This window comes from Virgibacillus senegalensis, assembly GCF_000821245.2.
Lineage (GTDB): Bacteria > Bacillota > Bacilli > Bacillales > Amphibacillaceae > Sediminibacillus > Sediminibacillus senegalensis.
On record NZ_LN611424.1, the window covers coordinates 136996 to 252338 of the forward strand.

The 115343-nt window shown below is 42.5% G+C and carries 108 protein-coding genes, 4 pseudogenes and 1 riboswitch (2 of these 113 only partly in view); of the genes and pseudogenes, 77 read left to right on the forward strand and 35 right to left on the reverse strand.

What is annotated here, in order from left to right; translation table 11 throughout:
* The 4 genes from BN1067_RS04980 to BN1067_RS04990 all read right to left on the reverse strand — a co-directional run.
* Window positions 1–695 carry the 5' portion of a phytoene desaturase family protein gene (locus BN1067_RS04980; RefSeq protein ID WP_053217786.1) on the reverse strand. Its footprint begins 580 nt before the window's first position, so only the first 695 of its 1275 coding nucleotides appear in the window; the start codon lies at window positions 693–695; its stop codon lies off the left edge, out of view.
* A gap of 835 nt (window positions 696–1530) precedes the next feature.
* Window positions 1531–1695: a hypothetical protein gene (locus BN1067_RS19760; protein WP_199868469.1), complete on the reverse strand. Its 165-nt coding sequence runs from the start codon at window positions 1693–1695 to the stop codon at window positions 1531–1533.
* A complete protein-coding gene (locus BN1067_RS04985; protein ID WP_053217787.1) occupies window positions 1692–2969 on the reverse strand; it encodes a helix-turn-helix domain-containing protein in 1278 nt (425 codons plus the stop codon). The genes BN1067_RS19760 and BN1067_RS04985 overlap by 4 nt, the downstream gene beginning before the upstream one ends.
* Window positions 2970–2987: 18 nt before the next feature.
* Window positions 2988–4238, reverse strand: a complete 1251-nt coding sequence (locus tag BN1067_RS04990; protein WP_053217788.1) for a helix-turn-helix transcriptional regulator — start codon at window positions 4236–4238, stop codon at window positions 2988–2990.
* A 258-nt stretch (window positions 4239–4496) separates the two neighbouring features.
* Here BN1067_RS04990 and BN1067_RS04995 point away from each other — a divergent pair, with 258 nt between their 5' ends.
* The 21 genes from BN1067_RS04995 (at window position 4497) to BN1067_RS05095 (ending at window position 22522) form a co-directional block, all read left to right on the forward strand.
* A complete protein-coding gene (locus tag BN1067_RS04995) occupies window positions 4497–5141 on the forward strand; it encodes a helix-turn-helix transcriptional regulator (RefSeq protein ID WP_053217789.1) in 645 nt (214 codons plus the stop codon).
* Window positions 5138–6019, forward strand: a complete 882-nt coding sequence (locus BN1067_RS05000) for a tetratricopeptide repeat protein (RefSeq protein ID WP_053217790.1) — start codon at window positions 5138–5140, stop codon at window positions 6017–6019. The genes BN1067_RS04995 and BN1067_RS05000 overlap by 4 nt, the downstream gene beginning before the upstream one ends.
* Window positions 6020–6031: 12 nt before the next feature.
* Window positions 6032–7207 carry a beta-ketoacyl-[acyl-carrier-protein] synthase family protein gene (locus BN1067_RS05005; RefSeq protein WP_053217791.1) on the forward strand — a complete coding sequence of 392 codons (1176 nt, stop codon included), beginning with the start codon at window positions 6032–6034 and terminating at the stop codon, window positions 7205–7207.
* A gap of 7 nt (window positions 7208–7214) precedes the next feature.
* Window positions 7215–8057 carry an RnfABCDGE type electron transport complex subunit D gene (locus BN1067_RS05010; RefSeq protein WP_053217792.1) on the forward strand — a complete coding sequence of 281 codons (843 nt, stop codon included), beginning with the start codon at window positions 7215–7217 and terminating at the stop codon, window positions 8055–8057.
* A complete protein-coding gene (locus BN1067_RS05015; RefSeq protein ID WP_053217793.1) occupies window positions 8054–8836 on the forward strand; it encodes a beta-ketoacyl synthase N-terminal-like domain-containing protein in 783 nt (260 codons plus the stop codon). Before BN1067_RS05010 ends, BN1067_RS05015 begins: the two co-directional genes overlap by 4 nt.
* Window positions 8829–10046 carry a beta-ketoacyl synthase N-terminal-like domain-containing protein gene (locus BN1067_RS05020; protein WP_053217794.1) on the forward strand — a complete coding sequence of 406 codons (1218 nt, stop codon included), beginning with the start codon at window positions 8829–8831 and terminating at the stop codon, window positions 10044–10046. The genes BN1067_RS05015 and BN1067_RS05020 overlap by 8 nt, the downstream gene beginning before the upstream one ends.
* 13 nt (window positions 10047–10059) lie before the next feature.
* A complete protein-coding gene (fabG, locus tag BN1067_RS05025; RefSeq protein WP_053217795.1) occupies window positions 10060–10794 on the forward strand; it encodes a 3-oxoacyl-ACP reductase FabG in 735 nt (244 codons plus the stop codon).
* Between the two features lie 24 nt (window positions 10795–10818).
* Window positions 10819–11076 (forward strand): acyl carrier protein, encoded by a 258-nt coding sequence (locus BN1067_RS05030; protein ID WP_053217796.1) that lies wholly within the window; start codon window positions 10819–10821, stop codon window positions 11074–11076.
* Complete coding sequence (locus BN1067_RS05035) at window positions 11069–12049, forward strand: DUF1702 family protein (protein WP_053217797.1); 981 nt, start codon at window positions 11069–11071, stop codon at window positions 12047–12049. Before BN1067_RS05030 ends, BN1067_RS05035 begins: the two co-directional genes overlap by 8 nt.
* Window positions 12036–13799 (forward strand): CRTAC1 family protein, encoded by a 1764-nt coding sequence (locus BN1067_RS05040; protein ID WP_110943326.1) that lies wholly within the window; start codon window positions 12036–12038, stop codon window positions 13797–13799. Before BN1067_RS05035 ends, BN1067_RS05040 begins: the two co-directional genes overlap by 14 nt.
* Complete coding sequence (locus BN1067_RS05045) at window positions 13796–15109, forward strand: aminotransferase family protein (RefSeq protein ID WP_053217798.1); 1314 nt, start codon at window positions 13796–13798, stop codon at window positions 15107–15109. The genes BN1067_RS05040 and BN1067_RS05045 overlap by 4 nt, the downstream gene beginning before the upstream one ends.
* The gene (locus BN1067_RS05050) at window positions 15106–15870 is read left to right on the forward strand and encodes a class I SAM-dependent methyltransferase (RefSeq protein WP_053217799.1); all 765 of its coding nucleotides are present in this window, start codon (window positions 15106–15108) and stop codon (window positions 15868–15870) included. Before BN1067_RS05045 ends, BN1067_RS05050 begins: the two co-directional genes overlap by 4 nt.
* On the forward strand, window positions 15870–16202 hold the full coding sequence (locus BN1067_RS05055; protein ID WP_053217800.1) for a cupin domain-containing protein: 333 nt from the start codon (window positions 15870–15872) through the stop codon (window positions 16200–16202). The genes BN1067_RS05050 and BN1067_RS05055 overlap by 1 nt, the downstream gene beginning before the upstream one ends.
* Window positions 16203–16204: 2 nt before the next feature.
* Window positions 16205–16621, forward strand: coding sequence for a hotdog family protein (locus BN1067_RS05060; RefSeq protein WP_053217801.1), 417 nt, complete (start codon window positions 16205–16207; stop codon window positions 16619–16621).
* Window positions 16622–17686, forward strand: coding sequence for a class I SAM-dependent methyltransferase (locus tag BN1067_RS05065; protein ID WP_053217802.1), 1065 nt, complete (start codon window positions 16622–16624; stop codon window positions 17684–17686).
* Window positions 17655–18071 (forward strand): hotdog family protein, encoded by a 417-nt coding sequence (locus BN1067_RS05070; protein ID WP_053217803.1) that lies wholly within the window; start codon window positions 17655–17657, stop codon window positions 18069–18071. The genes BN1067_RS05065 and BN1067_RS05070 overlap by 32 nt, the downstream gene beginning before the upstream one ends.
* A 107-nt stretch (window positions 18072–18178) precedes the next feature.
* Window positions 18179–18700, forward strand: a complete 522-nt coding sequence (locus BN1067_RS05075) for a hypothetical protein (protein ID WP_053217804.1) — start codon at window positions 18179–18181, stop codon at window positions 18698–18700.
* 57 nt (window positions 18701–18757) lie between these two features.
* Complete coding sequence (locus BN1067_RS05080; RefSeq protein WP_053217805.1) at window positions 18758–19948, forward strand: NAD(P)/FAD-dependent oxidoreductase; 1191 nt, start codon at window positions 18758–18760, stop codon at window positions 19946–19948.
* A 12-nt stretch (window positions 19949–19960) separates the two neighbouring features.
* Complete coding sequence (locus BN1067_RS05085; protein WP_053217806.1) at window positions 19961–20827, forward strand: PDZ domain-containing protein; 867 nt, start codon at window positions 19961–19963, stop codon at window positions 20825–20827.
* Window positions 20828–20875: 48 nt separating this feature from the next.
* Window positions 20876–22141 carry an MFS transporter gene (locus BN1067_RS05090; protein WP_267893608.1) on the forward strand — a complete coding sequence of 422 codons (1266 nt, stop codon included), beginning with the start codon at window positions 20876–20878 and terminating at the stop codon, window positions 22139–22141.
* 12 nt (window positions 22142–22153) lie between these two features.
* Window positions 22154–22522, forward strand: coding sequence for a VOC family protein (locus BN1067_RS05095; protein ID WP_053217808.1), 369 nt, complete (start codon window positions 22154–22156; stop codon window positions 22520–22522).
* A 144-nt stretch (window positions 22523–22666) separates the two neighbouring features.
* Here BN1067_RS05095 and BN1067_RS05100 read toward each other — a convergent pair whose 3' ends face one another.
* Window positions 22667–22903 (reverse strand): monooxygenase family protein, encoded by a 237-nt coding sequence (locus BN1067_RS05100; RefSeq protein WP_110943328.1) that lies wholly within the window; start codon window positions 22901–22903, stop codon window positions 22667–22669.
* A 117-nt stretch (window positions 22904–23020) separates the two neighbouring features.
* On the opposite strand from BN1067_RS05100, the pseudogene BN1067_RS20090 reads away from it, so the two are divergent.
* Window positions 23021–23104, forward strand: a pseudogene (locus BN1067_RS20090) (hypothetical protein); the annotation flags it as partial.
* A 117-nt stretch (window positions 23105–23221) separates the two neighbouring features.
* Here BN1067_RS20090 and BN1067_RS05105 read toward each other — a convergent pair.
* Together BN1067_RS05105 and BN1067_RS05110 are read right to left on the reverse strand one after the other, a co-directional pair.
* Window positions 23222–24046 (reverse strand): aldo/keto reductase, encoded by an 825-nt coding sequence (locus BN1067_RS05105; RefSeq protein WP_053217810.1) that lies wholly within the window; start codon window positions 24044–24046, stop codon window positions 23222–23224.
* A gap of 107 nt (window positions 24047–24153) precedes the next feature.
* Window positions 24154–25284 (reverse strand): hypothetical protein, encoded by a 1131-nt coding sequence (locus BN1067_RS05110; RefSeq protein ID WP_053217812.1) that lies wholly within the window; start codon window positions 25282–25284, stop codon window positions 24154–24156.
* A gap of 382 nt (window positions 25285–25666) precedes the next feature.
* On the opposite strand from BN1067_RS05110, the gene BN1067_RS05115 reads away from it, so the two are divergent.
* The 4 genes from BN1067_RS05115 to BN1067_RS20380 all read left to right on the forward strand — a co-directional run bounded on the left by BN1067_RS05115 (window position 25667) and on the right by BN1067_RS20380 (window position 27692).
* Entirely contained in the window at window positions 25667–26065 is a 399-nt protein-coding gene (locus tag BN1067_RS05115; protein ID WP_234400631.1) for a 3D domain-containing protein, read from the forward strand.
* A 380-nt stretch (window positions 26066–26445) separates the two neighbouring features.
* Window positions 26446–27129 carry a hypothetical protein gene (locus BN1067_RS05120; RefSeq protein ID WP_053217814.1) on the forward strand — a complete coding sequence of 228 codons (684 nt, stop codon included), beginning with the start codon at window positions 26446–26448 and terminating at the stop codon, window positions 27127–27129.
* Window positions 27130–27270: 141 nt separating this feature from the next.
* Window positions 27271–27459 carry a hypothetical protein gene (locus tag BN1067_RS05125; protein ID WP_053217816.1) on the forward strand — a complete coding sequence of 63 codons (189 nt, stop codon included), beginning with the start codon at window positions 27271–27273 and terminating at the stop codon, window positions 27457–27459.
* 107 nt (window positions 27460–27566) lie between these two features.
* Window positions 27567–27692, forward strand: coding sequence for a hypothetical protein (locus tag BN1067_RS20380; RefSeq protein WP_267893596.1), 126 nt, complete (start codon window positions 27567–27569; stop codon window positions 27690–27692).
* Between the two features lie 122 nt (window positions 27693–27814).
* Here BN1067_RS20380 and BN1067_RS05130 read toward each other — a convergent pair whose 3' ends face one another.
* Both BN1067_RS05130 and BN1067_RS05135 read right to left on the reverse strand, forming a co-directional pair.
* The gene (locus tag BN1067_RS05130) at window positions 27815–28306 is read right to left on the reverse strand and encodes a DinB family protein (RefSeq protein WP_053217818.1); all 492 of its coding nucleotides are present in this window, start codon (window positions 28304–28306) and stop codon (window positions 27815–27817) included.
* Between the two features lie 218 nt (window positions 28307–28524).
* Window positions 28525–32001: a LysM peptidoglycan-binding domain-containing protein gene (locus BN1067_RS05135; RefSeq protein WP_199868470.1), complete on the reverse strand. Its 3477-nt coding sequence runs from the start codon at window positions 31999–32001 to the stop codon at window positions 28525–28527.
* Between the two features lie 342 nt (window positions 32002–32343).
* Here BN1067_RS05135 and BN1067_RS05140 point away from each other — a divergent pair, with 342 nt between their 5' ends.
* The 4 genes from BN1067_RS05140 to BN1067_RS05155 all read left to right on the forward strand — a co-directional run bounded on the left by BN1067_RS05140 (window position 32344) and on the right by BN1067_RS05155 (window position 35806).
* Complete coding sequence (locus BN1067_RS05140; RefSeq protein WP_053217819.1) at window positions 32344–32628, forward strand: DUF6958 family protein; 285 nt, start codon at window positions 32344–32346, stop codon at window positions 32626–32628.
* A gap of 669 nt (window positions 32629–33297) precedes the next feature.
* A complete protein-coding gene (locus tag BN1067_RS05145) occupies window positions 33298–33582 on the forward strand; it encodes a DUF4212 domain-containing protein (RefSeq protein WP_053217820.1) in 285 nt (94 codons plus the stop codon).
* A gap of 31 nt (window positions 33583–33613) precedes the next feature.
* On the forward strand, window positions 33614–35323 hold the full coding sequence (locus tag BN1067_RS05150; RefSeq protein ID WP_053217822.1) for a sodium:solute symporter family protein: 1710 nt from the start codon (window positions 33614–33616) through the stop codon (window positions 35321–35323).
* 39 nt (window positions 35324–35362) lie between these two features.
* Window positions 35363–35806 (forward strand): hypothetical protein, encoded by a 444-nt coding sequence (locus BN1067_RS05155; protein ID WP_234400632.1) that lies wholly within the window; start codon window positions 35363–35365, stop codon window positions 35804–35806.
* Window positions 35807–36264: 458 nt separating this feature from the next.
* Here BN1067_RS05155 and BN1067_RS05160 read toward each other — a convergent pair whose 3' ends face one another.
* Window positions 36265–36918 (reverse strand): hypothetical protein, encoded by a 654-nt coding sequence (locus tag BN1067_RS05160; RefSeq protein ID WP_053217824.1) that lies wholly within the window; start codon window positions 36916–36918, stop codon window positions 36265–36267.
* A 143-nt stretch (window positions 36919–37061) separates the two neighbouring features.
* Between BN1067_RS05160 and BN1067_RS05165 the strand changes: the two genes are divergently transcribed.
* Together BN1067_RS05165 and BN1067_RS20590 are read left to right on the forward strand one after the other, a co-directional pair.
* On the forward strand, window positions 37062–37298 hold the full coding sequence (locus BN1067_RS05165; protein WP_053217826.1) for a hypothetical protein: 237 nt from the start codon (window positions 37062–37064) through the stop codon (window positions 37296–37298).
* 252 nt (window positions 37299–37550) lie between these two features.
* A complete protein-coding gene (locus BN1067_RS20590; protein WP_407701349.1) occupies window positions 37551–37685 on the forward strand; it encodes a hypothetical protein in 135 nt (44 codons plus the stop codon).
* 102 nt (window positions 37686–37787) lie between these two features.
* Here the strand turns inward: BN1067_RS20590 and BN1067_RS05175 are convergent, their stop codons facing one another.
* Window positions 37788–39251 carry a methyl-accepting chemotaxis protein gene (locus BN1067_RS05175; protein ID WP_053217830.1) on the reverse strand — a complete coding sequence of 488 codons (1464 nt, stop codon included), beginning with the start codon at window positions 39249–39251 and terminating at the stop codon, window positions 37788–37790.
* Between the two features lie 559 nt (window positions 39252–39810).
* Here BN1067_RS05175 and BN1067_RS05180 point away from each other — a divergent pair.
* Both BN1067_RS05180 and BN1067_RS05185 read left to right on the forward strand, forming a co-directional pair.
* Window positions 39811–41742: a fructose-bisphosphatase class III gene (locus BN1067_RS05180; RefSeq protein ID WP_053217832.1), complete on the forward strand. Its 1932-nt coding sequence runs from the start codon at window positions 39811–39813 to the stop codon at window positions 41740–41742.
* Between the two features lie 564 nt (window positions 41743–42306).
* Window positions 42307–43293: an aldo/keto reductase gene (locus BN1067_RS05185; RefSeq protein ID WP_053217834.1), complete on the forward strand. Its 987-nt coding sequence runs from the start codon at window positions 42307–42309 to the stop codon at window positions 43291–43293.
* Between the two features lie 165 nt (window positions 43294–43458).
* Here BN1067_RS05185 and BN1067_RS05190 read toward each other — a convergent pair whose 3' ends face one another.
* On the reverse strand, window positions 43459–44127 hold the full coding sequence (locus BN1067_RS05190) for a haloacid dehalogenase type II (RefSeq protein ID WP_053217836.1): 669 nt from the start codon (window positions 44125–44127) through the stop codon (window positions 43459–43461).
* A 293-nt stretch (window positions 44128–44420) separates the two neighbouring features.
* Between BN1067_RS05190 and mqo the strand changes: the two genes are divergently transcribed.
* Window positions 44421–45926, forward strand: coding sequence for a malate dehydrogenase (quinone) (mqo, locus tag BN1067_RS05195; protein ID WP_053217838.1), 1506 nt, complete (start codon window positions 44421–44423; stop codon window positions 45924–45926).
* A 271-nt stretch (window positions 45927–46197) separates the two neighbouring features.
* Here mqo and BN1067_RS05200 read toward each other — a convergent pair whose 3' ends face one another.
* From BN1067_RS05200 to BN1067_RS05225, 6 genes are all read right to left on the reverse strand, one after another.
* A complete protein-coding gene (locus tag BN1067_RS05200) occupies window positions 46198–46353 on the reverse strand; it encodes a hypothetical protein (protein WP_199868471.1) in 156 nt (51 codons plus the stop codon).
* Window positions 46354–46644: 291 nt separating this feature from the next.
* Window positions 46645–47130 (reverse strand): staygreen family protein, encoded by a 486-nt coding sequence (locus BN1067_RS05205; RefSeq protein ID WP_053217841.1) that lies wholly within the window; start codon window positions 47128–47130, stop codon window positions 46645–46647.
* Window positions 47131–47643: 513 nt separating this feature from the next.
* Window positions 47644–49590 (reverse strand): ABC transporter permease, encoded by a 1947-nt coding sequence (locus BN1067_RS05210; RefSeq protein WP_053217842.1) that lies wholly within the window; start codon window positions 49588–49590, stop codon window positions 47644–47646.
* Window positions 49580–50341, reverse strand: a complete 762-nt coding sequence (locus tag BN1067_RS05215; RefSeq protein ID WP_053217843.1) for an ABC transporter ATP-binding protein — start codon at window positions 50339–50341, stop codon at window positions 49580–49582. The genes BN1067_RS05210 and BN1067_RS05215 overlap by 11 nt, the downstream gene beginning before the upstream one ends.
* 100 nt (window positions 50342–50441) lie before the next feature.
* Entirely contained in the window at window positions 50442–51449 is a 1008-nt protein-coding gene (locus BN1067_RS05220; RefSeq protein ID WP_053217844.1) for a sensor histidine kinase, read from the reverse strand.
* Window positions 51446–52135, reverse strand: coding sequence for a response regulator transcription factor (locus BN1067_RS05225; protein ID WP_053217845.1), 690 nt, complete (start codon window positions 52133–52135; stop codon window positions 51446–51448). The genes BN1067_RS05220 and BN1067_RS05225 overlap by 4 nt, the downstream gene beginning before the upstream one ends.
* Window positions 52136–52376: 241 nt before the next feature.
* Between BN1067_RS05225 and BN1067_RS05230 the strand changes: the two genes are divergently transcribed.
* From BN1067_RS05230 to BN1067_RS05260, 6 genes are all read left to right on the forward strand, one after another.
* A complete protein-coding gene (locus BN1067_RS05230) occupies window positions 52377–52751 on the forward strand; it encodes a winged helix-turn-helix transcriptional regulator (protein WP_053217846.1) in 375 nt (124 codons plus the stop codon).
* Window positions 52752–52956: 205 nt separating this feature from the next.
* On the forward strand, window positions 52957–53589 hold the full coding sequence (gene hxlA / locus BN1067_RS05235; protein WP_053217847.1) for a 3-hexulose-6-phosphate synthase: 633 nt from the start codon (window positions 52957–52959) through the stop codon (window positions 53587–53589).
* Between the two features lie 9 nt (window positions 53590–53598).
* Window positions 53599–54153: a 6-phospho-3-hexuloisomerase gene (gene hxlB / locus BN1067_RS05240; RefSeq protein WP_053217848.1), complete on the forward strand. Its 555-nt coding sequence runs from the start codon at window positions 53599–53601 to the stop codon at window positions 54151–54153.
* A gap of 241 nt (window positions 54154–54394) precedes the next feature.
* Complete coding sequence (locus BN1067_RS05245; RefSeq protein ID WP_053217849.1) at window positions 54395–55831, forward strand: carbon starvation CstA family protein; 1437 nt, start codon at window positions 54395–54397, stop codon at window positions 55829–55831.
* 404 nt (window positions 55832–56235) lie between these two features.
* Window positions 56236–57786, forward strand: coding sequence for an alpha/beta hydrolase (locus BN1067_RS05255; RefSeq protein ID WP_053217851.1), 1551 nt, complete (start codon window positions 56236–56238; stop codon window positions 57784–57786).
* Between the two features lie 191 nt (window positions 57787–57977).
* A riboswitch (cyclic di-GMP riboswitch) is annotated at window positions 57978–58064 on the forward strand.
* A gap of 30 nt (window positions 58065–58094) precedes the next feature.
* Window positions 58095–58301: an anti-repressor SinI family protein gene (locus BN1067_RS05260; RefSeq protein ID WP_053217852.1), complete on the forward strand. Its 207-nt coding sequence runs from the start codon at window positions 58095–58097 to the stop codon at window positions 58299–58301.
* Between the two features lie 68 nt (window positions 58302–58369).
* Here the strand turns inward: BN1067_RS05260 and BN1067_RS05265 are convergent.
* The 5 genes from BN1067_RS05265 to BN1067_RS05280 form a co-directional block, all read right to left on the reverse strand.
* Window positions 58370–59532, reverse strand: a protein-coding gene (locus tag BN1067_RS05265; RefSeq protein WP_110943291.1) for an IS3 family transposase whose coding sequence is annotated in 2 segments (ribosomal slippage) — window positions 58370–59256 and window positions 59256–59532 — 1164 coding nt in all. Because the reading frame shifts where the segments join, the coding sequence is not laid out codon by codon here.
* A 134-nt stretch (window positions 59533–59666) separates the two neighbouring features.
* A complete protein-coding gene (locus BN1067_RS05270; RefSeq protein ID WP_053217853.1) occupies window positions 59667–59981 on the reverse strand; it encodes a hypothetical protein in 315 nt (104 codons plus the stop codon).
* Window positions 59982–60105: 124 nt separating this feature from the next.
* Complete coding sequence (locus BN1067_RS20385) at window positions 60106–60237, reverse strand: hypothetical protein (RefSeq protein ID WP_267893597.1); 132 nt, start codon at window positions 60235–60237, stop codon at window positions 60106–60108.
* 60 nt (window positions 60238–60297) lie between these two features.
* Window positions 60298–61347 carry an NAD(P)H-dependent flavin oxidoreductase gene (locus tag BN1067_RS05275; protein ID WP_053217854.1) on the reverse strand — a complete coding sequence of 350 codons (1050 nt, stop codon included), beginning with the start codon at window positions 61345–61347 and terminating at the stop codon, window positions 60298–60300.
* Between the two features lie 149 nt (window positions 61348–61496).
* On the reverse strand, window positions 61497–62732 hold the full coding sequence (locus BN1067_RS05280) for a dicarboxylate/amino acid:cation symporter (protein ID WP_053217855.1): 1236 nt from the start codon (window positions 62730–62732) through the stop codon (window positions 61497–61499).
* A gap of 285 nt (window positions 62733–63017) precedes the next feature.
* Between BN1067_RS05280 and rlmN the strand changes: the two genes are divergently transcribed.
* Window positions 63018–64094 carry a 23S rRNA (adenine(2503)-C(2))-methyltransferase RlmN gene (gene rlmN, locus BN1067_RS05285; protein WP_053217856.1) on the forward strand — a complete coding sequence of 359 codons (1077 nt, stop codon included), beginning with the start codon at window positions 63018–63020 and terminating at the stop codon, window positions 64092–64094.
* 625 nt (window positions 64095–64719) lie between these two features.
* Window positions 64720–66740: pseudogene (locus tag BN1067_RS05290) on the forward strand (catalase).
* Window positions 66741–66776: 36 nt separating this feature from the next.
* Here the strand turns inward: BN1067_RS05290 and BN1067_RS05295 are convergent.
* Complete coding sequence (locus BN1067_RS05295; RefSeq protein ID WP_053217857.1) at window positions 66777–67733, reverse strand: DMT family transporter; 957 nt, start codon at window positions 67731–67733, stop codon at window positions 66777–66779.
* Between the two features lie 207 nt (window positions 67734–67940).
* Here BN1067_RS05295 and BN1067_RS05300 point away from each other — a divergent pair, with 207 nt between their 5' ends.
* The 7 genes from BN1067_RS05300 to BN1067_RS05330 all read left to right on the forward strand — a co-directional run bounded on the left by BN1067_RS05300 (window position 67941) and on the right by BN1067_RS05330 (window position 73139).
* On the forward strand, window positions 67941–68282 hold the full coding sequence (locus BN1067_RS05300) for a type 1 glutamine amidotransferase family protein (protein ID WP_053217858.1): 342 nt from the start codon (window positions 67941–67943) through the stop codon (window positions 68280–68282).
* 1153 nt (window positions 68283–69435) lie between these two features.
* Window positions 69436–69840: a hypothetical protein gene (locus BN1067_RS05305; protein ID WP_053217859.1), complete on the forward strand. Its 405-nt coding sequence runs from the start codon at window positions 69436–69438 to the stop codon at window positions 69838–69840.
* Between the two features lie 111 nt (window positions 69841–69951).
* Window positions 69952–70413, forward strand: a complete 462-nt coding sequence (locus tag BN1067_RS05310; RefSeq protein ID WP_053217860.1) for a membrane lipoprotein lipid attachment site-containing protein — start codon at window positions 69952–69954, stop codon at window positions 70411–70413.
* Window positions 70414–70445: 32 nt separating this feature from the next.
* Window positions 70446–70697: a type 1 glutamine amidotransferase family protein gene (locus tag BN1067_RS05315; RefSeq protein ID WP_053217861.1), complete on the forward strand. Its 252-nt coding sequence runs from the start codon at window positions 70446–70448 to the stop codon at window positions 70695–70697.
* Between the two features lie 1153 nt (window positions 70698–71850).
* The gene (locus tag BN1067_RS05320) at window positions 71851–72255 is read left to right on the forward strand and encodes a hypothetical protein (RefSeq protein ID WP_053217859.1); all 405 of its coding nucleotides are present in this window, start codon (window positions 71851–71853) and stop codon (window positions 72253–72255) included.
* 111 nt (window positions 72256–72366) lie between these two features.
* Complete coding sequence (locus BN1067_RS05325; RefSeq protein WP_053217860.1) at window positions 72367–72828, forward strand: membrane lipoprotein lipid attachment site-containing protein; 462 nt, start codon at window positions 72367–72369, stop codon at window positions 72826–72828.
* Window positions 72829–72860: 32 nt separating this feature from the next.
* A complete protein-coding gene (locus tag BN1067_RS05330) occupies window positions 72861–73139 on the forward strand; it encodes a type 1 glutamine amidotransferase family protein (RefSeq protein WP_053217862.1) in 279 nt (92 codons plus the stop codon).
* Here the strand turns inward: BN1067_RS05330 and BN1067_RS05335 are convergent.
* Window positions 73136–74092: a DMT family transporter gene (locus BN1067_RS05335; RefSeq protein ID WP_053217857.1), complete on the reverse strand. Its 957-nt coding sequence runs from the start codon at window positions 74090–74092 to the stop codon at window positions 73136–73138. The two genes, BN1067_RS05330 and BN1067_RS05335, sit on opposite strands and share 4 nt — an antisense overlap.
* A 215-nt stretch (window positions 74093–74307) precedes the next feature.
* Between BN1067_RS05335 and BN1067_RS05340 the strand changes: the two genes are divergently transcribed.
* The 3 genes from BN1067_RS05340 to BN1067_RS05350 all read left to right on the forward strand — a co-directional run bounded on the left by BN1067_RS05340 (window position 74308) and on the right by BN1067_RS05350 (window position 78989).
* The gene (locus BN1067_RS05340; protein WP_110943332.1) at window positions 74308–74856 is read left to right on the forward strand and encodes a 3-dehydroquinate synthase II; all 549 of its coding nucleotides are present in this window, start codon (window positions 74308–74310) and stop codon (window positions 74854–74856) included.
* Between the two features lie 77 nt (window positions 74857–74933).
* Window positions 74934–76892 carry a BglG family transcription antiterminator gene (locus BN1067_RS05345; protein ID WP_053217863.1) on the forward strand — a complete coding sequence of 653 codons (1959 nt, stop codon included), beginning with the start codon at window positions 74934–74936 and terminating at the stop codon, window positions 76890–76892.
* A 111-nt stretch (window positions 76893–77003) separates the two neighbouring features.
* Window positions 77004–78989 carry a PTS fructose transporter subunit IIABC gene (locus BN1067_RS05350; RefSeq protein WP_053217864.1) on the forward strand — a complete coding sequence of 662 codons (1986 nt, stop codon included), beginning with the start codon at window positions 77004–77006 and terminating at the stop codon, window positions 78987–78989.
* Between the two features lie 607 nt (window positions 78990–79596).
* Here BN1067_RS05350 and BN1067_RS05355 read toward each other — a convergent pair.
* Window positions 79597–81618 (reverse strand): methyl-accepting chemotaxis protein, encoded by a 2022-nt coding sequence (locus BN1067_RS05355; protein ID WP_110943334.1) that lies wholly within the window; start codon window positions 81616–81618, stop codon window positions 79597–79599.
* Between the two features lie 166 nt (window positions 81619–81784).
* Here BN1067_RS05355 and BN1067_RS05360 point away from each other — a divergent pair, with 166 nt between their 5' ends.
* Window positions 81785–82693 carry a DMT family transporter gene (locus tag BN1067_RS05360; protein WP_324777829.1) on the forward strand — a complete coding sequence of 303 codons (909 nt, stop codon included), beginning with the start codon at window positions 81785–81787 and terminating at the stop codon, window positions 82691–82693.
* Between the two features lie 3 nt (window positions 82694–82696).
* Here the strand turns inward: BN1067_RS05360 and BN1067_RS05365 are convergent, their stop codons facing one another.
* A complete protein-coding gene (locus BN1067_RS05365; protein ID WP_053217865.1) occupies window positions 82697–83422 on the reverse strand; it encodes a DUF421 domain-containing protein in 726 nt (241 codons plus the stop codon).
* 155 nt (window positions 83423–83577) lie between these two features.
* Here BN1067_RS05365 and BN1067_RS05370 point away from each other — a divergent pair, with 155 nt between their 5' ends.
* On the forward strand, window positions 83578–85068 hold the full coding sequence (locus BN1067_RS05370) for an amidase (RefSeq protein WP_053217866.1): 1491 nt from the start codon (window positions 83578–83580) through the stop codon (window positions 85066–85068).
* Window positions 85069–85394: 326 nt separating this feature from the next.
* Here BN1067_RS05370 and BN1067_RS05375 read toward each other — a convergent pair whose 3' ends face one another.
* Window positions 85395–85697 carry a HesB/YadR/YfhF family protein gene (locus BN1067_RS05375; protein ID WP_053217867.1) on the reverse strand — a complete coding sequence of 101 codons (303 nt, stop codon included), beginning with the start codon at window positions 85695–85697 and terminating at the stop codon, window positions 85395–85397.
* Window positions 85698–85813: 116 nt separating this feature from the next.
* On the reverse strand, window positions 85814–88171 hold the full coding sequence (locus tag BN1067_RS05380) for an immune inhibitor A domain-containing protein (RefSeq protein WP_456119731.1): 2358 nt from the start codon (window positions 88169–88171) through the stop codon (window positions 85814–85816).
* A gap of 381 nt (window positions 88172–88552) precedes the next feature.
* On the opposite strand from BN1067_RS05380, the gene BN1067_RS05385 reads away from it, so the two are divergent.
* The 6 genes from BN1067_RS05385 to BN1067_RS05410 all read left to right on the forward strand — a co-directional run bounded on the left by BN1067_RS05385 (window position 88553) and on the right by BN1067_RS05410 (window position 96428).
* Window positions 88553–90259: an ABC transporter ATP-binding protein gene (locus BN1067_RS05385; protein ID WP_053217868.1), complete on the forward strand. Its 1707-nt coding sequence runs from the start codon at window positions 88553–88555 to the stop codon at window positions 90257–90259.
* 204 nt (window positions 90260–90463) lie between these two features.
* Complete coding sequence (locus BN1067_RS05390) at window positions 90464–90802, forward strand: MerR family transcriptional regulator (protein ID WP_053217869.1); 339 nt, start codon at window positions 90464–90466, stop codon at window positions 90800–90802.
* Between the two features lie 97 nt (window positions 90803–90899).
* Window positions 90900–92561: a PucR family transcriptional regulator gene (locus BN1067_RS05395; RefSeq protein WP_053217870.1), complete on the forward strand. Its 1662-nt coding sequence runs from the start codon at window positions 90900–90902 to the stop codon at window positions 92559–92561.
* Window positions 92562–92773: 212 nt separating this feature from the next.
* Window positions 92774–93982 (forward strand): M24 family metallopeptidase, encoded by a 1209-nt coding sequence (locus tag BN1067_RS05400; protein WP_110943335.1) that lies wholly within the window; start codon window positions 92774–92776, stop codon window positions 93980–93982.
* 30 nt (window positions 93983–94012) lie between these two features.
* Complete coding sequence (locus tag BN1067_RS05405) at window positions 94013–95212, forward strand: cystathionine gamma-synthase family protein (protein WP_053217871.1); 1200 nt, start codon at window positions 94013–94015, stop codon at window positions 95210–95212.
* 7 nt (window positions 95213–95219) lie between these two features.
* On the forward strand, window positions 95220–96428 hold the full coding sequence (locus BN1067_RS05410) for a M20 metallopeptidase family protein (protein ID WP_234400633.1): 1209 nt from the start codon (window positions 95220–95222) through the stop codon (window positions 96426–96428).
* Between the two features lie 98 nt (window positions 96429–96526).
* Here the strand turns inward: BN1067_RS05410 and BN1067_RS19770 are convergent, their stop codons facing one another.
* Window positions 96527–96664 (reverse strand): hypothetical protein, encoded by a 138-nt coding sequence (locus BN1067_RS19770; protein ID WP_199868472.1) that lies wholly within the window; start codon window positions 96662–96664, stop codon window positions 96527–96529.
* On the reverse strand, window positions 96657–96872 hold the full coding sequence (locus tag BN1067_RS05415; protein ID WP_053217873.1) for a hypothetical protein: 216 nt from the start codon (window positions 96870–96872) through the stop codon (window positions 96657–96659). The genes BN1067_RS19770 and BN1067_RS05415 overlap by 8 nt, the downstream gene beginning before the upstream one ends.
* Before the next feature lie 216 nt (window positions 96873–97088).
* On the opposite strand from BN1067_RS05415, the gene BN1067_RS05420 reads away from it, so the two are divergent.
* Window positions 97089–98465: an MATE family efflux transporter gene (locus BN1067_RS05420; RefSeq protein WP_053217874.1), complete on the forward strand. Its 1377-nt coding sequence runs from the start codon at window positions 97089–97091 to the stop codon at window positions 98463–98465.
* A gap of 206 nt (window positions 98466–98671) precedes the next feature.
* On the opposite strand, the gene BN1067_RS05425 is transcribed toward BN1067_RS05420, so the two are convergent.
* Window positions 98672–99418 carry a MerR family transcriptional regulator gene (locus BN1067_RS05425; protein ID WP_053217875.1) on the reverse strand — a complete coding sequence of 249 codons (747 nt, stop codon included), beginning with the start codon at window positions 99416–99418 and terminating at the stop codon, window positions 98672–98674.
* A 456-nt stretch (window positions 99419–99874) separates the two neighbouring features.
* Here BN1067_RS05425 and BN1067_RS05430 point away from each other — a divergent pair, with 456 nt between their 5' ends.
* From BN1067_RS05430 to BN1067_RS05445, 4 genes are all read left to right on the forward strand, one after another.
* Window positions 99875–100627, forward strand: a complete 753-nt coding sequence (locus BN1067_RS05430) for a threonine/serine exporter family protein (protein WP_053217876.1) — start codon at window positions 99875–99877, stop codon at window positions 100625–100627.
* An 18-nt stretch (window positions 100628–100645) separates the two neighbouring features.
* Entirely contained in the window at window positions 100646–101086 is a 441-nt protein-coding gene (locus BN1067_RS05435; protein ID WP_053217877.1) for a threonine/serine exporter family protein, read from the forward strand.
* Window positions 101087–101252: 166 nt separating this feature from the next.
* A complete protein-coding gene (locus BN1067_RS05440; RefSeq protein WP_053217878.1) occupies window positions 101253–102155 on the forward strand; it encodes an AEC family transporter in 903 nt (300 codons plus the stop codon).
* 98 nt (window positions 102156–102253) lie between these two features.
* Complete coding sequence (locus tag BN1067_RS05445; RefSeq protein WP_053217879.1) at window positions 102254–103150, forward strand: NAD(P)/FAD-dependent oxidoreductase; 897 nt, start codon at window positions 102254–102256, stop codon at window positions 103148–103150.
* Between the two features lie 131 nt (window positions 103151–103281).
* Here the strand turns inward: BN1067_RS05445 and BN1067_RS19775 are convergent, their stop codons facing one another.
* The 3 genes from BN1067_RS19775 to BN1067_RS05455 form a co-directional block, all read right to left on the reverse strand.
* Window positions 103282–103452 carry a hypothetical protein gene (locus BN1067_RS19775; protein WP_199868473.1) on the reverse strand — a complete coding sequence of 57 codons (171 nt, stop codon included), beginning with the start codon at window positions 103450–103452 and terminating at the stop codon, window positions 103282–103284.
* A gap of 64 nt (window positions 103453–103516) precedes the next feature.
* A complete protein-coding gene (locus BN1067_RS05450) occupies window positions 103517–103873 on the reverse strand; it encodes a hypothetical protein (RefSeq protein WP_053217880.1) in 357 nt (118 codons plus the stop codon).
* A gap of 282 nt (window positions 103874–104155) precedes the next feature.
* A complete protein-coding gene (locus BN1067_RS05455) occupies window positions 104156–104512 on the reverse strand; it encodes a MerR family transcriptional regulator (RefSeq protein WP_053217881.1) in 357 nt (118 codons plus the stop codon).
* 836 nt (window positions 104513–105348) lie between these two features.
* On the opposite strand from BN1067_RS05455, the gene BN1067_RS05470 reads away from it, so the two are divergent.
* From BN1067_RS05470 to ltrA, 11 genes and pseudogenes are all read left to right on the forward strand, one after another.
* Complete coding sequence (locus BN1067_RS05470; protein WP_053217883.1) at window positions 105349–105657, forward strand: PTS sugar transporter subunit IIB; 309 nt, start codon at window positions 105349–105351, stop codon at window positions 105655–105657.
* 95 nt (window positions 105658–105752) lie between these two features.
* A complete protein-coding gene (gene celB, locus BN1067_RS05475) occupies window positions 105753–107084 on the forward strand; it encodes a PTS cellobiose transporter subunit IIC (protein WP_053217884.1) in 1332 nt (443 codons plus the stop codon).
* A gap of 34 nt (window positions 107085–107118) precedes the next feature.
* Complete coding sequence (locus BN1067_RS05480) at window positions 107119–107424, forward strand: PTS lactose/cellobiose transporter subunit IIA (RefSeq protein ID WP_053217885.1); 306 nt, start codon at window positions 107119–107121, stop codon at window positions 107422–107424.
* 15 nt (window positions 107425–107439) lie between these two features.
* Window positions 107440–108006, forward strand: a pseudogene (locus BN1067_RS05485) (glycoside hydrolase family 1 protein); the annotation flags it as partial.
* A pseudogene (locus BN1067_RS20685) lies at window positions 107969–108292 on the forward strand (oligo-beta-mannoside permease IIC protein); the annotation flags it as partial. The pseudogenes BN1067_RS05485 and BN1067_RS20685, both read left to right, overlap by 38 nt.
* Window positions 108293–108326: 34 nt before the next feature.
* The gene (locus BN1067_RS05495; RefSeq protein WP_053217885.1) at window positions 108327–108632 is read left to right on the forward strand and encodes a PTS lactose/cellobiose transporter subunit IIA; all 306 of its coding nucleotides are present in this window, start codon (window positions 108327–108329) and stop codon (window positions 108630–108632) included.
* A 15-nt stretch (window positions 108633–108647) separates the two neighbouring features.
* The gene (locus tag BN1067_RS05500; protein ID WP_053217886.1) at window positions 108648–110036 is read left to right on the forward strand and encodes a glycoside hydrolase family 1 protein; all 1389 of its coding nucleotides are present in this window, start codon (window positions 108648–108650) and stop codon (window positions 110034–110036) included.
* 131 nt (window positions 110037–110167) lie between these two features.
* Window positions 110168–111487, forward strand: a complete 1320-nt coding sequence (locus BN1067_RS05505) for a 6-phospho-beta-glucosidase (protein WP_053217887.1) — start codon at window positions 110168–110170, stop codon at window positions 111485–111487.
* A gap of 143 nt (window positions 111488–111630) precedes the next feature.
* A complete protein-coding gene (locus BN1067_RS05510; RefSeq protein WP_053217888.1) occupies window positions 111631–113553 on the forward strand; it encodes a BglG family transcription antiterminator in 1923 nt (640 codons plus the stop codon).
* 257 nt (window positions 113554–113810) lie between these two features.
* Window positions 113811–113981: a hypothetical protein gene (locus BN1067_RS19780; protein WP_199868474.1), complete on the forward strand. Its 171-nt coding sequence runs from the start codon at window positions 113811–113813 to the stop codon at window positions 113979–113981.
* A 159-nt stretch (window positions 113982–114140) separates the two neighbouring features.
* On the forward strand, window positions 114141–115343 hold the 5' portion of the coding sequence (ltrA, locus tag BN1067_RS05515) for a group II intron reverse transcriptase/maturase (RefSeq protein WP_053217889.1). Its footprint extends 54 nt past the window's final position; only the first 1203 of its 1257 coding nucleotides appear in the window; it begins with the start codon at window positions 114141–114143; its stop codon lies off the right edge, out of view.

A 115343-nucleotide genomic window follows, 5' to 3' on the forward strand; every position in this document is an offset into this window, starting at 1 on the left:
ACTAATTTCATATGATTATGATCTTCTGGGGCAATTTGTTTTACGGTTGTACGTGTTTGAACCTGAACTCCTGTAATGACTGCTCTGTTGTGGAGTTGGTCGATAATCGTCTGCCACCCGCCATCCAGATAAAGTACACCACCCATTACCGTCTTCAAGTGCGATACAATTAATTTTGCGCTCACTTTTTCGGGAGCATGACAATACGTCGCAAGTCTGCCTAGTGCATATAATAATGACTGAACTTTTTCAGATTGTGCTGCTTGTTTCACCCATTGTTCGAATGTTAATCCTTCTAATTTTTCGGTATCGATACGATTAACTTTCATGATAAACAAGAGCCATTCCATTCGTTCTTTCCAATTTAAAAGACTTGTTGAAAAAAGTCCTAAGGGAGTGAGCGGTGCAGTATATTCCATATTGTTTTCAACCAAAACGCCATTTAAATTAGGTGATTTACCATTAAGTTTAATACCATATTCTTCGAGAATGGACTTGGCTTTTCCTTTTTTATAAAAGGCATGTGGCCCAAGATTCAAATACTGATCTTTAACCTTGCTTGTTCTAGCCCTGCCGCCAACATTTTTTCCTTTTTCTACTAGCAGTATCGATAAATCGTTTTTTGCTAAAGCATTTGCCGCAACATAACCTGCTAATCCACCACCAACAATGACAACATCCCACGTTTGAGTCATAAGATAACCTCCTATTGTTATTTCATACTCAAGACGAGGAAGGGTGGATAGATGTGACAGTGTGTTAACTTTTTAGGCTGTTTTCTGATGAGTACACTAAGTGATACGGAAATACGCTTTCTGCGGGCTGGTGGAGTCTTCGGGGATTCCTCCGCTGATTATCTGCTTACGATTTCAAACTCTCTGCTGACGAAGCGATCCAAAGTACTTCTATATTTATTAGCTGGACAAAAAAGACAGAATACATAATAAATACCAGAATATTAATTCAATTTTAAAGCACTTCTCATAAAACATTTAAGGAGTTCATCATAGGTATTGGGAAAATAGCGCTTTAATCACTCGATTATTCAACTTCCATAGACCGATTTTCCCAATAACTTTTCCTTTAATTGAATGATAATATTTTAATATAGACTATTAATAGGTGGTGCATTCCATGGGTTACGTGTATTTTGATGAAGAAGACCCGAAGCCAAAAGGTTAATGCTCCAAAAAAGAAAAGTATCAAATGATGCTTTTCTTTTTTTATTGTGTACCTCGTCCCAGAGGGCCAGCCTTCTATGAGATTATCTTGTTCCTGGGATTAGAGATTTGCCTCCGTCTTCCTTCAGATTCCGGGTCGCCCCGGAAGGTTCTGGATTATCAAACGGTGTATGAAAACCGGAATGATCATGAATGGACGATACCAGAAAAGGTTATTGGTGAATTGCGGAGAATTCTAAACAAAACCCTAAACAACTCCTACTGGAATCGTTTAGGGTTACGCAGTTTGTACTAAAGATATTTTTTCTTACGTCAACCTTAAGGAAAACCCCGTATACGGGTCGTACATTTAGCTTTTTATAATCGGATTAGGATGCTGTTCATCTCCATTAACAATCGCACCAGAAGCCGATTGGTTGCTCTCACTAAAGTTATCGTTTAAATACAAGGTAGAGAAAGAACCGGCCAATACGAAAACTAGGATACAAGAATTGATAAATTTTTTTAAATTCATTTTAATCCTCCTTCTAGACTAGGGTTTTCTTTTATAAGCTTTAAAATCTCAAATAAGTTATTAGCAGTCCCTTTATGTTGATTTTGGGATTTATATAGATCAGCGAGCATTTCTCTATATCGAACTACAAAGTATAGAATGTTCATTGATTCAAAATAAGGAATCACAATCTTTTCTAAGTAAGCAATGGCTTCGGCTGTAGAGGAGTTGATTCTTTTGGAAAACACGTTAAAATGAAGATCAAAATCTTCTCTATAATACTCTTTTAGTACGGCTTTTCCTTGCTCAAGATATGTGGAACACTCCTTCCATTTTTCCATCTTATAAAGCCCTAAGACAATTAAGTGTATAGTTTCAAGCTTTTTTAAGGGCTCAGTCGATGTTCTTAACCTCAGACTTTGGACCAACAACTTAATGGATTCTTCTAACTGATTTTTCTTCCCAACAAACACCCCCTTATTGTGAAGAAGCATAGCTTTTAATGAATGGTCGTTTTGTTGCTCAGCAATATATAGTGCTTTATCGTAGTGTTCCGATGCTTTTTCTTCTAATTTAATGCGAGAGTAATTGATATTTAATAGTACATGGCATTCAGCACACCTTTTGGTGTAATAAATTTCCCGAAAGTAGTAGAGCGCTTCATTCGCAAAGTAAATACTTTTGTTGCACTCATGTAGAACACTTGCATTTAACGACAATAGATAATATAAATCATATCTAATTTCTGCTGAAGTGAATGGGTTTTCTTCTTGTATCTTGAATGCTTCTGTAAAATAAAGATCAGCTTCTACGTAACGTGTGCGATGGTAATGGATCAATCCGTTAACAATGTAATAATAAAAGGTCATGTGAGGTGTAAAGGATTCCGTGTATTTCTCTGTGTCCGTTACTAATTCCTGGGCTTTGGAAATATCATTAAGGTAGATCAGATATCGACAAGTGATTAGGTTTTGTAAAACGATAAAGGGGCTATTTTTATTCTCAATTTCCTTTACTCGACGCTTGATCTCAGTCATTGTCTGATCGTTCTTATTTATAATGGCTATGTACCATTCTTGTAATAAGGTAAAATAATTTTCTTCCTTTTCTTTATCCTCAGTATTAGTCACTCCTAATTTTTTTAAGAGGAGGTGCATTACCTCTTCACTAGGCTGGACTTGATTGTTTTCAATTTTCGATAAGTAAGATATCGAAATAATAGCATCAGCTAATTCGTTTTGGGTCATATTTTTATGTAATCTATGAAATTTAATTAACTCCCCATTACTGTACATGTCGTCTCCTTTTCATGTTTAGAAGCCACTGTAAGAGCTATTGTAGAGCTTGGCCGCATTTTTATATTTCTTATTTTCAAACAGGTAATTTGCTAGTTCTATACTATATTTTTGGTGCAAATCGTAGACCAAATGGTCACTCGTTAGTGTAATTAGAGTTTTAATATTTTTTTCATAAGTGGATAAATCACCTATTGCTTTATAATACGTACATTTAATCCCCTCAAATTCAAAGGATAGATGAGGTAAATGATAAGTGCTAAGTTGTTCATCTGCGACATTTAAATAGAAACTGGCTTTTTTAAAATCTGCATTCTTGATATAAAATTCTGCTAAGGTTTTATACGTGTATAATTTGTTTTTATCCAAATTGGCCTCATCTTTTAGCGAAAGGCTTTTATGGAAATGCAGCAATGCTTTTTGATTTAAACCCGTTTTGTAATGAAGGATCCCCTTTGTATTTTCGATAATGCTTAAATTTCTTATAGAGTATGAGCTTGTGTTATTAACGATGAGATTTTGGGCTTGGTTAAGATATTCCATAGATTCCTTGTAATTCCCGTTTTTAGTATAAGCGACTGCTATTTTTATGTAACATTCAATCACTCCATTGTAATCCGTAAGTGACTCAAAGATTTTTAAGGCTTCATATGCATAGATAATGCTTTCGGATAATTTGTTGTTTCGTTGTTTTGTAAGGCTTAAATTGAAATAAATGTTGGCTTTTATTAATGGATCCCCTTGATGATGTACTTTGGCCAGGGTATAAAAGTGTTCCGCATTTAAAAAGTTTTGTTTATAAAAAAACAGATGGCCGCAAATTATATAATACCTTTGTAAAGCTTTATTCTGGATTTCTTCACTCTGAAGAAAGATAGATTTTCTATAAATATCTTCTGTCTTCTTTAAGTCTTCTCTTTGGAGATAATAGTTTAAAAGAATGGTTGTAGCACGTATGTAGATATCTGTGGGGTAATCCTCATATAGAACGGTATGTAAGATAAACTCTTCCTTACTTTCTAACGTCTTATTCATGCTGATACGTTGGATTATTTTTTCTATGTCAGTGATTGGAATAGGGGAGGTACTTAAAAAAGTATCAGGCACTAAATGTTTTCTGGCTAGTTGTTGGATAAACTTTTCTGATGGTAAGTATTTATGGTTTTCTATATTACTTAGATGAGTGGTCGTGCAAATGTTGTTTACAAATTCCGCCTGAGTAAGATCCAAAACCTCTCTTAGTAATTTTATCTTATTACCAATTCTCACAGCTTATCCCCTCCTTTAGACCATTGTACAACAAAAATGGAAATAATTGATTATACTCCCTTAAATTATAACCAAATTACTGTAATTTCTCAATATTCTATCAATATTGACAGGTATTTAGAATCATATAATTTTAAATACGTTACTAAATTACTGTATTTTTTTTTGCGTTTTTTCTTTTAATTTTAGTAATTGTTTATAACTCTGAATATTCTTACAATTGTAAATAATTATCAACTTCCTCACTATTTTTAGGGGGTGTGTCGAATCAAAGGAATTACATTTATCTATGATCCCAAACAGGTAACGGATTTTTCAGACAATTATTTCAATATTTATAGATTTGTAGACCAGCTTTCTTTTAAGGAGGTAATAGCAGAATTTGAGCATTACGATTTTGCGATTGCTTTTTCTTACGAAAAGGACATGCCTCCCTATTTTACTCAAGAAATCAATCAGCGCAACATTCCTTTTTTATCCTTTTTAGGAATCGAGGAATTAGATAAACCTTCTGTTCAAAATATGGTCCAATTTATTCATGATGGGAGTTTAGTCCAGAAGTTTGTCGAGGAAGAAACGACTTTATTCGAAGATACCTTAAGCTTCATAAATAGAAATTTGTTTGAACCGAATTTTACGCTATGGCATGTATGTAGCGAATTTCATCTGAGTGAACCTTATTATTCTAAGCTATTCAAAAAAAAGATGGGGAAGGGCTTTAAAGCATACTTAATCTACCGACGGATGGAAAAGGCTATGTTTCTCTTACAAGAAGGTTATAGTGTGACCGATGTCTGTTATGAAATCGGGTATAGCAACCTTTCCTATTTTACCCGGATTTTTAAAGAACATGTGGGTATCACTCCCTCAAAATATAAGAAAAGCAAAGGGGTATTGTCGTGAAACTAAAATACTTTATTTCCATTTTAACAATCCTTTTTATTGCAGGTGCTGCTGTTTTTTGGATGAATTATACGAAACCATATGATTTACCCGAAGTTACGGCTAATGGATCGGTAACAGATTTCAATTTAGATTTTTCAACAGAGAAGGAAACAGTGAATCGAGAGACAGGGAATGAAGAGGAAAACAAATATTACGAGGCCTTGGAACAAATTGAACATAAGAATAAAGAAGAGGGGATTCGCCAACTAAAAGAAATCGTGAAAGAAAATCCTGAAAATATGGTCTTTAGCAATCAGCTACGACTTGTTTTAACTAATGAAGAAAAGTATGAAGAAGCTCTTGAATTCTTTAATTCGATTCCGGTAGAATCCTCTAGATTAGAACTGCAAAAAGCCCTGGTATTCATCGATAATCTACAACAACCATCATTAGGGACAGCTTCCCTTGGGCAAAAATCAACACAGTCTATAGCTATCTTAGATGATGTAATAGAAGAAAATAATAATGATTGGATGGCTCATTATGCAAGAGGGCTTAACAATCTATATTGGCCAGTTGGTCTTCAAAGAACAAAGAAATCTATTCAAGATTTATCTTTTTGTGTCTCTGTGGCTGAAAACACAGATATTCAACACGACACCCTGTTTGCGGAAGCCTATACAGCTTACGGCGACGCTTTAATAAAAGATGGTCAAATCAATGAAGGATATCAAGTGTGGAAAGATGGATTTGAAAAGTACCCAGAAAGTGAGTCTTTAAGGGAAAGAGCCAATCTTTCAAAAGATGATGCTCAAACCATTGTTCAAAAAGAGAGGGGCATAGATAATTTCATGAAACCTTCTCCAGAACTCACAGATTTGAGTAAATTTTGGTAAGGAAGTGATGAATTGAGTGAAATCATTGTATCTGGCATGGGAGTTATAAACGCTATTGGCTATAATGTCGATAGTTTCTGGGAATCCTTACAAGCGAACAGAAATGGGCTGATAAAATTAGAAGAACTACCAGACCCTATATCTAATTTGAAGGTACGAGCGGGGGCAATTCCATCTGACCACATTCACACTACTTCTCAGTCTTCCACCTATGAAAAAGCCACGCAAATTCTCTTTCATTCGATCATGGAAAGTCTAGAGGATGCGGGGTTATCAGGAAAGGACCTTTCTACAAAAAAAGTGGGGATTTGTATTGGAACGACGATGGGAGAAATTACCCCATTAGAAAATCAAATTAAATATGGGAAATCAGTACATAAAGGTGGCCCTGGGATTCTGCTACGGAACATCAGGGAACTTTTACATATTGATGGTCCCAGTTGGGTTCTTACCAATGCTTGTGCAGCAGGTAACATCGCCATAGCTAAAGGTATAGATGAGTTAAAGCTTCATCGAGCAGATCTCATGATTGTATGTGGTGTAGATGTTTTATCTTCGGTCGCTTTTTGGGGATTTAATAGTTTAAAAGCCATGTCCTCAGACTATTGCAAGCCGTTTGATGGGAAAAGAAATGGAATGATCTTAGGTGAAGGAAGTGGAGCCATTATTCTTGAAAAGAAAGAAGCCCATAAGGCACGAAGCCATATACCGCCAAAAGCTCAACTTCTTGGATATGGTATTAGCAGTGATGGATATCATGTGACCCAACCTGATCCGAAGGCTTTAGGGGCATCGCGGGTTATGGAGCTTTCTTTGAATATGGGATCTATACACAAAGAAAAAATAGATTACATATGTGCCCACGGGACGGGCACACCCGCGAATGACGCCATGGAATCAGTAGCTATTAACAAAGTGTTTGCCGAACGTACAAATCAAATAGAAGTAAGTTCTATTAAAGGAAACATCGGCCATACATTGGGGGCAGCCAGTGTGATTGAAGCCATTTCTACTATTAAAACCATACAAACTGGTGAAATTCCTATCAATTTTCAAACAAGTGAACCAGGTGAGGATATCCAACTTAACTTGGTCATTAAAAAGAACAAGAAGAAAGCTGTGAATTATGCGTTGTCTAATGCGTATGCATTTGGTGGGGTTAATTCATCACTACTAATAGGGAGGTAGGTTCTATATGAAAGGAACCCATATCGTTTCTTGGTCATCCTATAAGTTAGATCCTCGGTATTTAATTATTGCTTTCTTGCTGGCATTTGCAGTTGCTGGTCAAACCTACTTAAGTTTTGTCCAAGGTTGGGATGCAATTCTTCTCTCCGTTGTTAGCACAATAGTTACGGAAATCATTTTAACTAAAATCATTTACAAGAAATTTATTGTTCCCATTAGTGCATTTATCACAGGGCTTGGGATTAGTCTGTTATTGAGTACGATCTATTTATGGCCTTACGTTGTGGCTGGGGTGCTTTCCATTGTATTGAAGCATGCACTCCAATATAAAGGAGGTCATATTTTCAATCCTAATAATATCGCTGTTGTGGCCATGATTTCTCTTCTTCCTGCTTATGTCATTAGTACACCGAAACAGTGGTCAAATGGTCTTCTTCTCATGGGTATCATTTTGGCTCTAGGAATCGTAGTAACGGCTGTGGCTAAGCGGCTCAGTATTGTCTTGTCCTTTCTTATTTCATTTGTCGTCTTTGCATATTTAAGAAATGCCCTTTTTGGCCTTCCGTTGTATGCTGCTGTGGGCCCATTGTTGGGCGCCTCTTTTCAATTGTTTGCTTTCTTTATGATTACCGATCCCAAAACTACGCCCAATAGTATGAAGAGTAAAATCTTATTTGGAATCACCGTCGCTTTCATAGACGCGTTATTTAGAATCCAGGGAATTCCAACCCCTCAATTCTATGCATTATTTATCACAAGTATTGTGATCGTAATTCCTTATCGTTATTTGGCAGCACGGAGTCAGAAACAAAAAACTCAACAAACCAAAGAAGGGGACCTGGCCGTATGAGTATGAAGGTAGCTTCTTATAGTTATATCACCTCTGGAGGTCTTTTTGAGGAGCCGAATACAAGCAAGATGCTTCCATTATTAAAGGCAAAAGATTATAACATTAAGGGTCTTAGGCGAACTTCGAAATACACTCAATTATGCAGTATCAGTATCAAAGAGTGTTTTGAAAAGTTACAAGTAGATTTCCCTTTTGATCGCACAAGCGGAGAGAGAGCGGGATTAGTCATAGCTAACAGTGCTTCTAATACTGTCCCCATTCTAGAAATGTTTCAAGAATACGAACGTTTTGGAGAAGAAAAAATCAATCCTGCCATATTTCCGGAAACGGTTATGAATGCTGTTGGAGGACATTTATCGCGCGTGTTTAACATTTATGGACCTAATGTGACTCTTTCTAATGAGTTTTCTTCCATAAAATCTCTAATTTATGCCCAGGATTTGTTGGACCAAAACCAAGTGGATATTGTGGTCGTATGTTGTTTGAACATTGTTACACCTCCATTAGTTCAGGGAGTTTTACTGGATGATTCTGAAGAAGTAATTTGTACCCTCCTTCTAACAGAGTTAAATGAAGAGGTTGATGATAGTGAAAGAGGCCAATCTTCTCTACCAATGACTGTAATCAACGATAATAATATGTTGCCTTTGCTTCTGAACTTTCAAGATATAGTTCCTTCAAGGACTTTCCTTTTTAAAACGGATAGTGAGGAACAGCAAATAGATGTTCAGGGGAATACCCTTCAAATTAAGAATAGAGTGGGTTATCACTATGCCTAATGTCTTCATTGGGGATGCAGAAGTTGTAACGGCCTTAGGTTTTGGGCTAGAGAGAAACTGGAATGAAATGAAAAATTACGAAGGAGTCAATCGTATTCCCAAGAGAAGAGCTATGCCTCTCACCTCTGAGAAATCTGACTTCCCAGTCTATCCAATTGATGAACTCCACCTGGATTATTATCTGACAAAGGAACAGTTAAAGTATATAGACTCCATCGGTTTTCGGAACGATTGGGATTTTAAGATGTTAGCAGCTGTCGGATCGGTACTCCTTAAAAGAAATGATATACCGATGGAGAAAGTGGGGCTAGTAGTTGCTCATGAAAATCCTGGGGTAGCCACTTTAATTGACCACCTTTTAAATACGGTTCAAGCAGAGGAACATATAGAATTTAGTTCGTTTAAAGACCGATTTTACAATATTCAAACGTTCCCTCACCTTTTTCATTTGGCGAAACTCTTAGGAACCAATGGACCATCCTATGTAGTGAACAATGCTTGCGCCTCTGGGCTGTATGCGATAGACCTCGGAAGCTCTTTAATTGAAAGAGGTCATTGTGACCATGTGCTCGTCCTTAGTTCTGATTATGCTCATTTTACGGAGCAGAAATGGCTAGACGATAATGGATATAATTCTAAATTCGAGAACATTCGCCCTTTTGACAATGACCGAAGTGGTGCTGTTTTAGGAGATGGAGCAGGTGCTATGTGGCTTCATAAAGACATCCATAAGATAGAACAAAATTTCACTTGTGAATATGTAGGAAGTGCTTTTTCACAAGATAATTGGCGAATGACTCTGCCTGATATAACTCAACATACATATTCCAAAGTTATTAAAGAAGCTAAAGCCCTTTTAGATCAACCGATTGATCTTTTAACGCCTCATGGGGTGGGTAGTCCTCTTTGGGACAAATATGAATTAAAAGAAATCGAAAAAGCATTTTCCGGAAGTAAACTCCCTATGCTTACTGCCTTTAAAGGCTACATTGGTCATACTTTAGGAGCAAGTGCTCTCATTGAAACCATTTATCTTATCAAATGTATTCAAGAAAATACGATTTTACCTACGGCTAATTTTACTGGGAATAATGCTAGCCACCTAAAAATAGTTAAAGAAACCGAAAATAAGAAGTTATCTTCAGGAATTAAGGCGGTTCCTGCATTTGGAGGATTTAATGCAGCTTCTGTTTTTAAAAAAGTTCAATAAGGGGTGAAAAAGAATTACTAACGTTCAATGGGATTTTGAAGGAGAAAAAGTATTTGTTACTGGCGGGTCACGTGGAATTGGCAGGCAGATAGTAAAAGATCTCGCAGAGGCCAAGGCTGATGTTGTTTTTACTTATAACAAATCAACGAATGAAGCAGAAAAGGTGGTCAAGGAGTGCCACTCTTTGGGAGGATCTGTTCATAGTATACAATGTGATTTTTCAAAAAAAGAAGAACTACGTTCTCTCATTGAAACCCTACGTGGTGAGTCTATCAAGTATCTCATAAATAATGCAGGGATTCTTAGAGACAATCTGTTTTTTAATATGAAAGAGGATGAGTGGGAAGATGTCCTTCAAGTGAATTTGAATAGTTTGTATTATTTGACCCAAGGATTGATTAAATCCATCTCATTGCAACGAGGAGCTATTGTCAATGTTTCCTCTGTATCGGGTATTTACGGAACCGTTGGACAAGTAAATTATTCCACTACTAAAGCAGGAATCATTGGATTTACTAAATCGTTAGCAAAAGAAGTGGGAAGACTTGGAGTCAGGGTAAATGCAGTAGCCCCAGGCTATATAGAGACGGAAATGATTGAAGAGGTTCAACAGCGAATAGATAAAAGATGCATTCCGTTACGAAGGATAGGGAGGGTGGATGATGTTTCTCTTGCTACTTTATTTTTAATGTCAGATGCCTCTAGATATATAACAGGAGAGGTTATTCAAGTTTCAGGGGGAATCTAAAAAAACGAAGGGATGACGGATATTATGAGTAACCAGCTAACTACACCGATCATTGGCAAGGTAATTGAAATTGTAAAAGAAATAACAGAAAACGATGAGATCACGGAGGCTAATATCTATGATGACTTGGATGAACTGGAAGTAGACTCCCTTGCAGCATTAGAACTAGCTGTAATGATCGAGCGTTTTTACGGATACCAAGTGACCGAAGAGGACCTAGGTCAAGTTGCTAATTTGGCTGATATCGCCTCTCTTATCGAAAGTAAAAAAGAAGATGTGTGATTCGATTTTAAGATTTAGTAGTATTTCCTTCGTAATTCGAGGTGTTAGTAAGGCGTTAAAGCTGAAATATTGCCTTCAAACCAGATCATCAAGATGGATTGAAAGATATGAAAATATCTTCTATGCCTTTCTGAGTGGATGTGCGTATACTCTGCTGAAATCTGATTGGAGTAAGTTTGGTCAGCATATGGAGAGAAAAAATTCTATCTTTTATGTTGGTTTTTCCTTTGAAGGCGCTGCCTTAGGTTTGGGATATAGACTTCGTTCTTCTCTTAAAAGTGGTGAGTTTGAAAAAATGTATAAACGTCTCTCTCCCAAGTATAGGTATCAATATTATGTAGGGCTGGGATGGTGGCTTCATCTGGCATTTAAGAACCAAGCTTTCAAGTATTTCGAAGTCGAGCGTAAACTTGATCGCCTTTACGCTCCGATTCTTTACGATGGTATCGGGTTTAAATTGTCCATCTTTAAATTTGGATTCTATCCTCATAAACTGAGTAAGGCCGTTGAAAGATTGGGAGTGGGATCTGAGCGGAGCAAAGTAGTTTATCAAGGAATAGGGAGAAGCCTTTGGTTCCTTACTCATTTTAGGATAGAAGAAAGTATCCGCAAGATTCAAAGTTTTCATTACTCTATTCAACAAGAAATTTTAAGTGGGTTGGGGATTGCGGTGGCGTATAGCTATCTCGATAATGCTTCTACACCAATAAGCAAAGCAGAAGCCCTGCTTGATGAAACTAGTTTTGTTTCTTTTAAACAAGGTTTAGCGTTTGGATGGAAGGCGAGAAAGATTCAAGATCAGAAGCTTTATGATCAGGCGATTTCTCAACAAGGAATTAGAGATGAAGTGGAAAAATTGGTCTCATTGGTGGATTACACGGAAGAAGTAGCAAACAATTACTACCTTTGGGTGCAACATACACGTAAGGCTATTAAACAATACAAGGAGGACAAGTCTGTTGAATTATCGTAATATTTCAAAAATGATAGTGGTAGCTGCATTAGGTATTAATTTAGCTGCTTGTTCATATGCTGGACAAGCTAAAAAAAAAGAAGAACTTGGATTCCAATTAGCCGATAAAACAGAAGAAACGAATATCTCGTTCACTCATGAAAAACCTTCATTTGACGAAAAGGCCAACAATATTATGCCTTGGCTAACAACCTTAGGTGCCTCTGTATCAGTTGCTGATTTTAATAACGATGGGTATATGGACGTCTTTTTTACTAATTCCCAAAAAGGATCAAGCAATGCTTTATTCCAAAACAATGGAGACGGGACTTTTACGGATGTAACAAAAGAATCGAAACTTGGAAGCATCAATCAAGAAGGTATTTCTACCTCGGCTGTTTGGTTTGATTATAACAATAATGGTTATCAAGACATTTATATTGCCGGTTGGGGACAAAGCAAACTGTTTGAAAATAACGGAGATGGAACCTTTACCGATGTAACGGAGGAATCTAATACGGGTTTTTCAGGAAACGTCGGTAAAGCAATTACACTGGACTATGACCAAGATGGACACCTTGATTTATACTTAGGGAATTATTTTCAAAATGATGTGGACTTATGGAACTTAGAGACTACGAAAATTATGCATAATGATTTTGAACGAGCTGCGAATGGTGGGGAGAACTTATTGTTTAAAAATAATGGGGACGGAACGTTCACTAACGTGTCCGAAGAGATGGGGGTCCATGATAGCGGATGGACACTAGCCCCAGGTAGTGCGGACATTAATAATGATGGTTATCCCGACCTCTATAATGCTAATGATTTTGGGCCAGATACTCTGTATATCAATGATGAAGGAAAAGGATTCAAAGAGGTTGAACAAAATCATGGTATTGGGGATGACACCTATAAAGGGATGAATACTAGTTTTGCCGACTTGTTTCATGAAGGCCAGCTCGGTATTTATATAAGTAATGTGAGCAAGCCGCGCTATATTCTAGAAGGAAATCAATTTTGGTATCCCAATGAGGATGGTAAATACGAAGACAAAGCCGAAGAGCTTGGGATTAATCTAGCAGGCTTTTCGTGGGGAGCTTCTTTTACTGATCTTAATAATAGTGGAGACCTTGATTTAGTGGTAACGAATGGGTTCATATCCGCAAGTGAAGAGGATGATTACTGGTTTGAATTAGGTACCTTAGCTACAACACCCGGAAATATTATTGAGGATACAAAAAATTGGCCAGCTTTTAATGACAAAAGTCTTTCTGGGTATGAAGAAAAGTTCCTTTTCTTAAATGATGGAAATGGAAAACTTACCGATGTCGCTGAAGATGCCCAATTAGACTTCACTTATGACGGGCGAGGGGTAGCGCCGATCGACTTTGATAACGATGGGGATATGGATTTAATATTTGCTAATCAAAATGCCCCAGCAAAAGTATATGAGAATGAAACTACAGATGATTCCAATTGGATCAACTTAGATTTAGAAGGGACGGAAGCTAGTAATCGGGATGCTGTAGGTGCCAAAGTATTATTTACGATTGATGGAGAACAAACACTTATGGAAAGAGATGGGGGGAACGGCTATGCCACGCAAAGAGACCCGCGTCTTCATATTGGAACAGGGGAGAGTGAAGTGGTAGAGAATATAAAAATTACTTGGCCATCAGGAGGTGTCGAGGAATTCAAAAATATTAAAGTGAATCAATTCTTAAAAATTAAAGAAGGAGAAGGAATAATAGGGGAGGAAGAAACATGAGCGAACTATACAAAGTGCTCCACCCATTTACTGCTATGCCAGTAAAAGAGGAATTAAATGTCGATTCCATGGAAAATAAATATCCAATCATGCAGGAAAAAGTACAAGACGAATACGTCACAAGCTTAGACCAGTCGTTTCATAACTTTTCAAATGCTGCTCTTTCCCTGGTAAACAATAACCACCCTGATTTTTTGAACGTCATTATGGAGCAATATAGACGTCTTCCCTCTAGTTTGTTAATAGGGCAAGGACATGATCAAGCTCAAATTTTAGCGGAGAAGTTAGTAAAACTCCATCCTAATATGGAAATGGTATTTTACTCTAATGATGGGAGTGGAAGTATTGAAACAGCAATGAAATTAGTTCGCCAATACTTTCTGCAAGTCGGTAAATATCAGAAGAAAAAATTCTTATCATTGACCGGAGCTTACCATGGAGTAAGTTATGGAGCCTTATCGATGACCGGGTTAGATATGGAATCTTTATACGGACCAATGCTTGAAGGATGTCTCTCAGTTAAGAGTCCTCATGATTTTGAGTTGGAATCAAAAGAAGAAAATGACCTCGCGTCTCTCCAGCAGCTAAGGGAGGTCATTGACAAAGAGGGAGCAGAAAACATAGGAGCCTTATTTATTGAACCCATTCAAGGTGTCAATGGGATCCAACAGTTCTCCGTGTCCTATTTACAGTCATTAAGAAGAATCACGAAAGAACATGATATTTTACTTGTTTTGGATGAGGTAACGACAGGCATTGGGAGAATAGGGGATTGGTTTGCAGATATCAAGCATTCCATAGGGGCTGATTTGGTTGCTACATCGAAGGGATTAACGGCGGGACTTTTTCCTCTCGGTGTCACCCTTATTAGTAAGGAAATAGCTCAAACATTTGTGGGAAATGATTACGGATTCCCTCATGGAAATACCCTAGGAGGTCACCCTGTAGCTTGTGCAATTGCTGTACGAGTGATTGAATATGTGGAAAACCAAAACCTATTAGACAGAGTGGAAAGAGACGGAGATAAGGTTCGAAGGTTCTTAGCATCCTCTTTGAAGTCAAATCCCAATGTCAAAGAAATTAAGGGTGAAGGTTTTATGATAGGTATTGAAGTAAAAGAGGCTCCTGACTTATATGTCAGTCAATTGCTCAAAGAATTTAAGAAGGGAGGGATTTTAGTTTCCTTTTTTAATACGACGATATGTATTTATTTACCGTTAGATATGGATTACTCAACTATAGAATTAGCTTTACAGAAGCTTATCTTAATTATTAATCAAACTAGTTTAGAAGGGCAGGTCCATGCATGATGCAAACCGAGGTTCAATATCCGTGGAAGGAATTCTTTGGAGAAGCTTATTTACAATTTTCTCCTCATATTTTACACGATGAACGTACTAAAGAAGAGATCAAAGGAATTAAACAACTTCTAGCTTTAGATAATCCGTCTACGATTTTAGATCTAGGGTGTGGGCATGGAAGAATATCAATCCCTTTAGCCCAGGAAGGTCATGAAGTGATTGGGCTAGATGGATCGGAAGTATCCCTTGCCCAGGCTAAGCGTCTCTCCCATGAATTAGGCATTGAAAATATAGAGTGGGTCCTTAGTGAAATGAAAAACATGGAATTACCTTTGGATTCATTGGACTATGTACTTAATATGTCCACAGCCATTGGTTATGTTTCTGAGGATGAAGATAGGCAAGCTTTCGAAAGAGTGTATAAGAGGTTGAAACCGGGTGGTAAATTGCTGATAGATACAGAAAATAGAGATTATAAGATCAAAAACTATATTCCACGCTTGTGGGATCAGATGGCTAATCAACCGGTATGGTCTAGTAGGTATTTTGATTGTATTACCGGAAGGTGGGTCGAAGAAACCATGTGGTATCAAGATTCAGTGATGGAAAAAGCAACCTTAGATATACGCTTATATACAGCCACTGAGTTAACAAGCATGTTGAAGAGCTGTGGGTTTGCCATCTCTTCAGTCTTTGGAGATTTAAAGGGGGCGTCTCTTACGATTGACTCTCCTCGTATGATTATTTTAGCAGAAAAGGGAGGATATTAATGACTATTATTAAAGATGTAAACAATGTATGGAAAAAAGGGTTTTTTCACAATTCACAGTTTAAAATGCTCTGGAGAGAAGATGGGAATCAATCATCAACTGAAGCTTTTATTGTTAAATTTGAACCCGGAGGCTTTATTCCTAAACATGACCATCCTGGCAGAGAGTATGCTTATGTACTCGATGGAGAGATGAAAGTTGATGGCGAGACGTTAAAGAAAGGAGATTTTTTGACCGCGGGAGAAGGGGAAATCCATGATGTATCTACTGATACGGGAGTCACCTTTCTAATTATCATCGAAAAACCCATTCATGTGGTGGAAGAGTTTTAAATATGCAAGTTGATTTGATACCACAAAAACCACCTTTTCGCTTTGTAGATGAGGTGGTGGAATATAAAAAAAACCAGTCTTTAACGGCTGCCTTTGACTATGCAAATTATTTAGCCGACTTTCCATTTATCGATAAACTTCCCCCAAGTTTTCTAATCGAAGGGTTGGCCCAATCAAGTGTATTATTTGTTGAGCGAGAGACCTCTCCATTAGAAGAGAAGGAGATTCCTATTTTAGGAACAATCGATTTTGATTTTGTAAAAGAACCTAGAGGCGGAGAAGATAAGGTTTACTATTTTATAGAACCTATGAAGGTTTTTTCTAAGCATTGTCTTCTAAAAGTATCGGCTTTGGAAAATCAAGAAATCATTGCTACGGGAAGAATAAGTGTCGCAAAAGTTATTCAGGAGAGTGGTTAAATGAACTCAGAAGTGCCATTGGCCAAAAGAGAGCTATTTACAGAGAGATATTTTCAATTATATGCTAACTCCACGGTATACACGTCTAAACTTATTTATGATCTTCTAGACCGAACTCAATTAAAAAAACAATCAGCTTTCACTTTGCAGGAGGCTATCCAACAATTTGGATGTAAGGACGAATTTGTTCCTTCGTTGTCTTGGATCTTAAATTTTCTGGTAGAAAATGAATACCTTGTATATGATCAATCCAAGTATAGGTTTTCTCAACCGGAGCCTCATTTTCCGGAACGCCTTCAGGAGTTAACCCCTACTTACGAGTTATTGGACTTTGTTCAGGAACACTGGCTTGATATTATTTCAGGGACAAAAGATCCAACTCGGCTTTTCTTTGGCTTTAAAGGAGCTTTACTATGGGAAAACTATTTTTCAGAAAAAAATGAGCTCTATCACATTCACAATGAATGGTTAGTGGATGAAATTTCACCCTCTGTCCATAAGAATAGTGAAATCTTAGAATTAGGGACAGGGTTAGGATCCGGGAGTCGTCTAATTGTTGAGGATCCTCTGTTAAGTAAAAATATCACAACTTATTTTATTTCGGATATTAGTCCATATATGGTACGCAAAGTAAAGAGAAATCTGAATTCTGAGAATGTTACTATTCAATCTAAGGTCTTGGATTTCAATTTCCCTCTTATATCTCAAGATGCGGCATTTGAGTATTGTGATTACGTTATATCCATCAACGCATTACATTGTGCAAAAGATATCCCTACTTCATTAGATTTTATTTATGACATTCTAAAACCTAATGGAAGGCTTATCCTCTCTGAATGTATAAGAGGAGAGGGACATATGTATCCACACCAAGAGTTCATTTTTAATCTTCTTCCGGATTATAGAAGAGAGAACCTCCAGCCAGGAGAGGGGTTACGAGGGTTTCTCACTGAATCTGAATGGAAAGAGCATTTCAGAGATTCTAAATTTGGGGAAGCGAAAGTACAAATCAATGATGGTGAGGTCATTTTAGGTGCAATTATCGAAGGAAGGAAAACAAATTGAGCTTCATGTTTTAAATCGAAAAAAACCATGGAGACTAATTGATACTGTGATTAATCAAGAGTCTGACAGGGTTGCTTACCAGAAGTTTGTAAGTCACAGTGACTTCTTTCTCATTGGTCACTTTGAAGAAAAGAGTGTTTATCCAGGAGTAATACTCGTGGAATCTATTTTGCAGGGAATTGAAATCTTCTTTCAAACAAAAGCAGAGGAACTAAGAAATCTTAAATCAAAATTTCATAAAATTGTAGAACCTGGAAGTATTATCACCTTTTCGATTACCAAGCACATCCTGTCTTCCCGCAGGATAAAATTTTCAGCTGTTGCTTCAAACGAGAGGAATGAACAATGTGTGACTTTCTCATGTATTAGGACTTTAAAGGGTTAATAAAACAACAATCCACCATAAAAAAAGACAAGAAATGGAGTAACAGGTTCTCTTATAATGAATGTAACCTTGGCCAAGGTAAACATAATCTTTAGGAGAGTGAAATCATGTTCAAATCTCTAATGAAAAAAGTTGAGATGTCTTTACCTACTTCAAATAGTAGCACTACTTTAGAACTTACCGATGGAAGAGCGGAAAAATTGGAATTTACTCAAGTAAAGCCTACTAAATTTACTGTATCTGACTCAGAGTTCTCATTGAAGAGTGGGGTCAATATTGATATTGAGATTCAAGGGGTTCATTTAGAAGCCACTTCTAAAGAACTATGGCCTGGTCAAAAAGTTATTGTAAAGGGTGGAATTGAAGCTGGTGAAGCTCCAATGAAAGCTTCTGCTAAAATTCCTAAAGGGAAAAATATCAAAGACGGAGTAGACGGAGAAAGCTGGTTATATTGGACAGTTGAAACACCGGATGGAGTTATGAAGAATCAAAAGCCTATTCACATGGAAGGGAAATTGTACAATCTACCTCCAACCGGTACTGTATTTACTAGCCCGGAATTGGTTTCTCTATATGATTTGGAAGGAAACCATAAAGGGACTATTTATAACTGCGCTCAAGCTAACTAATCCTAAAAGGAGGGCATGAAAAATGTCCTCCCCTTTTACATAAAGGAGGGTTTTTGATTGTACGACATCATCATAGTGGGGGCCCGGTGTGCTGGAGCCTCTCTTTGTATAAGATTAGCCGAACTAGGTTATCGTATATTAATTTTAGATAAAAGCCATTTTCCAAGCGATACAAATTCTACTCACATATTCGGAGAAATTTATTTCTTTGAGCGTTACAACATCAAGGAGCGATTAACGGCAGTTCCCTCACCAGATATTAAACGAATGAGAGTGGATCTTGAGGGAAGTGTTTTTGAGGCCGATATTATGATGACGGACCGAGTAACTACGATGCGTCGGATTGAGCTTGATCAAATGCTCGTTCAAAGAATGGAACAGTATGATAATGTCACTTTCGTAAAAGAAGCATCTTTTGTGAAGGCTATTAAGAATTCAGAGGTTAGTCATAGAGTTTCTTATATTAAAAGTAATAAAGAATTTTTTGAGGAAGGGAAGGTCATCATTGGGGCAGATGGAAAATATTCAAAATTTGCAAAGAATTTTGCAGCCCCCATTGAGCATAAAACCGAAAGTCAACCGCCTGCTTTTTATGGGTACTTTTCAAGTGTCAAACCACTAACGCCACCTTGTGTTGAATGGTATGTCGCTGATAGTCACATTTGTATTTGCACCCCGACGAACAATCATTTACATACGGTATTAATAACTCCTTTAATTGATCAAAATGACTGGGCAAAGCAGCCTCGAGAAAAATTCATGAGTACATTACCGAAATTTAGCAATTTATACTCAAGGTTTTCCTCCATGGATGAAGAAGTAGTTATTAAAGGAATAGGTAAAAGAGAAATGTATATAAAAAAGGCTTTTGGTGACCATTGGGCCATTGTTGGAGATGCACTTGGTTGGGTACATCCTATATCCGGAAGTGGAATGGATGATGCTTTCTTAGGTTCGGAATTATTAGCACAGTCTCTTCATCACTATTTTCAAGGATTGGATGAATGGCAAAATGTCATGGAAAATTATGAAACGGAAATAAAAAAGCACCTTCTTTCCCAGATTAACCGTGTGTTAACCACATTTGAAACCTTTAAGCATCCTATTCCTCACAAACAATTGGAATACGTAAATCTTTTTTGTACGTATCCAAGCTTAATTCATAGATTTGGCTCTCATTCTAGTGAAACGATCAGAGAATTGGACGAACGTTTTTATCATTTGTTTTCTACCATTTTACAAACGTAAAGGAGGAGTACCATGATTAATTATGATTTGAGTAAAACTGTAAATAGAACATATATAGAGGCTTCCATTGAAGATGTATGGTGGCTAGTGGTAAGTCCAGAGGGTTCAAACAGTTATCAAAGTGATTACTGTACGACTACAGGAGATCCTATTAATCCTAAACCTAGGGATAAGTACTATTATCTCTATGGTGATATAGAAAATCATTCAGTTGTAGTGGAAGCTATTAAACCTTATTACTTTAGATTAGCAGATGAATATAAGTCTCTTTTACCTGATGGCGAAGAGATTGTTTATAACCTCCAGACGACCTATACGCTTGAAGAAATGGAGGATTCTTTTGTTCGACTAACCATTGAAATTGAGGGGTATGACAGCCAAACCACCCTTGGTCGCTGGATTAGAGATTGTATGGAGCATAGCTGGAGACGGGCTATGATGAATATTAAAACAGTGCTTGAAATTGGGTTAGACCTTCAAGAGCAATTTTTCACATATCCCAAAATAGGGGTCACCATTGCCACGAACAACGAGCTATATCACACGGAAACCAATAATGGTGTCTATGTAAGAGAATGTTATCCAACCGGACCCGCCTTTGCTAGTGGTCTTAAACAGGGAGACATTATCTTAAAACTCTCTGGAAAAGAAGTAAATACCTACGAAGAGTTTGTTAGAGCAATTTGCTTATTGAATAAGGGAAGTGATGTACAGATTGAGTTTTCTAGAAAGGGCGAAATCCACACCATTACAGTTCCCTTTAGCTACGACTCCTTGTTCACAGGGATTATCGATTCAGATGGTGCCTCTAGCTTTAAGGATTTAAGGGATCAAAGGAAAATAGAAAGAGTGAAAATAAGCGAATCATACACTAAGTAAAAAAACAATCTTTGAAAAGGGGGGCTTTTTATCTCTTCTAAGAGAGGAATTTTACAAAATAAATGGTATCTTATCTATTTCTTCTCTTCCGTTGTTTCTAATTTAGGGAACCAGATTTACTTGCTGGCTATCCCTTGGCTTATTTTGGAGATGACGGGGTCTGCCTTATCCATGACTATAATGATGGCTGTGGAACTTGTACCTTATATATTGTTAGGTCCATTTCTAGGCTCTTTAATTGACCGAATTAATCGAAAAACAGTTATTATCGCCTCAAATATTATGCAGTTTCTGTTGGTCTTGTCAATTCCAATTGCGAGCTACTTTTTTACTATCGGAAGCCTTTACCTTTATGTGATAGGTTTTGTTCTCGCTATATTTGCTTTATGTTATGATATTGTCTCCGATTTTGGCATCATTCCTAAATTAGTAAATAAAGATAATTTAACTGCTGCTAATTCGCTGTATCAAGGAATGAGCAAAATCACTGATATTGGCGGTCCTGCGATTGCTGGTACGTTAATTGCCGTTTTAGGAGCAAACAATGCCTTAATTGTGGATGGTGTGTCTTACTTATTTACTTTGGCAGTGTTGATCATTTTGCCTGTCAACTTAAACAGTACACCAGCTCAAGTGGCTGAAGGAGCTGAAGATACTGAGGAACAGGAAACCACTTCTTTCATTCGAGAAATGGTGAAGGATGTAAAAGAGGGATTCTTATTTATTTTAAAAAGGAATATCCTTTGGGGAGCCGCCTTCGCTGGTGCATTAATGAATTTGGGATTAGGCGCCTCTTATCCTATTATTACGTACTATCTAGGAAGCGAACAGGGCCTTCCATCTTCAACAGTTGGGGTATTCTTTGGCGTAGCTGGTGTGTTTGCAATCATTGGGGCCTCTCTAGCTTCTTATCTATCCAAGAAATTAGAAATGGGCTTAGCTATATTTTACGTAATTATTTTTACTACGATTGCCGCCTTTGGGATGTACCTTTTTACTCAAAATTGGATTCTAGTTATGGTCACATATGCAAGCTTAAATGCAGGCATGACGATCTTCAATATCTATACCTTTACATTAAGACAAAAAGAAATCCCAGAAGAAATGATAGGACGGGTTAACTCGGCTTATCGAGTCATCCTTACTGTTCCTTTTCCTCTCTCAGCTTTGGGACTTGGGTGGTTAGCCGAACAGTATAGTGTTAGCTTAGTGTTTTTAATCATTGGTATCTGTATGGTGTTTTCCACTTTATTTATTCTTGTTTCAAAAATTTCTGCTTATAAAGAATCTAAATCAGCACAATTTGCAAGTTAAGGAGTGGTGTATATGTCAAATGTCGTCAAAAGAATTGATACGGTATTTCTTCAAGTATCCAATCTAGAGCGTGCGGTCCAATGGTACAAAGAGGTGTTTGATTTGGATACGGTTTTCGAAAGTGATGGAAGTAATGACCGTTATACCGTATTACAAGTAGGAGAAACTCCTATTACTCTTATGGAAAATAAAACAGTGAATAATGAATCGTTAACCCACCCTATTTTGTATTTTTTCTCTGATGATATTGATAGCGCCCATGATAAAGTGAAAAGTCATTCAAAAGATTGTAGTGATGTAACTCTCGAAGATGGTGTGAACTTTTTTGAATTTAAAGACTTAGATGGAAATCCATTAGGGATTTGTAATTTTTCAGAATAGAAGAACGGAGCGCTTAAGAGCGCTCTGTTTTCCTTGTATCCCCCTTTTTCACAAACACAAACTTATACATTTGTGTTTGTGACAACCCAATATATGATATATAAGAGCTTGAAGTCCAGGAGAAATTGTTTAGATATTCTTTCTTCATTCGTTTATAACCGTGTTCGTCGAAGAAACAACGGGACTGTGAGTGAATGCTTTTCCTAATTCAAACCGAGGCATATTGATATAAAAGACTTCAATGCGATTAGAGATAGCGTTATAAGTTTCGTGATATATACCAACTGATTTATTACTCTGGACTCTTTTGTTGAATTTCCTCCAGGTAGTCGTATCCTTAGTGTACGTTAAAAGTTCTTGTTCTGTTCGCAAATATTGAATGAGTAAAGATGCCCTTTAAAGATAAACAGCCTCTTCGTTGCGGCTTGCCTTTGTAGTTAATAGTCATAGTGGTGCTTCTCACCAATTAACTTTAGTTTTCTTCAAGAACTTTTATGCCGGCCGCCGAAAGAAAATCCGACACTTGAGGACCTGCTTCGTTCCTGGTTCGAATGGGGATTGATTACAGACATCTTTCCTCCGATACGTTAAACCGCCCAAGGCTATATTAAAGAAAACGGTAAAGTCAAAAGTTAAAAAGAGAGAGACAGCAAGAAACTGTCTCTCTCTTTTTGTATGTTTAGTGTGTTATTTAAAAACTTACCGCTTATTCATCTCATTCGGATGCGGGCCTTTCCTTCTATCCAAGTTAAGGCTATTGATGCTTTCCATTTCTTCATTGGTCAGTTCGAAATCAAAAACATCAAAGTTTTCTTCGATACGGGAAGGTGTAACGGATTTAGGAATAACAATGGTGTTGTTTTGCAGATGCCAGCGCAGCACTGCTTGAGCTGGTGTTTTGCTATGGGCTTCTGCAATGTTTTTGATGACATCGTCTTTTAGAATTTCTCCGCCTTGTTCTAATGGGCTCCATGCTTCCACAAAGATGTCATGCTTTGCAGCGAACTCCTTGATCTCGTTTTGGGCAAGATGTGGATGGCATTCGATTTGGTTTAGAACAGGTTTTACGTCGCATTCGTCTAGCAGCCGTTGTAGATGTTCAATTTCAAAGTTACAAACGCCGATTGCTTTGACACGGCCTTCCTTATAAAGCTTCTCCATCGCTTTATACGTTTCTACGTAATCATCAAATTCTGGTGTCGGCCAGTGAATTAAATATAAGTCAACATAGTCCAGGCCAAGTCGTTCCAAGCTTTCATCAAAAGCACGCAAGGTGTTTTCGTAGCCTTGATCGCTATTCCACACCTTTGTCGTGATGAACAAATCTTCTCTTGGAATGGCTGAGTCCTTAATCGCCTTTCCTACACCTTTTTCATTTTGGTAGATCATCGCGGTGTCGATAGAGCGATAACCAACTTCAAGAGCCTTCGCTACAGCTTTTGTTGCTTCGTCGTTTTCTACTTGCCATACCCCGAATCCGAGCTGTGGCATTTTTAATCCATTGTTTAATGTAATATAGTTCATTGGCTAACTCTCCTTTCTTCTTTAAGGTAAAACTTTTCTGAAGGGAATGCAATTAATCTACCCGGAAGGTGTAATCAATATACCTGAGGTTAACGGTAAACCCGGCTTTACTGATAATTAATAATCGCCGGATTAGGATCCAGCTTCAATACATCTTCTGCACTCAACACAGGTTCATCTTTTTTATAAAAGATCTTAAATCCGCCGTATTGGACAGCTTCATTTCGCACAAACTTGCGATAGAGAGACATCTTCGTTGATGAATTACCCCATCCATCATAATTCAAGGCTACTTCTACATTTTCGGTCGGTTGGATGGCTTCTTTGTTTGTTAGTGCTCCGTCTGTGAACTGGTGGACAAGAACGATTTTATCCGGCAAGTTATGTGCCTCCACCATTTCCGTCAGGTAATCCACCGCTTCTTGTATTTCCGCTCCGTTAACTTGGCCTAAGTCAATACCCGGCGTTTCCCCTTCTTTTACATGGAATTCTGTATCGATAGCCAGGTGGACGTAAGGGAGCTTCAGCCATTTCTCCAGTAACTTCACTTGATTCAAAACAGAGTCGGTTCCAAGCTGGACATCCAACATCAATAACGCATCGTTTTCTTTGGCAAGTTTGGCATATTCGTCGATTTGCTTTGGTGAAGTCATGTGAAAGTATTTCCCTTCAGGGCCGGGATCGCGCTGTGCTACCGTCGAAATCAGCTCGATCGTCGGAATGGCTGGACGGGACGGGTCTGCATCGGAGTATTCCTGTGCCTGCTCTTTTAATTTTTTCATAAGTTCGTCGGGTTCCATTTCCCCTAGTATGCCCATATCGGTAGAGTTCGGGTGACCATAATAGGCTACGAGTCTATGATCCTTTAAAGGCCCGTCGGTTCGATCCTCGGCCCCTTGTACCAACGTTTCGCCAACTGGAACCATTCTCTCCCGAGTATCTCCGTGGGCTTGTGCCTTTGGCATCTGTGCAAGCTCCTCTTCAGACAGCTTCTCCTTGAGAGGCTTGGCATCTTCAGCAGGTTCTAACGGTTCATAAGGCTGAGGGGGTTGTTTTTCTTCTTCTTCCGGTTGTTCTTTTTCCTCTGTTTCGTTATTTTCTTCCTTTTTGTCTGAAGTGCCTTCTTCCGTTTGCTTCTCCTCGTTTTCTCCTTCGTTCTCGCTGTTTGTAGAAGTGTTTTCCGAACAAGCGACAAGGAACAAAATAAGGAGTAAGGAAAGCAAGGTTAATTTCTTCATGTTGTTCACGTCCTTATGTAATGTTTTTCTTCTTCTATGATTCTATCCTTTTCCCTAACTTCCATAATTTTAACAACAAATACGTTTATTTTGCAGAAGGATTTTCAAGAGAAATCGTTTTTGATTCTAACGGCCCAAGACAGAATGGAGGTTAAGAATCCTTTATCATTACTTTTACATATATATTTCAATTCTATTAAAACCTCCAAAAGAGCTGGCAAACTATTCGATACCTATAGCAGATAAAACATAGGAGGTTTTCACTATCAAATACTTAACATTAGCTACATTACTAACTTTAGGATTATTTTTATTCGCGAGCGAAGTGTCTGCAAGCAGTAAGTACACTGTGGAATCAGGCGATGTACTATCGGAAATTTCAATGAAACATAACGTGAGTGTAGATTCATTGCTGGAGTTTAACGCTTCTATCACGAACCCGGATATTATTTTTACCGGTCAGACAATCACCATTCCAGACGCAAAGGGAGAAACCTATAAAGTATCTGCTTATACGGCAGGCTATGAATCAACCGGAAAACAACCAGAAGATCCGGGATATGGCATTACAGCATCCGGAACGGAAGTAGAGGAAGGCCGAACGATCGCCTGTCCATCGTCCTTCTCATTCGGTACAAAAGTTTATATTCCGTACTTTGATAAGACATTTACCTGTGAAGATAGAGGAAGTGCTATTACAAAAGGACGTTTGGATGTTTACATGGAAGATGTAGAAGATGCATTAGAGTTTGGCGTAAAGGAATTGAAAGTGTTGTACTAAATAGAAATCGAAGCAAGTCCCTTTCTGATTAAGAAGGGGGCTTGCTTTACGGTTCTTATAATGATTGGAATGCATTAATTAGTCATCGTTTCAAACTACGATTCTTCATATGCTTTAATAAAGAATCCTTTCTAAAATACCCTCTCGTTTAATAAATCTTATTTCAACAATAAAACCGCTTAATTTTCATCATCTTCGTTTAGTTTTTTCCATTTATGGTATTTTGATAGATAATATATTGGTATATAATGTAAGTGTTGCGTGAAAAGGATATTTCCTGAATTGGAAGATTGTGTAGGTGTAAGGGCATAATGCTTTAGTCCGTTGACATCCGATTTTCGTGTGCTAAGTTGTGAGTACAACAGGAAAGGAATGATGGAATGAAAAAACAAGTAAAAATTATGTGCTGGACTCTTGTATTGCTAGGATTCGTTCTGTTGCTAACAGGGTGTGGCAGTTCGGATGAAGAATCAGAAACAGACCCTGCAGAAAATGATTCCGCTATCGAATCGGAAGAAAAAGCGGACGACCAGGAAGAAGAGGGGGAGGTTTTAGATTCCTCGACTGATTCAGGAGAAACTGCGACGGATGATTCGGATAACACTTCTTCAGATGAAACAAGCGACGAAAATTCCTCCAACAACTCTGAAAGCGAAGATCAAAACGATCCATTGGCCGAGTTTTCTTCTCAGGAAATCGAATATGCCAGAGTATGGCTCCAGCTTGGTCCCAATCAAGAAATTGATGAATTGAATGTTCATCGTATACCAGCCGGAGAGCTAATCAATCCTAATGATGAGACAAGCGCTGCCTATCCGGAGGATGTTATCCAGCTGGCAGGTTCCAGATTAGTGGATGGATCTGTTACATATAGCAGCAATGGAGATGGAACGATCAATGTATATAAGGTTCCTTTACGCTGGGATAGCGGTGATCCTAATGTGGATGAAAATTACATGAAGGAATACACACAGGAAATCATCGATGATACAGAGGAAGTATACGTGGAGCCAGGGGACGATGAAGAAGTCAAACGGCTTATTGGTATCATGAATATTCACTAATTGTCAGCTGTTTTTCATTTGATAGTTCACGGGCGTTAAGTGAGCTATCTTTTTGAAATCATAAAAATTCAAGCATGCTAGAGAATTTGATTGGCATACCTTCCTAGTGAGTAGTGGATCAAGGATAGGTGTTATCTTATAATGGGGGAGAAACATTTGGGTAACCGATGGAAATCGTTCCTTTCTGGAATGTTAGGTGTAATCGTAGGATTGATGATAGGGGATATAGTTAGAGGGGAAGCGGTTGAGTGGTTTGGAGCTTTTGTCACGTTAGTTTCTTTACTATTGCTTTTTATATTGGGTGTGCGTTTATATAAAAAAGATGAATAAGAAAACTGGTAGGAGCAAAAAAAGCTCGAAAATCCTTTTCTTTTTTGGTGGCTGTACAAAGGAGAAATGGTGAGTAGTTCTAACAAAAAACGTTAGGAGTATAAGCAATGGAATTTCGTTTCTTATATAAGGATGCTGAATACGTAAAAAACACGATTAGAAGCATTCACCTTTATGAAGAACCTGTGATCAATTTATTGCCATTACTAAGCTCTAACGGGTTGAACAGTTGAAAAAGAAAAGTACAACAAAAGGGGCGGGTTAGTAGCTTAATTTGAGAGAAGGCGGAAGGTTTCTAAATGATGGGGTTCGATTTGACGTTCACGCACTTATTTCATTAAAGCCCCTTATGGTTTTAAAAACTGCGTTTCCCTGTCCAAGCCCCTTGCATTTTACTTAGGAATACTATTTGCCCAATATGATATGCGTCATGCATTGCTAAACTCTTCAATTCGAGTATTAATGGATTATCTTCTCTCGGGACCTGTCTATACAAATCTTCTTGGTCTGATTTTGCCAGTATTTTTTCAAGTTCACGATGAACATTAGCGTATTCTTGTTTTGTTTTCTTCCAGTTTTCTGCCGTTTCAGTTGGTAGTAGAAATGTGGCTTCATTATTTTCTGCCTGTGGTTCATTCGCTGTTTCACCAAGAAAGCGCACCAGAAATCTCTTTTCATAGAAAAGTAAATGACAAACTAATTCCCAAATGGAATGAGCCCCCTCGACTGGTTTCCAAAGTGCCTGTTCATAAGTCATATCCTCTAGCACTTTTTCAAGTGGTGGAAACCATTCCTCTTTATCCAAGCAGCTTGCCCATTGTTGTAACAAAAGTGTCCTTGCATCCATTTCTATTCCCTCCCGTTTAATCATTTTGATGAAGATTCATTTTCTGGTGTGTTATAGATAGTTATAAAGCAGCCCTTTAAAGGTACAATGAACGTTAATGCCACAGAAAATTCTGACAACAACAGTTTATCATATGTTTTGTTATCAGAGATAGAACAACTCATTGTGGTTATCAGTAAAGAAGGGGCTGTAACAGCCCCTTCCGAATAGTTCCATCTTTATGCATAAAATACAGAAAGACATCTGTTGTAATACATTCTGCGATCTTCCAAACCGTTGTATCCGCCATTTACCCTTAAGGTGACGGCTTCTACAGTTGGGTTCGTATCACATAATGCATTCATATTGTTTGACTCCCACCAGAATCCAGCGCTGGACCATGGATAGTTTTCAGCCACATAATCAACCCCTTGGTTTACAATTTCGGGGTCACCGATATCGTTGGCAAATTGCGTGTAGTTATAGCGTCCTGTCAATTGGATATAACCTGCGCCTTTGAATTTGGGGCCATCACCAGGTTCTGTGTTGCCTAAATCTTCACGCCCCTCATAATCTTCGCCAGATGCTAATTCCTTGGTCCACCGTCCGGCACCAGATTCGTGACTGCATTGGCTGATAAAGTGGCAAATCCTTGATCTGGTTGTGATATTATATCTCTCTAGACAACTATTTAAATCTTCTAAAATAGCATCCGATAAATACTCACTTGACCAGCCGACTTGGTTCAACTGGCTTTCGGTTACACGGGTGACAGGAGCATCGCCGTCTCCAGGGGGCGGATCACCACTTCCGTTGTCATAGACTAATAATTCCTGTCCGACTTGAATAAGATCCGGATCGCTAATATTATTCAGCTCCTGAATTTCGGCCAGAGTCATGCCGAAGCGTTGAGCGATGCTGCTTAAGTTGTCGCCAGCCTGTACGATATAAACGATAGTACTAGGAGTAGGATCACCACTTCCGTTGTCATAGACTAATAATTCCTGTCCGACTTGAATAAGATCCGGATCGCTAATGTTATTCAGCTCCTGAATTTCGGCCAGAGTCATGCCGAAGCGTTGAGCGATGCTGCTTAAGTTGTCGCCAGCCTGTACGACATAAATCGTGGTATTCGGAGTCGGATCACTGCCGCTGTTATCGTAAACCAATAACTCCTGCCCGATTTGAATAAGATCCGGATCGCTAATGTTATTCAGCTCCTGAATTTCGGCGAGAGTCATGCCGAAGCGCTGAGCGATGCTGCTTAAATTGTCGCCAGCCTGAACGACATAAACGATGGTACTAGGAGTAGGATCATCGGCTCCGTTGTCATAGACTAATAATTCCTGTCCGACTTGAATAAGATCTGGATCGCTAATGTTATTCAGCTCCTGAATTTCGGCCAGAGTCATGCCGAAGCGTTGAGCGATGCTGCTTAAGTTGTCGCCAGCCTGTACGACATAAATCGTGGTATTCGGAGTCGGATCACTGCCGCTGTTATCGTAAACCAATAACTCCTGCCCGATTTGAATAAGATCCGGATCGCTAATGTTATTCAGCTCCTGAATTTCGGCGAGAGTCATGCCGAAGCGCTGAGCGATGCTGCTTAAATTGTCGCCAGCCTGAACGACATAAACGATGGTACTAGGAGTAGGATCATCGGCTCCGTTGTCATAGACTAATAATTCCTGTCCGACTTGAATAAGATCTGGATCGCTAATGTTATTCAGCTCCTGAATTTCGGCCAGAGTCATGCCGAAGCGTTGAGCGATGCTGCTTAAGTTGTCGCCAGCCTGTACGACATAAATCGTGGTATTCGGAGTCGGATCACTGCCGCTGTTATCGTAAACCAATAACTCCTGCCCGATTTGAATAAGATCCGGATCGCTAATGTTATTCAGCTCCTGAATTTCGGCGAGAGTCATGCCGAAGCGCTGAGCGATGCTGCTTAAATTGTCGCCAGCCTGAACGACATAAACGATGGTACTAGGAGTAGGATCATCGGCTCCGTTGTCATAGACTAATAATTCCTGTCCGACTTGAATAAGATCTGGATCGCTAATGTTATTCAGCTCCTGAATTTCGGCCAGAGTCATGCCGAAGCGTTGAGCGATGCTGCTTAAGTTGTCGCCAGCCTGTACGACATAAATCGTGGTATTCGGAGTCGGATCACTGCCGCTGTTATCGTAAACCAATAACTCCTGCCCGATTTGAATAAGATCCGGATCGCTAATGTTATTCAGCTCCTGAATTTCGGCGAGAGTCATGCCGAAGCGCTGAGCGATGCTGCTTAAATTGTCGCCAGCCTGAACGACATAAACGATGGTACTAGGAGTAGGATCATCGGCTCCGTTGTCATAGACTAATAATTCCTGTCCGACTTGAATAAGATCTGGATCGCTAATGTTATTCAGCTCCTGAATTTCGGCCAGAGTCATGCCGAAGCGTTGAGCGATGCTGCTTAAGTTGTCGCCAGCCTGTACGACATAAATCGTGGTATTCGGAGTCGGATCACTGCCGCTGTTATCGTAAACCAATAACTCCTGCCCGATTTGAATAAGATCCGGATCGCTAATGTTATTCAGCTCCTGAATTTCGGCGAGAGTCATGCCGAAGCGCTGAGCGATGCTGCTTAAATTGTCGCCAGCCTGAACGACATAAACGATGGTACTAGGAGTAGGATCATCGGCTCCGTTGTCATAGACTAATAATTCCTGTCCGACTTGAATAAGATCTGGATCGCTAATGTTATTCAGCTCCTGAATTTCGGCCAGAGTCATGCCGAAGCGTTGAGCGATGCTGCTTAAGTTGTCGCCAGCCTGTACGACATAAATCGTGGTATTCGGAGTCGGATCACTGCCGCTGTTATCGTAAACCAATAACTCCTGCCCGATTTGAATAAGATCCGGATCGCTAATGTTATTCAGCTCCTGAATTTCGGCGAGAGTCATGCCGAAGCGCTGAGCGATGCTGCTTAAATTGTCGCCAGCCTGAACGACATAAACGATGGTACTAGGAGTAGGATCATCGGCTCCGTTGTCATAGACTAATAATTCCTGTCCGACTTGAATAAGATCTGGATCGCTAATGTTATTCAGCTCCTGAATTTCGGCCAGAGTCATGCCGAAGCGTTGAGCGATGCTGCTTAAGTTGTCGCCAGCCTGTACGACATAAATCGTGGTATTCGGAGTCGGATCACTGCCGCTGTTATCGTAAACCAATAACTCCTGCCCGATTTGAATAAGATCCGGATCGCTAATGTTATTCAGCTCCTGAATTTCGGCGAGAGTCATGCCGAAGCGCTGAGCGATGCTGCTTAAATTGTCGCCAGCCTGAACGACATAAACGATGGTACTAGGAGTAGGATCATCGGCTCCGTTGTCATAGACTAATAATTCCTGTCCGACTTGAATAAGATCTGGATCGCTAATGTTATTCAGCTCCTGAATTTCGGCCAGAGTCATGCCGAAGCGTTGAGCGATGCTGCTTAAGTTGTCGCCAGCCTGTACGACATAAATCGTGGTATTCGGAGTCGGATCACTGCCGCTGTTATCGTAAACCAATAACTCCTGCCCGATTTGAATAAGATCCGGATCGCTAATGTTATTCAGCTCCTGAATTTCGGCGAGAGTCATGCCGAAGCGCTGAGCGATGCTGCTCAAATTGTCGCCGGCTTGTACAATATAAGTGATCGTATTAGCATAAGTTACTGCCATTTTCATAACCTCTCTTTTCTAATAGAATAGTTTGGAGTGAATCGAACAATGGAGTAAATCTAGGATGTTTTCATAGGGGGCTAGATACTAAAGCGAAGGTGTATTCCTACAAATGCAGTCATAAGCCGGTAGCGACTAGGTTGAAAAGATGCCAAGGCATATCATCACCTCTTTTTTTAAAATTTAATCTTCGGGAGGAAGACTATGACTATATCGTAAAGGGAAATAGCGTTTTAAAAGTTTCCATTAAGTTGGCCAAATATCGGAAAAAACTTCTGAAAAACTCCTTGAAAAGTATTTCTTTCTTTAGGAGAATTTTCTATATAAAGGGAGATGATAAACATGGAAATGATTCAGCTGCAGCATCCAGAAGGAAAGCAAGGTGCAAGAATCCGTTTGGATAAATATGACCTTATCAAAAAGGAAATAGTATCGACCGTTCGTAGGGGCGATGGCATCTCTTATAAACAATTGACAAAAGAAGTGAACGAAAGACTGAAAGGGAAATTTGAAGGATCCGTTACTTGGTATGTCACTGCCGTTAAACTGGACTTGGAAGCAAGGGACATGATCAAAAGATATACCCACAAAAGATTGCAATACCTCGCAATGACGGATAAGGATTAGATAGAGATGTCAATAACGGAATAAAAATAAACGGTTATTTTTGGGAAAGGAAGGAAAATACAGATAGTTGTCGAAATAGTGTGTTAGCAAATTTCACTCTCTTTATTTCGTGAGATGCGATCTGTTAAAATTATTGAGCTGTTTCTCCCGTCAGACGGAATGTCGATTGTGGATTCAGGGCCCAAAAGGAAGAAGCTTCATAAAGAGTAATAGTAAGCCACGCGTGATACCTCAAGATAGCTCACACCTGGAACAATCAGTAAGAGGTCCGTTCATTTTTGTTCCATCACTTCATTGGTTAACGAATTAGCGTTGCTGTTTAAATAGGGGCGCTCTGCAGCACCTTGGATTTCAGCTCGAATATTCATCTTTTCCGATTAGGTAAACCAGGGAGCAGGACAGCACCATCGTCCTTTTCATTGCATCCTATAGACCCACCGTTACATTAGAAGTTTTTACGAATATCTTTGTTTAGTTAAATATCGGAATTTTCCAAAAATAAAAAGCGGGACTATCCCATATAAATAAAAAGAAGCTGTAAGATGTTTCCGGTAAGGGGGTGATTTATCGCGATAATTGTAAGCGCTTTATCTGATGAAGCAGTACATTATATTAGGCGCTAAGTCATTGGCTGAAGGATGATGATATGAATTCAAAGGAGGCTTGACAATGGGTGAACCGGAAAAAGTACAAACACTTGATGATAAACAAAATTGGTATTGGAAGAAAAACATCAAGCTTATCTCGTTTTTACTGGTGGTTTGGTTTCTTGTTGGCTTAGGTGGGGGTGTGCTTTTTGCCGCTCCTTTAAACGAAGTACCCTTTTTCGGGGTGACATTATCGTTCTGGATTTCACAGCAGGGCGCCATTCTGGTATTTATCCTCTTGATTTTGATTTATGCCATTAGAATGGACAAATTGGACAGGGAGTATTTCGAAAAGAAAGACCAATAAAAAGACTATAGGGACATAGGGAGGTATGGCATTGAGTGTAGAAGCTATTACGATAATCATGGTACTGATCACCTTTGGACTCTATACAGGGATTGGCTGGTGGTCGCGGGTAAAGGATACGTCCAGCTTTTATGTGGCAGGGCAAAATGTTCCTACGGTGGCCAATGGAGCGGCAATTGCTGCGGATTGGATGTCTGCTGCTTCGTTTATTTCCATGGCCGGACTTGTTGCGTTTTTAGGATATGACGGAACGATTTATTTGATGGGATGGACTGGTGGATATGTACTTTTGGCCTTACTATTGGCCCCATACTTAAGGAAGTTCGGAAAATTTACCGTGCCCGATTTTATCGGAGACCGTTTTTATTCCAGCTCAGCCCGGACGGTTGCTGCAATTGCGACCATCTTTATTTCTTTGACTTACATTTCCGGTCAAATGCGAGGGGTCGGAATTGTATTTAGTCGATACTTACAGGTTGATATTATTGTTGGCGTTTTAATCGGAATGGCCATTGTCGGCTTCTTCGCCCTTCTTGGAGGGATGAAAGGGATCACCTGGACACAAGCTACTCAATATTTTGTCATCATCATTGCTTTTTTAATCCCCGCTATCGCTATTTCACTTCAGTTAACGGGGAATCCCGTTCCACAGCTTGCACTTACGGGCAGTGATATCGTGGATCGATTGACTACTCTGCAAATCGATTTAGGGATGACAGAGTACATGGCTCCATTCACGGATTTGTCCTTGCTCAATGTATTCATGATTACATTGGCATTAATGGCCGGAACGGCTGGACTGCCACACGTAATTGTTCGTTTCTATACGGTTAAAAATGTCCGGGCTGCCCGGTGGTCGGCAGTATGGGCTATTATATTTATCGCGTTGCTCTATTTAACTGCACCTGCTGTTGGCGCGTTTGCCAAGTATAATCTGATTAATACCATCGCCGACCAGCCGCTGGAAGAAGTGCAAGAGATCGACTGGGTAAATAAATGGGAAACGACCGGCTTATTACAATTTAATGACTTAAATAGCGATGGCATCGTTAATTTTTCGGAAGGGGAAGCAGACAACGAGGTTGTCATTGATGGGGACATCATCGTTCTGTCTACGCCTGAAGTCGCCAATTTAGCGCCGTTTATCATCGCCCTGGTGGCAACAGGCGGTTTAGCGGCAGCCTTATCGACCGCGTCAGGATTGTTGATCACCATGTCGAGTGCGGTCTCTCACGATATTTACTACCGGATTTTTAATAAAGAAGCTTCGGAAAAACAAAGACTGCGGGTTGGGCGTCTCACCTTATTGGTCGCTCTGTTGATTGCCGCCTATGTTGGGATCAATCCGCCAGGGTTCGCAGGGGAAGTCGTTGCCTTGGCATTCGGTTTAGGTGCAGCGAGTCTCTTCCCGGTTATCCTACTTGGAATATTTGATAAACGAATGAATAAAGAGGGGGCGATTGCCGGGATTCTTACAGGCTTGATTTTTACCCTTGTGATGATCGGCCTTATTCTCTCGGAGTCCATATTCGGAACCGATGGCGCAATCTTGAACAGCTTCTTTGGTATCAATGCTCAAGGGGTTGGTGTTATCGGTATGCTTCTAAACTTCATCGTGAGCTTTATCGTGTCGCGCAATACACCGGCACCTCCAGTGGAAATCCAGCAGCTGATAGAAAGTGTCCGGGCACCTGAAATGGACAGCGAGCTGGAAATTGCAGCCACAAAAGAAGATAACTAGTCAGGATTTGGTATTATTGGTGAGAAGGAGGCGGATACGTTGGATATAATCAATATCATCGCAAGTTCGGCGACAGTGCTCGTATGGTTTCATCCTAAGATGGGCTTGCAAACCTTTCGGAAAGTAATAGGCATTACGTTATTTTTGGAGCTGTTCTATTTAATCGGAGCATACTTATTAGACTGGCCTTTTCCCACACCACTGGTGCTCATCCAACTTTTTATTGTTACCGTATGGGGTGTTGTCCTGGGAATTGCATTTTCGCGTATCTGGCCATTGCCTTCTCACAAAGGGTTTGAACGCATCTTTCGTACATTCCTGGTGGTGATACCGGCACTGGGACTTGGAATGGGATTACAAGTGCTCTTGCAGGGTGCTCAGGCCACACAGGCTATTTATCTGATTTTTGCATTGTCGGCATGGCTTGGATCTGGTCATTTTATTAGGAAAACAGTGACGAAGCAGTATAGTTTAGATGGCTAGGGTCATGATTATACACTTGAACTATAGTTGGAAGGCTATTTTAAAGTGACTGGAATAAAAAAGTAGGGGCAAAGCCTGAACCGAACGATGATTCGAATCTCTGAGTATTCGAACTCGTTCGGTTTTTTTGCGTTTTTTCAGGTGAATTAAAATTAATTTAATGGACAAAACCTTTCTAATTCGATTGTAATGAAAAAGTACATATCTTAAATATGAATCTGTTTGAAAATATGACTAGCGCGGGAAAGCTATCGTAAAGGCAAATACCGACTTTAGAGAAGTCTACCGAAACGAATTAGAGAAAAAGGTAAAAGCATTTTGAATACTTACTTAATAGAATCTTTTAATCATAGTCAGGCCTGGCAGTTATAATTTATAAATATATCAAAAAAATAAGGGTTGCCATTAAAGGCACCCTCCGAGATTAGATGAATCATATGTAATAGAAAACGGTACTATCATATCTCATAAGCTGAATAACAAAAGCCTACTTGCCTCAACGCAGTTCCAGATCCTGCTTTGCTGCCGAATATGTTGTAAACATCAAAGCTTTTCCCTTGGTAGTCATCATAAGCCACTATTTGATAGTCATTTCCGTGAGTATTTACAGCATAACTAGTTTCTCGTGACATTGATTTAGTAACATCAAAACCCACTCCCCCTGAAATCGTTCCAGAAGATACTCCTACATTTGCACTATAACTGTTCGATACAGAAGCAGTTTGTTTTAATGTTAAAACTCCATCTGCACCACCTGTGCCGGAGGTTCTGGCTTGGACAGAAGTACCACAAAGTTGGCCAATATTTCTTACATTTTTAATGTTATAATACAGACCCTGAGGTTGTACGATTTTCTCATTCGCTTCAACTTCTTTATCTGCTTTTTCGGAGGAGACACGGACTACTTTGATTAATTTGGCATCAGGAGTAGGTTTTTCCCATCCCATTTCTTTTATAAATTCTTCTGGATTATCAGGAGTGATGTCTTCCACTTTTGTATCTGGTGAAGATGCGGCAGTGACTGAAGATGTACTGAACATAAATACCATTGCAAATAAGCTGAGTAATGATAAAATTGAGAAAAATTTCTTCTTACTTAAAGAAAAACTCATAAACTATCCTTCCTTTCTGTAAAATATTGTTACAAATTAATTGTAAATTACTAGGATATGGATTTCAACCCCATAAAAGGTTAAAAATGGGTTTTGATTTGTTAATTAGACATGTACAATTATCCGTAGAGGAGGATGATAGAATGCAAAAAACATATATTGGTTTAGCCTTTTTATTATTAAGTGCTATTATTTATGGATCGACTTTAATAGCAGCTTCTAATTATTCTTACGTATTATTGGAAAATGGATGGAACGGCCAAATTGGTATTTTCGGTACTGCATTAAAAGAGGTTGGAACCATTCCTATAATAATAGCAATTTTGTTAGGGGTTATAGGTGTGGTGTTAATATTAAAAGCATATATAAACAAACAGTAATAGAATTTTAAATATGATAGAAATTTTAATCCTAAAATAGAGGACATTACGTTAGGTTCGTAATGTCCTCTATTTTAGGATTTTTCTTTCCCTCACTGCATCATGAAGTTGAGCGACCTATTCGGAATACAATTGATGAATTATTGAGAAGTGATGAAGAACTGAAGAAAAAAGTGATAAACGATAGCAGGCAATTGGCTTATCCGAAACTGAAGGAGTTTGACATCGTATTTTTAAATGGAGGCCGTTCTTTTGGTGATTAAGTTGGTAGTTACCCTTTTGAATAAGGTAGCGGGATGGGACTTGTCCTTGTATGGCGGGTTCTTTTTATGGAATTTCGGACCACTCATCCTCATGGTCGGGGAGGAATCGGTTCCGGTACGGTGAAAGAGAAGTACAAAGAAGATTAAAACAGGTAAATAAAACGACGGCCTTGTCCCTGTTGGTAGGAGGGGGCAAGGCCGTTTCTCCTGTGAAAGAATTCCCGTTTTAAAAAAGATTGGCAAGATTTTGCGTGGCTTTATTGGTATTTTGAATTAATTGGGCAAGCTGTTCTTTATTTTCGGTTTGCGATTGGACAGTTGCCGAAATTTCTTCAAGCGAAGCGGAGGCTTGTTGTAAGATGGAAGCAAATTCGCTTACCGCTCCTTCAATAGAGCCGGTTTCTTGATCGATATGTTTCGCGACGGTACTAAATGAGTGGATTTCCTGTTTCAAATTAGCAATCGACTTTTCAATCGATTCAAAGATTGCTTTGTTTTTGATCGTTCCTTCGATATTTTCATCCATTTTTCTCGCGACATTACTCATTTGGTCTTGTGTATCGAGATTGTTCGAATGAATTTCATTCAGTGTAGTAGAAATCTGGACAGCGGTTGTATCTGTTGTTTCAGCAAGTTTCCGGATTTCCTCGGCTACTACGGAGAACCCTTTCCCGGCTTCCCCAGCCCTTGCCGCCTCGATCGATGCATTCAAGGCAAGTAGGTTCGTTTGAGAAGTAATCTCCTGGATAGCCTGGATGGACCCTAAAGAAGACTCGATATTCCCGCTCAGTTGCTGCATATTCTTTTCCGTTAAATTGATGAACTGTTTGAATTCGTCCATTTGGTCACTCAGTAGTTGTGACTGTGAGCGACCTATATCGATTTGAGTCGTCATATGAGTGGTCGAGTCGATAATTTGATCCACTCGGCCATTCATCACGTCCACTTGTTTTGCGGTGCTTTCTATCGCATTTGTTATATCGGCGATGGCATTTTCCTGTGACTGTGTTCCCGACGCCATCTCTTGAAGCGCCATGTTGATTTCCTGGGTCACTGCTTTCTCTTCTTCCGATTGTCCTTCTATCTTAAGCATATTTGCTGCAATGACTTCCGAGTTATCTGCTAACGCAACACGCTGTGCTTCTTCCTTTTCCAGTTTTTCTGCCATTGCAATCTGGGTGGAGCTGAGGTTCTTTTCCAGGTTGCCCATGATTTTTTGCTGGAAAAACAGAACAATGACAGCTAAAGAAAACAGCAGCAAATAGGTGCCTATATCGGATGAATAGACATCTCCGTTTAAAGTAAAAGCGAAAATGAGCAACCCGACTCCGAAAACCGTACCGATGGCATAGAGGATCAGATTCATATAAAGGGCGGAACAAATCAACAAAAAGTAAATCAAGGAAAGGTTGTTTTCCGAGGGGCTGACAATGATAATCGCTCCCAAAAGCACCCCCAAACCAATTATCGACAAATAAGCTAATTGCTTCGTCAGACGCTTGGTTAAATTCAAGAAAGCGACAACGGCACATAGTATTCCGCCGCCGATAGCAATGGTCAAAATAAGTTCCAGTGGTTTTCCTAAACTCATCTCCACCACTATGCCTAAGATAACCGATAGGATCAGCATCATTAAGATGACGTTATTCTTTTTTCTCAAGGTTTTAAGATTTAATTCTTCGATGGACATTCCCATTCTCCTTCGTTCTTTTATACTATAATAGTAGCAGAAAAATAAAAAAAAGCACGTATTTTCAGGTATTTAGAACTATTTATGGCAAACAGAGTTGAAGGAGGCTGTCCTCGTTTAATGATAATGGTGGCCTAGCTAAAGGTTCCAGAGGCTTTAATAAGAAAAAAGCAAAAAAATAAAGCGAAGGTGCCGAGCCTTCACTTTAATCTGTAGCTTATTTTCTATCCTGCGTGCTATCGCAGTTCTTTAATATCTTCATCGGACAAGTCCTCATCCTCCATAAACTGGACGCAGAAGAACGAATAGTTATGGAAGCGACTGATTAATGATCGTTTACAAGGGGTATTTACAAGGGACAGTCGGTAGAAAGTGCCTGTAATGTTCAGGTTCAGTCCTACGTGGCGTTTGTGGTGTTTCCTGTTAACTCCTTGCAGGAAATTCGGTTGTATATGGAGAAAAAGGGAAGACAAGACTTAATTGCAAACACAAGGGCTCAATGGCTCCTTATTAGTACTTTCAAAAGCAAGGCGGAGCATCGAAAGGGGAATTATTCGTTTTGAACACCAAATACTTAGATTTACTAGCCCAGAAATATAACAGTGAAGAAAAAGTAGTTACAGAGATAATCAACCTGGAGGCAATCCTCAATCTTCCAAAGGGGACAGAGCACTTTGTCAGCGATTTGCACGGTGAATACCAAGCCTTCCAGCACGTATTAAGGAATGGCTCCGGCAAAGTGAAAGAGAAAATAAACGATCTGTTTGCAGAGGAGTTATCAGAGGAAGAAATCAATGAATTCGCGACCTTGGTCTACTATCCGGAAGAAAAGATAAAGCTAATCAAAAATAACTTCCAAAATCGACAAGAGTTAAATGAATGGTACACGCAAACGATCCGGAATATGATTGAGCTTATCTCATACGCTTCCTCCAAATATACGCGCTCAAAGCTCCGCAAAGCATTGCCTGAACAATTTGTTTATATTATTGAAGAACTGTTGTATAAGACAGATGAATTCACCAACAAGAAGGAATATTATACCAAGATCGTCCAGCAAATTATAACACTTGGACAAGCTGATAAGTTGATCATCGGGCTTGCTTACACGACGCAAAGGCTTGTCGTCGATCACCTTCATGTTGTAGGGGATATCTATGACCGTGGACCGGAGCCGGATAAAATCATGGAAACCCTGATTAATTATCATTCCATCGACATTCAATGGGGCAACCATGATGTGTTGTGGCTGGGAGCCTTTGCCGGATCAAAGGTTTGCCTCGCCAATATTATTCGGATTTGTGCCCGTTATAACAATTTAAACATCATCGAGGATGCATATGGCATCAATCTTCGTCCGCTTCTCAACCTTGCTGAGAAATATTACGATGACAACCCTGCTTTCCGGCCTAAAAAGCAGGCGGATGAAAAGCTGTCCGATTATGAACAATGGCAAATAACGAAAATCCACCAGGCGATTGCCATGATTCAGTTCAAGCTCGAAAGCCCGATTATCAAAAGGCGTCCGTACTTTAACATGTCCGACCGGCTGCTGCTGGAGAAAATCGATTATGACAAAAACGAAGTGACGATTCACGGGGAAACCTATAAAATCGAAAATCCATGCTTTGCCACGATTAATCCGGAAAATCCGGAGGAGCTGTTAGAAGAAGAAGCGGAAGTGATGGATCGTCTGCTTTTCTCCGTCCAGCATTCGGAAAAACTGGCGAGACACATGAAATTCCTGATGAAAAAAGGCAGCCTTTATTTGAAGTATAATGGCAACCTGCTAATTCATGGCTGCATTCCTTTAGATGAAGAGGGAAACATGGAAAGCATGACGATTGAAGGGAAAAGCTATAAAGGTCGGGAATTGTTCGATGTATTTGAGCGCCATTTACGCTATTCCTTTGCACACCCGGATCAAACCGACGATTTGGCAACAGATATGGTCTGGTATTTGTGGACAGGAGAATCCTCCTCTTTGTTCGGTAAAAGGGAAATGACTACCTTCGAACGCTATTTCATCAAGGATAAAAAGACCCACAAAGAGCGGAAAAATCCTTACTACCATTTACGGGAACAGGAAGAAATCTGCCGGAAAATCCTTGAGGAATTCGATATGGATCCGGATCAGGGACATATAATCAATGGACATACCCCGGTAAAAGAAATTGAAGGGGAAGATCCGATTAAGGCAAATGGAAAGATGATTGTCATTGATGGAGGGTTTTCCAAGGCTTATCAGCCAACGACGGGAATCGCTGGGTACACCTTGTTGTATAACTCCTACGGGATGCAGCTCGTCGCCCACAAGCATTTTAATTCTAAAGAAGAAATCATGCAAAATGGAATGGATGTCCTGTCCGTAAAGCGACTGGTCGATAAGGAACTGGAAAGAAAGAAGGTCCGGGAGACAAACATCGGCAAAGAGTTACTACAGGAAGTATCGATTTTGAACGATCTGTTGGAATATCGGTATTTGAAATAAAAATTGTATAGGTCCGAAAACCCCCCTTTTTTGAAGAGGCCACTGAAAAACTGAAGGTCTTTGAAAAGTAGAATTTTAAAAAAAGCGGTCTGTATGGAATCTGATTTCCATACAGACCGCTTTTTATCTAAGATAATTGACGGTCTATCATCGAATCCCTCCCCATTATGTATTCCTTTCATTGTACAAGGAAAGAGTGACTTTCTTTTAGAATTCAAAGTACCCTCTGTTGATTCTACGATGAGTATTAGGTGGTGACCCTTGCGGGAACAGCGCGAGCCGAAGATCCACTTGGTTAAGTGATCTTCTTGACCAAGTTAGCTGAGGCCGTGCCCGCGGCAAGCATCCACCGATAAGCGATTCGTGAGAATCAACAACAACCTTTAAAATCTCTTCTGGATAGAAAGGACTTTTTCAGTGGCCTCTTTTTGAAAGGGGTTTTTGTTTATGGTGAAGAAATAGAAATGATGGAGAAGTGATGAGTTAGGAGATATGGCTTGTTTTAAAATTCCTCCGAAGGGATATACAATCTAAAGAAATGGGAACAAAAGGAGGAATGGATGCATGAAATCACTAGAAGAAGCATTAAATCATAAAGTTGGGCTAGGTACTGCACCTTTAGGCAATATGTTCCGGGAAGTGCCGGAAGAAGAAGCGCTAACTACCATCCAAACGGCTTGGGATCAGGGCGTGCGTTATTTTGACACAGCACCGTTCTATGGCTTCGGTTTGGCAGAAATGCGTGTTGGCGAGGTACTATCCCAGTATAATCGTGACGACTATGTCATTAGTACCAAAGTGGGACGCTACGTCACGGAGGAAAAAGAGGAAAAAGAGGGCCTTTTCGAATATGCCCGGAACAACAAGATTGTCACCGATTATACGGAGGAAGCGACGAAGCGGTCGATAGAACAGAGTTTGGAACGGCTGAAGACCGATCGTTTAGATATGGTATTTGTTCACGATGTTTCTCCTGACTTTCATGGGGAGGAGTGGACAGCAAAGTTTGAAGAGGCACGAAAAGGCGCTTTTCGCGTCCTGACGCAGCTTCGTGAAGAAGGAGTTATCCGCTCGTGGGGACTAGGGGTCAACACGACAGAGCCGATCGAATTGGCGATGATGCTGGAGGAAACCCAGCCAGATGTATGTTTGTCGGCCACACAGTACACGCTTTTGCAACATGAGCAAGGGTTGCAGCGGATGATGCCTACAGCAGAAAAGAAAGGCATCGATATTGTCGTCGGCAGCCCGTACAATTCTGGTGTATTGCTTGGCGGCGACCACTATAACTACGAAAAGGCAGGCCCCGAAATCTTGGAGCATGTAAACCAACTAAACAAAATTGGGGAAAAATACGATGTACCTTTAAAAGCGGCAGCTCTTCAGTTTTCTACTGCCCATCCTGCTGTCAAAGCAGTGATTCCCGGCTCTACGCATCCAGGCAGAATCAAAGAAGACATCCAGATGATTCAACGGGATATTCCACAAGACTTCTGGAAGGAATTAGTGGAAAAAGGCTTTGTTTCCGAGAATGCTCCGTTGCCCGACTAAAAGGGCAACAATAGGCAGCATGACGTTTCTAAATAGGTTTTTAAAAAAGGAGCCCTGGATTTGGGCTCCTTCCTTTTTGCGCGGGTATCTTAACGATAGGGATTTCCGGGAATCTTGCATTCCAGTCTCCCCAAAGTTCCCTCAAGGACGCTAAGAGGTGTCACATCAACGCCACTCTACTATCCCATTCAAGTCTTCATAAATATGGTGTGGCTTCTGGTTTAACTCCTCGACTGGCGACTGACTGCGGTTGATCCAGGCCGTTTGAAATCCAAAGCTTTTTGCGCCGCTTATATCCCATCCATTGGAAGACATAAAGAGCACTTCCTCCCGTTCAACCCCTAGAACATTTAAAACATGGTTATAGGATGCGGGTGAAGGTTTATATTGTTTTATGTCATCGACACTGATTATTTCATGAAAAAGTGGTGCTAAACCAGAATGGTGAATAAGAGGTTCCAGCATATCCCGGGAGCCGTTGGAGAAGACAGCGAGCTTCTTATGCTTCATTTGTTGTAACACTTCAGGAACTTCCGGGTAGTAAGATAGTTTTTCATAAGCATCCAGAAGCTGCTGCATGTGAACTTCCTGAAAGGAAAGGTTCAATGTTTTCAAAGCATAGCGCAAAGAGTCCGTGGTTATTGTTTTAAAAGAAGCGTATTGTCCCATTAACTGACGTAAAAAGGCGTACTCCAATTGCTTTTGGCGCCACAACTTGCTGATTTCTTTTCCTTTTCCTTCAAACAGCTCCTGGCACTTTTCTTCTACGGAATGCACATCAAATAATGTGCCATATACGTCAAATACGAGTGCTTTTGTTTTTGCGGTAGGCATCAACATGGTCTCCTTTCCCTTTGTGAGTGATTATTTAAGCTTTTCCCTATATATTGTATCATTTTCCGAAGCGCTTTATTATCGGGGCGTATCCTATACCACATTGACTTTCCTCCATCGGCTCCCTTATATTATCAATAAATATTTAAATCTTTTGATAATAATGATAAACTAGAAATGGATTAAAATATTTGGAAAAGATGTGGAACTTTGTTGTACCTTTCATGCAATTGTAAACGCCTTCGCAGGAGTGACTACATCTTTAGCAAAACGTTAGGGAGTTTGAAGGTAAAATGAGCAAATCATATACGAAAGCAGACGTTATCTTAATAGGCGCAGGAATTATGAGTGCAACGTTGGGAACGTTGCTGAAAGAGTTGGCACCGGACTGGAACATTCGTGTTTTTGAAAAGCTCGATAGTGCAGGAGAGGAAAGCTCGAACGTATGGAATAATGCGGGAACGGGTCACTCGGCGCTGTGTGAGTTGAACTACACACATGAAAAACCAGATGGTACAATTGATATTTCGAAAGCTATTAAAGTTAATGAACAATTTCAGGTTTCTAAACAATTTTGGTCTTACCTTGTCAGCAACAATCGCATTGAAAATCCACAGGAGTTCATCATGCCGTTGCCCCATATGAGTCTGGTACAAGGGCAGAAAAACGTGGAATTTTTAAGAAAGCGTTTTAAAGCAATGGTTGAAAATCCATTGTTTGAAGGGATGGAGTTTTCCGAAGATCCGGAGTTACTGAAGGAATGGATCCCGCTCGTTATGGAGGAGCGGTCTACGGATGAACCTGTCGCAGCAACGAAAATCGACACGGGAACGGATGTCAATTTTGGCACGCTGACCCGTAAAATGTTCCACCATCTTGATAGCAAAGGGCTCGAGATAAATTATAAGCATCGTGTAGAAGATATTAAGCAAACGAGCGAAGGCGTTTGGGAAGTTAAAGTGCATGATATCGAGAACGAAAAAATAGAATACCATACTGCAAACTTTGTTTTTATCGGCGGTGGAGGCGGAAGCCTGCATTTACTTCAAAAAACGGGTATACCGGAATCCAAACATATCGGGGGCTTCCCGGTCAGTGGATTATTCATGGTATGTAACAACCCGGAGGTCATTGAAAAGCATCACGCCAAGGTTTACGGCAAAGCAAAGGTGGGTGCTCCACCGATGTCTGTACCGCATCTTGACACCCGGTTTATCGATAATAAAAAGTCGCTGTTATTTGGACCTTTTGCCGGCTTCTCGCCAAAGTTTTTGAAAACCGGATCGATGCTTGATTTGGTTACTTCTGTTAAACAGGATAACCTGGCCACCATGGTGGCTGCTGGTGTCAAGAACGCTACTTTGACAAAATACTTGATTGAACAAGTCATCTTGTCGAAGGAGAAGCGAATGGAAGAATTGAGAGCGTTTATTCCGAATGCAAAAAGCGAGGATTGGGATGTGGTCACCGCTGGTCAGCGCGTGCAGGTTATCAAGGATACGGAAGGCGGCGGAAAAGGAACACTGCAATTTGGCACGGAGGTTGTAAGTGCGGAAGATGGTTCGATTGCTGCTTTGCTTGGAGCATCACCTGGTGCCTCTACAGCTGTATCTGTCATGCTAGAGGTTATCGAAAGATGCTTCCCGGAGCATCTCAAAGAATGGGAACCGAAAATCAAAGAGATGATCCCTTCCTATGGAGAACCGCTGTTAACGAAACCAGAGTTGATTCGTGAGATTCATGCTTCTACGAATGAGGCATTGGACTTAAACGATCAGGCATATGCCTATATAAAATAATGAAAAAGGAAGTATAAATGGCTTAGGCTGTTTATTGCTTCCTTTTTTTATGGGAAAAACTATATAACATATTTAAGTAAAAATCCCGCAGGTCAAAGAGCAGTTGAGATTGTCTTTTAGATTGCTGTCATGAAGTACATGGGAGGGACATAACAACAAATTCAGCCGGGGATTTTGCTTGCTTCGTAGCATGGAAAGAAGCAAGTAAAGGTCAGTGATTTTTGGTATTACTACCACCCCTCTGTAATATACATCAACTTTCACCACCCGTTTACTCATCAATTTGACTATCAATCAAAGTAGCATTCTCGAAGTTCACTTCCTCTTTTTCTATTGGAGTAGGCTTTGAGCCTGTTTCGGCACTTACATATGCACCGAGAAATAGAATGCCACTACAAATTAAGCCAGTAATAAATCTCTTTTTCACAAACAACGTCCTTTCGTCTATACTCATTAATTTGGAGTTTTCGGGATGCCACACGATTTTCGTTATAAACGCTTTGCACATCCTTAAACCTCTCTACTATATGCAGTTGTCATTATTTCGTTTGGGCTCTAGCTTGATCTTTTTCAGTTGGCTCGACAGCCAGCTATTTACTATCGATTTTCTTCAAATAAATAAGCAGCAGGATTGTGTGCTGGCAGGCGCGCTTTTACATGCCAGCGAAAAGATTGGCTTGTTGCTCAGTCTCGGGATAATTGTCGTCATATTTGTATGCTACAAGGTTTCCCGTGTATCCTCTAAAAAACCGGACCGCGGGGCATAGTCCGCAAATACACCCCAATATTCTCTCCTTAGGAAGCTTGGGTCCGTTGAGAGAAAGTCTATGAGAATAGCGGAACAATCCAAGGTGGGATGAATTGCAAAAAATGTGTGATCTGCATACCGGATTGCCTCTAAAGCGAGGGGAAGTTCCCTCCGGAACACCTCGTCCCGAACAGCCGCCGATAGCTGACCGTCCGGCCCGTCGACTTGAACAAATGCGTGGAAAGCAGCGGAACCATTCCATTGCACCCACGTTCCCATTACCTCGTCCCGTATTTGGTTGATTTTATCCCAGGCAAAATTCGTTCCGATGGTGACAAAAAGTTCACCCGTACTATCCGAGTGTGTAAGAGTATAAAAGCGCGGATAGAAGGGAGAGGTGGGGGTCACTCCACTTCTGAACTCTACGGAGAGCTTTTCGGGGTTTAATTGGCTCACTATCTTTCACATCCTTGGGTTCTATTGCTTTACCTTATGCGGGGATTGAAACCTTTGTTCAGGATGTTGAATCACTAAACGGGAGTGCATCACAACGAATGAGTGAAACATGTTAAAGAAAGAGGAGTCTCCGGGTACTTCCTTCGCTGGTAGGGTTTATCTGAATTTGGTTAGGAATACCACATGTTAGATTTTAGTACTTCTTCACCCTTATTCAGAATTCTTTCTTAAGCGGCGGAAAATGCGACACTCCTGGGGGAAGAGCAGCTTCCGAAGACCCCGCAGGGAGTGCACTTTGCTCACGAGGAGGCTGAGGTGCTGCCCCCGGAAAGGGAGTGTTTTCCGCAGCGCTGCACGCACACTCCACTTCATTAGTCCGAGTGAGAGCTTTATAAAAATAGATTTTTTATTAGTTTGCAGTTTTTATCAAAAGTGTAAAATTTGAATAGCAACAAAGCCTGCGAAAAGAGCCTAAAGAAACAGCCCTGATACCAATGGAATCAGGGCTTGTATTCACAAGGACTCTTTAATGATTTTTTTGTAATAAAGGAAGGAAAGAAGGCCGAATATGGAATAGAGTAACGTGTACAATCCCATCACGATAAACATCGGCGTCCAAAGCTCCGTACCGAAGAAGAACCAGCCGGATTGTACGGCGAAATAGCTATGCAACAAGCCGACAATTAACGGGATGCCGAAATTGAAAAGCTGTTTACCGCGAATACCTTTAGCTAAATCCTTCCGGGTAAAGCCTAATTTTCGCAGAATCGTATAGCTCGGTTTTTCTTCTTCGCTTTCCCCCATTTGCTTAAAGTAAAGGATGCAGCCGGAAGTAACCAGGAAGGTCAATCCTAAGAAGCCGACAATGAACATGATCAATCCCATGCTCTGTTTTTGATTAAGCGTAGATTGATAAAGGGAGTAGTTTCCATTTTCATCGCTCATGTTCATGGCTTGGAAAATGTCATTTGCTTCCTTAGCCTTCTCTTTCTCTTTTAACATGATGCCGATATAGGTGGATGCTTCATGTTGCAACTCCGGATCAACATCCTGCTCCAATTGCTTATATGTTGTGCGATCCACGATGGCAGTAGGCAAACCGCCTACAGTAAAATAGTTGGATATTATCTTTTCCTTGGAAAGTCCGGCATAGCGCAGGAGTAATTCCTCGTTCTTTCCGTGGATGGTGACATTGCCCTTTCCATCCAGATTGATCATTTTTTGTAGTGCGTCATTATAACCGGTAAATAGCGTCTCGTTTTCCGTCATGTCAATTCCTTCGACCTCTGTATCGTTTATAACCGGTACCAACATTTTCCCATCGCCTGTATGGAACTCTTCCAAATGGGTGTCCGTTATATCGGTGATGTCTGCTTCAGCCACCAGGACCTCGATAGCTTTTTCGCTGTAGGCTATGTTTTGCTCCGCCAACCTGGAGGTGAAGAACTCTGCATCCTCTTGACTAACAAAGGAAAAATCGTCCGGTGACATGGTTTCTGCTGTTTTTTCGGCTGAATAATAGGAAATGTACGTCAAGGACAATAAAGCAATCGCCAATGCCGACACGGTTGTAATAATCGTGAGCAGCAAGGCATTCGATTTCATTCGGAACATGATCGACGATAAGGACAGGACATCGTTGATATTCAAATAGCCGCCTTTGCTTTTTCGGATGATATTCGCCAGAAAGCGGACGGATCCTTTGTAAAAGAAGTACGTGCCGATGATAACCGAACCCAGGATAAAGAGCATAGCCATATACAAACGCGTAATAGAATTGAAGTCTCCATCAAACAATTTTGACGAAACATAATAACCTGTTGAAATCAATCCGAGACCTAAAACTCCCATCAACATTTCCAGGATAGAGATTTTCTTCACTTTTTCTTCTGTCCGTGATTGGACACGGAATAACGATAAAATGCTTTGCCTCCTGATGAAGAGATAATTCGTGAGCATGATCAACAGATAAATTGCACTAAACACGAGCAGGGTTTGACTGAAAGCTTGTGTTGAAAAATAAAGATTCGCCACAGAATCGATTCCGGTTATTTTGAACATAGCCATCGTCATCAACTTGGAAACCGAGAATCCGAATGCGATGCCGACTAGCAGAGAACCGAAATAGATCATTAGATTTTCTACACTAAGAATCCGGAAAATCCGGTGCTTCGTCATTCCGATCAGTTGAAACAGCCCGATTTCCTTGCTGCGCCTTTTGATAAATAGATTGTTTGCATATAAAACAAAGACCGAAACAATGGCTATTAGTAAGAACGAAGCGGCACGGACCGCTGCCCCGCCCTTTATTCCCGACTTCATCTCAGTCATTGCCGGATCATACTGCAGGGTGACAAAGGCAAAATAGAGAGCCACACTAAAAATCAAAGCAAATACATACAAGTAGTAGTTTTTTAGATTCTTTTTCAGGTTACGGAAGATCAATTGATTAACGCTCATATTGGACCCCGCCAAGTACCCCTTGGGTTTTCATGATATCCTTTAAGAAGGTTTGCCTTGTCTGATCTCCTTTGTTCAACTGTGTATAGATACTGCCATCTTTGATGAAAATGACCCGGCTGCTGTAGCTTGCTGCCACTGGATCATGCGATACCATCACGATCGTTGCTTTTCGTTTTTCATTCAAGTCGCTCATTTTGGACAGTAAGTCGGAGGCTGATTTAGAATCGAGCGCTCCTGTCGGCTCATCGGCAAAAATGATACTAGGTTCATGAATGAACGCCCGCGCAGCGGATGTTCGCTGTTTCTGACCACCGGATATTTCATTCGGATATTTGTCCTGTATATCCGCTATCCCTAATTCATCAGCTACCGCTTTGAAGCGTTTCTTTGCCTCCTGTTTGGACACGTTTGAGATGGATAGTGGTAAAAGGATATTTTCTTTGACCGTCAATGTATCGAGTAAATTGTATTCCTGAAAAATAAAGCCCAAGTGATGTTTCCTGAATTCTGCCAGCTGTTTGTCTTTTCGTCCGGTAATTTCTTCCCCGTTTATTTTAATCGTGCCGTGGCTGACCCGGTCGATCGACGAGAGGACGTTGAGCAGGGTTGTTTTTCCGGAACCGGATGCCCCCATTATCGTGACGAACTCACCGGTTTCGATGGCTATATCTATACCGGTCAATACTTCTTGTTTAGTAAATTTATTGCCATAGCTTTTATAGATTTTCGTAGCTTCCAATACATTCAATGTTACCCCTCCAATGCGTTGTTAGCTTTATTTTATAATTTCTGGTTTTCTTAGTCCTTTCAATCTGCGAACAAAATAACAAAGACATGTGACACTTTTGTCACATGCCTCGGATTTTTACGAATTCATCCGGGTCCGGGAAAGCTAAGGTGAAGACAGAGCCGCCCCCAGGTTCAGAGTCGACAAGGATATCGATTTTCAACATGTCTGCAGCCAGCTTTGACAAGTATAACCCCATCCCGGTCGCGGCATTGTCCTGGTGCTGTGTCGTGGAAGTGAAGCCTTTGTCAAAAATGCGAGGAAGATCTTTTGCTTCAATCCCTCTGCCGTTGTCGAAGATTTGCAATTGTGACTGGCCGTTTTCTTCCCTGCTTTTGACGATGATTTCAGAGGAAACGTCGCTATATTTAATGGCATTTGTCAACAACTGACGGATGATAAAGGAAAGCCATTTTGCGTCGCTCAAGACTGTGGTAACTGTCAGGTCGACGTCCATTCCAATCCGCTTTTGCATGCACCAGGAGCGCAGGGCGTTTATTTCGCTAAACAGAAGTGGCTCTAGCACAATCTCTTCCATATAGAGGTCGTTTTCAATGAAAGGAATCCGTTTATGGTGAAGCTGTTGATCAAGCAGTAAGTGAATGCGAAGCCACTCGTTTTTCAGTTGTTGTTTTAACTGCTGGTCCTCTATCCGGTCAATGATTAAATGCATGGTCGTCATCGGGGTTTTTACCTCGTGAATCCACGAAAGCAAATCATCTTTTTCCTGTTCCAGCAATTGTTGATTAGTTGAAGCGTCTTTTTTCAATTGTTCGATCGGTTCGATAATGCTGTCGACGACAAGCCTTTCAAATGGAGTAGATGGTTCTGGAAGGCTTGTTACATCGAGATTATAATCCCGTTGCTTAAGCTCTTGGAAAAACCGCGATTCTTGATGATAACGGACGATTAAAAAAACGAGAAAGATAACTAGGGAGAGAAACACAAAATAGACGATAGAAGAAAATCGGATCGTTGTATCAAGGTAACCGATAATCAAGGCAAGCAGCTGTACAAACAAGAACAGGATAATCCAGCTTGCACGTTCTCTTAAGAAGCTTCCAATCATAAGGAGGCCTGCTCTTTTGCCACATAGCCTTGGCCGAATTTTGTTTCAATCAAGTCGCCCATTCCCAGCTCGCCGAGCCGCTTCCGTAATCTGTTCACATTTACGGTTAACGTATTGTCACTGACGAAACGCTGATCATCCCACAAGCGGTTGATCAATTCCTCGCGGCTGACTATTTTGTTTTTCCGCTCGATTAGCAGTTTTAATATAAACATCTCATTCTTGGTCAGTTCTACCATTCCGGAATCATTACTTACCCGGTTTCGCTCCAGGTCGATTGTTGCCCCTGCCCAGGTCTTTAGTTCATTTATATCATTGCTATAGTTATACACCCGGCGTAAAATGGCCTGGATTTTGGCAATCAGTACATCGAAATGGAATGGCTTCTGAACAAAGTCATCAGCCCCAAGATTCATCGACATCACCATGTCTGTCGGATGGTCACGGGAAGACAAGAAAATGATTGGCACGTTGGAATGCTCACGGATCATCCGGCACCAGTGAAACCCGTCAAACTTGGGCAGCTGTATATCGATAATAACTAATTCAGGCTGCACCTCTGTAAATACTTCCATCACCCGTTGAAAGTCTTCGATACCATAAACGTCATAAGACCATTGATGCAGACGGTCTTTGATTTCCTGAAATAAAGATTTGTCATCTTCGATCAGCAGAATTTTGAACAACCTAATCACCACACTTTTTTATACTCTACGAAAAGTATAGCATGCTTTCTTCTCGATTCTCTCTGGAAAATCAATTTCATCTAGGAGTATTGCTGCATTTTTGGAAGGATGAAAGCGAGTCTTTTTACAAGCCTGACAGCAGCTTGTATACTATGGTAACGCAATATGGCGTATAGATTCATTAAGAGAGTAATGTAAAAAAGTATACTGTTGTGTTTTATATAGGAGGTAGGGACTTATCATGGGACATGTTTGCGATAGAGAGTTCAACTGTGAGAAAGAGCTGACACTTTCCGTGATTGGTGGAAAGTGGAAAATGATTATATTGTGGCACCTTGGCAATGAAGGAACGAAGCGATTTAACGAGTTAAAAAGGCTTATCCCGGGAATCACGCAAAGAATGCTGATCACGCAGCTGCGTGAACTGGAGTCGGATTTCATTGTACATAGAGAGGTATATCCGGAAGTACCTCCGAAAGTAGAGTACTCATTGACCGCGCAAGGCGAGTCCCTAATGCCTGTATTGGAAAGAATGTATGACTGGGGAAAAAGATACAAGTCATACCTTGATAAGGAAGTTCCTGGCTCGATTCATATCAAAGAGGCAGCCAAATAACAGCAGACCAAAGTGGTGAAACGTCATTAGTTTCGCCACTTTTTTGTTTGGCAAGAGTAAAAACAAATGTTGCAGCAGAAGATAAGAGGGGTGATACAGTATAGTTTTTATCACTATATGAGGGAAAAGTGCGTACTTATGAGATGCGTGGAAATCCTTTAAACTGAAGGAGAATACATCATTACATGCAAAGGAGCCAGGGTAGATGAAATTACAATTAGCTTTAGACTTAGTAAATATTCCGCAAGCCATTGAATTGATCAAAGAGGTAGAAGAGCATATCGATATCGTGGAAATCGGTACTCCGATTATTAATAGTGAAGGACATCGCGCAGTTCGTGAAGTAAAAGAAGCATTTCCTAATTTGACAGTGCTTGCAGATGTCAAAATCATGGATGCTGCTGCTTATGAAGTGGAACAAGCTTCCAAAGCTGGTGCGGATATCGTGACGATATTAGGTGCAGCAGAAGACAGTTCCATTAAAGGAGCGGTGGAAGCGGCAAGAAAACAAGGGAAAGAAATTCTTGTCGACATGATCGCCGTAAAGGACATTAAAACACGCGCCGAGGAACTAGATACACTTGGTGCTGACTATATTTGTGTGCATACAGGATATGACCTGCAAGCAGAAGGAAAGGATTCATTCGAAGATCTTCGGACCATTAAGCAAGTGGTCAAGAATGCCAAGACGGCTATTGCCGGCGGTATTAAGTTGGAAACACTGCCAGAAGTGATTGAAGCACAGCCTGACCTGATCATTGTCGGCGGTGGTATTACAAGCAAAGTTGATAAAAAAGCGGAAGCTGAAAAAATCAAACTAATGATGGAAAAGGCGTGAACGCGTAAGATGCGCACGGCGGCTTATACAGAAATAATTCTCGATGAACTCAAAACTACATTGCAGTCTGTGAACGATGAACAGGTAGAGCATTTGGTTAATGCCATTTTGAACGCTGATAAGGTATTGGTAGCAGGCGGCGGCCGGTCAGGATTCATGGGTAAATCCTTTGTGATGCGGATGATGCATCTTGGTCTTGATCCATACGTAGTCGGTGAAACGGTAACGCCAAATTTACTTCCGGAGGATCTATTCATTGTCGGCTCCGGCTCAGGCGAGACGAAGAGTCTGGCAGCGATGACAGAGAAAGCAAAGGACATTGGCGCGACCGTTGCAGCGGTAACGACAAACCCTGAATCGACCATTGGAAAAATTGCTGATATTACGATCGAAATCCCGGCACAAGCAAAGGCCGACAGTTCTAGCGGCAAATCGATTCAACCGATGGGATCGTTATTTGAGCAATCACTGCTTGTATTGTTTGATTCTGTTATTTTACGAATCATGGAGAGAAAAGACATGCAATCCAGTAAAATGTACGGAAGGCATGCCAATTTGGAATAGAAAAAGATGCAAGGTGCCAGAGACATACTTTTGGCGCCTTGTTCTTTTATCTCTCTATTTACTGGAGATGGCCTTTTCTATTACAAGTAAACGCATCAGCACCCGCCTTAGGAGTCTGCGCTAAAATGTAAGCCCTTTAGTATACAAAATAATAATTTTTTTCTGAATATTGTATTTACTTTCTCTGTAAAAATGTTAAGATTGTTCATACTCTACTAGAATTTCAACAGGAGGATGGAACATGGTTACGTTTTTCGCAGCACTAATCTTGCTTATTCTTGGCTATATGTTTTATGGAAAGTTTGTGGAACGTGTTTTCGGTATCGATGATCGGACAACCACCCCAGCTTATACGAAACGGGACAATTTAGATTACGTTCCGATGAGTTGGTGGAAGGGGAACTTGATTCAGCTTTTAAATATTGCCGGACTGGGACCGATTTATGGTGCAGTGGCTGGAGCACTGTACGGCCCGGTGGCGTTTATATGGATAGTCGTGGGTAGTATCTTTGCCGGGGCCGTTCATGATTATTTTTCCGGAATGATGTCGCTCAGACACGGGGGTGCCCAATTTCCTTCGTTGGTAGGACGTTATTTAGGTAAGCCTGCAAAAGTATTTATCAACGGACTTTCGCTAGTGTTGATGCTGCTTGTGGCTGCTGCTTTCACTGCAGGGCCTGCACAGCTCATTTCTCAAATTACGCCGCTTAGCTTTATCGTGGCATTGGCAATCATTTTCGGTTATTTCTTTTTAGCTACAATCCTGCCGGTTAACCGGATTATCGGTCGGATTTATCCTTTGTTGGGAGCAATCTTGTTAATAATGGCTGCGGCAGTGGGCATTGCCACCCTGTTATCGGGAAAACCGATGCCGAACCTTACCATGGCCAATCTCCATCCAGGGGACCTGCCAATATGGCCGTTGCTCATGGTCACGATTTCCTGTGGTGCCATTTCCGGGTTTCATTGCACGCAAAGCCCGATCATTGCCTGCACCACCAAAAAGGAATCAGATGGACGTAAAATCTTTTATGGGGCCATGATTATCGAAGGGGTCATTGCTTTGATATGGGCGGCTGCTGGAATGACATTCTTTAACGGTACTCCCGGTCTTTCGGAAGCACTGGCCGCAGGTGGCCCGTCTGGTGTGGTAAATGAAATCTCCACCTCCTTGTTGGGTACCGTCGGTGGGATTCTGGCTATATTAGGTGTGATTATTTTGCCGATTACAACTGGAGACACGGCACTTCGTTCATCGAGAATGATTGCCACGGACATATTGTCCAAGTTCTATCGGATGGACAAGAAGTGGAAAATATTACTCGTAGCGATTCCGATATCTATCCCGGCCTTTTTCATGGCGACGATCGATTACACCTTCTTATGGAGATATGTAGGCTGGACCAATCAAGTCGTAGCCACGGTAATGCTCTGGACGGGTGCGATGTATTTGCTGAAAAATTTCAAGCTGCATTGGATTTGTGGCATTCCGGCCGTGTTTATGACAGGGGTTGTCTGTATGTATATATTCTATGCACCGGAAGGCTTGAACCTTGATTATCAGCTATCCGCTATTATCGGTGCTTCGCTTACCTTTGTAGTCATCCTTTGGTATGCCGGCCAAATCATCAAATATCGCAGTCTCAAGCAGAAAAGCGCCCAATACCATCTTGCCTGATCAAGAGCGTCTTCCAGAAACGGAACTGGAAGGCGCTTTTTTAGCTGCATTGGTTTCCGTTCATGAAATTAGGCCGTTGCCAAACGGATTCTTGATATTTTTGTTAAGACTTTTCCCAAATCGTCATCAGCTTGTTAGCGTGGTTCTAAGGTTTTATTTTTCGGCATACCATAAACCGTCTATCCCTTTGAAGGACATGGAATCGGAGATGTGGGAACAGTTGTTTTTAAACAACGGCTGAAGAAGAAGGGATACAACTTTTATAGATGGCAAGTGCTACCGTAGTGCTGAAGGATGCCTTTTGCTTTAAGAAATGCTACAAAGGATTTATTCAACTTTTGGCGAATCGTAGTAGTAGGAAGCAATAGTGAAATATACATGGTAGGCACACAGGAGGTGGTCGATTGACCCGGTTGAAGCGCGACGGTTTAACCATTCATTACCAGCACTTTGAATCGGAAGACCCCTATGCCAACGAAACGCTGGTTCTCATTCATGGAATCGGATTGGACATGTATTCATGGGATTTCGTCCTTCCTTATTTCCGCCAGCATTATCATATTTTACGCTACGACCTCCGGGGGCATGGTAGTAGTGATGCAGGAAGCGAGAAAAGAACCATCGATTTGCTGACGGAAGATCTTATTTTCCTGATAAAGAAACTTTCAATAGAGACCTATCATTTGATCGGACAGGGTTTTGGAGGATTGATCGGAGTTAACATAGCAGGACAGCGGCCTGCCCGGTTAAAGACATTGATCTTGTTCAGCGTCCCTCTCCATTATCCAAAACAGATGGGGGAAAGGGTCACCGCTCAAAGGCGACAGTTGGTCGAAGGGCATGATTCCATGTTAGCCATGGGCAAGAGGATTGTTGATAAAATTTGCTATAAGCCAACGGAGACCAAGGCTGCCACCCTGTTGAACGCTTATAAAAAGGTGTCCCCACAAGTATATTTTGAATTGTTTCATACCGAATTTGGAAAGGAAGGCGTGAAAAGTCTTCGCAAGGCAAAGGTTCCCATCTTGATTTTATCGGGTTCAGAGGACATTATATTCCCTCCTCAATTGTCCAACGCAATTCTGAACTTTCATCCGAATGCAAGGTGTTATACCGTGCCGGAGGCTGCATTCATGATTCAAATGGATCAGCCGAAATTAGTTACCGACTGGGTTAATGGTTTTATCAAAAGACATCACCAATCCCCTGCTTGTGTCAGTTTGCTGGATTATGATTATCAAAAGCTCCTGACTTCGGAAATGTATTCCGAGATAAGGGGTTTGATGCAAGATTCAAACGAACCCTCCAATCAGGCAAATCGCCTCCTCGTCAATACGATACATGGCTTTTCTGCCTATTTGAACGGAAACCGGATATTTGAAGGCTGGGGAAAGCGTAAAGCAAAGCAGCTTCTTGTTTACTTAAGTATTCAGCAGTCGGCCACTAGAGAAGAACTCTGTGATATATTTTGGCCAGAAGCAGGATTGGACAACGCTAGAAACCGACTTCGCGTGGCGCTGCATCATTTAAAGCAGCTCCTGGAAAAGAGTGAATTTGCCCATGACGGTCCCATTTTGATAACGGACAGGGAGCATGTATTTTTACAGGCAAACGTGAATTCCGACTTACAGAGCCTTATTGATAAAATCCGAATGTCGACTGCCTTGCAAAGGGATGAAGAAAAAGTGGAAGCATTCAAAAAGTTGCTTTCCGATCGAACCCACAATATCATGCCGGGTTTATATGAGGATTGGTTTCTTGATATGAGGAGCTGGATCGAGAAGCAGTGGGCCGATATGTCGCTGTATTTGGCTGACTGGTTTGAGCAAAAAAAGGATGTAAAAGCAGCTGCTTACTATTTAAAAATGTCCTGTGCGTATTATGAAGAAGATGAAGAGTTAAAAGACAGGCTTCGTCAAGCACAGCGTCATTCGTTTAAAAATGAGTACCCATAAGGATTTGTTAGCACTGCCCAGGAATGGCAGCCTTTTTTTGAAAACCGTTCATTAATTGGAATAACAGCAGTTTTGGGCGGGCATTTCTCCATTTTCGCAGCCTATGTAATGAAGGTGTAATGGAGCATCAAGTATAATCATAGTATGAAAATCGGGGTATGGATGCTCATTCATGCTGCTTGCCCGATGAACTCAGATAAGGGCAAACCTATTGAAAGATAGGGACGCAAAGCCACAGGTCTTCTATTGGAAACAATAAAGACGGCTGGGCCGCCTGAAATACGCTTGTATTTTAGGAGGGAGTTATCGTGGAGGGTTATGAAAAGCTTGATCAGGAATGGGTAGACTTGATGGTGGAGGCTAAGGAATTAGGCATTGGATTAAAAGAATTGCAGGAATTTTTACAGAGCGGTTTTTATGAAAAGCAGCATGATGGGAAACACCTGAAGCGGGCAATCCTGATAAGCGATTGGAGAAACATTTCTGAATCGAAGAATGTAAAGATCCGGTTATAGGCACGGTACATAAAAAACGCTTGGATATGAGCTGAACTGACCCAGCAAAACGGGACAAGAAAAAACACCTATGCTGCTATAGTCCTGAATTCTACAGGACTGTGGCAGTTTAATTTTGAAAACGGTCGTATGTAGTTGTAATAATACATGTAAGATTCTACTTTTTCTAGTACAATAGAGTTTGTAAGGAGCACTCTATTTTGAGTGTTGAATTCTTCCGACTTTAGCGAGGAATGGAAGGATTCGATTACGGCATTATCAAAGCAATTTCCTTTTCGGGACATGCTTGTGGTAATGCCTTTTTCTTTAGCCAGTTCCTGAAAAGCATAAGAGGTGTACTGAGCACCCTGGTCACTATGCAGAATAACTTCATGAGTTTCTCTTCCTTTACAAGCAGCTTCTAATGTATCTAACACAAGCTTAACATCTTGGGTGTCACTAACTTTATAGGCCATGATTTCGTTATTATACAAGTCCATTATGGTTGATAAATAAAGCATTTTTTCTCCATAAGGCAAGTAAGTGATATCTGTAACCCATTTTTGATTAGGTCGGTCCGTCTTAAAATCCTGTTTGAGAAGGTTTGGTACCACAAACTTGCTTTCACCAGCAATGTAAACCTTTCTTTTCACTTTCACTTGGCATTGAAGGTTATACTTTTGCATGATTTTTTGTACTGTCTTTCGGTTCACCATCATTTTGTAATCATTTTTGAGAATACCCCTTACGTTTCGATGTCCCACCCTAAATGAAAGACTTTGACAAATACCTATAACTAATTGATGGAGAAGGGGCAACTCAGCTGATATCCTCTCCTTCCAACGATAATAAGTTGACCTTGGAATCTTGAAGCATTCACAAATAGTAGTGATCGTGTATTTCTCTTTATAAGCTTCTACGACTTCAACGAATACTTCTGGAACCACTTCCTTTCGATTTCTTGGTACTTTCCCGACAATTCATCTCGCATTTCATAATACTTCACTTTTTTCCTTAACTGATTTATTTCACTATCATCATCAGGCCCTTTTCCAAAAGCATATTGTTTTCCAATTGGTTGAGCCAACCTGTGCTCCTCTCCATTCCTAAACCATTTCGTCCAGGTTTTGATCTGTGTCTCATTTTTAATGCCAAACTTCTCCATAATCTCCTTGTTCGTGAGTTCTCCAGAAAGCTTTAAGCGTATAACTTCTCTCTTGATTTCTTCAGGATAAACCATCTTCTTTCCCATAACAAAAACACCTCCAAATGTCGATAAATACTTTTATACGACTCTGGGGGTGTTTTTTCCTGTCTCATATTATTGGGTCACTCTAGAGCATATCCAAGCGTTTTTTGTTATTGCGTGAAGCAAAACGGATGCAATCAGGCTGTCTGGGAAAGAATATTTTTTTGCTCTAATTGCGTTTTTGCTGCATCATCGGCAGGTTTGTATCCTTTTTCGATAAGCTCTTTTATGTAGATTTTGTTATAAACAAATGAAAATACTACCCCGCTTATCCAAGCTCCTATTCCCAGGGTAAACGAACCGAGAATAGCTTCAATAATGAACATAATAGCCGCCCATTTTAAATCTCCGCGGAATAATGCCGGGAAAAAACCGAAAAAGAAAGTTGTCCAGCTAAAGCCTAATTTGACTTCTTTTGTTAAACCTGCTTCATTTCGAAGTGTTACTTTCATTTCACCTCATCCTCTCCAATAGTTAAAATAGAGTAAGAATGATAATAAGAAAAAAGAACTATAAATTCGACAATTTTTACTCTATTTTTCTAATAATACTACATTTTACCTATGATGTTAATCATTATTTTTGATTTCTTTCAAGGAAAATAGAGCATATAAGAAAAGCTCCAAATACTTTGGTGATGAGCGGTTTTCCCGAACAAACAGAGCATCCAAAATCTCTTCCAGATTTTCGCTCCATTTGCTCTTCCATTCGATATGATCACTCCCGGATACCTTCTATCTCTAATATGCTAAGGCTATAGGCAAGGGTTTACAGCCTTTTTCGTCCCTGAAGTGCTTGTTGCGCTTGCTCTACCAGTTGGCTGACGATTTCTGCTGCGGGTAAGTCCTGTGCAAGCCGGTACCCTTGGCCAGCCCACAAAGCCATCGCTTCCATGTCGCCAGCTTCCGCAGCTGCTTTTCGTATCGGCTTCGTCATGTAATGGACAAACGGATAAGCTGTCGGGGCCGAATCGCCGTATTGCAAGATAAAATCATTAGTAATCCCCCTGGCACGTCTTCCGGTAAAGGCTCTTGTCACGGTGGTGGAAGAGAAGCGGTTATCTTTAAGTGCCTGCTTGTGAAGTTGTTTTGCGCCACTTTCCGGGCAGCGTAGAAATGCTGTTCCCAATTGGATGGCTTCTGCCCCAGCTGTCAGCAATGCAGCAATATCTTGACCATGCATGATGCCTCCTGCGGCAATCAAGGGGAGATTTACCTGCTGCCGGACGAGACGGAGTAAAGGGAGAAGGGAAAAGTCTTCAGCATCATCGTTGTTTTGAAACGTGCTGCGGTGGCCGCCGGCTTCTATCCCTTGCAGACAGAGGGCATTCGCGCCTGCCTGTGCCGCCTTTACTGCCTCCTGAGGCGAGGTAACGGTGATAATGATGTAACTACCGTTTTTCTTCAATCTGTCCAGCACATTGGAATCCGGGCAGCCGAAGGTGAAACTGACAACTGGGATGTGCTCGTCGATTATTACTTCAAGCTTGTTGTCCCAGTCATCGTCATCGTTCCTGGCTTCTCCTGGGGAAACAGCTAAACGCTTTGCTGTGTTTTCCAGTCTTCCTGCATAATCACCGAGTATTGCTGGTTCTATCGTATCATCGCTCGGAACAAAAAGATTAACCCCAAAAGGACTGCTTGTCAGTTTTCGCGTTTGCTTGATTTCTTCCCGCATTTCTTCAGCCGTTTTGTATCCGGCCACAAGGAAGCCGAGTCCACCTGCATTTGACACGGCAGCACTAAGTTTGGGGTTTGCCGTGCCACCCGCCATGGGCGCCTGGATGATTGGATACGTATAAAAAGTAGCCAAGGTCATAAGAAAACCTCCTGTTTTCAGAACTGGTCATCTATTAATTTCTCTGTCTAACGAGAAATCCCTTTTCTTCAGAGAGAGGTTTAGATGATTTCCTTTTCTAAGTTCAAATTCGCTTCTAAGGAGAGAACAGGCAAGTTCTGAAAACTTATTTATCCATCGATTGTGGTTTTCGCTTTTTTTTCGTCGGTTTTATCAATGACCGACGTGCCGACCAAATCACCTGTCACGTTCAGAGCTGTACAGCCCATGCCGACCAGTGCATCGATAGCTGTCAGTAATCCGACTGCTTCCAAAGGCAGATTCAGTTGGGCAAAAACAGTGGCAATCATGATAATCCCGGCCCCAGGGACGCCTGCTGTACCGATTGAAGCTAGCGTTCCAATCAATACAACCTGAACCATATCCGTTATGCTTAGCGGGTCACCGGCTATATTTGCAGCAAACACGGCGGATACGGCAATACGGATGGCAGCACCATCCATGTTAATGGTCGCCCCGAGGGGAAGACTGAAACCATAAAGGCTGCGGGACAATCCCAAATTTTTGGCTGCATGTAAGGTTAACGGCAAGGTCCCTGAACTGCTTTGCGTGACAAATGCCGTAAGCATCGGCGTACGCGCTTGTGAAAAAAAGCTGCCTGGCGAAACTTTGGCCGCGAGCAGGAAAACGACATAAATGCCGAGGTGGACAAGCAAAGCGGTATAAAGCACGGCTACTACATTGCCTAGTTCCAGGAGCGTGTTCAACCCCTGACTGCCGACCGTGTTTGCGACGATTGCAAAGATACCGATTGGCACGTATTGCAGTATAACGTTCATAATGGCAAGCGTCGCTTCATTCAATCCGCTTATCACCTGATAGACGCTTTCGCCCAATTCCCCATAATTTGTTGAAGAACGGAGAGAAGAAATGGCTATTCCAAAAGCAAAGGCAGTAAAGATAATACCGAGTAAATTGAGTTCCGTGAACGCCGTCACGATGTTTTCCGGAACGATGTTCAACAAAACACTTGCGGCGCCAGGATTATCCGGCACCTCAACTGCTTCGCTGTTTCCTAGTGTCATACCGGTTCCTGGCTGGAATATGCTTGCGACAGTGATACCGATGACGATTGCAAAGGCAGAGGACACCACGTAATAAAGAAACACTTTTCCGCCCATTCTTCCGAGGTTGCCTGGTTTGGTTTGATTTACGCCCACAATTAAGGTAAACAAAACAAGCGGAATGATCAGGAATTTAAGCAGGCGGATTAACAGGTCGCCCAAGGGAGCCAATGTTTCAGCCTGGCTTCCAAAAACGATTCCCACAATCGAGCCAAGGATAAGGGCGGCAGTTATTTTAATAATCAAAGACGTATGAAGATAGCTTTTCCATATTTTTTTCATCAAACGACTCCTTTGTTTCTATTATTATTCACATTAGATTACTAGGAATTCATGTTCATACCATACAGGACATACAGGAGGGAGTCAAAAGCCTTGTTCCTATAAGGAATGGAGATGGGAACAAGCCAAGGAATGAGTAAAATATCGTAGCAAAATCGGTGCAAGATGTGGTACCGGAAGCTTTTCCCTTTCGCATTTATATAAACCCCGCTTGCTACATGGCGCTACATTGAGTAGTATGGTGATAGGGAAAATTATTGAAAGCTATTGAAATGAGGGTAATAAATGAACAAACAATCCATTTATGGATTAACTTTTGATCAACTGACGTCTTGGCTTACCGAGCATGGCCAGCAGAAATTTCGTGCCAAGCAGGTTTGGGATTGGCTATATAAAAAGCGGGTTACTGCTTTTAAAGATATGAAAAATTTGAATCAGGATTGCATTGAATTGCTGGAGGATCATTTCGTCTTGCAAACGTTGAAACAGGCAGTCAAGCAGGAGTCCAAGGACGGGACGATCAAGTTCTTGTTCGAGCTCCAGGATGGCAACTTAATTGAAACGGTATTGATGCGGTTCAATTATGGACTTTCTGTCTGTGTCACTACACAGGTAGGGTGCAATATCGGCTGTACGTTCTGTGCCAGCGGCTTGTTGCGGAAGAACCGCGACCTTTCCAGCGGAGAAATTGTCGAACAGATCATGAATGTCCAGCACCACTTGGATGGTGCGGGGAAGGACGAACGAGTAAGCCATATCGTTGTCATGGGTATCGGTGAACCGTTCGATAACTATAACAATATGATGGACTTCTTCCGGGTGGTCAATGACCAGAAGGGATTATCCATCGGCGCAAGACATATTACCGTTTCCACCAGTGGTCTCGCTCACCGAATCTATGACTTTGCGGATGAAAACATTCAAATCAATTTGGCTGTTTCTCTCCATGCGCCAAATAACGAGTTGCGCACGAAAATCATGAAGATCAACAAGGCATTCCCATTGGAAAAGCTGATGCCTGCTGTCGATTATTACCTTGAAAAAACAAACCGGAGGATCACCTTTGAATACATCCTGTTAAGGGATGTCAATGACCATAAAGAAGAGGCGTTGGAGCTTGCCAAACTGTTGAAGGACAAACGCCATTTGTCCTATGTGAACTTGATTCCGTACAATCCGGTTGATGAGCATAATCAGTATCAACGCAGTACCAAACAAGCGATCCTGGACTTCTATGAAACCTTGATGGACCAAGGTATCAACTGTGGTGTTCGCGTGGAACAGGGCTCCGATATCGATGCCGCTTGCGGACAACTTCGAAGCAAACAAATCAAGAAAGACAAAGCGAAAGCAACCGTGTAAATAGGATGGAAATGATAGAGCCCGTCGGACCCCGGCGGGTTTTTCCTATTCTGAACAGCATAAAAGCACTTTGTCTGGTGGGAAAGCGTCGAAGAGACTTAAACAGCGTTAAACATGTGGCTGATCAATCTGCCTATCCCTCTTACTAACCAAACCACCAGCCTTCCGGTGAGCATGAAAATTTCCGGAATCCATGTTAATAGTTTCAACACATCGGATTTCTCATATTTTCCTTATTTTTTCTTCTCAACCATTAATCCCTCCATGAACTTTTAAATCTGGGTTTACTAAAGAATGCGCCAAGAAGCAACATAAATAAACCCGCCACAATCCCGATAGCGCCCTGGCCAATTACAGTAAAGACGGTACTGCATATGGCTGCTAGGATGAATAAGTATTTCATCTATCCCTCACCTACAAATTCACTTTTCTATAGGATAACATATTTTTCCAACCTTCTGTGTAATGGAATTTATCAAAATTTCAGCTAATGAGACTAATTTAGTGCGACTATCTATTTATAATGATTAAAAAATGATAAAAATTATAAATAATCTGTTTGTTTGCTGGTTTACCCGGGAAGAGAAAACTGTCCAATCTTTACATAAAGGGAGGAGTTTTGGGAATGAGTGACAACAAAAACCGTAAGCAAGAACAACTGGAACAGTTCAAAACGGATGACAAAGGGAAGAAGCTGACAACCAACCAAGGTCTCAAAGTATCAGAAGATGAATTTTCTCTTAAGGCCGGTGAACGCGGACCGACACTGATGGAGGATTTTCATTTTCGGGAGAAGATGACGCACTTTGACCATGAACGGATTCCTGAGCGGATTGTTCATGCACGGGGATTTGCTGCTCATGGTGAATTTCAAGTATATGAGTCAATGAAAGAATTTACCAAAGCAGATTTTTTACAAGACCCTGCGAAGAAAACACCCGTATTCGTCCGGTTTTCTACGGTTGCTGGGTCCAGGGGTTCAGGAGACCTGGCCAGAGATGCACGAGGATTTGCTACCAAATTTTACACGGATGAAGGAAACTATGATTTAGTAGGAAACAATATACCGGTATTTTTTATCCAGGATGCGATTAAATTTCCGGACTTGATCCACGCCGTCAAGCCGGAACCGCATAATGAAATACCGCAAGCGGCCACTGCTCATGATACGTTTTGGGATTTCGTCGCCAATAACCAGGAGTCCGCGCACATGATCATGTGGGCTATGTCTGACAGGGCCATTCCGCGTAGTTACCGGATGATGGAAGGGTTTGGCGTCCATACTTTCCGGTTCGTCAACGCAGAAGGAAAAGCCCATTTTGTCAAATTCCATTGGAAGCCAGTACTTGGTACTCATTCGATGGTTTGGGACGAAGCGCAAAAAATCAACGGAAAGGATCCGGATTTTCATCGTCGCGACCTTTGGGAAGCCATTGAAAATGGTGATTACCCGGAATATGAACTCGGTGTCCAAATGATTCCGGAGGAAGAGGAATTCCGGTTTGATTTTGACATACTGGATCCTACTAAAATCTGGCCGGAGGAAGACGTTCCGGTTAAGCTGATCGGAAAAATGACGCTGACCCGTAATACGGATAATTATTTTGCCGAGACGGAACAGGTTGCTTTCCATCCGGGACATGTTGTGCCTGGTATTGATTTTACCAATGACCCATTGCTGCAGGGACGGTTATTCTCTTATACCGATACCCAGCTGATTCGTCTTGGAGGGCCGAACTTCCATGAGCTGCCGATCAATCGCCCGGTTTGTCCATTTCATAATAATCAACGCGACGGGTATGGCCGGCAAACGATCAACAAAGGGCGAGTCAGTTATCACAATAATTCACTTGCCGCCAACACACCGGAACCGGCAAGCGAAGAAGAAGGCGGGTTTACGCATTATCAGGAAAAAGTGGATGGATATAAAGTCCGGGCGCGCAGCGACAGCTTTAAAGACCACTTCTCCCAAGCGACGTTGTTTTGGAACAGTATGAGTAAAGCGGAAAAGCAACATATGATCCAGGCATTCAGCTTTGAATTAGGAAAAGTGGAAAGTGAATCAGTCAAACAACAAGTCGTCGATATGTTTGGCAATGTCAGTGTCGAGCTGGCGACAGGATTTGCGGAAGCGATCGGGGCCAATCCACCACAAGGAAAAGATACGGGAGTGACGAAAGCTTCTCCAGCGCTTAGTCAGGAAAATACGAATTTCAAGCCGGATACACGGAAAGTAGCCTTGATTATCGGGCAAAACTTCAACGGCAAGGAAGTAAAACCGATTATCGATGAACTGAAGGGACAAGGGCTGCAAATAGAGGTGATCAGCGATAAACAGGGCAATGTAACCGGTGATGATGGTACCGAATTAGACGTCGATCACACTTTCCTGACAGCAGATTCCGTATTGTTCGACGCGGTGTACGCAGCGGGCGGCGAGGAGAACAAAGCCTTTTATAAACAGGCTGCCTACTTCGTTATGGAAGCATTCTCGCATTATAAAACAATTGGAGCTACCCACGAAGGCAGAAAGCTTCTGGAAGCAAATGGAATGGAAGATAGTCCGGGAGTGGTACAACCGGGTTTGCCGAGCGGCTCCGCCAAGCGACCGCAAAACATCGCCATTGGGACAGAGAGATTTTATAAGGCTGACAGCGACCTGGAGGGGAATTCCCCTCCAGGTTAATTAATGTTGGACAGCTTTGTTTCTGTTTTTTCTTTTCGTGGGGCGCCGCTGTTCAAACTGTGCAGCACCATCCCGCCAATGACGAGAAATACCCCCAAAAGGGAGAGCGGACTCGGCATTGCGGCATGAAGGAAGATTATTTCCCCGATCAAGGCAAAAACCACTTCTCCTGACTGGGTAGCCTCGACACCAGCCAATTTTTGCGTATCGTGCTTAACAAGGTTGGTAGCATAGAAGAACAATCCGGTTGCAATCACGCCGGAAGAGACAGCGACAATAAATGTCTGCCCAAGCTGGCTGGAAGAGGGAGCGCCATGTGCGATCGCACCATATACGGACAAAATCAGCCAAAACGGCATACTGGCGATGGTCATGCCGAGAATGCGTTGAAAGGTATGGAGGTCACTTCCTACGATTTGCATCATTTTCCGATTTCCTAAAGGATAACTAAAGGCGGAAATAATTAACGGGATCGTACATAACCAAATACTTGCCAGCGGTACAGATGAAGCATGCTCCATCTGCATGAGGATGACGCCACCTAAAATGATGGCGGAAATAAACACGCTTTTTAAAGGGATTGATTGTTTTAATTCCTGTTCTTTATTAAGGAATGGGACGAGCAGGGAGCCTGCAATGATCGTCAGTTGAAAAGTCGCGGCAACGAGCCAGCCCGGACCGTAAACGGTGGCAAAGGCGATTGGTGCATAAAACAAGCCAAATCCGACAGAGCTCCAAACAACCCAGGAAATGGGATGATTTTTTAAGTGTATCAGCACTGGCTTGATTTTTCTTTGGAAACCAACGATGGCAAGCAGTATGGGCAGCATAAAGAAAAAACGCAAAGAAGCGCTCCACACCCAGCTACCACCTTCCAGCTCCATCGACCGGTTCAGGATAAAGGTAACAGAAAAAAATAAAGCAGCTAAAAGTCCGATCATCAACACCCGCATGTACATAACCTCCAGTATTTCATTGGATATGCGAACCATTTTACTATAGTTTCGGGTATCCATGTTACTTTCTTTTCACCTATATAGAAGGGGAATGAAAATAATCATCGCACTGACGTTTGCACGAGCTTCTGCTTCCGAAAGTCGAAAGGTTTCCTGTAAACAACTGATTTTGTACACTGAGAGAAGACGTGTAAGCAGGAAAGGATGGTATCGTGGAAAAAGGAGTACAGCCAAACTATTTGGAAGTCGTCGAAANTAGACGTCGATCACACTTTCCTGACAGCAGATTCCGTATTGTTCGACGCGGTGTACGCAGCGGGCGGCGAGGAGAACAAAGCCTTTTATAAACAGGCTGCCTACTTCGTTATGGAAGCATTCTCGCATTATAAAACAATTGGAGCTACCCACGAAGGCAGAAAGCTTCTGGAAGCAAATGGAATGGAAGATAGTCCGGGAGTGGTTTCAGGTAAAGATACAACCGGGTTTGCCGAGCGGCTCCGCCAAGCGACCGCAAAACATCGCCATTGGGACAGAGAGATTTTATAAGGTGACAGCGACCTGGAGGGGAATTCCCCTCCAGGTTAATTAATGTTGGACAGCTTTGTTTCTGTTTTTTCTTTTCGTGCGGCGCCGCTGTTCAAACTGTGCAGCACCATCCCGCCAATGACGAGAAATACCCCCAAAAGGGAGAGCGGGCTGGGCATTGCGGCATGAAGAAAGATTATTTCCCCTTCCGAACGACATAAAAGTGCTTCGTCTACATTAGAACTTTGAATAGTCTTAAATAGCCTCAAAAATGTGACCGATCAATCTGCCTATTCCTCTTACTAACCAAACCACCAACCTTCCGGTCAACATGAAAATTTCCGGATCCATGTTAATAATTCCCAGACATCGGATTTCTCAAATTTTCTCCTCAATCATTAACCCCTCCGTGCCCTTTTAAACCTTGGTTAACTAAAGAATGCTCCAAGCATTAAACGTAATAAGGCTATTTAATTCCGATGGTACTTTTGCTCTAAGGACATGAGCAACAGATTCAAATTGGCTGTACGAAAGGTCTTAGGAAACCTGTCATTATGGTCGATCTTAAGAAGAGTTCAATGACAGGCAACGCTTGTATTTAGGAAGATATTTAAAACTATTGGAGGAGCTTCGGATTGCCCGTAAGCTGAATGAGGTATTTCACCGCTAGATTTATGAGAAACGAAAGTTGTGGGACAAACTGGTTACTACGGAGGATCTCCTTCTAATTTCAAAGGGTCTATCGCCTATAAAAGCTCTTCCTTACCACTTTGCTTCACCTGTAACGTTGGTATATTCAATGTTCGCATAGTAAGTTGTTTTGCGCTTGTGTATTGCAATGGATCATTAATAGATTAACAACTAAAGGAAAGTTATCAAACGGATCGCCTCGGGTTCCCTGCGATATTTTGTACCTATTCTCTCGGCCAAGGTCTTACTAGGAAAACCAGATCATCTTCCGAAATGGGAGGCGGTTCGTTTACATTTCCCTATTATTCTTTTATTTGATTCTCTTCTAGTTCATTCAGGCTTCAGCAATAAGCACTGTTTTAGCATGTGAATAATGTCGATAATTAGATTTTTGTGGGTTTTATTGGTAAATATGGTAGAAACCGTTGACACCTATACCTAAACTAAATAGTATTAAGATAAATTTGAGAGAGGAGGAAAATATATGAAAAAAATGAAGTTTTTATTTACTTTTGCTATAGTACTGGTTAGCTTAATGGGATTTAGTACTATAGAAACCAATGCTGCTCCTACTGCTAATGCATCGATTTCCACTTTTGATGCTGGTGGTGATACGGGGGTAAGAGGAAGTGGTGGATTTAATGGAGGAAGAGCAGATGAAGTGGATAAAGTCTATTATAGGTTTCAACTATATAGAAATGGCATAGGTAAAGGTAGCAAATCCGGTTACTCTGATTCCTCTACTTATTCAGCAAGTATAACCAATTATGAATATTCAAACACCGCAGCATTATGGAAAATGGTTTCTTTCGGAACAGCTTATTATAACTATGGTGGAAATGATTCCGATCAAGAAAGTGTTGAAAAGTATGTACGTGCATATCACTAATCACTAACTCTTAAATAAGAAGGTAGCCTAAGGCTACCTTCTTATTTAAGAGTTAAATGACAAGGATATCTTAAGTTCTTAATAAAATCGATATACGAGGTGAATAGATAGATGAAAAAATTAGTGTTCATTTTACTAATACTTTTTTATGTTACGGGTTGTTCCGCCAATTCAATGGAAGTATCAGAAGAAAAAGATGTAGATACCAACGAGATAGATTTTGATATTTATATGTCGATACTAAAAAACGAGGTAAAATCTGATTTTGAATTAACTAATAATATGAGTTTGAAAGGATATAGTACATTTTTGTATGATGAACTAGAATACGATGAGAAAAGTTTTAATATTTTATTTGAAGATGGGGAAGAAGGGGATGTAATACCGGTTGCATTTATCGATGGTAATAAGGGGATTTTGGTAAGAAAAAAGTATTATGGTGATAACCAGGTATATAATATAAACTTTAATATTAAAAATGATAAGTGGGAAATAATAGATGATGAGATTGTAAAAAGTGACTTGGTGATCACAGAAGATTACTTATTAGCACTATATGAAAAGGATTTATAAAAGATAAGTTGCATTTTTAAGCAGATTCCGTATTGTTCGACGCGGTGTACGCAGCGGGCGGCGAGGAGAACAAAGCCTTTTATAAACAGGCTGCCTACTTCGTTATGGAAGCATTCTCGCATTATAAAACAATTGGAGCTACCCACGAAGGCAGAAAGCTTCTCGAAGCAAATGGAATGGAAGATAGTCCGGGAGTGGTTTCAGGTAAAGATACAACCGGGTTTGCCGAGCGGCTCCGCCAAGCGACCGCAAAACATCGCCATTGGGACAGAGAGATTTTATAAGGTGACAGCGACCTGGAGGGGAATTCCCCTCCAGGTTAATTAATGTTGGACAGCTTTGTTTCTGTTTTTTCTTTTCGTGCGGCGCCGCTGTTCAAACTGTGCAGCACCATCCCGCCAATGACGAGAAATACCCCCAAAAGGGAGAGCGGGCTGGGCATTGCGGCATGAAGAAAGATTATTTCCCCTTCCGAACGACATAAAAGTGCTTCGTCTACATTAGAACTTTGAATAGTCTTAAATAGCCTCAAAAATGTGACCGATCAATCTGCCTATTCCTCTTACTAACCAAACCACCAACCTTCCGGTCAACATGAAAATTTCCGGATCCATGTTAATAATTCCCAGACATCGGATTTCTCAAATTTTCTCCTCAATCATTAACCCCTCCGTGCCCTTTTAAACCTTGGTTAACTAAAGAATGCTCCAAGCATTAAACGTAATAAGGCTATTTAATTCCGATGGTACTTTTGCTCTAAGGACATGAGCAACAGATTCAAATTGGCTGTACGAAAGGTCTTAGGAAACCTGTCATTATGGTCGATCTTAAGAAGAGTTCAATGACAGGCAACGCTTGTATTTAGGAAGATATTTAAAACTATTGGAGGAGCTTCGGATTGCCCGTAAGCTGAATGAGGTATTTCACCGCTAGATTTATGAGAAACGAAAGTTGTGGGACAAACTGGTTACTACGGAGGATCTCCTTCTAATTTCAAAGGGTCTATCGCCTATAAAAGCTCTTCCTTACCACTTTGCTTCACCTGTAACGTTGGTATATTCAATGTTCGCATAGTAAGTTGTTTTGCGCTTGTGTATTGCAATGGATCATTAATAGATTAACAACTAAAGGAAAGTTATCAAACGGATCGCCTCGGGTTCCCTGCGATATTTTGTACCTATTCTCTCGGCCAAGGTCTTACTAGGAAAACCAGATCATCTTCCGAAATGGGAGGCGGTTCGTTTACATTTCCCTATTATTCTTTTATTTGATTCTCTTCTAGTTCATTCAGGCTTCAGCAATAAGCACTGTTTTAGCATGTGAATAATGTCGATAATTAGATTTTTGTGGGTTTTATTGGTAAATATGGTAGAAACCGTTGACACCTATACCTAAACTAAATAGTATTAAGATAAATTTGAGAGAGGAGGAAAATATATGAAAAAAATGAAGTTTTTATTTACTTTTGCTATAGTACTGGTTAGCTTAATGGGATTTAGTACTATAGAAACCAATGCTGCTCCTACTGCTAATGCATCGATTTCCACTTTTGATGCTGGTGGTGATACGGGGGTAAGAGGAAGTGGTGGATTTAATGGAGGAAGAGCAGATGAAGTGGATAAAGTCTATTATAGGTTTCAACTATATAGAAATGGCATAGGTAAAGGTAGCAAATCCGGTTACTCTGATTCCTCTACTTATTCAGCAAGTATAACCAATTATGAATATTCAAACACCGCAGCATTATGGAAAATGGTTTCTTTCGGAACAGCTTATTATAACTATGGTGGAAATGATTCCGATCAAGAAAGTGTTGAAAAGTATGTACGTGCATATCACTAATCACTAACTCTTAAATAAGAAGGTAGCCTAAGGCTACCTTCTTATTTAAGAGTTAAATGACAAGGATATCTTAAGTTCTTAATAAAATCGATATACGAGGTGAATAGATAGATGAAAAAATTAGTGTTCATTTTACTAATACTTTTTTATGTTACGGGTTGTTCCGCCAATTCAATGGAAGTATCAGAAGAAAAAGATGTAGATACCAACGAGATAGATTTTGATATTTATATGTCGATACTAAAAAACGAGGTAAAATCTGATTTTGAATTAACTAATAATATGAGTTTGAAAGGATATAGTACATTTTTGTATGATGAACTAGAATACGATGAGAAAAGTTTTAATATTTTATTTGAAGATGGGGAAGAAGGGGATGTAATACCGGTTGCATTTATCGATGGTAATAAGGGGATTTTGGTAAGAAAAAAGTATTATGGTGATAACCAGGTATATAATATAAACTTTAATATTAAAAATGATAAGTGGGAAATAATAGATGATGAGATTGTAAAAAGTGACTTGGTGATCACAGAAGATTACTTATTAGCACTATATGAAAAGGATTTATAAAAGATAAGTTGCATTTTTAAGCAGATTCCGTATTGTTCGACGCGGTGTACGCAGCGGGCGGCGAGGAGAACAAAGCCTTTTATAAACAGGCTGCCTACTTCGTTATGGAAGCATTCTCGCATTATAAAACAATTGGAGCTACCCACGAAGGCAGAAAGCTTCTCGAAGCAAATGGAATGGAAGATAGTCCGGGAGTGGTACAACCGGGTTTGCCGAGCGGCTCCGCCAAGCGACCGCAAAACATCGCCATTGGGACAGAGAGATTTTATAAGGCTGACAGCGACCTGGAGGGGAATTCCCCTCCAGGTTAATTAATGTTGGACAGCTTTGTTTCTGTTTTTTCTTTTCGTGGGGCGCCGCTGTTCAAACTGTGCAGCACCATCCCGCCAATGACGAGAAATACCCCCAAAAGGGAGAGCGGACTCGGCATTGCGGCATGAAGGAAGATTATTTCCCCGATCAAGGCAAAAACCACTTCTCCTGACTGGGTAGCCTCGACACCAGCCAATTTTTGCGTATCGTGCTTAACAAGGTTGGTAGCATAGAAGAACAATCCGGTTGCAATCACGCCGGAAGAGACAGCGACAATAAATGTCTGCCCAAGCTGGCTGGAAGAGGGAGCGCCATGTGCGATCGCACCATATACGGACAAAATCAGCCAAAACGGCATACTGGCGATGGTCATGCCGAGAATGCGTTGAAAGGTATGGAGGTCACTTCCTACGATTTGCATCATTTTCCGATTTCCTAAAGGATAACTAAAGGCGGAAATAATTAACGGGATCGTACATAACCAAATACTTGCCAGCGGTACAGATGAAGCATGCTCCATCTGCATGAGGATGACGCCACCTAAAATGATGGCGGAAATAAACACGCTTTTTAAAGGGATTGATTGTTTTAATTCCTGTTCTTTATTAAGGAATGGGACGAGCAGGGAGCCTGCAATGATCGTCAGTTGAAAAGTCGCGGCAACGAGCCAGCCCGGACCGTAAACGGTGGCAAAGGCGATTGGTGCATAAAACAAGCCAAATCCGACAGAGCTCCAAACAACCCAGGAAATGGGATGATTTTTTAAGTGTATCAGCACTGGCTTGATTTTTCTTTGGAAACCAACGATGGCAAGCAGTATGGGCAGCATAAAGAAAAAACGCAAAGAAGCGCTCCACACCCAGCTACCACCTTCCAGCTCCATCGACCGGTTCAGGATAAAGGTAACAGAAAAAAATAAAGCAGCTAAAAGTCCGATCATCAACACCCGCATGTACATAACCTCCAGTATTTCATTGGATATGCGAACCATTTTACTATAGTTTCGGGTATCCATGTTACTTTCTTTTCACCTATATAGAAGGGGAATGAAAATAATCATCGCACTGACGTTTGCACGAGCTTCTGCTTCCGAAAGTCGAAAGGTTTCCTGTAAACAACTGATTTTGTACACTGAGAGAAGACGTGTAAGCAGGAAAGGATGGTATCGTGGAAAAAGGAGTACAGCCAAACTATTTGGAAGTCGTCGAAATCAAAGAGGTCGGAGAGGGAATGCGAGTATGCATTGATTTTATCGATGCACTAAAGCTGGACGAAGGACTGTACATCGGCAATACTGGTCATGGCTATTTGAAGGTTCTTTCCGAAAACAGGCAGTCGGAAGGGTATCCTCCACGTCCGTTTCGGATCAATGGTGGGGGATTTCATCAGTATGTATACCAGGAAGATGCCAGTAAGTATTTACAGGAAATAGAGTCTGGAGAAGCACTGACTGTTAGCAGCCGTCAAGAGAACCGGGCCATATCGATCGGCCGCGTGAAAATAGAAAAACGTCCGCTTCTGCGTATTACTTGCCAGCGTGATGGAATGATTGTATCTGCTACCTTGCAGTCCTCCACCAGTGTTTATGTGGAGGAAGCCGAAAAAGGTGTGGTTTCGGTTAGGAATCTGAAGACGGGAGACAGAATTGCCGGAAAAATAGATCAGCCGGGAAGACACCTGGGGAAAAAAATCGACGAATTCATAGAGGAACGGTAATATGGGCAATAGAAGAGAAAAGGATAAATAGCTATTCCGTTTAAGGATACGTTATGACATGTGATAGGGTGAACAAAATGAATGATCGACAACACGAGTTATTACGGTTTCTGCTGACACGAAACGATAACTATATTCAGGTAGAAACATTGGCTAAGCATTTCCAATGCTCGGAGAAAACGATACGTAATGATTTAAAGCGGCTGGATCGCTTCCTGGTGGATTATTCCCAGGGACGTCTAGACAAAAAGCCTGGTTTAGGAATTTATATAAAAATCGAGGGACCGGATAAATCCAGGCTTTTCGACCAATTGCAATCGCTGAAGCCAATGGATGAACGTAAGTCCGATGGCGACCGCAGGATGGAAATGGCTTACGAATTGTTGACCAGTACCAAGCCGATTACCACCGGAGCGCTTGCTGATAAATATTTTTTAAACAAAGCTGCGATTCGGAAAGACTTGGATAAAATCCGCGAGTGGCTGAGCAAAATGAATATTACGGTCATTTCCAAACAAAAGGTAGGGCATATCGTTCAAGGTAAAGAGAAAAACATTCGTCTTGCTCTCTCTGAGTTGACAAGGCTCGGCAGCCAGGAGCCAATGCCGATTGCTGAATTTATGAAAACCAAGTTTGCCGATGCTGATATCCGGTTGATAAAAAAGGAACTGGATGAACTACAAGTAAGACATCAGCTTTCCTTTACGGATGATACATTTGATCGGCTGACGATTCATGTTCTCGTTATGATTAAACGTGTAAAAACGAGACAACCGATAGGTATCTCGGCCAAAGAGAAGCAGATGCTGCAGGATAAAGAAGAGCTTCGATGGGCTGTCGAGTTTCTTGAGAAAATTGCCGATGTATTTGCGGTCCGGTTTCCGGAAGATGAGATTTATTATCTCGCTTTTCATATTCTCGGTGCAAAACTGCGTTACCAAATCCTACCCGGCAACCATCCTGATTCTACTTGGATCAGCCAGGTCCCGCTGATGAACGACCTGGTAAATAAGCTGACAGCACGCATGGCGGAAGTGACGATGATTGATTTTACCGATGATGACCAGTTGAAAGAAGGTCTCATCCTTCATTTATCTTCTACTGTAAACCGGATTACTTACGGGTTGCCTGTTAAAAATCCGATGCTGCAGGACATAAAACAGATGTACCCCTATATGTTTGATATGGTGATTTATATTTTAGAGGATATCAACGAACAGTTTGATTTTTCTCTGCCGGAAGAGGAGGCTGCCTATCTGACGATTCATTTTCAAACGTCGATCGAGCGGCTGCGTAACCAGCAGGTAAATAGGCTCCGAGCCATTGTCGTATGCCATATGGGAGTGGGGGTATCCCAGTTGCTGAGGACAAAGCTGGAAGGGAAGTTCCCGGAAGTTGAAGTCATCGATAGTGTTGCGAAGTATAACGTAAAACAGTATCTCGCCGACCATCCGGTTGATTTTATCGTATCCACTGTACCAGTAGAAGAAACGGACATTCCGGCAATTCAAATATCCCCACTGATGGAAGCGCATGAAATGGATAAGCTTGCTTCTTTTATCGGTCAGCTGCAGTCCGGTTCCGGACAAAAGCAAGCGATAACATCATCGGGTTCCCATCTTGCAGAATTGATGGATTACTCTCTGGTGTCTTTGCAACTAGAGCGGGAACACCGTTATGAAGTGATTGAACTGTTGGCCAATCAATTGTTCGAGCAAGGCATTGTCGATAAGAAGTATGCACACAGAGCAATCAACCGGGAACAGCTGTCTGATACGAATATTGGAGCAGGCATTGCCATTCCGCACGGCAGTCCGGATTTGATTAAATCCCCGGCAATTGCTGTGGCCACCTTACAAGAGCCATTGGAATGGGGTGAAGGCAAGGTTTCACTCGTGTTTATGCTGGCAGTGCCGAATGATCATCCTAACGTACGGGAAATTTTTAAAGAATTGTCGGATCTCACGGAGCAGCCAGGAAAAGTGGAACGACTAATTAAGGAAACCGATAAGCAGCAATTTATCAGCCGTTTATAAAACGATTATAAAAACCAATTTTTCCGGAGCAGTGGAAAAAATCGAAACTTTTGGCCCAGGCAATATGGGGTATAGTGAATGTAAGCGATTACGAAGTTAGGAGGAATCAGGATGAAATTGTTAGCGATTACTTCCTGCCCCAATGGGATAGCCCATACTTATATGGCAGCAGAAAATCTGCAAAAAGCAGCCGACGAATTGGGCGTAGAGATAAAAGTTGAAACACAAGGTTCTATTGGAGTGGAAAATGAATTTACCGAACAAGAAATAGAAGAAGCAGACGGCATCATTATCGCTGCTGACAAAACAGTAGAAAAGGATCGGTTCTCCGGTAAAAAGCTGTTGGTAGTTGGTGTCCAGGAAGGGATACGACAACCAAAGCAGCTAATCAATAAAGTGATCAGCGGAGGTGTACCTGTATATCAGGGACAGGGGGAATCTCCAAGTGAAGCGAATCGTCCGAAAAAGAAGGAGAAGGAAAATCCGGTATATCGTCATTTGATGAATGGTGTTTCCTACATGATTCCATTCATTGTAGTCGGCGGTCTTTTGATTGCAATCGCTTTATCGCTGGGCGGACAACAAACACCTGAAGGGATCCAAATACCAGAAGGCTCGTTTTGGAAAACAATTGAAAGCATCGGAGGCGCATCGTTTACCTTTATGGTGCCAATTTTGGCCGGTTTTATCGCCTTCAGTATCGCTGATCGTCCCGGTCTTGCCCCTGGTATTATCGGCGGCTACATTGCTGCTAACGGAAGCTTCTATAATAGTGAAGCGGGGGCTGGTTTTCTAGGTGGTATCATTGCTGGTTTCCTGGCAGGATATGTGGCCTTGTGGATTAAAAAGTTAAAAGTGCCGAAAGCAGTGCAGCCGATTATGCCGATTATCATCATTCCGGTCTTTTCATCACTCATTGTTGGCTTGGCATTCGTATTTTTCATTGGTGGACCGGTAGCACAAGTATTTGAATCCTTGACCACCTGGTTGGCGGGTATGCAGGGAACCAGTTCCATCCTGTTAGCGTTAATTTTAGGAGCAATGATTTCATTCGATATGGGCGGGCCGGTAAATAAAGTAGCATTCTTATTTGGTTCAGCAATGATTGGGGAAGGCAATTATGAAATAATGGGGCCCATTGCGGCAGCGATTGCCATTCCGCCAATCGGACTTGGCCTTGCTACCTTCCTATTTAAACGGAAGTTCCAAAAAAACGAAATCGAAACAGGGAAGGCTTCCTTTACCATGGGCTTGTTTGGCATAACCGAAGGAGCGATTCCGTTTGCCGCCCAAGACCCATTGCGTGTCATTCCAAGTATTATGGTCGGATCCATGACTGGTTCGGTTATCGCGATGTTAGGAAATGTCGGTGACCGGGTGGCACATGGCGGACCGATTGTCGGTGTCCTGGGTGCTGTGGACAATGTCATCATGTTTTTCATTGCGATAATTGTCGGTGCCTTCGTTACGGCATTGATGGTCAAGTTGATAAAGAAAGACGTTCAGGATGGACATGTAACAGATGGCTCGGAGCCCAATGTTTATGAAGAAGATGCTAGCGAACAATTAGCCACGGACAACCTTACACCAGCAGAAACAGCTGGGAAGCAACAGCAAACAGGTTCGTCACAAGAGGAAATCAATAAACTGACGGATATTACGAGTCCCGCGTTGATCGATATTGATTTGCAGGGAAACACGCAGGATGAAGTCTTGGATGAACTAATCAATAAGTTGGATGCCAATGGACTGTTGACGTCCCCGCAAGCTTTTAAACAGAAAATCATCGAGCGGGAACAGGAAAGTACAACCGGAATTGGCATGAATATTGCCATACCGCACGGAAAATCAAATGCCGTAAAGCGTCCAAGTGTCGTATTTGGCAGAAAGCCGGACGGAGTCGACTGGAACAGTATGGATGGCACTGCAGCCAAACTGATTTTCCTGATTGCCGTGCCGGAAGAAGCCGAGGGCAATGCGCATTTGAAAATATTGCAGATGCTATCCCGTAAGTTGATGGATGAAAGTTTCCGGGAACAGCTGTTGCAAGTGCAAACAAAGGAAGAAGCTTATAAGCTGCTTGAGCAAGTACAATGAGGTAATGCTCAAACCGAATACTAAAGCTATTAATTTTTAGTATGATAAAAAACAATACAAACAGAAGGAAACACGCTTGGAAATGAACCCGAGCGTGTTTTTTGCTTACTAAATAAATGCCTACTAACTTTGGATGACTTCCTTCCATCCTTATCGGAGTGCTTTTCTCGCTGTGGAAATACCCTACGCTTTCCACGGGCGGCTGGTGAGCTTCCTCGAGCTAAAGCTCTGCGGGATCTCACCGAGGCAACTCCTCCCGCAGGGGTCTCAGGTATTTCCTCCGCTAAAAGTTTGTGTATTGTATGCAATTAAGCTATCGAAACCTGTTGTTTACGTTTTGATTCCGTTTCAATTGCCCTAGAAAACCAGAGTAATATAATAAGGACCGATGGATCAGCATAGGCAGCATACGGAGATTCCAGCGGGACCAGCACGCGTCCGAAGATCCCGCAAGAAGCGGGGTGTGCTTCTGATGAAGCTGAGGCCGTGCCCGCGGAAAGCGAAGAATGTTGCCGTAACGGTTGATTACCACTTTATTTCAAACCGAGAAAAAAACGTGAAGAAATAGGAATCCTTCACGTTTTTCACTTGTTTATGGGCAATCTCTTTATGCCTTATATTTAGTTGTCTGTTCCTCTAATTCTTCTGCCAGTCTGGACAGCTCACCTGCATTTTCGGAAACTTCCTCCATTGCACTGGTCGATTGCTGAGCAGAGGCTGATGCCTGTTCAATGCCTGCTGCCGATTCCTCTGAGACCGCTGCAATTTCCTGGATCGATTCATTCATGCTGTTGCTGTTTTCGGCAATGTCCCGCAGGTTAGCGGAAATATGCTGAATGCTTTCTACCATCTTTCTCACTGATTGATCAATTTCCTGGAATGTCTCACCGGTCTCCTCGATTTGCCGTGATCCTTCATCGACTTCCTTATAGCCAGCTTCAAGGGAATCTGCCACGCTGCTGGACTCATGCTGGATATTGCCGACAATTTCGGTAATGTCCCCGACAGAGTTGGAAACCTGTTCAGCTAGCTTACGCACTTCGTTGGCCACGACGGCAAAGCCCTTGCCATGCTCTCCGGCGCGAGCTGCTTCAATGGCTGCATTCAATGATAACAAATTCGTTTGTTCTGCTATATCGTTAATCACATTGATCAATTTGGAAATCTGCTGTGATTGAGCATCCAATCCCTGTACTTTTGCTACAGCTTCTTTGACAATCCCTTCAATGTTTTTCATCTGGGTAACCGATTTTTCCATCATGGAGCTTCCATTTTTGGTCATCTGAAGTACGTCATCCGATGTGCCGGCAATTTGCTCCCCACCTTCGTGGGCCTGATTTATTTTTGCCAGGAAGTCCGTCATCATTTCCGACAATTCCGTAGAGCTATTTGCCTGTGTCTCGGCCCCGGAAGTCAGTTCCTGCATCGTAGAAGCAATTTGCCGGCTTCCTTCCTTCACTTCGTCCGCCGCTCTGGTCAACTGTGAGCTTTGGTCGGAAACCGCAGTAGTAGCCCCGGTCACATTGCGGATAATCGAGCGAAGGCTCTCTTTCATTTGATTAATCGATTGGGAAAGCTGTCCGACTTCATTGCTGCTATCGTGCGTTAAGTCAACGGATAAATCTCCCTCTTCCACCGTCTTCATTTTTTCCTGTAACGTTTTAATCGGACGGGTAATCCTTCCGGCGATGATCCAGGTTAGAAGAGCGGACAATACCAAAACAACCAAAATGCTAATAGCAATCGGTATCAGAATCGGCTGGGATTTTTTCGCCAGTTCAGATTTGTCCACGGTGCCGATAATAATCCAGTTCAACCGGTCATTCAAGGTGAACCCAGCTGCTTTTTCGGCTCCTTCCCAGGAATAATCAACTGCTCCGGAAGGGCTGTTTTGATCAATGATCTGTTGATAAAACGATTCTTCTGACACGTCCTCTCCGATATATGCTTCATCTGGATGCACGACGAATGTACCCGATTGGTCCATGATAGCTGCATAACCGGAATCCCCTATTTCTACGGCATTGATCATGTCCAGAACGGTCTGCATATTGATATCAAGCGACAAAACACCAACAGTCCCAGACTCCGCTTCGACCGCTTTTGCCGTACTGACGATTAAATCTCCGGTATCAGCATCAATATATGGCTCTGTCCAAATGACTTCGCCGATGTTTTCTGTCGCATTCTGGTACCAGGGCCGCGTTCTGGGGTCATAGTCATCATCCAGGTTCAATTCAGGGGAGGTCAGCATTTCCCCTTCTTGTTCGGTGCCGAGGTAAGCAACAGATATGGCGTCACTGGAAGAAGAAATATTTGTTAAGGAGTCCATCAGGTCACTGCGCTGCTCATCAAAATGGGTAAATTCATTTTGCTCGGCATAATGGTTAATAATCTGTTCCTGCCCCTGGAAAAAGCTTTCGAAGGATTCATTTAAAACGTTCGTTTGGCTTTCAATACTGTTGGAAAGTTCATTAGTGGTAAGAGAGGCACTGAAGGTGTAGCTTATATAGCCGATACCCGCACCAGCCGCCAATATCAGGGTGATTAGCGGAATCAAGATTTGTCGCTGTAGTGTTTTTGAAAAGAAATTCCCCTTGTTTTTCTGCTTTTTTGTCGATGTTGTCATAAAATTGCCTCCTTTGTCTGCTTGTGTCTGGTTTGCTCCTTTCTCCAAAACATTTCGTCTCGAGTAGGTATAAAGCAGCAGTTCTTGTTTTTATATCGTCAAAATATTCATAATTATTTATACTTAATAGAAAGAATTATTAGATTTTTGATAGAAGGGTTGCTTGATGTTGATGAAAGAGAGGATGCCATTCCTGCTTGTCATAGGAGCAGCGATACTATGGGGGACTACAGGGACAGCCCAGACATTTGCACCTGAAACGGCCCATCCGGTGGCTGTGGGTGCTATCCGACTTGCTGTCGGAGGCGGGACGCTTTTATTGTTACTGCTGGTATTTGGGTGGGAGATCCGTTTATGGAAGGGAATAGCATGGCGGCAGGCTTTGCCGGCCATGATCAGTATGGCTTGTTACCAGCCGCTGTTTTTTTCGGCAGTGACAATGACTGGTGTGGCTGTCGGAACAGTGACAGCGATTGGCAGCGCCCCGGTTTTGGCAGGGCTTCTGGAACTGGTGATTTATCGAAAACGGCAAACAATGCGTTGGGGGATAGCGACGCTGATGGCAGTTGCCGGATGTCTTTTATTGTTTGCCAATACTGGCACGGTGACTGTCCGGCCAGTGGGAGTACTGCTTGCGCTTGGTGCCGGCTTGTCATTTGCCATTTACTCTCTGGCAAGTAAACAGTTAATGGAAACACACTCCGCCTTGTCCATTACGGCGCTTGTCTTTATGGGCAGTGCATTGCTGCTGGCTCCGCTGCTTTTTATCATGGATATGACATGGCTGAAGGAATGGCAGGGTGCTTTAGTAGGGCTTCATCTCGGTGTTGCAGCGACTAGTGCCGCCTACCTTCTGTTTTCTCTCGGTCTCAGGAGGATCCGATCTTCCACTGCCGTTACCTTGTCCCTGGCAGAGCCGTTGACAGCAGCTATGCTTGGTGTATTTTTGGTCGGGGAGACGCTGACCGGTTTATCCTGGCTAGGTATGTTGATTCTTTTAAGCGGCATGGTAGTCTTAACGAGTGAGGGGGAAGCAATTCGACAGAACGGGAAGTTGAAGGAAAACGAATCGTAGAAGCTAATGATGGATGGGCGGCAAGTCGTCAGACGATTCATCCTTCAAGGAAACATGCAGTCGTAATTGATGATCGATGGTCGCGAGAAAAATGGTATCCAATCCATGGATGTTTTGAGCGGATAGCTGGTTCAGCAGCCAGTTCTGGTCGACATGGAATTGTTCCAGAACAGAATGGTAGACGGTTCCTTCGATGACGACAGGATAAGCGATGCTCGCTGCTTGTTTCGGAATGGCCATGTCTTCCCGTGTTACAACACTTTTTTGAGGTTTTTTCAGTAAACTAAGCGAACCGTTCGCCTCGATGACAGCCGTTTCCACTTCAGAAATATCAAAGACATCCTTTTCCCGCAGCATCTGTAAGATATTGTCGATTGAGTAATGTATTTTTTTCATGTTTCCTCGTAAAAGCTTCCCGTTCTGTATGACAACAGTCGGTTCGAAGGTTACAAGTTTGCCGAATTTACGGCTCGATAATTTCCACCTGGCTACGAGACGCTGCAGCAAGGCAATTCCTATAATGGCTACAGCTGTAGGTAAATGGTCGATTCCGGGATCTGCAATATCTGCTCCAACGACTGCACCGATGGTCAATACGATTAAAAAGTCAAAGACCGGAAGCTCACCAATTGCCCGTTTTCCCATAAATAATGTAATAAGTAACAGCAAAGGCAGGATCGTGACAATTCGGAAAAGGACAAGTGCGGCATCTTTCAAAAATTCAGCCATATTCTATTCACACCTTTTTTTAGAGTCCAGGTGGTAGTTACATTTCCTTATTGATGCCGATTTTATGCAGGAAGAGGGCCTTTGACTTTATCGCTGACACAAGGTAATGCAAAATAGAAGAAAAGCAATTCAGCTGAAACTCAGGAGGGACAAGGATGGAGACATATACCCAATATGATGCCGTCGGGCTGGCGGAACTGATTAAACAAAAACAGGTGAAACCGAAGGAACTGCTGGAAGCAGCTTATCAACGACTGGAAGCAGTGAATCCGGAATTGAATGCTGTCATCCGTTCCCGCAAAGAAAAGGCATTTCAAGAAGCAGAGCAGGTTGATATCAATGCCCAGCCATTTGCCGGGGTGCCGATGGCATTGAAGGATATTTCGCAGGCAATCACGGGGGAGCCTTTGACCGCAGGTTCTCGCTTGCTGCAGAACAATATTGCCAAACAAGATTCCCATTTGGTGGCACGCCTTCGAAAAGCCGGTTTTTTATTTATTGGACAAACCAATACCCCGGAATTCGGTCTGAAAAATATTTCCGAACCAGAAATATACGGAGCAACCAAGAATCCGTGGAATAAAAACCATTCCTCTGGCGGTTCCAGCGGTGGATCCGCGGCTGCAGTGGCATCTGGCATTGTGCCGGTTGCCGGTGCCAGTGACGGGGGCGGATCAATCCGGATACCCGCTTCCTTTACTGGCCTTTTCGGTTTGAAGCCAACCAGGGGGAGGACACCGGTCGGTCCGGGCAACGGACGACAATGGCAAGGAGCATCGATCGATTTTGCGCTGACGCGTTCTGTCCGGGATGGAGCAGCGCTGTTGGACCTGTTACAGACCTTTCAGCAGGAAGCGGCATTCCATATCCCCTTGTATGACGGCAATTACCAGAAGGATATGCAGCTGCCGATAAGAAACAGATACCGAATTGCTTATACGACGGCTTCGCCGGTTGGAACTCCTGTGAGTAAGGATGCAGAGACGGCTGTACATAAAGTTGTTCGTTGGCTCGAGGAACAGGGTCATGTCGTAGAAGAAACTGAACCCTCAATTGACGGTGTCAGGCTGATGGAAAATTACTATATCATGAACAGTGGAGAAATTTCCGCTATGATGACCGGGTTGGAAAAAGCGTTCGGCCGGGAAATGACATTCGAAGATATGGAAATCGTCTCATGGGTCTTATACCGGGCTGGTCAAAACGTGACGGCGGCGGAGTATTCCCGGAGCCTGGCAGAATGGGATGCAGCTGCAGCCGCCATGGCTGATTTTCACCAAACGTATGATTTTTATATTACGCCTGCAAATGCCCATCCTGCACCGGAAAATGGAGAACTTACGCATACCGTTAAGGAATTTGAGCAGTTGTTAAAGGTTGATAGTGTCAGTAAACAGCACCAACAGCAAATCGTTTATGAAATGTTTGAGCCGAGCTTAACGTATACACCGCATACCCAACTGGCCAATCTTACCGGACAGCCGGCGATGACCGTGCCGGTTCATTTGGCAGACAGCGGCTTGCCGATGGGCGTCCAATTTATTGCCCCAAAAGGATGGGAAATCCGCTTGCTGCAAATAGCCGGCCAACTGGAGAAAACGGAAATGTGGCTGGATACGAAAGCGACTAAAAATAATCAACGATGATGATCTCTGTTTAGGATCCTCTTAAAAAAGGAAAACTAACAACTAAAACAAAGGAGGATCACTTATGGGGAAATGGATTAAAAGATTGATTAAATGGGGACCGATTATTTATCCGCTCATCCGGAAGTTTAGGAACAATCGCCGTAATGCCGGCCGTTATTAGTAATCTACACCCATTATTAAAAGTGAAAAGCACCGCTTTTCGTGCGGTGCCCAGACTGCCGGGGAACTTCCCAACATTTGTTTAAGTAAGAAGAATTTCCGGTAAAAAACAAAGCCGGATTGTTCTAAAGGATGCAAAAGTCCGTGACTTTTGCCTGCTCTTTTTAATTTGCAGGTCCACTCGGTACAAATACAAACTCAACTTCATCGTATTTCCGTTTATATTTAATGTGGAAATCGTGGCCTTCAAAATACCAGGCATCCGATTCTTCCACATAAAAGGTGATGCCTGATGCCTCGGTGGAAAAAGCGGGGTTATTGGGCTGCTCGATGGACAGGGCAAGGGAAAATCCTCTATGGACTCCGCCGTGTCCTCCATATCTAGCATAAAAACGTACAGCTGCACCTTCGGCCAAATCCAACTCATTTATGTACCATTTTGCTGCGGGTTGTGTAATGGAAATCATGTTGAGCCTCCTTGTCCCTTTTACTATACCAAAAAGCATTCGACTTCACTATATACACGGTATTTGGACAAAAAATAGACAAAGAAAAGCCGGCTTTATCGCCGGCTTTTCACCTTTTATTTATAAATCAATACGTTTCCGACTGTTCCATCGTTGCTCTCACCGATTACACGGAATTTCAGGCCTTGAGTCGGGACGTTTCGGCCTGCATCCAGCAATCCAGGATTGCTGTAATCTGCACTGTCATCAAACAGTGGATTCCGTTTCGTGTGGTTATCTTTCAATGTTACGCCGAGTGTTTCCGTATAATCAAGGAACATTTTGCTCGACTTGTTTAAGCTGAAAGCAGCGTCATTCAATTGATAACGTGTGTCGGCAACCAAACCATCGCTCCAGTAATTCGCATGTTGATCGGCATCGACTACGCCAAGGTAACCTTCGCCTGGATGGTCTCCGGTCCAGTTTTCACTATAGGAGTTATCGACATACCAGACCATGAGTCCTTCGTCATAGCTCATCAGGCTGGCGCCTCGGCGGATGTGGGCAAGTCCTTCATCCACCCCATTATGGGATCTCCACTCTAACAGGTAATAGTTTTCAGAATAAAACTTTCCTTCATCCTTCGCAAAGCCGTCCAACGTAAATGGAGATTCTCCTTCGGCATCATCTTCTACGACAGCAGTTCCATCTACAGTGATAGCAATGTCATCGACATAGAAACCTGGCTGGGCGACAGCAACATCTGTCCAGTAATTGAATTCGAGTTCCACTTCCTGGCCTGCATAGCTGGATAGGTCGAAGCTGGCATCCGTCCAGCCATCAGAATTGCCGGTAATACCGTATCCTGGGTTCTGGTCATACGGATCTTCGGTTGTCGTGATATTCCCTTCGATTGTTTCACCGTTTACTTTTACAGAAGCATAGTCCCAATCAGTCTCGATGTCATACCAAGTTTTGAAGTTCAATTCGGCATTGGAAGCACCGGTTAAATCGACTGTCATTGTCATCGAGTTATCCAGGTTATTGCCGCTTCCGCTGAAGTATTCGTATTGACCGCTAGCCGGCTGGTTAACTTCTGTTTCTTTATCCGGAAGATTGATTCTTACAGCATCGTTGTTCGTACCTTTTGTAACCCCTTCGTCGAGCAAGATGCTCGTCCCATTGCTGTCAATGTCGTGGGCATCTAAAGTGGTTCCGGTCAGCCAATTGCCGCCATGTTCAGCTTGCAAGTATTCCTTCGCATAAGGGCTGAAACCACTAGGTTCAGTACCAGGAATAGCACCTGCCCAGCTTCCGCTCGCCATGATCGACCAGTAAGAAACGGCTTCCCCTGCACCTGTATATTGGGTGTCATATTCATCCGGCAAACCTAAATCATGGCCGTATTCATGGGCGAATACTCCGGCAGCGCCGTCCTCTGGTTCAATTGTATAGTCATAGGCTCCCAAAAGACCTCCAAAGCGAGGGCTGTCCGAGCTTGCGCCGGGGACTGCAACCAATTGGCCCATGTTCCAACGGTGTGACCAGATGGCATCTGCTCCAAGGTTACCGCCACCTGCTTCTTCTCCAACGCCTGCATGGATTACCATCAAGTGGTCGATGATGCCGTCCGGCTCGTCATAAACTCCGTCTCCGTCATAATCATCGCGATCCCATTGATCATATTCAGATAAGTCAATGTTAGGATCTTCCGCAGCCTTGCTCAATGCTTCGAAAACCAATTCACGCGGGCGTGCATCGCTGCCGTCTGGTGTTGGATAATTTCCGCCATAGTAAGCTGCTTCATGGTCAGCAGTGTACCAGCCGGCAACTGTACCATCTACTGTATAACTTCCGCCGGACTGCTGTTCATAGTATTGTTTCATGGATACGAGATTTTCCCCATTTGGTCCTTCGTAACCATTTTCCCCAAAAATCATATCCTGGAAATGATCATGGGTATAATCCTCATAGAACATGTCTGTTTCATCTTCCGTGATCGAGCTTTTTTCATAATCCGGAAAATCGATTGCAAGGACAAGTACTTTGTCTTCCCGGACAGAGCCGTCATACGTCTCTTCTTCGACACTGTCCACTTTATTTTTCTTGGCGTTGCCAAGTTTGTTTCCTTTTCCATTTTTTAGCGAATTATTGTGATTGCCCTCATTTAAGCCATTTTTGTTTTTCACTTCGGGGGCAGAACTTTCATCTTTAGGTGCACCTTTGGCCTTTGCCTTCAAGTAACGGTTAAGTGCTTCCTGGGCTTCTTTAGCCGTAGCATCTTCAGCTATTTTTCCTTCCTCTTTCAACATCTCGATCAACTTCTCATCATTGGCAATTCCCAAATCAACCGGCGACCCAACTTGGGCGGTAGGAACCTGCGGACTTAATGATTCTGCCTGAGCCCGTTGGACTGGTGAAAGCGCACCTATGGTCAAGGTACTCAACCCTAAAGCAACGGCCATAGCAGTAGAAGCAATTTTCCGTTTCTCCAAACATAACTCCCCCTCTAAATTTTCTGAATATTTACAATCTATAAAGTACCATAAAATACTAGTGGATTACTATAAATATCTTATAGATTTCTATAAAATGGTAATATCTACCCGCAGGTTGCTTCATATGCTAGGAAAATAGTTGTGTAATGAAGGGAAAACAACTGTCATGCCCGATTTTTAGGAATGTCGAATTAATGGGCGCAAATTCCTAAATTCGGAGGACTTCGAGGGTTCGTGTACTAGAAAATAATTTCTCCTAAATAGCTTTTCTATAAAATTATCCTTCTTAAGATTTCGGCTTTTTATCTCTCTTGCTTAATAGCTAGTAAAAGCATATAATCCGTATAGACTTATTGACATTAAAGGAAGTGCTTTTACTTGATTTCGCGTTTTTTCTCTTATTATCTACCACACCGGAAATTGTTCATCATTGATTTTTCCTGTGCGGTAATTGTTGCTCTTCTGGAGCTGGCGTTTCCGCTTGCCGTCCAGTGGTTTATCGATAGCCTGCTGCCTACTCATAACTGGCAGGCAATTGTCTGGGTCAGTGTCGGACTGCTTGCTCTGTATGTTTTAAGCACATTTCTTCAGTATATCGTCAACTACTGGGGTCACATGCTCGGCATCAACATCGAAACCGACATGCGCCGGCAGTTGTTTCAGCACGTCCAAAAGCAATCTTTTCGATTTTTCGACAATACCAAAACCGGCCATATCATGAGCCGAATTACGAATGACTTGTTCGATATTGGCGAGCTTGCCCATCATGGACCGGAGGATCTGTTCATCTCTGTCATGACTTTTGCCGGTGCGTTTCTGATCATGTTCACGGTAAATGTCAAGCTGGCGATCATTATTTTGATTGTTGTGCCATTTTTGATCTGGCTCATTTCTTACTGTAACTTAAAAATGAACGATGCTTGGAAAAACATGTACGGGGAAATCGCTGAAGTCAATGCCAGGGTCGAGGACAGCGTTTCCGGCGTGCGAGTCGTCCAGTCGTTTACCAATGAGGACTACGAAATCGGCCGTTTTAATACAGATAATCAGAATTTCCGCAAAGCGAAACTGCGTTCTTACAAAGTAATGTCCTACGGAACATCCGGCATTTATATGATGACGCGTTTCATCACCCTTGTGGTTCTTGTGGTAGGAGCATGGCTCAGTTTTACCGGGGAGCTTTCCTATGGACAGCTGGTCGGTTTCGTACTATATGTAAATGTCCTGTTTAAGCCAATTGATAAGGTAAGTGCGCTGATGGAATTGTATCCGAAAGGAATGGCCGGCTTTAAAAGGTTTATCGATTTAATCGACACGGTACCGGAGGTTCAGGATAAACAGGGGGCCAAAGCAATCAGCGGGCTGAAAGGGGGAATTCGGTTTGAGGATGTTTCGTTTAGCTATGAGCATTCCAAGCAAGTATTGAATCATATTGACCTTGCCATACCGGCTGGGGAAACGGTAGCTTTTGTCGGCCCTTCAGGTGCAGGGAAAACGACAATATGTTCACTGATTCCGCGTTTTTATGATGTGGATGAAGGACGGATTACGGTAGATGGCATGGATCTCCGTGATGTGACCAAACAATCCTTGCGGAACCAGATTGGTATTGTCCAGCAGGATGTGTTTTTGTTTACCGGCACTTTAAAGGAAAATATCGCATACGGCAAGCTGGATGCCACAGACGAAGAGATTGAAGCGGCTGCTCGCAAAGCGCATCTGCAATCATTTGTCGAATCGTTGCCGTTAGGATATGAAACACCTGTCGGGGAACGTGGATTAAAGCTTTCTGGTGGTCAGAAACAACGGATCGCGATTGCCAGGATGTTCTTGAAAAATCCGCCGATCCTTATCTTGGATGAGGCTACATCCGCCCTTGATACGGAGACGGAGAAGATTATTCAGCAGGCACTGAATGAGCTTGCAGAAGACAGGACAACCTTGATTATTGCCCATCGTTTGGCTACCATACGGAATGCCGACCGAATCGTCGTTGTGACGGAGAATGGAATTGAAGAAGAAGGCAGCCATGATGCATTAATGGCAAAAGGCGGCGTTTTTGCCAGCCTCAACAAGCATGGTTAAATGGAAGAAGGCCCTGGAATCTGGGGCCTTTTTTCTTTGCCAATCGAACCTTTAATCTTTTCATATCCATGCTAGGTGTGAGGTTTTATCACACGCTTCATTTAAACTTTGTCAGATTATCTTACATAGACGTAGGAATACCTCCTGCTGCCATGTATAATCGGAAATAAGATGTTGACGAATCTAATTAGCGGCGGTGAGTGAATGGAACAGGACACATCTTATAAAGAAAGAAAAGTGATCACTATCGGTGTGGTCAGTGAATTGACAGGCCTGTCCGAAAGGCAGATTCGCTATTATGAAGAGCGCAAATTGATTTTTCCGGAACGGTCGCACAAAGGGAACAGAAAGTATTCTTTTGCAGATGTGGAGCAATTGATCGATATAGCTAATAAGCGGGAAGAGGGCGTGCAAACATACGAAATCAGGCAGGATATGTTGAAGGAAAAACGCAAGGAAGAGGATAGAAAGATACGCAAAGAAATGATGCGCGGCCAGATAAATGCTCGGTTCGGTGTACAAAAGGATGGGGGAAGGAATTGAATTGCTAGAAGCCCGCCTTCATTATAGAATCAATATTAACAGAATATTTTAATAATACAGTAATCGGTTAATTGATTCTTTGAGGCGGGGTGATGCAATGGGGTTAACGGCATATGACATTGTGAATTTGCCAGTGATGGGAACCTCGGCGGTTAAAACAGGAGAAGATCTGCTTGGCTGGAAGCAGGTAGAATGGATTTCGGTGATTGAAGGTCCGGTAGAGAATTTTGTCCGGAAAAACGAATTCGTTTTAAGTACTGGAATTGGTTGTGAAGAACAACCGGAAAAACTCGAACGGTTTGTCCTGGATGTAATCAAATCCGGTGCTTCCATGTTGGGGATTGCAACGGGCAGGTATGTGTTCAACATCCCGGATCGAATCCTTTCGCTGGCAGCAAACCATCAATTTATCATTTTGGAAATGCCGTGGGAAGTCCGTTTTGGAGATGTCCTGCAAAGTGTGCTGCAGGAAATCAACAAGCAAAAACAAAGACAAAGGCATCAGGCGGAAGAGGTCAGGAAACAATTGATTGGCAGCGTATTGCTTGATGAAGGGTTGGAAGCGATAACCGAAATCGTCTATCAACATATTCAAGTGCCCGTCGCTGTCCTGTATGAAACGGGAAGTGTCCGTTGTCAGTGTGGCTTTGCCGAGGAGGAGGTCCTGTTTGAGCATGCCGAATCCGATCAGCAAAATCGTTTTTCTACACCGATTGGAATTGTCGACGACCATCCTCTGTATCACCATCTGGAACCCGGAGTAATCAACGGACGGCCGTGTTACCGTCTTGCGATACAAAATAATCATAAAGTACAGGGGTATCTACTGTTTCAGCCGGAAATCGGTCAACAGCTGAATTGGTTCCTGATGAATGTGTTGGAACATGCTTTGACGGCATATGCCCTTCATTTTGCCAAAGAGGACGCCGTGGAAATGGCAGAAATCCGGTTGAAGGATAACTATGTTCTCGATTTAGCCAAAAGCGATAATCCTGTTTCGGGGCCGTTGATTGCAAAAGCGGGATTGCTTGGTTATGATTTATCCTTACCATACACTTGCCTTGTCGGAAAAATCTCTTATAAAAATCAGGTCGGTTTTCACAATGACGGACCGAAAAATTCTTCGCTGCAAAGCTTGAATTTTAACCTGCAGAAAGAAATCATCAATGCAGGAACTGTGTTGAAAAAGCGAACGATGGCCACTTTTGAAAATGGGGAAGCGATTATTTACCTCGAAGATGATCAAGCTTTTTATTACAAAGCAGCCAATCAGTTTTTGGATATTATCGAAAGACGGTTGTTTGAGTTTTTACCAATTTCCGGTATCACTTGGGGCATTGCCAAACATGATCAAGGCATTTTCTGTTTCCGGGAAAGCTACCAGGAGGCCAAAACCGCGCTGGAAATCGGACAAAAACAACACGGTCCGGGGGGAAGAACTTTTTTTGAAGATACGAGAATCAACCGGTTATTAATGCGTTTTGCGGATGATGGAGCGATAGCAGATATAGTCGAACAAATTGTCTTCCCGCTAGTCGAATATGATAAAAAAAGAAAGACTGATTTAATCCGGACTTTTCTTGCGTACAATCAGCATAAAGGGAATGTCAGTCAGGCAGCGCGTACTTTGAACTTACACAGGCAATCCTTGCTTCACCGGCTGCGCAATATCGAATCATTGACACAGCTGTCTCTGGTGGATCCGGATGACTTGTTTTTGCTGGAACTGAGTGTGCGGATATGGATGATGAAAAAATAGAAGATTGTACCCGAGCCTTCCACAATGGAAGGTTTTTTCTATGGAAATGGAACGTGCACCATCCCGTTTGATTTGGGCTATATAAGTCCTTGGCATGTGTCAGGTTGTATAATCGGGAGCTTTTCAAAATCATACACCCTGCACATCGCAGCCTGCCACTCGGATGAATTATCATAATAGTATGAAAATAATCATTTTGAGGAGGGGTAGGATTGCTTCCCTTTGATATCCTGGAGTATCAGAAACGGCTGTCAGAAACGAAACGGCAAATGGAAGCACAAGGCATCGAGGTATTGCTCGTCACCGATCCGGCTAACATGAATTATTTATCCGGTTACGATGCCTGGTCTTTTTATGTTCACCAAATGCTCGTAATCATTTTGGACCAGCCCCAACCGTTATGGATAGGAAGGCATATGGATGCAGCTGGCGCCAAATCCGGAACCTGGATTTATGATGAAAATATCATCGATTACCCGGATTACTATGTTCATTCCACAACCCATCATCCGATGAAATTTATCGCAGAGATTCTGAAGCAAATCGGACAGGGGAACCGACGAATCGGTGTAGAAATGGATAACTATTATTTCACGGCCAAGGCTTTTGCCCAGTTGGTCAGCCGCTTGCCGGACGCAGTTTTTCAAGATGCCGATCTGCTGGTCAACCATATTCGGTTAATCAAATCAGAGCAAGAAATCGAATATATGCGGAGAGCTGGAAAAATCGCAGAACAGGCAATGAATAAAGGGATAGACACAATCAAACCAGGCGGAAGGCAGTGCGATACCGCTGCTGAGCTGTACTATCATATGGTTGCAGGTACGGAACAATTCGGCGGGGATTATCCGGCAATAGTGCCTTTTCTTCCGACAGGAGAGAATACGGCCGTTCCTCATCTGACATGGTCGGATGATGCGTTTCAGGAGGGTGAAACGGTCAGTATTGAAATCGCTGGATGTTACAAGCGATACCATGTTCCATTGGCGCGGACCGTAGCGGTAGGAAAACCAAACGACAAAATCCTGACAATGGCGGCATATGTTACAGAAGGGTTGAATGAAGTCCTGCAGAAAACAGCACCCGGCATGACCTGCGAGGAAGTCCATGATATCTGGAAGCAATCGATACAACGGCACGGCATTACCAAGGAAGCCAGACTCGGCTATTCGGTCGGGTTGAATTATCCTCCTGACTGGGGAGAGCATACGGCGAGCCTTCGAAGTGGCGACCGTACCGTTTTACAGCCTAACATGACGTTCCATCTGATACCGGCGTTATGGTTCCATAATTACGGAGTAGAGATTAGCGAGACGATACGAGTGACGGAAAATGGCTGTGAAACGTTTACCAACTATCCAAGGGAAGTAATCATTCGGGATCCTTTGTTTCTGAACCCATCCGATGGAAAAATCAGCTGAAAAGTGGAAAAACCTAAAGGAGGAATTGTGATGACTGAAGCTAGAAAAGGGACACAGGCTATTTGGGCTGGGGAGCGGGATTCGCTGGCCTTTGGGGCAACGCAAGTACCTGTCGTCCACAGTGTATCGTTTGGATACGATGATATGGATGAATGGTATGAAGTGGCAGTGGGCAATAAGCCGGGACACATTTATGGTCGGAACACGAATCCAACGGTGCAGGCTTTCGAGGAAAAAATCCGTTGTTTGGAAAACGCGGAGGCGGCTACCAGCTTTTCGACCGGGATGGCTGCTATCAGCAATACGCTGGGGACCTTCCTTCAGCCCGGTGACAGAGTGGTTTCCATCAAAGATACCTACGGTGGCACCAATAAAATATTCACTGAATTCCTGCCCCGCCAGCAAGTAGAGGTGATTCTCTGCGAAACGGGTAACCACGATGCCATCGAGAACGAGATAGCGAAAGGCTGCAACGTGCTTTACTTGGAAACGCCGACGAATCCGACGGTGAAGATAACCGATATAAAAAGAATGGCAGAGGCGGGGAAAAGAGCCGGTGCACTGGTAATCGTCGATAATACCTTTGCGACGCCTATCAATCAGCAGCCGTTACAGCTTGGAGCTGACTTGGTGATCCATAGTGCGACCAAATTCCTCGGCGGCCATGCGGATGCGCTCGGCGGTGCACTCTGTGGCAGCAAGGAATTGGTCGAACAAGTTTATCACTACCGGGAAATAAACGGCGCTACTTTAGATCCGATGGCGGCCTATCTGCTGCTTCGCGGAATGAAAACATTGAAGCTGCGGGTGGAAAGACAATGTGAAAATGCCCTGGCTGTCGCCAAGTACTTGCAAACAAAGGAGTTGGTTGAGTCTGTTTACTATCCGGGGCTGGATGATCATCCAGGACATGAGATCGCTTCCCGGCAAATGGAAGGATATGGGGGGATGCTCAGTTTCGCGGTGAAAGGCGGTGTGGAAACAGTGCGGCATTTGCTGCCAAAGTTGAAGTACGCCAATCGGGCGGCCAACCTTGGATCGGTGGAAACGATCGTGGGACCTTCCCGAACGACCAGCCATGTCGAGTGTACCCCGGAAGAACGAGCGGCGATGGGTATACCGGAAGGGTTGATCCGCTATTCTGCAGGGATCGAGGATATTGAAGATTTACTGGAAGACTTGGAACAGGCCATTCAATCGTTGCCGAAAGATGTGCTGGTGAACAGCTGAGGGAGAGGTGGAACGATTGTCCGGTAACGAGCAAAACCTGAAAAAGAGAGCGGCAGGGATAAAGGAGAGTCTGATCGGCTGGCGGCGCCACCTCCATCAATTCCCTGAATTAAGTTTCCAGGAGGAAGAGACGAGTGCTTTCATAGCCACGTGTTTGGAACAGCTGCATGGAATCGAGATACAAAAGGGGATTGCTGGTCATGGGATTATAGCCGTTTTAAGGAATGGGGATGGGCCGGTCATCGCCTTGCGTGCAGATATGGATGCATTGCCTATTCAGGAATCAACCGGTCTTCCTTTTGCTTCGAAGCGGGACGGAGTGATGCATGCGTGTGGACACGATGCACACACTGCCATCCTGCTCGGTGTTGCCCGGTTGCTGGCGGAAGACTATCAATCCGGAGTGCTGCCTAACGGAACCATCAAGTTTCTTTTCCAGCCTGCGGAGGAAGATACCGATGAATTTGGGTTGACCGGAGCACCTTATTTTCTGCAAGCGGGCGTGCTCGATGATGTGGAAGCAGCACTTGCCCTGCACATGTGTCCATGGCGAAAAACAGGGGAATTGCAAGTGCATTCCGGTCCGAGCATGGCGAGTGTTGATAATTTTAAATTGACGATTAAGGGGGATGGAGGACACGCCGGTTATCCACACCAGACAATCGATCCGATATGGATAGCTACCCATGTACTGCAAGGGATCTATGGGTTGACAGGCCGAAGAGTAGACCCGCTTGGCGTTGCTGCGTTAAGTGTGGGCGGGATCAATGGTGGAACAGCTTTAAATGTCATTCCCGACCAGGTCACTATCAAAGGGACAGTCAGAGCTTATACAGAAAAGGTACGGCAGCAGCTGATCGAAGAGTTGGAAGCAGTGGCTGCTACAGCCCGTCTGTTTGGCGGCTCTTACCAGCTGACAATCGAGAAAGGGGAACCTGCACTAGTCAATGATCCGGCTTTGGTGGCGTTATATAAGGAAACAGCCCGGTCACTTTTTCCTGCAATGGGCATTTATGAAGCGCCATTTGGGATGGGGGGGGAAGATTTCAGCCACATTGCGGAAAAATTGCCTGCTGCGATGGCGTTCCTTGGTTGTGGGTGGGAGGATCAGGACAGCCACCCGCTCCACAGTCCCCTATTCGAGGTAAATGAAGAGGTACTTCCAATCGGTGTCGCGTTACTAACCGGAGCGGCTCGTAGATTGCTGCAACAGTGACTATTTAAAAATTCGAAAAGAAAACCGAACGAATTCGAATGCTTAGAATTTCGAATCATCGTTCGGTTGTTTCTTTGTGGACAGCCCGTTTCCATCCTTTAGCTGTTCTGAACCCTGCGCAGTAATTCATGGGCTTTTTCTCCGGCAAGTGCCGCTAAGTCTTCCCATGTTTCATCCCGTTGTAAATCAAGTTCGACGATTTTTTTTGCCAAATCTACTGCTTCCTGATTAATCATGGATCGATGCTCCTTTTTGCATGGTTTTTTTCTCAGAGGCTTTCTGAGTCAACCGGAAAACTGCTGCAACGTCCGCGTATTCATCCGCCAATTCACTGATCGTTTTTTGATAGATTTCCCTGTCGTGGATGCTGACAATCCCTTCGACTACCAACTGTTGGATTACTGCCTGTTTCTGCTTGTTGACCGCTTCTCTCAAAAAGGCCATTCCAACGCTCCTCCGTCGTGAATTTATCCCTATTTTAAAAGATGCTTAGCACATTGACAGTAGTTAAGTGAGAAAATCTAACATGGTTTTTGCTCTTGGGCATGTAGGAAGCGATTCTTTCTGGTTGAGGGGGGCAGAAGGCCAAGCCATGCTTCATGATTTTCTGGTTTGCCCGTGATAAGATGAGGAGAAAGATACGATAAGGGAGTCTTACCATTGAGCAGACAACAAGATTTCACGGAAGGTAATATAGTAAAACAGATGCTGGTATTTTCGGCTCCGATTATTTTTACCAATCTGCTGCAGGTTTCGTATCAATTCACGGACAGCTTATGGGTAGGGAATCTGCTGGGTGGAAATGCCCTTGGAGCAGTTGCTGTTTCCAGTACGGTCATCTTTACTATCTTATCTTTTATTATTGGAATAAATAATGCCACGTTGACGATATTGTCGCAACAGAAAGGGAAGGACAATCAGGAAGGATTGAAACGGTACCTGAATGCTTTCGTAGTTGTGCTTACGGCGATGGCAGTAGTTCTTGGAATAGTGGGTTTCAGCTGGGCAGGAGCGATTCTTCGTTTGCTGGGAACCCCGGAAGCCATGATGGAAGATGCCATTACGTATTTGCGGATAAATGCGTTAGGTATCCTGTTTTTACTGGGCTACAACTTTATTGGAACGGTGCTGCGCGCCATTGGGGACAGCCGGACGCCGCTTCGGTTTGTCATGATTGCCGTTGTTCTCAATATCTTTTTGGATCCCTTACTGATCAGCGGATTTGGATTAGGAGTGAATGGGGCTGCTTATGCGACGATTCTTTCCCAGGGTAGCGCCTTTGTATATGGAATTTATTATGTACTGAAGCATCAACTAGTACCGTTCTCCGTCCCCAAGCTGCCAAAACGTGAAGAAGTTTTGTTGATTTTGAACCTTGGTGTACCATCCGGCTTGCAGATGTCTGTCATTTCGGCGGGAGTAGCGGCGATCATGAGTGTCGTTACTTCTCATGGAGAAGCGGTGGTCGCCGGTTTCAGTGCCGCACAGCGGCTGGACAGTGTCATCATGCTTCCTGCCCAGGCTTTGGGAACTGCGGTCAACAGCATGGCCGGTCAAAACATCGGTGTACGCAAATGGGACCGGGTAGGCAAAATCACCAAATATGGGCTGCTTTACAACCTGGCGATCATGCTTGTGCTGGCTTTAATATTGGTGTTGCTGGCTGAAGTTGCTATCAAACTGTTTATTCAGGAGTCGGAGCCGGTCCAATTTGGCAGCGAGTATTTGCGGATCGTTGCATTCTTTTATCCTTTTTTGGGAATCAATTTTATCTTGAACGGAACCGTGCGTGCGGCTGGAGCAATGTACCAGGTGCTGATTTTGAATATTATTTCTTTCTGGGTATTGCGTTACCCATTGACCTACCTTTGTTCAAGTATTTGGGGAGAAACAGGTATTGCCTTAGGTATGGGTATCAGCTTTGTGATCAGCAGTCTCTTTGCGTTCCTTTACTATCGTTATGGGAAATGGCGGGAGAAAAAATTGTTCCAGGACAAGGAAAGTGGCAGCTTGGAAAAGAAACAGGATGAAAATTGAGCAAGCACCACTTCTGGATAGGGACACGGGCAAGCTTGTCAAAGGTGCGGTTTTCGGTACTCGATTGCAAGGGTGTCGTGAATCCGTGACCTTATTCTTTTCAGTTTTTTGGATTGTTGATTCACGTGAAACATGTAAAGAAATGTTGTTTTTTGGATAATAATGGGCAAACCAGACACCACCATGGGTGTCTGGGTTTTTAAACATCACGAATGGTAATTATCCGCGAAAATTGCCATGGCATCCCGCATGAAGCTTGCCAGGCCGGAACCGAATTGGTCAATATTTTTCGTGAACCGCTCATCATCGACATACATTTGTCCAAGCCCCTTGAAGGCTTCTGGGGAATAGCTGCCCATTTTGTTCAACAAACGGAACCATTCCGCAATGGCAGTCTGCACCTCAGTCGAAGCAGGGTCTTTGTGGCGCAAACCGGCAAGGTTACGGTAGATTCGGTTCATTTCTTCCCCTAATGTCTGCTGCTCTTCTTTCGTCATCCTCCCGATTTTTTGATTCGAGTCATCGACAGCCTTATCTCCCCACCTGTCTCTTGCTTCTTGCTCATACGGGTTGCGGCTGAAATCAAACCCGGCAAATTTCTCTTCGTTCGTCATTTCGATCTCTCCTTTTGCCGATTGAATTGTCTGTTCGACCAATGCAATCATATTATCGAGCCGGCGCCTTTTTTCCAGCAGCATGCTATGCTGGGTTTCCAAGGCTTCCTGGCGGTTGAAGGAAGGGTCGTTTATTATTTCGCTGATCCGTTTTAACGGAAATCCGAGTTCCTTGTAAAAGAGAATTTGCTGAAGCCGTTCCAAATCGTTATCAGAATAGATTCTATATCCTCCGGATGATGTGTCTGCAGGAGTCAGCAATCCGATTTCATCATAATGATGGAGTGTGCGCACACTGATACCGACTAAATCGGCGACTTGTTTCACTGTCATTCCCATGATAGGAACCTCCCTTCATTTATAACGATAAGCTATCACGTAACGTGAGAGTCAAATCTTTTTTCATTTTTTATCTTTCAAAAAGATAAACGCTGACTTTACGCTGCGGAAATAAACTACGCTTTCCGCGGGCGGCTGGTAAGCTTCCTCGAGCTTGCGCTCTCCGGGGTCTTACCGAGGCCTTTCCTCCCGCAGGACAAGGAACGCTTCGGCAGCGAGACATCGCACGAAGGAAATCGGTTTGTATTTTCGAGGAGTCTTCGTTTATTTCCTTCGCTGATCGTGAAATCAATTGTAAAATACTATATAGCTTAATGAGTACCTGGGTCTGCAAACAAAAGAAAAAGGAACTCAGTGAGTTGCCTGCTATGGATAAACTGTAGTCCGTTGTCGTTGTTTTTGGGTGGTGTTTGCTCTTATAATACCTATATAAAATGATTACGGAGAAGATGGCTAATGGATGTAAAATCAACACCGCCGAGTATCACCAGTGTTTGCCTGCTGGCGGGAAAAATCATGCTGCAGAGCGGGGCTGAAACACACCGCGTAGAAGATACCATGCAACGGATCGCGGCTTCATTCGGTAAGACAGCTTCCCAAAGCTATGTAACGCCTACGGGGATTATTTTTTCGATAAACGGAACCGATCCAACGAATTTCATGCGAATATCCGAACGCTCGACTGACTTGCATAAGATTGCCGATGTCAACAGTATATCGCGACAGGTGACAAACGGCGAGCTTTCCATGGCTGAAGCCAATGAACAGTTAAAACAAATCGATCAGGACAGTTATAGCTTTTCGCTCTTTTTCCAAATAATTGCCGCTGCACTCGTAAGCGGATGCTTTGCGATTATGTTCGATGGCAGCTGGCTTGATTTCATACCGGCGATGTTGGCGGGTGCAGCCGGTTATCTGGCCATGGAAAGATTTCATGAGTGGGTGGAGATCCGGTTTTTCGCAGAGTTTTTAGCCTCATTAATAATCGGTTTGCTGTCCCTACTGTTTATTCAGCTTCAGCTTGGTGCCGAAATGGATAAGATTATTATCGGTGCGGTAATGCCGCTCGTACCAGGACTGTTGATAACCAATGCTGTCCGCGATTTGATGGCCGGGCATCTCGTAGCTGGTTTATCAAAGGGGGCAGAGGCACTGCTTACAGCATGTGCAATCGGTGCTGGGATCGCTGTCGGGATTTCATTTGTTTGATAGAAAGGTTTGAATCATATGGGAGAACAACTGATCACCAGCTTTATAGCAGCCGCAGGCTTTGGCGTGCTTTTTAATGCACCGCGAAATACATTGATTCAATGCGGAGTAGTCGGGATGCTCGGATGGATACTGTATTATGGCTTGGCTGCAGAGGGGACTGATGCGGTGCCGGCAACGCTCGCAGGCGCTTTTTTGGTCGGAGGATTGAGTCAAGTATGTGCAAAATATTATAAAACACCGGTCATCATTTTTAATGTTTCTGGTATTATCCCTTTAGTGCCGGGTGGTCTGGCTTATGACGCAATGCGCAACTTTGTGGTAAATGATTATAATGCCGCCGTCCAGCTTGCTGCAAAAGCAGGTCTTATTTCCGGTGCGATTGCCATCGGACTCGTTTTTTCCGAAGTAGTCAACCAGGTGATTAAAAAAACAGGTAAGAAGCGGATAATGAAGTAATTAGCAGGAAGGGAAGAGCATAATCCGTTCTAGCATTTCCCGATGTTTTTTAATCTTGATAAGTTAAAATAGGTGCATGGAACATAAATGATTAAGGGATCTCAAGAAGGTCCCTTTTCTTATAGTTAAATATGAAACAAACATGGCATGGAAAGAGGGGGAAATCATGGAATTCATCGGAGTCCTGATCCCGATTTTTGGTGTATTTTTGTTGGGGTTTATCGGACAAAAAGTATGGAGGTTTGAATTAAAGCCCATATCGACTATCGCAATTTATCTAATGTCGCCCTTTTTAGCATTTCGGACGTTCTATCAAAACGACATAACGCTGGACTACGTTTATTTGAGCATCTATTTAGTTGTGTTATGCGCTTTATCCATCGGGTTTTGCTATATCCTTGCTTTCTTCAATCGATGGGACAAAAACATGACAAGCGGCTTCATTCTTGCTTCTGCGTTTATGAATAATGGGAACTACGGCGCCCCGTTGATTTTATTGATTTTCGGGGAGGAAGGCTTTCGGTATGCCGTCATTCTGATGGTCCTGCAGCAGCTGATCATGTGTACGGCTGGTATTTATTATGCTGCCAAAGGAAGCGAGAGCGGGGAACAGGCATTTTCTCCCTTAAAGGAAGTAGTCAAAGTCCCGATTGTGTATGGTGCCGTACTAGGCCTGTTATTCAATTGGATGCAATTAAATATAGGAGACCAAGTGATGTCTGCAGTCAGTATGGTAGCAGATGCGACAATTCCGACGGTCATGATCGTTCTAGGCATGCAGCTTGCCAATATTTCGTTAAAACAATTGGCTTACGGTAAATTGGCAGCATCGCTTTCCATCAAGTTGCTTCTTGCTCCGGTTATTGCTTTCACAATTGCTTTCTTTTTACCTGTCGACGACATGGTCAAAGCCATCATGATTTTGACTGCTGCTACCCCAACAGCCGCAAATACGACGATTTACGCCCTGCAGTTTCAGACAAAGCCTGGATTTGTATCCAGCGCTACATTGCTTAGTACATTGCTTAGCATTGTCACGATTCCGTTGCTGATGCTGCTAGTACTTTGATCCACTTATACAAGCGTTGACTCGGACCTGTTAAAAACTTACAGCCGTTAAAAAGCAGCTTTCTGTTTACACTACGGAGTGACAACGGAGGTGGAATGGTGGTTTATGACTGCATCATTATTGGCGGAGGTATAGCGGGGCTGCAGGCGTCGATTCAATTGGGGCGTTATCGAGACAAGGTGCTGGTAATCGATGCCGAAGATGGACGTTCCAGCCTTTGCCGCTGTTACCACAACATTCTGGGATGGCCGGAAGGGATAAGCGGTGCTACATTGCGCCGGACCGGGAGGCGGCAGGCAGAAGCACTGGGTATTGAATTTGTCGAAGAAACGGTGGAGAAGGCATCAAAACAAGCAGAATCTTTTTGTGTGGCAACCGAAGAAAATGTCTATCAATCACACACCCTCCTGATTGCTACCGGCATCAAGGATCATTTGCCGGCATTTGATGCGTTAATTCCCTGTCTCGGCATAAGCGTTTATATATGCCCTGATTGTGATGGGTTTGAAGTGCTGGATAAGGAAGTGATCGTCATCGGGTCCGGAAAGGCTGGAGCGGGAATGGCACTTGCTTTGACAAATTGGAGCAATCAAATTCACCTGATCAATCATGGCCAACAGCTGATTGATGAAGAAATGCAAAGCAAGCTCAATGAATACGGTATTCAAACGTTCACCGAGCAAATTGCTGAGATTGAGGCGGAAGGAGATCAATTCAGAGGTGTGAAGCTGCTTGACGGAAGTTCTCTGGAGGCGAACCATGCTTTTGTGGCAATGGGTGGAAACGAAGTTCGTTCCCAGCTTGCTGAGCAGCTAGGCGTTGAGCTTTATAAAAACAAGCACATTCTCGTGGACCCACGTACCAAAATGACAAATGTGGAGAATGTGTTTGCTGCCGGTGATATCGTCGCCCATTCGGAACAAGTGACGATTGCGATGGGAGATGGCATGCAGGCAGCCATTTGGATCCATAAAAAAATAAAGCAACAGCACTGAAAAAGGCTGTCCCACAAGTAAAAAGCTTATGGGGCAACCTTTTTTCTATAGACTCTGTTAAAGTTTAATGTTGGTAATGATAGAAAAATGGTACTTTCATAAAATAGGTTGTGATTTTATTAGAAATACGGTCACTTTTGAGGTTTAGGCAAGAAAAATGAGCTGCCACCCATTAAAAGCCCACCCAAAATAGCAAGTATTGTACCGATTACAACCCAATGGGTCATTAAAAGAGTCGATAAATATATTCCTAATAGTAATAAGAATAACCCAGCAAAAAATAATGTTTTTACTTTTTTCATTAATTGTTATCCGCCCTTCAAACCATTTATGCCGCAATGTAATTTCAAATTTAAGTATTTCACCCTATACTTGAATAAGGATAATAAATATATAAAAAAATAAAGCACCGCCTAATATCCATATCATTTCTAAGCGTATAAAAGAATTCGATACACTTCGATTTTTTATTTCAGCAATAATCTTGGCAACATTTAGATTGATCGGCAAAAAATACATAGAAAAAAGGAGTCCCCCTGCAAGAGAAATACTAAAATGAGTAATTGCCGTATTAGATGTTAGTTCTACTATGAAAATCCCAATTATAAAAATAGGAACACCAATCCATAAATAGAAAGTAAGTACTAATAAAACCAACGCCATTAAGATCAACATAAAGTTTCTTTTAAGCACATTTGTATAGGTTTGGAAATACAAACTCATAATAATCTTCCCCTGTTCTTTGTTTAACTATTGCTACCCGTTAGTTTAAATACAATATTTCACAAACATGCTTATTTTTTAAATGTTTTTATCCAATTTCAGCTCCGTTATAACCCATCAGAAATTCTAAAAATAACTCTTTTATCTGGTTGAAAACACTCCGATTTTACTTCGTGAATATATTTTCTTTGATAAACATAAACCACTAACCAAACAACTCTTCACAAACTACCTTAGGGCAAAGAAAATGGATCAAATTTGTTGTAACAAGATATTTTCCTATTATATTAGGTCCCTTATTTTTTCTATTTCATTTTCTAACGTCTTTCTTCTTTTACATAAATCTTCTTCTTCGTTTCGAAGCCTATTTAAATGACCAGTAAGTTGTCCAAACACCTGATTAATCAGTTCTTTGTCACCACAGTTATATGCTTCCTTTAAATTAAATATTATTTGAATTTCCCTTAGTGTTAGACCATATTCCTTTAATTCCTTGACCACTTGAAAATTCAAGACTTCTTTTTCACCATATTCTTTATTATTATTTATCCACTTTGGATTAATAAATTTTAAGTCTTCATAATGACGAACAGTGTCCTTTGTTGTATTGAGTAAATTTACGAACTCTCCAATTTTCAAATCTGACCATCCCTTTCCCAAAAAACATTGACATGGGGTTAACCCCATATATTTTAATAATCTTATAACATTTTTTATTGGAGGTATTTCGATGACTTTTTTGTTTTGGATTAGTACTGCCCTTACAGTTATTTACGGATTTCTTACTTTGGTAAGTGGAGCCTTTCAATTTAAAGCAAGAAAAATACCAAGGTGGTCTGCATTAGTTTTAATAATACTAGGTGGCGTTATCTTGACTTCTACCTTATTCATTCTAAATAATCCAAAAGTTATCATAATTATAATCCTTTGTTTTTTGTTAATGCACACTATTGCAATAGTAAATGGAATTCATTTGCATGGAAAAATTAATATCAAACATCATATTATTCGATTTTCTTTTTCAATTGTTATTATCATCTTATTTATTATCTAATCCAATTTACATCTCCTTTATTTTATTCTTTTTTAACCTGCCTCGTTAGTTGAATAAAGAAATAACCTTCATGCAGTAAACTTAGGTAATCCAAGTGTATCATAGTTTCCTCATTTGGAAGTAAATCCCTTTTTATTTTATTGGACCTCATTACTTGTGATGAATGCTCTCTAATACTCGAACTGGGCAGGTAATTATTTAAGTGCTTTGTTGACCTATCATCCATCCTTCCATTCTTCGTGGGTATTCCGAAGTTCCCCTGCGCTTTCCACTTCACCACCACCAAACCCATAAACAGAAAAATTGTAAGCGCATAATCATTTCCGTTGTGCAACGGAAAAACAATGTGTGTTCATGAAAGCGCTTGTAAAATACAATAAAGGCAGATACAAAATAACCAACATCTTAGGAGGAATTATAGATGAAACGTATATTGCTCGCATGTTCAGCAGGAATGTCCACTAGCTTATTGGTATCGAAAATGAAAGAAGCAGCAGAGGCAAAAGGAATCGAAGCTGAAATTTGGGCTGTTGCACAGGATAAAGCACCGAAAGAAATGGAGCGTGCCGATGTTCTGTTGATCGGGCCGCAAATGCGTTTTATGAAAAAGAAATTTTCGAAAACAGCAGAAGAAGTCGGGATTCCGCTCGATGTCATCGATCCTATGTCCTACGGCAGAGTCGATGGAGAAGCTGTTTTGAATAAAGCATTGGAATTAATGGGTGAATAACAGCTTAATTAGATTAAAGCGGAGCCCGTTTGAATCAGCTAAGCATAAAGCGTTTAGCTGCAGGCAGGCCGCTTTGAAAAAAAGGGGAGAGTAATATGAACAAATTCATGGAGGTTTTAGAAAATATTCTGATGCCGATAGCGGATAAATTAAATAACAACCGTTATCTGACTGCATTGCGAAATGGTTTCATGGTCGCTTTGCCGTTCATCATTTTCGGTTCCATTTTCGTTGTCATTGCCAATTTTCCTTTCCTGGACCGTTGGATAAGTGATAGCGCCTATGAAGCATATCAAGCTGCCTTAGGGCCAGCATCTGCTTCCACCCTAAGTATTATGGGCTTGTTCGTTATTTTGGGGATTGGCTATAAGTTGACGGAACACTATGGGGGCGAGTCGATTTATGGTGGCGCGGTTGCCCTGGCATCCTTTTTGATTCTTACGCCACAGGTCATCGAGTTTGAAGTAAATGAAACAATTGAACAGGTAGGCGGAGTTATTCCGACAGCCAGCTTGGGAGCAGAAGGAATGTTCCTTGGTATCTTCACTGCTTTCATTGCAGCAGAATTGTACCGGTTCTTCGTAGAAAAAGATTGGACAATCAAAATGCCGGCCGGCGTACCGGAAGCGGTATCCCGTTCCTTCAGTGCGCTTATTCCGATTACATTGACCTTGTCCACTTTCCTGGTTGTCAGAATTATTTTCAGTTACACACCATTCGATACGGTGCAAAATTTCATTTATACCTTGATCCAAGAACCGCTGACAGCACTTGGAAGCGGACTACCGGCTACATTAGTGGCGGTACTGTTGATCCAGTTGTTCTGGTTCTTCGGCTTACACGGTCAGATTATCGTAAACTCTGTTTTTGATCCAATTTGGTACGCGTTGAACAACCAAAACCTGGATGCCTTCAATGCCGGCCAGGAACTTCCGAACATTGTCACCAAACAGTTTATCGATACCTTTATTGTTGGAATCGGCGGTTCCGGCATGACCTTGGCAGTTATCCTCGGAATCTTCCTGATCGGTCGAAGCCGACAATTAAAAGAGTTAGGTAAATTGGGAGCTCCAGCAGGAATATTCAATGTAAACGAGCCGGTGATATTCGGGCTTCCAATCATTATGAATCCATTGATTATTATCCCTTGGCTGATCGCACCAGTTATCGTTACGTTCATCACTTATTATGCAATGGCTTCCGGTTTGGTACCTTATCCAAATGGCGTTATTGTACCATGGACAACGCCGACCGTGTTGAGCGGATTCCTGGCGACGGGAAACAGCTGGCAAGGCGGGGCATTGCAGTTGTTCAACATTGCTGTCGTGTTTGTCATTTGGTGGCCGTTCCTGAAAATCATGGATAAACAATATTACGAAAATGAACGTTCTGCTGAAGACCAGCGAAATGAAAGTGTCAACATGTAAATCATTAACTTGAGACTTAAAGGTGGAATAACCGATGGATAACATAACAGAAATCGCATTTCAAATCATCTTGTATGCAGGAAATGGTAAATCGAGTGCCATGGAAGCTATTCAGGAAGCCAAAGAAGGGAATTTTGCCGAAGCCGACCGCCTCATCGAAGAAGCTGGTGAGGAGCTGGGCAAAGCGCACGGTTATCAAACTAAATTGCTTCAAGCGGAAGCAAGTGGGGAGGGGGCTTCTGTGAATGTGATTCTCATCCATTCACAGGACCACCTGATGACTTCCATGACAGTTAGGGATTTAGCCGTAGAAATCATCGAAATCTATCGAAACAAGTAGCAGGAGGTAATCAACATGGCTGTTCAATATAAATTTCCAGAAGGGTTCTGGTGGGGAAGTGCTACATCTGCAACACAGATTGAAGGAGCGGCAAAGGAAGGCGGCAAAGGCAGGAATATATGGGACGAATGGTACGACAAAGAGCCAAACCGTTTTTTTGAAGGGGTAGGACCCCAGACGACTTCTGACTTTTACCACCGATACAAGGAAGATGTCCAGCTGATGAAGCAAATCGGCCATAATACATTCCGCCTATCGATTTCATGGTCCCGTCTTATCCCTGGTGGCCGAGGAGAAGTGAACCAGGAAGCAGTAACTTTTTATAACAACGTAATTGATGAATTGATTGCCAATGATATTGAACCGTTTGTCAATCTGTATCATTTTGACATGCCGTTGGAGCTGCAAAATGAAGGAGGTTGGGAAAGCAGGGATGTAGTAGATGCGTATGAAGCATATGCTAAGCAAGCATTTCGTCTGTTTGGCGACCGCGTCAAGAAGTGGTTTACATTCAATGAACCAATCGTGCCGGTTGAAGGCGGCTATCTATACGACTNCAATCATTATGAATCCATTGATTATTATCCCTTGGCTGATCGCACCAGTTATCGTTACGTTCATCACTTATTATGCAATGGCTTCCGGTTTGGTACCTTATCCAAATGGCGTTATTGTACCATGGACAACGCCGACCGTGTTGAGCGGATTCCTGGCGACGGGAAACAGCTGGCAAGGCGGGGCATTGCAGTTGTTCAACATTGCTGTCGTGTTTGTCATTTGGTGGCCGTTCCTGAAAATCATGGATAAACAATATTACGAAAATGAACGTTCTGCTGAAGACCAGCGAAATGAAAGTGTCAACATGTAAATCATTAACTTGAGACTTAAAGGTGGAATAACCGATGGATAACATAACAGAAATCGCATTTCAAATCATCTTGTATGCAGGAAATGGTAAATCGAGTGCCATGGAAGCTATTCAGGAAGCCAAAGAAGGGAATTTTGCCGAAGCCGACCGCCTCATCGAAGAAGCTGGTGAGGAGCTGGGCAAAGCGCACGGTTATCAAACTAAATTGCTTCAAGCGGAAGCAAGTGGGGAGGGGGCTTCTGTGAATGTGATTCTCATCCATTCACAGGACCACCTGATGACTTCCATGACAGTTAGGGATTTAGCCGTAGAAATCATCGAAATCTATCGAAACAAGTAGCAGGAGGTAATCAACATGGCTGTTCAATATAAATTTCCAGAAGGGTTCTGGTGGGGAAGTGCTACATCTGCAACACAGATTGAAGGAGCGGCAAAGGAAGGCGGCAAAGGCAGGAATATATGGGACGAATGGTACGACAAAGAGCCAAACCGTTTTTTTGAAGGGGTAGGACCCCAGACGACTTCTGACTTTTACCACCGATACAAGGAAGATGTCCAGCTGATGAAGCAAATCGGCCATAATACATTCCGCCTATCGATTTCATGGTCCCGTCTTATCCCTGGTGGCCGAGGAGAAGTGAACCAGGAAGCAGTAACTTTTTATAACAACGTAATTGATGAATTGATTGCCAATGATATTGAACCGTTTGTCAATCTGTATCATTTTGACATGCCGTTGGAGCTGCAAAATGAAGGAGGTTGGGAAAGCAGGGATGTAGTAGATGCGTATGAAGCATATGCTAAGCAAGCATTTCGTCTGTTTGGCGACCGCGTCAAGAAGTGGTTTACATTCAATGAACCAATCGTGCCGGTTGAAGGCGGCTATCTATACGACTTTCATTATCCGAATGTTGTTGATGCCAAAAGGGCTGCACAAGTTGCCTATCATACGGTAGTGGCACATGCGAAGGCAGTGGAAGCGTTCCGTACCTTCGAAATCGAGGATGGGAAGATCGGCATTATTTTGAATTTGACACCTTCTTATCCAAGAAGCCAAAACCCGGCCGATCTAAGAGCTTCCCGCATTGCTGATCTTTTCTTTAACCGGAGCTTCCTCGATCCTTCCGTGTTAGGAGAATATCCGCGGGAATTGATCGATATTTTAGAAGAGCACGGCCAGCTGCCGGTGACAGAGCCAGGCGACAAGCAATTGATCAAAAATAACACGGTAGACTTGCTTGGTGTCAATTACTATCAGCCTCGCCGTGTCAAGGCAAAGGAAACGTTGCCTAACCCGTACAGTCCATTTATGCCAGAATGGTTCTTCGATCATTATGAGATGCCAGGCCGTAAAATGAACAAGTATCGTGGCTGGGAGATTTATGAAAAAGGCATTTACGATATCATGATGAACCTGAAAGAAAATTACGGGAACATTGAATCCTTTATTTCCGAAAATGGTATGGGTGTACAGGATGAAGATCGTTTCTTGGAAGATGGACAGATTCAGGACGATTATCGTATTGAATTTATCAAAGGACACCTGGAATGGCTTCACAAGGCAATAGAAGAAGGTGCCAACGCAAAAGGCTACCATTTATGGTCTTTCATGGACAATTGGTCCTGGATGAATGCTTATAAGAATAGATATGGATTCTTTTCCGTGGACATCGAGACTAAGGAAAGAACACCAAAGAAAAGTGCAGGCTGGATCAAACAAGTTGCAGAAAATAACGGATTTTGATCTCGCTGCGACTGACTAGCGGAGACGCAGCGGAAACAATCAACCCCGCTGCGTCTCTTTTCGAATTTCGCCGGGACTGATGACATGGATCCCGGCAAAGTGTGACGAAAACAATAGAGAGGCGTGAAATAATGGCTGGTATCAAAGTAGTGACAATCGGTGGCGGATCAAGCTATACTCCCGAATTAGTAGAAGGTTTTATCAAGCGTTATAAGGAACTGCCGATCAAAGAATTGTGGCTTGTCGATATTCCGGAAGGAGAAGAAAAATTAGAAACGGTAGGTGCACTTGCTAAACGGATGGTGAAAAAAGCAGGTGTTCCGATGGAAATCAAACTCTCTTATGATCGGAAGGAGGCGCTACCGGGAGCGGATTTTGTAACGACACAACTTCGTGTGGGACTGCTGGAAGCCAGAGCCAAGGATGAAAAAATACCGTTAAAATATGATGTAATCGGACAGGAGACCAATGGCCCCGGTGGGTTATTTAAGGGACTGCGCACCATTCCGGTGATTTTGGATATATGCAAGGACATTGAAGCGCTGTGCCCGGATGCCTGGTTGATAAACTTTTCCAATCCAGCGGGGATGGTGACGGAAGCGGTATTGCGCTACAGTAACATAAAAAAGACGGTCGGCCTATGCAACGTGCCGATCGGTATGCGTATGAGCGTGGCGGAAATGCTCGAGGTCGAGCCAGATCGGATACACATTGATTTTGCAGGTCTGAACCATATGGTGTTCGGTCTTCGTGTCTACCTGGACGGAAAAGAAGTCACCAGCCAGGTGTTGGATAAACTAACAAGCGGAGAAAGCATGACGATGAAAAACATCGTTGACCTTGGGTGGGAGCCGGAATTCATCCAAGCATTGCAAATTCTTCCGTGCCCGTATCATCGCTATTACTATCAGACCGACAAAATGCTTGCCCAGGAGAAGAAGGAAGCAGATGAAGCCGGTTCTCGTGCTGAGGTTGTCCAGCAGCTGGAAAAGGAACTGTTCGAACTGTACAGCAATCCGGAACTGGCGATCAAACCACCACAGTTGGAAGAGCGGGGAGGAGCTTACTACAGTGATGCTGCCTGCAGTCTGATCGACTCGATTTACAATAATAGAGGCGATATCCAACCGGTCAATACGAGGAACAATGGAGCCATTTCTGGAATTCCTGCAGAGTCGGCAGTGGAGGTCAATTGCGTGATTACTAAGGATGGCCCGAAACCGATTCAGGTAGGTGAATTACCTGTGCCGGTACAAGGACTCGTTCAGCAAATCAAATCGTTTGAAAGGGTAGCTGCCGAAGCGGCTGTTACAGGTGATTACCAAAAAGCACTACTGGCAATGACGATCAATCCACTTGTTCCTTCCGACACTGTTGCAAAACAGATACTTGATGAAATGCTAGAAGCTCATAAAGAATTTTTGCCGCGATTTTTTCAAACAGTAGTATAATAGAAGGACAGCACCGAAACTGCCAATATGCATTGCAAAATCCGATCTGTTGGAAAAAGGTTCTGATGTTATCAGAACCTTTTTCCGCGTGAGGGATGGAATAAAGTATTTTTGGGCAAGCATGTAAGAAAGGAGGCATTTGGATGAACTCCCGAAGCACGAAGATACTACGTGAATTGATGGCGGCTCGTTCACCTCTGACCAGTGATTATCTGGCCAACATCAATCAGGTTACCTCCAGGACGACGCGACAGGATGTTAAACAACTCGATGCAATCCTATCTCCAAATGGAGCCTTCGTCGAATCGATTCGTGGAACTGGTTACAACCTTCACATTGAAGATGATCAAAAGTTCCGCCATTTTCTTCACGATGTACTGAATGAACAAACAGGGGAGGCTATGCTCATTCCAGTTCTTCCAGAGGAACGGATTTCTTATTTGATCCGTCGGCTGTTGCTTGCGGACGGCTTCTTGAAGCTGGATGACCTGGCAGATGAAATGCACATCAGCAAATCGACGATACAAAACGATTTAAAAAATGCCAAAAAAATATTAGCCAACTACGATATTCATCTGGAAAGCCGTCCGAATTATGGCTTGAAAGCTACAGGAAGTGAACTGAAGCTTCGTTTTTGCATGGCTGAATACATCTTTGACCGAAGTGAAGAGGCAGGGCAAAGTTTATTGAATGCCCAACTCACCTCTTTGGCAAAGGAAGACTTGACGGTAATTTGGAAAATCATCCTTAACCAGATCAAGGAAAATGGACTTACGTTATCTGACATAGCCATTAACAATCTATTCATCCATTTGGCCATCGCCTATCAGCGAATAAAAAACGGATACCACGTTTCTTTATATAATATAGATTTAGACGATATCATCGACAAGAAAGAGTACCAGGTTGCCAAGAAAATGGTCAATCGGGTCGAGGAAAGCTTTCACGTCGCATTTCCACAGGAAGAGATCGCTTATATTGCCATTCATTTATTAGGGACAAAAATGATTTATCAGACCAGCATGGAGATCGACCAGGTAATGGAGGATGATATTTACCAGGTGGTAATGCGTATCCTCGACCGAATGGAAGAAAAGCTGGCTTTGGGAATCAAACAGGATCAGGAATTGATTATCAGCCTGGGCTTGCACCTGAAGCCTGCCATCAATCGATATAAATATGGCATGAACATAAGGAACCCCATGCTGGAGGATATCAAAGCGAATTATCCGTTGGCGTTTGAAGCTGGCCTGATTGCGGGCCTTGTTCTGGAAGAATATACAGGTGCCAAGATCGATGAAAATGAAATTGGCTATTTGGCGCTCCACATCGGGGCAGCCATAGAAAGGCAAAAGCTGAAAACAGGACCGAAACGATGCCTGGTGGTCTGTGCCTCCGGGATGGGCAGCGCTCAATTGTTGTTTTATAAATTGAAATCACAATTCGGGGAAAAGCTGGATGTGGTAGGCACAACCGAATACTATCGATTGAACCAGGCTTCTTTCGACGAGATTGATTTTATTGTCAGTTCCATACCGATTTCGGAACAGCTGCCGGTACCGGTTATCGAAGTGAACACCATCCTTGGGGAAACGGATTTGGAAAAGATCAAATCGTTTGTTTCCGGTACAGAAAATCGATTCGCTGACTACTTTAAGAAGGATTTGATTTTTCTTCAGCAGGATTTTACTTCCAAACAAGAAGTACTGGAGTTTTTTTCCGAAACATTGACGGAGAGACAACTAGTGGACGAGACTTTCCTGTCTGCGGTTGAGGAAAGAGAGGAAGTAGCACCTACGGCTTTTGGAAATTTGGTGGCGGTTCCCCACCCGATCACACCGCAGTCGAACCAAACCTTTCTCGCGTTTTGTACGTTAAAAAGAGCGATTGACTGGAGCGGGAAGCGTGTCCAATTTGTCTGCCTGCTGAGTGTGGAGAAGAACAGCACAGCAGATTTGCAGTCCATGTATGATTTGCTCGGGAGGGTAATCGATGATCCGAATATCGTACAAAAATTGTTAAAAGCCCAGACATACGAAGCGTTTATGCAGATACTTCCCAAGTAAGCGAAAAAGCATTCAACAAATTGAATGCTTTTTTCTGTGTGCCTGGCATGTGCGCACGCTCTAGGGTTCAAGTCCCGAACGGTGAAGGCCATTGTAACCGTTAGCTGAAGGCAAGGGTGTCCGGGGCGACCCGGAATCTGAAGGAAGCCGGAGGCAAATCTCCGACCCGAGGAACACGAATCTCATAGAAGGCTGACACGCTGGGACGAGGTGGCAGAACACACCAAAATCCTAATGGCCGAAGGGAGTGTCAGTAAATGAGGCGGGTACATGGAGAGGAAGTTTGCGCACTTACCCGGGGAGGTCTGCCGGAAACGCGAAGTGCCCTTCGCAACCTGTTCAGTGATGGACAGCTGAACCGGCAGAAGTCAGCCGAGGTCGTAGTACCTATGTGGCTCGAGACACGTAGGGAAGGACCGAATCTTTAAGGAAGAGCGGTCCTTTCGGATGCATCCTTCTGTAAAGACATAGCCAACTCCGTAGGAGCCTGCTCAAAGGAGGAAGTGGTGAAGTCCGCGGGGACTTTGAGAGGGTGGAACAGAAGATGAAACGAAGAAAGAACACCGCTCGCGTAGGAGAGATATCGAATGATGGAACGCATTTTATCACGGGAAAATCTCATACAAGCATTGAAACGCGTGGAACGCAATAAAGGGAGTCAGGGTGTCGACCACATGCCCGTACAAAACCTGCGAAGCCATGTAATGGAACACTGGTCTACCCTGCGTTCTGAACTCGAGAAAGGGACCTATCAACCTGCTCCCGTACGTCGAGTCGAAATCCCGAAACCAGACGGTGGAGTAAGGCTGTTAGGTATCCCAACCGTGGTGGACCGTTTCATCCAACAAGCCATAGCCCAAGAACTAACCAAGGTTTTTGACCCTATCTTCTCGGAACACAGCTATGGGTTTCGCCCGAAACGAAACGCTCATCAGGCAATACGCAGGGCGAAAAGCTATATCCGGGAAGGCAACCGCTGGGTTGTCGACATGGATTTGGAGAAATTCTTCGATAAGGTCAATCATGACAAGTTAATGGGACTTCTGGCGAAGTCCATCAAAGACAGCAAACTTCTCAGGATTATCAAACGGTATGTGAAATCCGGGATTCTCATGAATGGGGTATGCGTACGTTCAAGTGAAGGGACGCCGCAAGGTGGTCCGTTAAGTCCGCTTCTGGCAAATATCGTTCTTCATGAATTGGATAAAGAACTGGAAAAGAGGGGGCATCGCTTCGTCCGGTACGCGGATGACTTTCATATCTATGTATCCTCTCGGAAAGCAGGCTATCGGGTGATGAACGCCATCACTACTTTCATTGAAAAGAAACTTCACCTAAAAGTGAACCGGAAGAAGTCAGCTGTCGACCGACCATGGAGAAGGAAGTTCCTAGGCTTCAGTTTCACCTCATACGGGACACCGAAGGTGCGCGTACACCAGAGAAGTGTCAAGCGTCTGAAGGAAAAGATCCGGGAGTTAACATCGAGGTCGAAGGGATGGAGTATGGAATACCGTATTCGGAAGCTGAATCAATATCTTATTGGTTGGTGCGGATATTTCGCTCTGGCAGATACGAAAAGTATCTTCTCGAGACTGGATGCCTGGATTCGCCGCCGGCTGAGGATGTGTCTTTGGAAAGAATGGAAACGCCCAAAGACCCGTAAAAGAAAACTGATAGCTCTAGGGGTTCCAGGGTGGAGAGCCCTTGAATGGGCGAATACCCGAAAAGGCTACTGGCGAATTGCGGATAGTCCGATACTACACAAAACCCTAAACAACTCTTACTGGAAT

Coding starts and splice junctions, on each gene's coding strand:
- BN1067_RS19760 (WP_199868469.1), bottom strand. CDS start 1,695: ATGAATTTAAAAAAATTTATCAATTCTTGTATCCTAGTTTTCGTATTG.
- BN1067_RS04985 (WP_053217787.1), bottom strand. CDS start 2,969: ATGTACAGTAATGGGGAGTTAATTAAATTTCATAGATTACATAAAAAT.
- BN1067_RS05010 (WP_053217792.1), top strand. CDS start 7,215: ATGAAAGGAACCCATATCGTTTCTTGGTCATCCTATAAGTTAGATCCT.
- BN1067_RS05015 (WP_053217793.1), top strand. CDS start 8,054: ATGAGTATGAAGGTAGCTTCTTATAGTTATATCACCTCTGGAGGTCTT.
- BN1067_RS05020 (WP_053217794.1), top strand. CDS start 8,829: ATGCCTAATGTCTTCATTGGGGATGCAGAAGTTGTAACGGCCTTAGGT.
- BN1067_RS05030 (WP_053217796.1), top strand. CDS start 10,819: ATGAGTAACCAGCTAACTACACCGATCATTGGCAAGGTAATTGAAATT.
- BN1067_RS05035 (WP_053217797.1), top strand. CDS start 11,069: ATGTGTGATTCGATTTTAAGATTTAGTAGTATTTCCTTCGTAATTCGA.
- BN1067_RS05045 (WP_053217798.1), top strand. CDS start 13,796: ATGAGCGAACTATACAAAGTGCTCCACCCATTTACTGCTATGCCAGTA.
- BN1067_RS05050 (WP_053217799.1), top strand. CDS start 15,106: ATGATGCAAACCGAGGTTCAATATCCGTGGAAGGAATTCTTTGGAGAA.
- BN1067_RS05055 (WP_053217800.1), top strand. CDS start 15,870: ATGACTATTATTAAAGATGTAAACAATGTATGGAAAAAAGGGTTTTTT.
- BN1067_RS05060 (WP_053217801.1), top strand. CDS start 16,205: ATGCAAGTTGATTTGATACCACAAAAACCACCTTTTCGCTTTGTAGAT.
- BN1067_RS05065 (WP_053217802.1), top strand. CDS start 16,622: ATGAACTCAGAAGTGCCATTGGCCAAAAGAGAGCTATTTACAGAGAGA.
- BN1067_RS05075 (WP_053217804.1), top strand. CDS start 18,179: ATGTTCAAATCTCTAATGAAAAAAGTTGAGATGTCTTTACCTACTTCA.
- BN1067_RS05085 (WP_053217806.1), top strand. CDS start 19,961: ATGATTAATTATGATTTGAGTAAAACTGTAAATAGAACATATATAGAG.
- BN1067_RS05095 (WP_053217808.1), top strand. CDS start 22,154: ATGTCAAATGTCGTCAAAAGAATTGATACGGTATTTCTTCAAGTATCC.
- BN1067_RS05105 (WP_053217810.1), bottom strand. CDS start 24,046: ATGAACTATATTACATTAAACAATGGATTAAAAATGCCACAGCTCGGA.
- BN1067_RS05110 (WP_053217812.1), bottom strand. CDS start 25,284: ATGAAGAAATTAACCTTGCTTTCCTTACTCCTTATTTTGTTCCTTGTC.
- BN1067_RS05115 (WP_234400631.1), top strand. CDS start 25,667: ATGAAACATAACGTGAGTGTAGATTCATTGCTGGAGTTTAACGCTTCT.
- BN1067_RS05120 (WP_053217814.1), top strand. CDS start 26,446: ATGAAAAAACAAGTAAAAATTATGTGCTGGACTCTTGTATTGCTAGGA.
- BN1067_RS05125 (WP_053217816.1), top strand. CDS start 27,271: ATGGGGGAGAAACATTTGGGTAACCGATGGAAATCGTTCCTTTCTGGA.
- BN1067_RS20380 (WP_267893596.1), top strand. CDS start 27,567: ATGGAATTTCGTTTCTTATATAAGGATGCTGAATACGTAAAAAACACG.
- BN1067_RS05130 (WP_053217818.1), bottom strand. CDS start 28,306: ATGGATGCAAGGACACTTTTGTTACAACAATGGGCAAGCTGCTTGGAT.
- BN1067_RS05135 (WP_199868470.1), bottom strand. CDS start 32,001: ATGGCAGTAACTTATGCTAATACGATCACTTATATTGTACAAGCCGGC.
- BN1067_RS05140 (WP_053217819.1), top strand. CDS start 32,344: ATGGAAATGATTCAGCTGCAGCATCCAGAAGGAAAGCAAGGTGCAAGA.
- BN1067_RS05145 (WP_053217820.1), top strand. CDS start 33,298: ATGGGTGAACCGGAAAAAGTACAAACACTTGATGATAAACAAAATTGG.
- BN1067_RS05160 (WP_053217824.1), bottom strand. CDS start 36,918: ATGAGTTTTTCTTTAAGTAAGAAGAAATTTTTCTCAATTTTATCATTA.
- BN1067_RS05165 (WP_053217826.1), top strand. CDS start 37,062: ATGCAAAAAACATATATTGGTTTAGCCTTTTTATTATTAAGTGCTATT.
- BN1067_RS05175 (WP_053217830.1), bottom strand. CDS start 39,251: ATGTCCATCGAAGAATTAAATCTTAAAACCTTGAGAAAAAAGAATAAC.
- BN1067_RS05185 (WP_053217834.1), top strand. CDS start 42,307: ATGAAATCACTAGAAGAAGCATTAAATCATAAAGTTGGGCTAGGTACT.
- BN1067_RS05190 (WP_053217836.1), bottom strand. CDS start 44,127: ATGCCTACCGCAAAAACAAAAGCACTCGTATTTGACGTATATGGCACA.
- mqo (WP_053217838.1), top strand. CDS start 44,421: ATGAGCAAATCATATACGAAAGCAGACGTTATCTTAATAGGCGCAGGA.
- BN1067_RS05210 (WP_053217842.1), bottom strand. CDS start 49,590: ATGAGCGTTAATCAATTGATCTTCCGTAACCTGAAAAAGAATCTAAAA.
- BN1067_RS05220 (WP_053217844.1), bottom strand. CDS start 51,449: ATGATTGGAAGCTTCTTAAGAGAACGTGCAAGCTGGATTATCCTGTTC.
- BN1067_RS05230 (WP_053217846.1), top strand. CDS start 52,377: ATGGGACATGTTTGCGATAGAGAGTTCAACTGTGAGAAAGAGCTGACA.
- hxlA (WP_053217847.1), top strand. CDS start 52,957: ATGAAATTACAATTAGCTTTAGACTTAGTAAATATTCCGCAAGCCATT.
- hxlB (WP_053217848.1), top strand. CDS start 53,599: ATGCGCACGGCGGCTTATACAGAAATAATTCTCGATGAACTCAAAACT.
- BN1067_RS05245 (WP_053217849.1), top strand. CDS start 54,395: ATGGTTACGTTTTTCGCAGCACTAATCTTGCTTATTCTTGGCTATATG.
- BN1067_RS05270 (WP_053217853.1), bottom strand. CDS start 59,981: ATGAAAGTAACACTTCGAAATGAAGCAGGTTTAACAAAAGAAGTCAAA.
- BN1067_RS20385 (WP_267893597.1), bottom strand. CDS start 60,237: ATGGAAGAGCAAATGGAGCGAAAATCTGGAAGAGATTTTGGATGCTCT.
- BN1067_RS05275 (WP_053217854.1), bottom strand. CDS start 61,347: ATGACCTTGGCTACTTTTTATACGTATCCAATCATCCAGGCGCCCATG.
- BN1067_RS05280 (WP_053217855.1), bottom strand. CDS start 62,732: ATGAAAAAAATATGGAAAAGCTATCTTCATACGTCTTTGATTATTAAA.
- rlmN (WP_053217856.1), top strand. CDS start 63,018: ATGAACAAACAATCCATTTATGGATTAACTTTTGATCAACTGACGTCT.
- BN1067_RS05295 (WP_053217857.1), bottom strand. CDS start 67,733: ATGCGGGTGTTGATGATCGGACTTTTAGCTGCTTTATTTTTTTCTGTT.
- BN1067_RS05305 (WP_053217859.1), top strand. CDS start 69,436: ATGAAAAAAATGAAGTTTTTATTTACTTTTGCTATAGTACTGGTTAGC.
- BN1067_RS05310 (WP_053217860.1), top strand. CDS start 69,952: ATGAAAAAATTAGTGTTCATTTTACTAATACTTTTTTATGTTACGGGT.
- BN1067_RS05320 (WP_053217859.1), top strand. CDS start 71,851: ATGAAAAAAATGAAGTTTTTATTTACTTTTGCTATAGTACTGGTTAGC.
- BN1067_RS05325 (WP_053217860.1), top strand. CDS start 72,367: ATGAAAAAATTAGTGTTCATTTTACTAATACTTTTTTATGTTACGGGT.
- BN1067_RS05335 (WP_053217857.1), bottom strand. CDS start 74,092: ATGCGGGTGTTGATGATCGGACTTTTAGCTGCTTTATTTTTTTCTGTT.
- BN1067_RS05345 (WP_053217863.1), top strand. CDS start 74,934: ATGAATGATCGACAACACGAGTTATTACGGTTTCTGCTGACACGAAAC.
- BN1067_RS05350 (WP_053217864.1), top strand. CDS start 77,004: ATGAAATTGTTAGCGATTACTTCCTGCCCCAATGGGATAGCCCATACT.
- BN1067_RS05355 (WP_110943334.1), bottom strand. CDS start 81,618: ATGACAACATCGACAAAAAAGCAGAAAAACAAGGGGAATTTCTTTTCA.
- BN1067_RS05360 (WP_324777829.1), top strand. CDS start 81,785: ATGTTGATGAAAGAGAGGATGCCATTCCTGCTTGTCATAGGAGCAGCG.
- BN1067_RS05365 (WP_053217865.1), bottom strand. CDS start 83,422: ATGGCTGAATTTTTGAAAGATGCCGCACTTGTCCTTTTCCGAATTGTC.
- BN1067_RS05370 (WP_053217866.1), top strand. CDS start 83,578: ATGGAGACATATACCCAATATGATGCCGTCGGGCTGGCGGAACTGATT.
- BN1067_RS05375 (WP_053217867.1), bottom strand. CDS start 85,697: ATGATTTCCATTACACAACCCGCAGCAAAATGGTACATAAATGAGTTG.
- BN1067_RS05390 (WP_053217869.1), top strand. CDS start 90,464: ATGGAACAGGACACATCTTATAAAGAAAGAAAAGTGATCACTATCGGT.
- BN1067_RS05395 (WP_053217870.1), top strand. CDS start 90,900: ATGGGGTTAACGGCATATGACATTGTGAATTTGCCAGTGATGGGAACC.
- BN1067_RS05405 (WP_053217871.1), top strand. CDS start 94,013: ATGACTGAAGCTAGAAAAGGGACACAGGCTATTTGGGCTGGGGAGCGG.
- BN1067_RS19770 (WP_199868472.1), bottom strand. CDS start 96,664: ATGATTAATCAGGAAGCAGTAGATTTGGCAAAAAAAATCGTCGAACTT.
- BN1067_RS05415 (WP_053217873.1), bottom strand. CDS start 96,872: ATGGCCTTTTTGAGAGAAGCGGTCAACAAGCAGAAACAGGCAGTAATC.
- BN1067_RS05425 (WP_053217875.1), bottom strand. CDS start 99,418: ATGGGAATGACAGTGAAACAAGTCGCCGATTTAGTCGGTATCAGTGTG.
- BN1067_RS05430 (WP_053217876.1), top strand. CDS start 99,875: ATGGATGTAAAATCAACACCGCCGAGTATCACCAGTGTTTGCCTGCTG.
- BN1067_RS05435 (WP_053217877.1), top strand. CDS start 100,646: ATGGGAGAACAACTGATCACCAGCTTTATAGCAGCCGCAGGCTTTGGC.
- BN1067_RS05440 (WP_053217878.1), top strand. CDS start 101,253: ATGGAATTCATCGGAGTCCTGATCCCGATTTTTGGTGTATTTTTGTTG.
- BN1067_RS19775 (WP_199868473.1), bottom strand. CDS start 103,452: ATGAAAAAAGTAAAAACATTATTTTTTGCTGGGTTATTCTTATTACTA.
- BN1067_RS05450 (WP_053217880.1), bottom strand. CDS start 103,873: ATGAGTTTGTATTTCCAAACCTATACAAATGTGCTTAAAAGAAACTTT.
- BN1067_RS05470 (WP_053217883.1), top strand. CDS start 105,349: ATGAAACGTATATTGCTCGCATGTTCAGCAGGAATGTCCACTAGCTTA.
- celB (WP_053217884.1), top strand. CDS start 105,753: ATGAACAAATTCATGGAGGTTTTAGAAAATATTCTGATGCCGATAGCG.
- BN1067_RS05480 (WP_053217885.1), top strand. CDS start 107,119: ATGGATAACATAACAGAAATCGCATTTCAAATCATCTTGTATGCAGGA.
- BN1067_RS05495 (WP_053217885.1), top strand. CDS start 108,327: ATGGATAACATAACAGAAATCGCATTTCAAATCATCTTGTATGCAGGA.
- BN1067_RS05500 (WP_053217886.1), top strand. CDS start 108,648: ATGGCTGTTCAATATAAATTTCCAGAAGGGTTCTGGTGGGGAAGTGCT.
- BN1067_RS05505 (WP_053217887.1), top strand. CDS start 110,168: ATGGCTGGTATCAAAGTAGTGACAATCGGTGGCGGATCAAGCTATACT.
- BN1067_RS05510 (WP_053217888.1), top strand. CDS start 111,631: ATGAACTCCCGAAGCACGAAGATACTACGTGAATTGATGGCGGCTCGT.
- BN1067_RS19780 (WP_199868474.1), top strand. CDS start 113,811: ATGAGGCGGGTACATGGAGAGGAAGTTTGCGCACTTACCCGGGGAGGT.